This is a genomic window from Rhizobium sp. P1_C7, assembly GCF_056406295.1.
In genome coordinates, this window is sequence record NZ_JBFUAL010000003.1 from 230,687 (window position 1) to 346,029 (window position 115,343).

Consider the following 115,343-nt stretch of genomic DNA (forward strand, 5'->3'; position numbering starts at 1 on the left):
GTTCCCTTTTTAGGAGACAGCGGCTCCCTTCCAGATAGTCTAGCCGTGTTCGCTAAGGGACGGCAATTGAAAAGGGAGGATTTTCAATGCGCTTCAATCTTATCGGTGCGACCACTGCGGTCGCGCTGCTCGCATCTGGCTCTGCATACGCGGAACCTGCCAATCTCACCATCTGGAGCTGGAACGTCGCCGCATCGGCGCTGAAGTCCACGCTCGAAGGCTTCAACAAGCAGCATCCTGACATCAAGGTCACGGTGGAGGACCTTGGAAACCAGCAAGTCTTCGACAAAATGCTGGCTGCCTGCGCCGCTGGCGGCGAAGGTCTGCCCGATATCGTCAGCGTCGAGAATTTCGAGGCTGAGATTTTCTGGAGCCGCTTCCCGGATTGTTTCGCTAACCTGAAGGAGCTCGGTTACACCGCAGATATCCAGGCAAAATTCCCTGAGTTCAAGCGCACGGAGCTTGAAGTCGGTGACGTCGCTTACGCCATGCCATGGGATTCGGGTCCCGTCGCAGCATTCTATCGTCGCGATTTCTACGAAAAGGCTGGTGTCGATCCGGCGACCATCAAGACCTGGGACGATTTCATCGAGGCAGGGAAGAAAATTTCCGCAGCCAATCCCGGCGTGGTGATGTCGCAGGCCGACTTCAACGGTGACAGCGAATGGTTCCGGATGATCGCAAACGAGCAGGGCTGCGGCTACTTCTCGGCAGACGGCCAGAACATTACGATCAACCAGCCCGCCTGCGTCGCGACACTCGAAAAAGTGAAGCAGATGAAGGATGCCGGCACGCTGACGGCTGCCAACTGGGACGAGAAGATCCAGGCGAATACCGCCGGCAAGGTGGCAACGCAGCTCTACGGCGGCTGGTATGAAGGCACCGTGCGCTCGACCTCTCCGGACGAGAAGGGCAAGTGGGGCGTCTATATGATGCCGAGCCTGACGGCAGATGGCCCGCATGCGGCCAACCTTGGCGGATCGTCGCTGGCGATCGCCGCCAACTCGCCACACAAGGAGGCCGCCTGGACCTACGTGAACTATGCACTCGGCACCAACGAAGGCCAGGTCAGCATGCTGAAGGCCTTCGGTCTCGTTCCGTCGCTGCTGACTGCGGTTCAGGATCCTTTCGTCAACGAACCGCTGCCGTACTGGGGTAATCAGAAAGTCTGGGCAGATATCCTGTCGACTCTTCCAAAGATCGTGCCGAGCCGCGGCACCGCCTTCCAGACGGATGCCGACGCAATCTACAAAGCGACGCAGACGAAGTACCTCGCCGGCGGCTATCCTGACGCGAAGGCAGCGCTTGACGACGCCGCCAAGCAGGTCGCCTCGGCAACGGGTCTCCCGATCGCACAGTGAGTGATGGTGCCGGGCGCGCAATGCGCCCGGCCTTCACCCTCAGTGCGTTCGTAAGGAGGAGGCCGCATGCCGTTCAGAAACCGGAGCGCCTACGCGTTCCTTGCACCCTATCTTTTGGTTTTCGCCACCTTCTGGGTGTGGCCGATCATCAATTCATTCCTGATCTCGTTCCAGAACACCCGTGTCAACCCCTGGAAATTCAGCGTTCAGGCCAACTGGGGACGCCTGTTCGGCGACCCGGCGTTCTACAACGCGCTCTACAACACGCTGATCATCCTGTTGATTCAGGTCCCGGTCATGATTGCGCTTGCGACGGTCATGGCGGTCCTGCTCAATTCGCCGCTGCTCAGAGCACGTGCGATCTTCCGCTTTGCATTTTTTGCGCCGGTGGTGGTCGGTGAAGTCGCCTATGCCGCGGTCTTCCGCCTGATGTTCAATATGGACTTCGGCATCATCAACAAGCTTATCGGTACGGTCGGGATCGCGCCTGTCTCATGGTTTGCCGAAAGCCATGCGGCCATGGCGCTCATCATTCTCGCCGTGACCTGGCGCTGGGCCGGCTACAACGCAATAATCATTCTGGCTGGGCTGCAGTCGATTCCTGAAGATGTCTACGAGGCCGCGACACTCGACAAGGTGTCGAAGACGCAGCAGTTCATCCACATCACGCTGCCGCTGTTGAAGCCGATCATTCTGTTCTGCGTGATCCTCTCTGTCATCGGCACCATGCAGCTCTTTACCGAGCCCTTCCTGATCACCAATCGCGGTGGCCCCGGCGGCGGTACGGAAACGCTGGGCCTGCTGCTTTATCGCCAGGGCTTTCTGTCGTTGAACTTCGGCTACGCCTCGGCGATCGCCTACACGATGGCAGCTCTGGCAATCGCTATCTCGCTGCTCAACCTGTGGGTCGGGAGGGAACCGAAATGAAATCCAAGTCGCAGGCTCTCCTGGTTCGTAAAATCGCCCTGCATGCTGCGCTGACGCCGCTTGCGATCATCTGGCTTTTCCCCCTCTGGATGATGTTCGTCTTTGCGACGATGCCTGATTACGGCATCTTCAGCCCCAACATCGTGCTCCTGCCGTCGACCAACCTGATCGAGAACTTCAAGAACCTTCAGGCGGACACAGATTTCATCGGCGCCATGGTCATATCGATCGGCGTCGCCATTATCTACACGTTCTGTTCGGTTTTGCTGACGTCAATGGCGGGCTGGGCGCTGGCACGCTATCGCTTCTTCGGCCGCTCGATCGTCATCACGATCATTCTCGGTACGATCACGCTGCCGTTCGCCGTTGTGGTCATTCCGCAGTTCATCATGGTCGCCCGCGAGTTCAAGCTCGCCAACACCTGGATTGCCCTGATCGTGCCGCCGCTTTTCAATTCGCTCGGCGTACTCTTCATGCGTCAGGCCTTCTCGATGATGCCGGGCGAGCTTTTTGATGCCGCTCGCGTCGAGGGCGTCAAGGAATGGCAAATTTTCCTCCGCATCGCCCTGCCGCTGGCAAGGCCGACGATGGCAGCACTTGCGATCATCCTCTTCCTAGCCTCCTGGAACAACTATCTCTGGCCGCTGCTCATCAACTCCAAACCCGGAATGATGACGGCACCCGTGGCGCTCGGAACACTGCTCGGCCTCACCAAGGTTTCCTGGGGCGGCATCATGGCAGGGGCATTGCTCCTCACGGCTCCGATCCTGGTCGTCTTCGTGTTCCTGCAGCGTCACTTCATAGCCGGCATTTCAGCCGGCGCAGTCAAATAGTCGGGAAACACCTGATGTCTGAGCTTTCACTGAAAAACGTCGTCAAGCGCTTCGGTGCACTGGAAATCATTCATGGCGCGAACCTCGAGGTAAAGGACGGGGAGTTCGTCGTCTTCGTCGGCCCGTCAGGTTGCGGCAAGTCTACGCTGCTGCGCATGATCGCCGGACTGGAGGAAACCTCCGGGGGAGAGATCAATATCGGCGGCAAGGTGGTCAACGATGTCGAGCCCGCCGATCGCGGTATCGCCATGGTCTTCCAATCCTACGCGCTTTATCCGCACATGACGGTAGAGCAGAACCTGAGCTTCGGTCTTCGCATGAACGGCAACCCGAAGGAGGATACGGCAAAGCGCGTCAAGCATGCGGCCAACATCCTGCAGATCAACGAGCTGATGCAGCGGCGGCCGAAGCAGCTCTCCGGCGGCCAGCGTCAACGCGTCGCCATCGGCCGTGCCATCGTGCGCGAACCGCAGGTGTTCCTGTTTGACGAACCGCTCTCCAATCTGGACGCGGAACTGCGCGTCCAGATGCGCGTCGAAATTTCGCGCCTGCACAAGCAGCTGGGCACGACGATGATCTACGTCACCCATGACCAGACGGAGGCCATGACGCTTGCCGACAAGATCGTGGTGCTGCGGGCTGGCAACATCGAACAGATCGGCGCGCCGCTCGATCTCTATGACGATCCCGCCAATCAATTCGTCGCCGGTTTCGTCGGGTCTCCTAAGATGAATTTCCTCAAGGCCCAGGTCATCGAGACGAACGCGGCCACCGCGATCGTCGCACTTGTCGATGACCGAAGCGTTCGCCTTGCCATGCCGGTTGCAAGCCCTGTCGAAACCGGCATGCCCGTGACGCTGGGCATCCGGCCGGAGCATTTCGCCGACGCAGGCAGAGGTGATGCAGATCTCACGGTGAGCATCGACGTCGCGGAGCATCTCGGCAATACCAGCTACATCTATGCCACCACGCCAAGCGGCGAGCAGTTGATCATCGAGCGGCCGGAGTCGCGCACAGTCGGAAACCGCGACCAACTCACCGTGGGCCTTTCGGCCAAGCGCACGTTCCTGTTCGACAGCGCCGGCAAGCGGCTGCGCTGATCGCATTTCCATCACAAGCACAAGCACAAGCACAAGCACTGAAAGAGGAACTTCACATGAGCTCAGATCAACGGATTCGCTGGGGTATCATCGGTCCAGGCACCATCGCGCGCACCTTCGCGGACGGCATCGCCCATTCGCGCACCGGCGAGCTCGCGGCCATCGCGACGCGTAATCCCGACAAGCCCGGCCTTGGGGACGCCTTCCCCGGCGCCCGCATCGTCAATGGTTACGACGCACTTCTGAAAGACAGCGAAATCGACGCGGTCTATATCTCAACGCCGCATACCGGCCACGCCGAATGGGCAATCAAGGCAATCCGCGCCGGCAAGCACGTGCTTGTCGAAAAGCCGATCGCGCTTTCTGCCTATGACGCCGACGTCATTTATCACGAAGCCAAGAAAGCTGGCGTCTTTGCCGGCGAAGGCTTCATGTACCGCGTCCATCCGCAGACGGCCAAGATCGTCGAGCTCGTAAAGAGCGGCGTCATCGGAACCGTGCGCATCATCCGCTCCAGCTTCGGTTTCAACATGGGTAGTTTCAAACCGGAGCATCGTCTCTTCGCCAACGAGGCCGCCGGCGGTGGTATTCTCGATGTCGGCGGCTACCCCGTCTCGATGGCCCGGCTGATTGCCGGTGCTGCCGAAGGAAAACCCTTTCTGGAGCCGGAAAAGGTGGCGGGCGTTGCCCATCTGGGCCAGTCCGGTGTCGATGAATGGGCCTCGGCCGTCCTGAAATTCCAAAACGGCATCGTGGCCGAAGTGTCCTGCTCGATCATGGCAAATCAGGACAATACGCTGCGGATCATCGGATCCGAAGGCCGCATCGAGGTCAAGGATTTCTGGTTTGCTTCCGGCCACAAGGGCGGCGTCGGCAAGATAGAGATCTTCAAGGCCAACGAGCAGCAGACGATCGAGGTCAAGGAGGAGCGTTGGCTCTATTCCTTCGAGGTGGATGCCGCGGGTGATGCGATCCGCGCCGGCGCGAAGGAATTCATTGCGCCGGGCATGGGTTGGGCCGATTCCCTCGGGAACCTGCGGGTGCTTGATCAATGGCGCGCTTCGATCGGATTGGAATATAGTGTCGAGAAGGCTGAAAAGCGCACGACCAATCTCGCAGGTGGCACCGTCCGCCGCGGCGACAGCATTCCGAAGCGCCAGATCCCCGGCATTGCCAAGCCGGCCTCGGTCGTCACCCTCGGCTTCGAGTTCTTCCCGAGTTTCGCGGCGGCATCGCTGACCCTCGATGCCTTTTATGAAGCCGGCGGCAACGTCTTCGACACCGGCTTCGTCTACGGTGGCGGCAAGACGGAGAGCATTTTTGGCGATTGGCATACGAGCCGCAAAGTGGCGCGCGAGGACATCGTGCTGATCGGCAAGGGGGCGCATTCACCGCTCTGCTATCCCGATGTGATCGCCAAGCAACTGGACCAGTCGCTGAACCGCCTGAAGACCGATTACGTCGATATCTACTTCATGCACCGAGACAACACCGACATACCGGTCGGCGAGTTTGTCGACGCCATGGATGCCGAAGTCAAGCGCGGCCGCATCCGCGGCATATTCGGGGGCTCGAACTGGACGCGCGAGCGGATGGATGAGGCGGCAGCCTATGCGGCGAAGACCGGCAAGGTCGCACCGGCGGCTCTTTCCAACAACTTCTCGCTGGCCGAGATGCTGGATCCGATCTGGGCAGGATGCGTGACCTCGTCGGACGACGAGTGGAAGACATGGCTGAACGCCAGGCAGGTCCCGAACTTTGCCTGGTCGAGCCAGGGCCGCGGCTTCTTTACCGACCGTGCCGGACGCGACCAGCTCGATGATGAGGAGATCGTGCGCTGCTGGTATTCCGACCGCAATTTTGAGCGCCGTGACCGGGCAATAGAACTGGCCAAGAAGCTCGGACGCAGCCCGATTCATATCGCGCTCGCCTATGTTATCGCGCAGCCGTTCCCGGTTATTCCGTTGATCGGACCGCGCACGATTGCGGAGCTCGAAGACAGCCTCTCCGCACTCGACATCAAGTTGACCCCTGAACAAGTGAAGTGGCTCGAAGCATAACGCCGATCAGGGCGTAAAACGCGAAGCAGGGGAACTGGAATTCGCTGGAAACGGGTTCCGGTTCCCCCGTCTCACGCATAGGTCTCCGCCTCGAGCTGCGCCGATCGCTGTCTTCTCCTTCGCCCGAAAGCGGGTGAAGGAGAAGTCGCTCTGGAACCGGGCGCGTTTGAGGGGTATTGTTGCCGGCTTCAGGTCGTACCGGCGACCTTCGCCCCGAACCTCAACAACGAGGGGAAGCGAACCATGCAGCGACTGATATCCATGGCAGCGCTTCTTGCGCTGAGCAGCGCTATCTGTTGGGCTCAAGAGCCCGTGATTGGCACTTGGAGGACGCAGGTGGGAACCACCGCAGTGATAGATCAGTGCGGCCAAGGCTACTGCATTACGATGAAAACCGGAGATCATGCGGGCCAACAGATCGGCTCGTTCCAGGGAAGGAACGGCAGTTTTAAGGGCACCATCATAGAGCCCGAGAGCAAAAAGACGTTCGACGGCGTCCTTACAGTCTCAGGAAACACGGTGCGGATGAAGGGTTGCACGATGAAGGTATTCTGCCTTTCGCTGATCTGGAAGCGACTCTAGCCGACCAAGGCACATGAAGCTCCCGTTCGATCGAGGCAGCCCGGGATACAGCACGCCATAATAGGAAGCTGTTCAACGACAACCGTGCGCGAGCGGGCGACACAAATGGTAATCCACTCGGAGATACTCAGTGAGGCAACACCATCCGTCCTGCCGCAGGCGCTCTCAGCGCTAGGAACAGAACGGGAAAATCGCCCAACATCGTATATTCAATCTTGCATCCTATTGATGCAGACGGCAGCATCGTAACCACATAATGCAGGCATTCGCTGAAATAAACAACCTAGAGATTCATTTATGTTGACTCTCGCCTTTTGCGAGCTTTGCTTGTTTCTCCGTTCAGGTTTTCTGAAAGGAGAAAATATGCGGAAGATTGTGGTACGCACAATGATAGTTGCGAGCTCTCTGAGTGCAGCATTTCCGGCCCTTGCAAATGGCGTTGCCTGCAATCTTCGATGCTCTGCTGCGTGCTGGGGAACGGCCGATCCGCAAGCATGCATTGCATCATGTATGAGTTCTTGCCAAACAGGGTGCTTGATGTGCCACGATCCGATCCCAACAGCTGCACCCCCTTTAAAGCGTCAGACACCGTTGTACGAAGTTAATTTTCAGGGCCTTTGGCCCAAACAAGCCAACAACCCGCGCCCAGTTTTCCTAAGAATGCCGTAGTCGAGATTGTGATTGGCCGTCCCCTCGAGTGACGGCCAATTATCGCTTGGCAATTTCTACTTCTGTGAGGTCGAATGCAGGACACTAAGCCGTTTTCGTATTTCGAACGCATTTTGGCCTGGAGATATCTGTCTTCACGGGGGAAAGAGTCCGCCCTTTCGACAATCGCAGTCTTGTCATTCGTCGGCATCATCCTTGGGGTAGCGGTTTTGATCCTGACAATGTCGGTGATGAATGGATTTAGGGAAGATATTGTCTCTCGAATATTGGGTGCCAAAGGTCATATCATTCTCTCGGCTCACGATCAGGCCAGCTTTGCCGCTGATCCGGCTCTCCTTGCGAGGCTCGTGAAGGTGGATAACGTCAAGAGCGTCGTTCCCATGGTGAGTCAAAAAGTTTTGGCGCAGGGAATGGGGCTGAACGGCACGGGGGCTGAGTTGCGGGGAGTTCCAATTGAATTGCTCAGGCAACTTCCCGGCTTCAAAGACACAATCAGTGAAGAGCAAATCACCGAATTGGAACAGGGCGGCGGCGTCGCTATCGGTCGAGACTTGGCTGACTACCTATCGTTGACGGTAGGCAGCACAATCCAAATTTTTACTGCGCCCGATGGTTTCGGACGGGATGTATTCACGCCGAGCGTCGGAAACCATCCGGTCCGCGCGATCTTCGAGACTGGGGTAGCTGACATAGATAGCGCTGCGATCTATCTCCCGCTCGCGACCGCGCAGTCCTTTCTTCAAACCGATGCCAAAGTCCAAAAGATTGAACTGTTCCTTGAGCATCCCGACAATCTCGAGGAACCGCTCCACCACGTGGAAAGCATAGGTGGAAGCGGGCTATCTTACAGAACGTGGATGGAGCAGGACAGGGCGATATTTTCGGCGTTGAATGTCGAACGGAATGTCATGTTCATCATTCTCTCCCTGATCATTCTGGTGTCATCTCTCAACATCATCTCCGGCCTCTCGATGCTGGTCCGTTCTAAGCACAAGAACATCGCGATCCTCAGGACGTTCGGCGCGACGCGCGGAGCAATTCTGAGGATATTCCTGATGTTGGGCATGTCCATCGGTGCAGTTGCCACATTGGTTGGCGCAGGGATCGGGGTCTTTCTCGCCAGCAACATTGTCTACATTCGCCAGGTTGCCAACTGGATTGCCATTACGTTTACCGGATCGCCGGAGCTTGCATTCTTTAGCGAACTACCGTCGCGCTTAGACTACGGCGAAGTCGCAGCGGTCGTTGCGTTGTCCTTCCTCATCTCGCTGTCGGTGCCAGTGTGGCCCGCATGGCAGGCGGCAAACGTAGACCCCGCCAAGGGCGTGAAGTCATAGGCTTGGCGTAGAGTTCTTCACTTGACGCCAGCGCCTTCGTTCTTTGCTCGCACCCCTATACGAATAGCTCGCTGAAGGCGGCACGTGGGTGTACGTGTCCTTCGTGGTGATCCGGTAACCGGTCGCACTGCCATTTAGATGGGCATGTTTCGTGGGAACCGACTTGCGTCTAGCTGCCATTTTTTTCACGCCAGGGTGCCAATCCAGGTCGCTGATCGAGATTGTCTACGGAGTGGACGGGGGCATCGTCGGGGATCGCGACGTCACTATCCACCTCGGTTTATAAAGAACGACAGTAGTCTATTGCGGTGTCGCCCTTCCGGTCCCGGAAGACGATATAGGATTGGCTACTGCTGAAGACCGCTGAATAATCCCCGTAGCGAGTAGGCCCGTAGACGACATATTCATTCTCGCTCTTCTTCGTTACACCATCGACGGCGAAGGTGCGCTTACCTGCGAACAAACTGGATTTACCCGGCCCGTGGACGGTCCAGACCACAGAGTAGTAGCCTTTCTCGCCCAAGCACGTCATTGGGACGCGCTCTAGCCGGTTTGACCGTTCTGGTGCGGGTAGAGGTGGTGGTGCTGGTGCAACGGCGGGCTCTGGGTGGACAATCTCAGCCCAACCAGCGACGTCTTCTTCCTTCAACCAGGTCATGCTGTTTGGGGATGTGACAGCCATCAAAGCGATGACACTGTCCGGGGCGCCGAAGTCCGCTAGGATCTTTGCCATGCCAATCGTAATATCGCCAGCAATCGCCATTTGTTGCGCGCCATCGGCTGATGCAGCGTTGCCCCATGCGTTATGAACGCCGAGTCTTGGACCCTCATAGGCATACCGGCTGGTGCCAGCAGCAAACATCAGTACACATGCCGATGCACATAAGCTATCCCTTGGCACAATGGTGGCCAAATGCTTGCCTCGTATCAGGTAAGCCATCACAGATGCGGGGTAGACCAGGCCTCCCTCGCTATTAAGAAGGATAGCTTTTGTCTCGACGCCTTGGGCAGTTCGATCGCCCAGGAGCTTGAAGAGTTTTGAGTCATCCTCCTTTTCGATGTCACCATCCATAATGATGGTGTCCGGATGTTTGGTGTCCTCGTAGAACTCGGCTGCCTCAGCTTGAGCACCAATCACGTGGTGGAGAGCGGGAATTGTCAGTAGGCACGTTGCGGCCATCGTGGCAGCATTCATAAATGCCCGATTCATCGTACAGTCTCACTTTCTAGCCAGCGGTTGTTAAGGTGCCGAACATAAAGCGATCAGGAACCTGCCTCGACGGGTTTAAGGCTCCATGAATCTCTCGGCATTCATGCCATGTGTGAACTTCGCCAATTTCCTGTTCCGGCGTCTGCGCGGAATCTGCGCAATGGGCGGGAAGGACAAAGTCCCCGGTCAGATATAGTGTTGTCAGCCTCCCCTTTTGCGGCTGTGATGCTCGGACTCAACGGAAGGGCTCTCCGCGTTTTGGCTTTAGGCGGTGGTCTTCACAATTCAATCGCTTCGACCATACTTCTTGCGCAGGCTGCGGTGAGGTCGACCTGGTTCCGGTGGTGTTGCACCAGCGGCGGGTGCTCGAACGCCCGGCGCCGGTTCGTTCCGCTGTGGAGCAGGCGCCTGCGTAACACCAGAACCCAGCATGGCAACGATTATATCAGCGCAGGATTTGAGTGAGACTGTCGCATCAAGCGAGCCCTTGAGATTGTCGGTTCCCATCCTGACGATGTTGATGGATTTCCCCTTGGCCCATAGGCGTTCCTCACCGTCGCATCGACAAATGATGCGTCGATCCTGGCTCAGCAAGATGGCTGGCTGCCAGCTGCAAATCTCTGGCAGCTAGGAGCAATAATTAAGACGCAATCACCACGACGATTTCGACGCGGGACTTATGGAGCTCGCTGGACTAAGCCTTTGGGCGCGGCGATGTTCGGAAAGGGATTTTCCCGTCCATCGACGGCAGGCGTGCGTAAAGGAACTATTTCGACGGAACCCAGGTAGCCAAGCGATCTGGGAAACCTGCAGCCCCTCCTGGCGCTCCGGACCAGTCTCGGATTGGTGGCGGTGCTGTCAAACGTCGAACGCCAGCGTTGTGCTCGATGAGTTATACTAGCGTAGCCAGACAACGCTTCTTCAGTTCAGCGAGCACCACCCCGCCGCGGTCGCGAGGGCGCGGCAGTCCGACGTCGAAAACGTCCCGAATCCGTCCGGGATTTGGTTCCATGACCAGAACGCGATCGGCAAGATAGAGAGCCTCCTCGACGTCGTGCGTGACGATGACGATGGACACGCGATTTCGCTCCCAGATAGACAGGAGCTCCTCCTGGAGACGCATTCTTAGGATTGAGTCTAGTGCTCCGAAGGGCTCGTCCATCAGCAGGATGTCTGGCTCCTGCGCGAGCGCCCTGGCGATGGCCGCACGCTGCGCCATCCCGCCCGAAAGCTGTCTGGGATATGCCTTCGCATAATCGGAAAGTCCTACCAGTTCGAGGTAGAGCCGAACCCGCTCGCGGCGGACCGAGGTGGCGAGATCGCTGTTGTCGAAAGCCAGGTCGACATTTCCCTCGACGGTCAGCCACGGATACAGTCGGTGATCCTGGAACACCATGCCCACCTTGGCCGGAGCTGCGTTGTCCGATCCGCCTCGCGTGATGGAGCCACGATAGTCGCTGTCGAGGCCGACGATCAGCCTAAGCAGCGTTGACTTGCCGCAGCCGGAGGCGCCGACGATCGCCACGATCTCGTTGCGCCGGACCTTGAAGTTTATGTCCTTCAGTACCGGACGGGGCGCGCCCTCCAGGACATAGGACTTGCTGACATGCTCGATCGACAGGGCGTTCATCAGATTTCTCGGTTCCAGGGCGACAGTTTGGAAGTGACCAGGCGGACGACCGCAGAGAGGAGGACGCCGCCTGCCGCCAGGGCGAAGACCCCGACGATCACGATGTCCATGCGAAATTGGTCGCGCGCACTCGCGATGTAGCTGCCCAGGCCGCGGCCGTTTCCGATCGCGTACTCCGATCCGATGGTTCCGATCCACGCGGACAGCGCGGCTATCTGCAGGCCCACATAGATGCTTGGCAGCGCCGCCGGAAGATAGAGCCGGCGGATACGGGTCAAACGTCGCAAACCCAACGTTTGTGCAGCTTCGATGAGCGGTAGAGGTGCCTGCCGAACGCCCTGCTCAGTCGCTAAAAAGAGGGGGAAGAACGTCGACAGAGCCGTGAATACCAGTTTCGTGCTTTCGCCGTTGCCGAACCACGCGGTCAACAGCGGTATCCAGGCGAACAACGCCACTTGCCGGACCGTGTGGATTGTCGGCGCGAGGCCAAGTCCCGCCGCTCGGTACATGCCGGCGACGTAGCCAAGAACCAGACCGGCCACGCCTCCGACAACGCCACCCGCGAGGACTCTTATGACGCTAGCCAGAAGTGACACCCACAGTTCGCGCCCAGAAGCATCGAGGAACGGCGTCTCGATTACCTGCAAAGGGCTCACGGCCATGGGTCCGGACAGAAGTCGCGTAGACGAAGATATCCACCAAATGGCCGCAGCGGCCAGCGGCACCAGTGCTCCGCGTGGGAATCTTGAGGATCGAAGAATTCGGTCAGCCATTGGCACCGCTCCCCTTGCGTACCAGCGCCTCGGCTCGTTTCAAAAGGAGATCGAGTACGAAGCCGACGGCGCCGACCGCGATCATGCCGACGATGACGATATCGAGCTGGAAGAGGGTACGGCCCCAAACCATCATGTAACCGAGGCCGTCGGTGCCGGCGAGCATCTCAACGACGATCAGCGAAACGAATGCCTGGCTGAGCGAAAGGCGGACGCCGCTCGCAATGAACGGCGCCATTGCCGGGATAGTAAGCTTGAAGAAGCGGGTCCGCGCACGAAGGCGGAGAACATCGGCGACTTCGTTCAATCCGGCGGGGATGTTCCTTGCTCCTTCGGCAGTGCTGATGGCCATGGGTACGAAGCATGCCTTCGCGAGAATGACGATCTTCAGGCTTTCTTCGATGCCGAGGAGCAGGATCAGTATCGGAAGCCATCCAAGGGACGGAATGGCGGCCAGCGCCCGAAACGTTGGTCCCAGGTAGGCATCCGCGGCTCGCGACCTGCCAATCAAAAGACCGAAGAGGAAACCAAGCGACGCGCCGATGAGAAAGCCTTCCGCAATACGTCGGAAACTGACGATCGCAGCAGAAAGTATGTCACCGCTTGCCAGGAGGTCGAGGAACGTCTGGAAGACCCAGTCGGGTTGCGGCAGCACCTGAGGCGACACCCAGCCATTGACCGAGGCCATCCACCAGAGAACGAGAAGTCCGACGGGCGCGATCAGGATCAGCAGCGAGTTGCCGATGAAGGATCGAAGCTTCGCCGGGCGCACGTCCGGGGCGTCCTGCGCGACGCGTAGGTCGTCCTCAGCCCCGAACGTTGCCATAAGCGTCCCCGATCAGTTCTGGAGGGTACCGGTCGCAGACCGGTCGGGCCATAGCGACTGGAGGTCCAGCGTCTTCACGGCGTTGTCGACGTAGCTGCGGTCGACCCATGCGTCGAGGTCGACGTCGCGGCGGATGAGCTTCTGCTCGCGGTCGAACGCGATGCCACTCTGGTAGCGGGCGACGAAGAAGTCGTCGAGGCGCGGATTGTACTTCTGCCCAAGCTGTCCGCCCGTATTTGACTTGCGGATAACCTCGATCGGCGACCCGGCGCGCGACCAGATCTTGAACGCTTCCTCGCGGTTCTTGTCGTCTGCAAGCCACTGAGCCGCCTTGACGAAACCAGTGACGACCTTCTGCGTCGCGTCAGGATAGGTCTTGCGGAACTTGTCGGTCACGAGGAAGGCGCCGAAGCCGTCGCCTGTTGCTCCGGTATCGGAGGACTTATAGAAGATCTTGGCGACCCCCTTACTTTCAAGCGGCAACAGGAAGTCGGCGCCGAACACCGCGTCCACGCTTTTCGCTGCTATCGCTGCGAGCTGGTCCGCGTTCTTGAGGTCGACGATCGTAATGTCCTTCTCGGAAAGGCCGGCATTCTTGAGGGCGGTGATCAGGCCCCAGTGAATGATGGTAGCCTTCTGGATCGCGACCTTCTTGCCCTTGAGGTCGGCGATCGATTTGATGTCAAGATCCGGCCGCACCGCGCCGAAGATCGTGGTCCCGCCGTAGGACGCGAGGATGACGGTGTCGAGGCCGTTCGCCTTGCCGATAATATTCGGGACGGCTCCGTAGGACGCGAAGTCGAGCTGGCCGTTCGAAAGCGCCTCGTTGATCGCAGGGCCTGTACCGGTGAAGTAGGTGAATTCGACCTTCGTCGGCGTTCCCTTGAACTCGTCCGCAATGAAGCCCTTCGCATCGGCGATGGCCTGAAGTCCGACGCCGAACGGTGTGCCGAAGCCGAAACCAACGTCGCCAAATCTAATAGTGGCGGGTGCGTCTTCCGCCTGCGATGAGGCGGCGGTGAACACGACGGCCGCCGCAAGCAGGAGGGTTGAAAGAAGTCGTCTCATGGGTCTCTCCAGTTAGGGTATGATCGTGCCGGTCTCGAAGATCCGGTAACTCATGTCGCCAGCAGTTCCGCGCGGCTTGGCGTTTTTCCAGCCCATCTCTCGACGGAAGCTGCCCATCACGCCGCGCGCAATCAGATCGGCTTCGGTCGAACCCTCGATCGTCTCTGACAGCGGCGACACGTAGAGCGCATCAGTCGGGCAGAAGAGTTCGCAAAGGAAGCAGGTCTGGCAGTCGGACTGCCGGGCGATCACCGGGATTCCTTCCTGTACCGCATCAAATACGTTGTCGGGGCAGGCTTCGACGCAGAGGTCACACTTGATGCAGCGGTCTTCGCTGACGATCTCGATCATGATGCCGCACTCACTTGATTTTCTGACTGGAACGACGCCCAGAAGCCCTCGGTGCCGCCGGCGTCGATCGGTCGGGCAAGTATCGCGTTCGTATCGGGGAAATCCGTCCGGCGTTGAAGACCGCGACTTTCCTTTCGCAGGAGAGCGCTGTCGGTCGCCCAGCGCGCCGTGGCGATGAGCGCTTCCGCCTCGCGAACCCTCGCCGTGCGGTGGATTCTCCATCTCTCTTCGTGCCACAGGTCAGCAAGACGACTAGATGCCTTGGAAAGACTCTCATGGTTCCTGAAATAGCCGCCGTCCAAGGGGAGCACCTGCTGCTTGGCCTCTTCCAAAACAGCATCGATGTCGGTCGCGGCTCGGACGGGGTTGACGTTGGATCGCTCGTTTGCCGAGCGTGTGGTCCGGCTGCGCCACTTTGCACTAAGCGACTGTATGAACCTTGCGGCGTCTTCTCCCGCCCAGGACCCTGTTGCCATCGCCCAGCTCGAATTCGGCCCGCCGCCCCCGGTCGTCGCGCCTGACATGCCTTGACGTGTTGCGGCGTCGCCGGCTGCGAACAAGCCTTGCACTGTCGTCGTCGCGCGGCCGTCGATCTTCAGGCCGCCGGTTCCGCGGACGGTCCCTTCGTGGCGAAGCGTTATGGGAAAGCGCTGAGTGAAAGGGTCGATGCCCATCCGGTCGAACGGCACGAAAATGTTTGGCTGGCCGCGGCGAAATCCTTCCTGCAGGCGAGGGGAGGCTTTGTCCAAAATCGCGTAGACGGGTCCGTTAATTAGCTCACTGGCAACCACGCTTTGCCGGTCGCCCGGCGCCGACAGCTCGTTGCCTTGTTCGTCGCTGAAGGTACCCCAGAAGTAGACGACGCCCTTGGTGACGCTCGAGTAGGCCGGCGAGATGCCATACTGCGCGGAGAATTCCATTCCGGAGAGAACTGCGCCCGCTTCGGCGGCCATCAGGTAGCCGTCGCCGGTGAGGTTGTTGGTTCCCAGCGCGCCGCTGAGGAAGGCGCATCCTCCGGTTGCTATGACAACCGCCCCAGCATGGATCTGCAACGTCTCGCCCGTGCGTCGGTACCTTGCAATGGCGCCGGCGGCAATGCCGTCGGAAACGAGGAGTTCTTCCACGGGACAGTGGTCGATGATCTTGACGCGCGCCTTGATCAGCTTCTGACGCATGAAGCGGAGGTAGTCCGGTCCGCGGAGCATCCCGCGGTAGGGGCGGCCATCCTCGTATGTCGGAAAGTCGTAACCCCATTCGGCGAGAAGGTCGAGGTTCTCCATGGTCCGGTCAAGCACTCGTTCGATGCGCGCCGGCTCGGAGAAGCCGTGGCCCAGGCGGACCCTTTGCGCAACCGTCGCGGCTCTCTCAGCCGAGCCGCGGGGGGTGTAGATTGTCGTGGTGTTCCCTGCGGCCGTCGCGCCACTTGTCCCAACGTAGCCCTTTTCGATGAGGATGACCTTCGCGCCGTTCGCGGCCGCGTTCCAGGCCGCCCAGCAGCCAGCGGGACCTCCTCCCACAACGAGAACGTCTGTGTCGATCTGCACTGCTATATCGCTCATGGTCCCTCGCATCTGAGAAAAGACTACGAAGTTTATGGATAATATCGAGATAAGTTCTATCGGTTCCTAGGCGTTTACAGAAATGATTTTCTGCTATTCGCGATGTCGGTGGACTTATCGGGCGTCGGCATTCGGCGGGGGCGGTGATTTGAGGGCGGGACAATCGCACGGCGGTGGCGTTGGTCGATCGCTCCCAAGGACCGATCACGCTGAAACCGAAGAGGTAGGCGTACCAGAAAATCGGCAGGTGCAAACCTAACGCGGAGAAACAGCAAGACCAAGGCCTGAGGCGCAGACCTCCGCGCGCTTACCAGGAGTTTTCCAAAATGGGTGAAAATGAACACGCGGCTTGCTTAGTAAATAACTATTTAGATACAAGTTTTTTCATAAATGAATCATGGTGTTAAGATGATTTGTCGCGAATGGTATCGTCACGGTGGCCTTGACAGATGCCGGCTTTCGCTGTCTGTTTTGCTGCAAGGAGATCGCCCAGAGACTCGACGTCCGGGCGGGAGGAGTTTTCAGGTAGAAGGACATTGTTGTCATGCTGAGATTTGCAGTCGTTGGGATCGACCATGGGCATACCCTCGATCATGTGAAGGGTCTGCTTGCAGCCGGCGGACAGTTCGTAGGCTATTGCCCACAAACCTCGGTGCCGGCGCTGATCGAGACCTTCAGGCGGACCTATCCGGATGCGCCGCAGATCGATCGGGAGAGGCTGTTTGCCGATCCTTCAATCGACGTGATCTGCATTGCCGCAATCCCCTGTGATCGGGCCGATCTTGCCATCCGGGCTATGCGCGCCGGCAAGGACGTGATGACAGACAAACCGGGGGTGACAACCTTTGCGCAGCTGGAAGAGGTGCAGAGGACGGTGGCTGAGACCGGCCGCATCTTCTCTATCTGCTTTTCCGAGCGCCACTGTGTGCGTTCCGCCGTCAAGGCGGGCAAGCTCGTCAAGGAGGGCGCGATCGGCACGGTCATCCAGACGATCGGCATGGGGCCGCACCGCCTGCAACTGCCGACGCGGCCCGAATGGTTTTTTGATCCCGAGAAATTCGGCGGCATCATTGTCGATATCGCCTCGCATCAGATCGACCAGTTTCTCTTCTATACAGGTTCCACGAGTGGTGAGGTGGTCGCAAGCTCGGTCGCAAATTTCGCCATGCCGCAACGGCCGGCCTTCCAGGATTTCGGCGAGGTGCTGCTTCGCTCTGACAGGGCATCCGGCTATGTCCGCGTGGACTGGTTCACCCCGGACGCGCTGCCAACCTGGGGCGACGGGCGCCTGACCATTCTCGGCACGCATGGCTATATTGAACTGCGCAAGTATATCGATATTGCCGGTCGTCCGGGTAAGGATCACCTTTTCCTCGTCAACGGCGAGGAGACGACTCACATCGATTGCAGCGACGAACGGCTGGACTATTTCGATGCCTTCACCGTCGATGTGCGGGACCGGACACAGACCGCGATGACCCACCAGCATGTCTATGAGGTCTGCCGGCTTTCGCTGGAGGCACAGGCCAAGGCAGCCAGACTTGGTGCAAAGTGACTGGGCGCAAGGTGAGGACCCCGCAATGACGAAGAAACTCCGCGTCGGTGTCATCGGAGCAGGCATTGCCTCCCGCCATCTGACAGGCTTTGCCTGGAACAAGGAGCTCTTCGAGGTTCCTGTCCTCTGCTCGCTCGATGACGAGCGCGGCAAGGCCCTGTGCGAGGAATTTGCCATTGCGGACTATACGCAGGATGCGGAAACGCTCATCCGGCGCGCCGACCTCGACGTGATCGATATATGCACTCCCCCGAGTTCGCATTTCGAGCTCTGCCGCAAGGCGATCGAAGCCGGCAAGCACGTCATCTGCGAAAAGCCACTATTTGGCTCCATCGCCGAGGTCGATGAGATGAGCCGGATCATCGCAAGGGCCGAAGGCCCGAAGCTGATGCCGATCTTCCAGTATCGCTATGGCTCGGGTCTGCAGAAGCTGAAGATGCTCATCGATCTTGGTCTCACCGGGAGCCCGTTTCTGACGACGATTGAAACGCATTGGTGGCGTGGGCCGGATTACTACGCGGTGCCGTGGCGGGGCAAATGGGTAACCGAACTTGGCGGCGGACTGCTGGGCCACGCCATCCATGCCCACGACATGCTGAACTATGTGCATGGCGCCTGTGCCGAGATCTTCGCCTATGGCAAGACGCTGGTGAACCCGATCGAGGTCGAGGATACGGCCGCCCTTTCGGTTAAAATGAAGAACGGCTCGCTTGCAAGCCTGTCGATGACGCTCGGCTCGCGCAAGGAGATCTCGCGCCTTCGCTTCTGCTTCAGCGATCTCGTCGTCGAAAGCATTCTTGAGCCGTATACGATGGGACGCGACCCGTGGAGCTTTGTCGCCGGGAACGAGGAGCACCAGGGACGCGTCGATGAGGCGCTGGCGGGCTATGAGCACAAGGAAGACGGTTACACGCGCCAGTTCGAGCTTTTCCACCAAGCATTGATGCGCGGCGAGGAGCCACCGGTCACCCTTGAGGATGCCCGCAATTCTCTCGAACTCGTCACGGCAGCATATCAGTCTCAGCGCACAGGACTTCCAACCCCCTTGCCGATCCTTTCCGATCACCCGCTCTACCACTCCTGGCTTCCGGAGAAAGAGAAGATCGCCTCCAGTTGAGGAATAGGGCCGCCAGAGTAACGACTTCGCAAGCGCCATTTGCGAGCCTCGATAGATCGATTTTCATTCCGCCGTTGTTCGAGGTCATGCGTGCTCTTAAGAGAGGACGAGTGGATCAGTCAGCGTGCCTATGCGCTGTGGGAGTCCGAGGGCCGGCCGGACGCCAGCGACAATCGAACGGCTGAAGACAATGGGAAGACTGATGCGCGCAAACGCAGTCCGAAGCACGTCCTGTCCGGAAGCCAGCGACGCGCTCGATAGCACGCTGAGTTGCGTTTCCTAGCAGCGATGCAAACGGCGGGCGGTCCGCCTTAACGCTGATTTAGCCATTGCAATTATTTTTTTCGAGAAATCAGTGGAAGACCGGCTACGAAGGTAGAACGTCAATCTTTCCCGTCCAGCATGGAACGATGGTGGTATGAACGCCCCTTTTTGCACCTGCAAGGACCATAAATGTTCTCGGCGATTGTTCATGAACTCACGTCACAGGTTGGACGTCAATGGAACAACTTCTCCCGTCGTTTCGATAACGCGTCCCTCTACAGCAGAAGACATGCTTTCGCACGAGGGCCGTCTGCCGAGCTCGCTCATCTCAAGAAGCTGTTCGACAGGTCGTCCAAAGCAGCACGCATCGGCGTGTGGGAATGCAGCCTCCACGACGAGCGCCTGACCTGGACCGATATGGTCTACGAACTCTTCGACCTGCCGCCGGGCTACCCGTTGAGACGCAACGAGATCATAAGGTTCTACACTGAGAAATCGCTCGCCGAGTTGACGAGGTTGCGCGGCCTTGCGATCCAGAAACACGATGGGTTTAGCCTCGACGCCGAGATCGTCACCGCCAAGGGCAACCGCCGCTGGATACGGATCACGGCCACGGTGGAATGCGAAGACGATGTGCCGGTCCGGATATTCGGGATGAAGCAGGACATCACGGCCGAGAAAATGATGTTCGATGAAATCAAGCATCTTGCGGAATTCGACGTCCTGACCGACCTTCCCAATCGCGTCCAGTTTCAATCGAAGTTTCAGGCGCTATGCGGCGCCGACGCGCCTGGAAATGCCGTCGCGCTTTTCCTCGTCGATCTCGACGGTTTCAAGCTGGTGAATGACAGCCTGGGGCATCAGGCAGGTGACGAATGCCTCAGGGAGGCAGCCGGTCGGCTGCTGGTGTCGCTCGAGGGCGCGGAGATCGTCGCGCGGATCGGCGGAGACGAGTTCGCGGTCCTGCATTCCTGCGCCTGCGACGAGGATGCGGAGCGGGTGGCTAATATCATCGTGACATCCCTCGGCGGCACGTTTGGCTATAACGGGCAACGTATCGGCATCGGCGCTTCGGTCGGTGTCGCCTTTGCTGCCAGGGACTTGGCGCCGAAAGATATTTTCGCCGCAGCTGACAGGGCACTTTATTGTGCCAAAACTGAAGGCAAGAACCATTTTCGCATTGCATCTTCATTGCCCTCGTCGCAAATCCATGCGGCCTAGCGCAGCGCCGCGCTGTGATATATCTGAGTTGCAAAGAACATTTTGATTTCAGGGTTTCCGCGCAAATTTTTTCGAAAGAACAGTAAAAAGGTAGACAAAGACGGACTGCCCATTTTTCCGGGCACCGGATAGTTTCTCCACATGTTCAAAGAGCAGGCATCATGAGCCACATCCCGCCGATCGACTACGAAACCGCGTCCGAAGTTATCAGGAGCGCGCACGACGAGGAAGTCAGGGTTCGCGGTCGCATGACCAACATGAAGCGGACGTTGCTTCATTCGCCGACCGCCCACCGTATCTATGCGGAGTGGTTCACGCTGCGCGCCGAGCTCGGATCTATCGACGACCGTTCAATATGGATCTTCTCGCACTCGATTTCGAAGGCCAGCAGATCGAAGATCGCCGTCACCTTCTTCCGCCGCGCTCTGATGAATGCCGGGTTCAACCCGGATGCCCTGGAACTCTCGGAAGAGGAAGCGCTTCTCGACGACTTCGGCAAGGCGATCGTTGCGAACTCCAATGCGATCCCTGCCGAAATCTGGACGCAGTTGAAAGCGCGCTACGACGAAAAGACACTGGTCGACCTCGTCGCTTTCGCCGGCATCATGCTCGCCACCGCCGTCTTCAACAATGTGGTGGAGATCGACTTTGATCCTGAACTCGAAGCCTTCGCCCAGACCGCCGACTGACCCATATTCTTCGAACAACATAATCTCACCAAGGGAGTTTTGCATGTCCATCATCACCAGCCGTTCGCGCCTGCTCGGCAGCGTCTTCGGCCTCGCGCTCGCTTTCGGCGCGAGCCTCGCTCATGCGGAAACGCCGCCGAACGTGCTCGTCGTTGCCCAGTCGATCGACGATGCCGTCAGCTTCGACCCCGCGGAGGGGTTCGAACTCACGACCGTGCAGTCGTTCAACAACCTCTATCAGCGCCTCGTCCAGTCCAACCGCGAGGACGGCACCAAGATCGAGCCCGCGCTTGCGGCTTCCTGGGAACCAGGCAGCGACGGCAAGAGCCTGACCTTCGCGCTGGCCGACGCCAAGTTTGCCTCCGGCAACCCGGTTCGCCCGGAAGACGTGGTGTTTTCGCTGACGCGCGCCGTAAAGCTCAATAAGGCACCGGCCTTCATCCTGAACGAGCTAGGCTGGACTGCCGACAATGTCGATGCAGCGGTGACCAGGGTGGACGACAAGCACGTCAAGCTCAGCTGGAGCGCCGACGTCGGCGCCGGTTTTGCGCTCTCGCTTCTGACCGCGCCGATCGCCTCCGTCGTCGACGAAAAGTCGGTCGCAGCCGAATCCAAGGACAACGATTTCGGCAACGCATGGCTGAAGACCAATTCGGCCGGCAGCGGCGCATTCACGATCGCCACATACACGCCGCATGAGGCCCTGGTGCTGCAGGCAAACGCCAATTCCGCAGACAAGCCGAAGCTCGAGAGCGTCATCATCCGCAATGTGCCCGATGTCAGCGCCCGTCGCCTCCTCGTCGAGCAGGGCGATGCCGATATTGCCCGCGGCCTGGCCGCAGACCAGATCGATGCGCTGAAGGACAAGAACGGCCTCAAGGTGCTGTCGGTACCGTCCGCCCGCAGCGATTACATCCTGCTCAACAGCAAGGCCAACGCGACGCTGGGCAACCCGGCTTTCTGGGAAGCTGCCCGCTATCTCGTCGACTACAACGGCATCGCCAAGGATCTCCTTCGCGCACAGAGCAATGTCCACCAGGCATTTCTGCCCGTCGGCTTCCCCGGTGCGTTGACCGACACGCCGTTCAAGCTCGATGTCGAGAAGGCAAAGAAGATCCTCGCCGACGCAGGCATCAAGACGCCGTTCAAGGTCGAATTCATCGTCTTCAACGATCAGCCGTTCCTGTCCATCGCCCAGTCGCTGCAGTCGACCTTTGCCAAGGCCGGCATCGAGCTTGACATCCAGCCGGGTGTCGCGAGCGACATCTATGCACGCGGTCGCTCCGGCAAGTTCGAAATGACGCTGCGCTACTGGATCCCGGACTATTTCGACCCGCACTCCAACGCCAGCGCCTTTGCGATCAACCGCGACAACTCCACCAACACGGCTGCCAAGTACGCAGGCTGGGTGATTCCGGAATTGACCGACGAGACGCTTGCTGCGGTCAAGGAACAAGACCCGGCAAAGCGCGTCGCGCTCTATCAGGACCTGCAGAAGAAGGTCCAGGCTAGCTCGCCCTTCGTCTTTATGCTTCAAGGCAACGATCAGGTCGTGCTAAGCGACAAGGTGAAGAATTATGCCCAGGGCCTGAACGCCGATCAGGTCTATTACGACAAGGTAGAAAAATAAGTGCCGCAAGCGGCAACACCACCGAATGCCGACATGAACGACTCCCGCCAGAAGAAAGCCTGGCGGGAGTTGTCGTTCGTCTGGCCGCTTTTCAAATGGCTTTGGTCATTCGCGTTGACGCTGTTCGGCCTGGCGCTCGTCACCTTCGCGATGACGCGCCTGTCGCCGATCGACCCGGCCCTGCAGCTCGTCGGTGACCATGCCAGCCAGTCGACCTATGACGCGGCTCGGGTGCAGCTCGGTCTCGACCAGCCGCTTCCGGTCCAGTTCCTGCGCTATATCGAGACCGCGCTCTCCGGCAATTTCGGCCAGTCGATCTCGACGGGGCAGCCGGTCGCGCGCGACATCGCCCGCACCTTTCCTGCCACGATCGAACTCGCAACGGCCGCCATCATCATCGGCGCCATGCTTGGGCTAGCGCTCGGCATCGCGGCTGCGATGCGTCAGGGGACATGGGTCGATACACTCGCCCGGTTCGTCTCGCTCATCGGTTATTCCGTGCCGATCTTTTGGCTTGGTCTCCTGATGCTGCTGCTCTTCTACGCTCGCCTGCATTGGGCGCCTGGGCCGGGCAGGGCGGATGTGGTATTTCAGTATACGGTAAAGCCGGTCACCGGCTTCTCCTTGATGGACACATGGGTGTCGGGCAAGACAGGTGCCTTCAGGGACGCGCTTGCACACCTCGCCTTGCCGGCCACGGTGCTTGCGTTTCACGCGCTTGCCTCGATATCGCGGCTGACGCGTGCTTCAATCCTTACCGAACTTGGCCAGGAATATGTGACGACGGCGCGTGCCAAGGGCGCCGGCATCCGCCGCATCGTCTTCGTCCATATCCTACCGAACGTCTCGGGCACGCTGCTCACCGTCATTGCACTTGCCTATGCGAGTCTCCTCGAAGGCGCGGTGCTGACCGAGACGGTCTTTGCCTGGCCGGGTATCGGACGCTATCTGACGACGGCGATGTTTGCCGGTGACATGCCGGCGATCCTCGGCGCAACGCTGGTCGTCGGCTCATCCTTCGTGCTGCTGAACGCCCTGACGGACCTTGCAGTCGCCAACCTTGAGGCGGGGAAAAAGCGATGAGCACGATCGTGCAAACGCCGGTCTCCGGCGCGTCCTTTTTGAGGCGGCTGCTTCGCTCGCCGTCCGCAGCGATAGGCGCTGCCGTCGTCCTGGTCATTCTGTTTGCCGCGCTCCTCGCACCCGTGATTGCGCCGTACGATCCGACCCTGCAGGAAACCGCGAGCCGCCTCATGCCGCCAACGGCTGCCCACTGGCTCGGTACGGATGCCTTCGGCCGCGATATTCTCTCGCGCCTGATCTATGGCGCCCGACCGACGCTGCTTCTGGTGCTGATCGTGGTTCTTCTGATGGCGCCGCTCGGCATTATTGTGGGCATTCTCGCCGGCTTCTTCGGCGGCTTGACCGAGCGGGTGCTGATGCGGATCACCGACATCGTCATGTCGTTTCCCCGGCTGCTGCTTGCCTTCGCCTTCGTCGCGATCATGGGGCCGGGGCTGATCAACGGAGCGCTGGCGCTGGCGCTGACCAGTTGGCCGGCATACGCCCGCCAGGCCCGTGTCGAGACGGCAGCCCTTCGCCGCAGCGATTATCTGGCCGCTGCCGAAATGGTCGGCATCAAGGGTGTCCGCCTCCTCTGGGGACACATCCTGCCGTTGATCCTGCCATCGGCCATCGTCCGGCTCGCCCTCGATCTGTCCGGCATCATCCTTGCCGCCGCCGGCCTTGGCTTCCTCGGGCTTGGCGTCCGACCGCCGACCGCGGAATGGGGTTCGATGGTGTCCGATGGCACGCAGGTCATCTTCGACCAGTGGTGGATCGCGGCAACGCCGGGCCTTGCCATCCTCATTACGTCGCTGGCCTTCAACCTTCTCGCCGACGGCTTGCGCGACATCCTGGATCCACGACATGGCTGAGCCGCTGCTGACGATCAAGAACCTCCAGATTTCCTTTCCGTCCGAAGAGGGACCGGTCAGTGTCGTCGACGACGTCTCGTTCGACGTCCGTCGTGAGGTCGTGGCGCTGGTCGGTGAATCCGGCTCCGGCAAGTCGATGACCGGACGAGCCATCATGGGATTGCTGCCGCGCTCAGCGACGATCGACGCCCAGCGGATGGAGTTCGACGGGCAGGATCTGACCGCGCTTTCGCCATCTGCCTGGAACCGGCTGAGAGGCCGCGGTATCGGCCTCGTGCTGCAGGACCCGAAATATTCGCTCAATCCGGCCCACAGGATCGGACGACAGGTCGAGGAAGCGCTGCTGCTGCACACCAAGCTTTCTGCAGCCGAGCGCCGACAGCAGGCGGTCGACATGCTTTCCAAGGTCGGTCTGCCTGATCCGCAACGTGTCTATTCCTCCTACCCGGCAGCCCTTTCGGGCGGCATGGGCCAACGCGTCATGATCGCCGCGATGCTGGTCAACCGGCCGAAGCTCCTGATCGCCGACGAACCGACATCCGCACTCGATCGCGGGCTGCAGGACCAGATCCTGACCCTGCTTCGGTCACTGACGGAAGAGCTCGGCATGGGCCTGCTCCTCATCAGTCACGACCTGCAGCAGGTCTCGCGTTATACCGACCGGGTTCTGGTCATGCGGCAGGGCCGGATCGAGGAAGAGATGGCGTCCGCCGATCTTGCTAATGCCGGATCGGCCTATACCCGCGCTCTCTGGGCCGCGCGCCCGTCGGCCGCGACCTATGGCACGCGTTTGCCTATCTATGAGGGCGGCCGATGAAAGCGCTCAATGTCGACAATCTCTCGGTGACGTTTCAGGGAACGGGTAAGGGGTTCACGGCGGTTCGCGGCGTCGGCTTCGAGGTCGAGGTGGGGCAGACTTTCGGTCTGATCGGACCATCCGGTTGCGGCAAGACGACGGTGCTGCGCGCCATCGCGGGCCTCAATACGCAATGGGACGGTTCGATCCAGGTCTTTGGCGAAGCGTTGCAGCCTGGCAGGAAGATCACCGGCGCGTTGCGCAGCAATATCCAGATGGTGTTCCAGGACCCGTATTCATCGTTGCATCCACGCCACCGCATTCGCCATATTCTCGGCGAGCCGCTGGCCATCCGCAGGTTTGCCAATGTCGAGACCGAGGTGCTGACGGCCCTTGATCAAGTGGGCCTTGCCGCATCTGTGGCCGGCCGCTATCCGCACCAGCTATCGGGCGGTCAGCGCCAGCGTGTGGCGATCGCCCGCGCCCTGCTTCTGAAGCCGAAGCTGCTATTGCTTGACGAGCCGACTTCGGCGCTCGACGTCTCCGTTCAGGCCGAAATCCTGAACCTGCTCAACGATCTCAAGCGGTCGCATGGCATGACCTTTGTGTTGGTCAGTCACGACCCCGGCGTCGTCGCCCATATGTGCGATAGTGTCGTTACCATGGAGGCGGGCCGCATAGACCGCGTGCTCGATCGTGTAGCGTTGGCAGCTGGTGGCTGGGAGAGCCACTAGCGCCCTGCGGTTGCCATTATTTTCGCCGCGAGCTCGCCGGCGACAAAGGCGGCATGCTCGGTGATCTGAGGCAAGCCCATGAGTTCACCGAACGTACCGCGCGCAAGCGGCCCAGAAATCAGCAGCGAAGGTTCGGCATTCATATCTGTGGCCACGGCTTCCGAGTGCTCGTTGCAGGCAATGCCGAGGCCGGTCGGATCGAGCTGCAGCTTCCCCCCATCGCGCAGGTCCCTCAGCCAGGACTGGCTGTCGAGAATGCCGCCATGCGCCGGCCCGGTTGTAACGACGACGGCGTCGTAAACCCGCTCGAGCGGCATGGCATGGCGGCGTCGCAAGACGACATGAAACTCCTCGCCTTCCCGGCGCGCATTGCTGACCGACGCGGCAACAACCTCCATTCGGCCCTCGGCGATCGCTTCTTCGAGCACCTCCTCCACCTGTGGAGCAATACGGAAGCGGTGCACGTCCCAGAACGGCCGCAGATGCCGGGCGATCCGCCGCCTCTCGGCAACAGGCAAATTGTGCCAGATCGCATGGCCATGCCCGCGGATCTGGTCGATGACCGCATGCCACGTCTGGCCGCATGCTTCTGCTCTGTCGATGGTTTGCCGCACCAGCCGTAAAAGGGCGGTCGCGCTATGCGCCGGCGCTGCCTCGAATTCGCCGAACGGCTCCTGCGGAAACGGCGAGTGCCCCCTTGATCGCAGGCCGCGCCGCGAGATGGAAGTGATCGGTCCGCGATGGCCATTACGCGCCAACGAGGCGACGATGTCAGCTGCGGTCAACCCGTTGCCGACGATCAGAATCCTGTCATCAGGCCGGATGGCGTCGAGCGATCCGGCAATCGTTGAGTCGCCCACAAATCGCGGATGGCCCTTGAGCCGGTCGAGATTGCCGGGTGCCGAAGGGGCGGGATGACTTGTCGCGATGACGACAAAATCGGCGAATGTCTGGCCACCCTGGCTATCGGATATGTGCCAGAACGCACCGTCGCGCCTGACGTCGGTGACCAAAGCCCGGCGGTGGCGCACAGCCCCGCTACGCACCAGAGGCTGCAAGGCAGCGGCGACATAGGCGCCAAAGAGCCGGCGCTGCGGAAAGAGGTTCCCATCCGGGCGATGAGCGCCGGGATCGTCTGCTACGGCGTCGTTGCTTTCGATCCAGCCCAGAAAATCCTCCGGATGATCAGGCAACAGGCTCATGCGCGTAGCAGGCACGTTGATCCGGTGGGCCGGATCTTCCGTGTCGTAAGCAAGCCCCCGGCCGATTTCCCGGCGCGGCTCGAAGACGACGATCGCAGGCGAATTGTCTCCCAAGGCAAGTGTCAAATGATACGCAACCCCGGCGCCTGAGACGCCGCCGCCGATGATTGCCACGACGGGCCGGCGACGGCCGGCGCTCGCTCCAATTGGGGAAGGGCTGTCATTCTGGTTCACAATTATCGGTCCAGTCGCACTATTTATGTCAGAGCGCATATTTGTGCCTCGGATGCGCATAATTGTCATTTAAAGTTCGGTCGACGGACCCGCAATGGCAATATTCTACAAATAAGGTAGAATTTTATCCCGCAAATTTGCGCCCGCGCCGAAGAGTTTTCCCGCAGTGCAGCAGAATAGAGATCCGCGTGCTTGGTTTCTCCTAACCTTATTTGAAATTATCACGTCGTTTTGAGGCTACCTCATCAATGTAAGACGGGAAACACCACAATGAACAAGAAGACGTCCGCCAAATTAAGCCTGACGCGCCGCGCGAGCCTCGCTGCGATCGCCGCGTCCGCAGCCGCTCTGGTTACCTTTGCAGCCCCGGTTCCTTCCTTTGCCGAAGACAAGTCAATCAAGGTCGGCATCATGAGCGGCGAAGACGAAGACGTCTGGCGTGTCGTGGCCGCGGAGGCGGGGAAGAACGGCCTCAAGATCGAGACGGTGGTCTTCAACGACTATACGCAGCCGAACGAAGCGCTCGAGCGCGGTGAAATCGACGCCAATGCCTTCCAGCACCAGCCTTACCTCGACAATCAGGTGAAGCAGCACGGCTATCACATCGTTCGCGTCGGCTATACAGGCGTCTGGCCGATCGGCCTCTATACGAAGAAGTACAAGACGGTTTCCGAGGTTCCGGAAGGTGCGGTCATCGGCGTTCCGAATGACCCGTCGAACGAAGGCCGCGCTCTGCGCGTCCTGCAGAACGAGGGTCTGATCAAGCTTAAGGACGGCACCGGCATCCTCGCCACCGTTACGGATATCGTCGAGAATCCGAAGAAGGTCGAGATCAAGGAGCTCGATGCCGGCGTCGTCGGCCGGGCGATCGACGACCTCGATGCCGCCGTCGTCAACACCGACTGGGCGCTTAAGAGCGGGCTTTCTGCCTCCGACCGCATCGCGCAGGAGCCGATCGCCGACAACCCCTACCGCAACTTCATTGCCGTCAAACAGGGCAGCGAGAACGAGGCCTGGGTGAAGACGCTTGTTTCGTCCTACCAGAACGATACGGTTAAAGCCGAGTTCGACAAGGTGTATAAGGGTACTGGCCTCAGCGCCTACTGATAAACATTCGCGCCTAGGGGTTGGGTGCGTTGAACAAGGCGGTCCGGGCGTTCCTTGCCCGGGCCGCCTTGGGCGTTTCCGAAGGGAAAGACTATGAATTCGTTTGTTTCCGCCTCCGTAATCGAGGCGCCGCCGGAGACCGCGGCCAAAGAGGTGGTCCGGCTCGTCGATGTCCAGCGGCATTTTGGTGCAACCGCGGCACTGGACGGGATATCGTTGACCGTCCGAAAGGGCGAAATCCTCGGCATCATCGGCCGCAGCGGCGCCGGCAAATCAACGCTCATTCGCTGCCTGAACGGTCTGGAGCGTCCCGATAGCGGCGAGATCGAGATCGAGGGCCGCAGCATCACCGGCCTGGACGAAAAAGAACTGCAGCCGCTGCGCCGGCGTGTCGGCATGATCTTCCAGCATTTCAATCTGCTGTCGGCGAAGTCTGTCGAAGACAATGTCGCCTTGCCATTGAAGATCGCCGGCGTCGGTAAGGCTGAACGGCTGAAGCGCGCGCATGAACTTCTTGACCTCGTCGGTCTTTCCGAGAAGGCCAAGGCCTACCCGTCGTCGCTTTCGGGCGGCCAGAAGCAGCGCGTCGGCATTGCCCGCGCGCTTGCGGCGCGTCCTGCCCTGCTTCTCTCCGACGAGGCAACCTCGGCGCTCGACCCGGAAACGACGCGCTCGATCCTGGTGCTCCTTAAGGACATCAACCGCAAGCTCGGGCTGACGATCCTGTTGATCACCCACGAAATGGAAGTCGTGCGCAACATTGCAGACCGCGTGGCCGTGATCGATGCAGGCCGGATCGTGGAGGAGGGCCAGGTCTGGTCGGTGTTCGCCGATCCGAAAGCTCCGATCACCAAGAGCCTGCTTGCCGGAAGCCGGCCGCAGCTGCCCGAGCATATCGCCGCACGGCTTTCGCCCACTTCCGGAACCGAGGCCATTCTCAGCATCGATCTTGCCGGACCGGAGGCGCAGGGCGCGCTGTTTGCCGATCTCTCTGCAGCCCTGCCGCACTCGTACCGCCTGGTTCATGGCGGCATCGATCACATCCAGAACCAGCCGGTGGCGCGTTTCTTCGTGGCCGTTCCGACGCGCGATCCGGCGCTGAAGGACAAGGTCGAACAATTTCTGAAGGCCCGCTCGGCGCGGGTGGAGGTGCTTGGTTATGACACCGATCATGTTTAATCTTCTGCTTCGCTCCCTCTGGGAGACGATCCTGATGACCGGTGCTTCGGGCCTGATCTCCCTGGTATTCGGCCTACCGCTCGGCCTTGCGCTGGTGCTGACAAACCGCGGCGGTATTGCGGAGAACCTGTGGGTCAACAGCATTCTCGGCGCTATCGTCAATGGCTTCCGTGCGGTCCCCTTCATCATCCTGCTCGTGGCGCTGATCCCGCTGACGCGTCTGATCGTCGGCACGGCGCTCGGCACCTGGGCTGCGATCGTGCCACTGGCGATTGCCGCAACGCCCTATTATGCGCGGATCGCCGAAGTGTCGCTGCGCGAGGTCGATCGCGGATTGATCGATGCCGTGCGCGCCATGGGCGGCAACCGCTGGACCATCATCCGCGAGGTGCTGGTGCCGGAGGCCCTGCCGGGCATTGTCGCGGGGTTCACCGTCACGCTGGTCACGCTCATCGGCGCGTCCGCGATGGCTGGCGCGATCGGCGCCGGCGGGCTAGGGGATCTTGCGATTCGCTATGGCTACCAGCGCTTCGAAACCGCCGTAATGGTCGCGGTGGTCGCCGTCCTGATTGTGCTCGTCTGCGGCATCCAATGGCTCGGCGACCGTTTTGTCACCACGCTGGACCACAAATAGTCAGCGGCGGAACTGAGCGGCAGGGTGCGAGGAAGGCAGCCTGCCGTTGCCGCCGAAGAGCTTTTGCCGAAGTGGCCCCTCGCAATAGTCCCCCTTGAACAGCCCGCGCTCCTGCAGCACCGGGACGACGAGGTCGATGAAGTCGCCCAGACTTTCCGGCGCTACGGTGCGCGCGAGATTGAAGCCATCGACGTCGCCTTCTTCGATCCACCCCTGCAGTCGATCGGCAACCTGCTCAGGCGAGCCGACAATCGGCTTCATGCGGCTGCCGAGCACCATCTTGTCGATGATCTCTCGAAGCGTCACCGGCTTCGGCGCTTGCCTGGTGATGGCTGACAGCGCCGACTGATTGGCATTGGTGAACGTCTGCTCGATCGGATCGTTCAGCCCATATTTGGAGAGGTCGACACCGATCGATGCGGAGTAATGGGCGAGCGACGCCTCTACGCTCGCATGGCGGCGATAATCCTCGAGCTTGGCTTCCGCCTCCTTCTGTGTGCGTCCAGCGACGACGGTAATCAGGCTCAGCACGCGCAACGCATCCGCCCCGCGCCCCATCTCGGAAGCCTTGCGGCGCAAGGCATCCACCGTGGGTCTCGCCGCTTGCGGCGAGGGGGTCGCGACGAACACGCATTCGGCGTGGCGGGCCGCAAAATCCTGGCCGCGCGCCGAAGCGCCCGCCTGGAAGAGGAGGGGGGTGCGCTGCGGCGACGGTTCAGCGAGGTGAATGCCTTCCATCCTGTAATACTTGCCCTGATGGCTGACGGCCCGCACCTTCGATGCATCGGCAAAGATGCCGCGCGCCCGATCACGTACAACGGCGTCGTCGTCCCAGCTTCCCTCCCACAGCTTGTAGAGGATTTCGAGGTATTCCTCGGCCGCGTCATAGCGGGCATCATGCTCTGGCAATTTGTCAAAGCCCATGCTGCGGGCGGCGCTGTCGAGATAGCCGGTGACGACGTTCCAGCCGATCCGCCCCTTGGTCAAGTGGTCGAGCGTCGACATGCGCCGCGCCAGCAGGAAAGGCGGCTCATAGGTCGTGTTGACGGTGACGCCGAAGCCGAGGTGCTTCGTTACATAGGCCATCGCCGAGATCGGCATCAGCGGATCGTTGACCGGGATCTGCGCTCCGGTCTCGATGACAGCGGCCGGGCTGCCCTTGTAGACGTCATAAACGCCGACGATGTCGGCAAGGAAAATGCCGTCGAGCTTGCCGCGCTCTGCCGTGCGCGCAAACTCCGTCCAGTAGTCGAGATCGGTATAGTGCAGCGACGCGTCGCGCGGATGCGTCCACATTCCATGATTGATATGGCCGACGCAGTTCATGTCGAAGGCGTAGATCTGCATCTGCTTCATCGAATGCTCCCCAATGCCGGGGAGCATCCCCAACGCCAGGCTTGTAAGACCATACCGGCGATTTGTCCCCTGCTAACTCTTGCCTTTCCACGGAACAAGCACGGCTTCCAGTATCCGGATGGCAGCACTGAAGGCAAATGCGCAAGCGGCGATAATCCCTATCCCGACGAACACCACGTCCGTTGCGAGAAACTGTGACGCGGACATGATCATGTAGCCGATGCCGCGATTGGAGGCGATAAGCTCAGCGGCAACAAGGGTGCTCCAGCCGACGCCAAGGGCGATCCTCAGGCCCGTCAGGATCTCCGGGAGAGCCGAGGGCAGTACGATGCTGACGAGAAGCTGCCAGGGTTTTGCCCCCAGAGACCTCGCGGCATTCACACGTTCGATAGGCAATGAACGCACGCCCGCTTGTGCCGACAGGCAAATGGGCGCGAACATAGCAAGCACCAGAAGCGTCACCTTGGATGTTTCCCCGATCCCCAGCCAGATGATCATCAGCGGCAGGTAGGCAAGCGGGGGTAGCGGCCAGTAGAACTCGATCGGCGTGTCGAGGATGCCTTTTACCCAACGATTAAGCCCCATCAAGAGACCGACCGGAATGCCGACCACCGTCGCGATCGCCGCGGCCGTGACGATCCTGAACAGGCTGGCGGAGATGTGTTCAGAAAGGGACGCACCAGCATAGCCGTCGCGATAGACGGCACCAAGCTGGGTCCAGACCTCTTGAGGCGTCGGAAGGAACAGATGCGGCACCAGTGCCAGCTTCGCGACAAGCCACCAGGCGGCCAGAAGGGCGAAGGCCGTTCCAATGCTGATGAAGACGGTTGGCTTTTCTCCGACACCGAAGCCCTTCATCTTCACGGGGATGGGCTGATCGACGGCTTGGCCAATGACGACGTGTCCGGTCTGTGTCAATTCGCTCATTCCGCCGCACTCCTCAACTCATTCGAACCATGCAATATGCTGCGGATTTCTTCGCGCAGGCTGCCGAACTCAGGCGACGTCTTTATCGACCGCGAATCTCCCGTTTCGGCGAGTTGTCGAACGAAATCGAGATCGAAGCGCGCGACGATCCGTCCCGGACGCGGGGACATCACCACGACCTGCGTGCCGAGGAACAGGGCTTCGTCGATCGAGTGGGTGATAAAGAAAATACGCTTGCGGGTTGCCTTCCAGATCGACACCAGGAGCTCCTGCATCTGCTCACGCGTCAGGCTGTCCAAGGCACCAAACGGCTCGTCCATCAGCAGCACGTCCGGCTCTGTCGCGAGCGCCCGGGCAATGCCGACACGCTGGCGCATGCCGCCTGACAATTCGTATGGAAAGGCGTTTGCAAAGTCCTTCAGGCCGACCAGATGAAGGAGCTGTTCGGCATGTGCCCGCCGTGCCGTCCTTTGCAGTCCTGCAAATTTCAGCCCAAGCGCAACATTGTCGATGACCGATTTCCAGGGAAGGAGCGTGTCCTTCTGGAAGACCACGCCGCGATCGGCGCCGGGACCAGTTATCTGTCGCCCGTCAAGTGTTATCGCTCCCTTGGAGAGCGGCAGGAAGCCTGCAATCGCGTTCAACAAGGTGGACTTGCCGCAACCCGATGCCCCGAGCGCGACCACGAAGCTGTTGTCCGGAATATCGAGCGAAACACGATCGAGGGCGTGAACCGTTTGGCCATCTCGCGTCTTGAAATAGACGCTCGCGTGATCGACTTTGAGCATGTGCTGTCTCTTCAAAACAGGACGCCGGCGCGATGTCGCGCCAGCGTGCCCGGGAGGATCCGATTAGTTGCTTGCGTTGGTGAGGGCGTCTGCCGTGACGAAGGCTGCGTAGCTCGGCAACACTTCCGTCACTTTGCCCTGTTCCTTGAGGAAGGCCGCCGTGTCCTTTAGGATCTTGGCTGCGCCGGACTTCTCTCCGCCGCCCAACCAGGCTTCGGACGCCTGGACTTCGGGCGTCAGCAAGGTGAGGTTCTTCAACGCTGCCGCCTGCTGGTCTGCGGTACCGCCCAGCGCCTTGGCCAGAAGCTTGGCGTTGTCGCTGTCGGGCTGCCAAGCCTTCTTGTCGGCTGCGAAGGAAGCGTAGTATCTGTTGATCACACCGGCAAAGCTCTTGAGGAATGCCGGGTTGTCGTCAGCGAATTTCGAGGCGGCGACCCAGGCGGAGAAGGTCGGCGCACCCTTGTCGGCAACGTCCTTGGACGTGACGAGGACTTTGCCGTTCTTCTTGAGTTCGGTGAGGGCCGGATCCCAGACGAAGCCGCCATCAATGTCGCCGCGATTGTAGCTTGCGACGATTTCCGGCTGCGGAATGGCAAAGACCTGCACATCCTTCTCGGTCAGGCCGAGCGACTTGATCAGGGCGAGAAGCTGATAGTGATCGGTGGAAACGGGTGCCGCAGCCAGCTTCTTGCCCTTGAGATCCGAAAGGGATTGAATACCGGAGCCGTTGCGAACGACCAACGCCTCGTCAATTCCCGAGATCGACGAGAGATAGAAGGCTTTGACCTCAAGGCCGCGCGACGTCGCTGCCGCAAACGGGCTTGAACCGACGTAACCAACCTGCACATCACCCGATGCGATCGCCGCAAAGATTTCTGCTCCGGAATTGAACTTCCGGAAATCGATGTCATAGCCTGTTGCCTTGGCAAATTCGCCGTTGGCGATCGCCACTGAGGACGGCAAGGCATCCGTCTGATAGGCAACGACGACCTTCTTGTCGGCTGCCTGTGTCATGAAGGGTGCGGCCAGAACGGCGGACCCAAGCGTGAGCGCTGCAAATATAGTCTTGATATTCATGTTTCGCCCCCTTGCGGCTGAGCTTCTGCATCAGCGCGTGAACTATTTCGACAGGGAAACACTAAGGCGGGGACCCGCTCCTACACAGATAAAACTATCTATTTTATAGACACTAGCGACAATATTGTTTTGCTATCCTACCGGAACGCGTCATATGCCGTTGCTACACTCAGGCGTCGCCAATGGAAATGAGATAGAGGAGCGCCTGACCAGCCAATAAGACGGTCGTGCTCACGGCGCCCTCAAGCAGGACAGAATCGCCTGGAGCCAACCCGGCTTTTCCATTTTCCCACTCCAGATCGACGCTCCCCCGGTGGCACAACACGAGCCAGGTCCGGTCCTTGACCCGAACGCTGGCGCTCCCATCGACCTCGACGCGTTCGACGTGATGTCGCAAGGCGCCGCGGCGGCTCATGACATTCAGGTCCGTGATCGTTCCGGCGGCAAGCGTCGCCGAAACCGCAATATCGGCGGCAAAGGCGAGCGGATCGCTTTCCTGGGTCAAAAGCAGCGGGTGCCCGCCGTCGATCGCAAGCGACATGCCGCTGCCCTCCAGGATCGACAGTGTCCGGTCGATGCCGGGAAAGATCGAAAACGGGCCGTCGGTGGCGACTGTCGCCATGCTGATGCGCCAGTCGAACTGCGAAAGCGCGGCTCCCTCGGGCGATACCGCAATTTCAACGGTCTCGCCGCCACCGTTCTTCCACGGCATGCGACGATAGGTGCTGGCTTTGAGGAGGGTGGCGCGTGGCATTCTGTCTCCATCATTGCAAATTCGAACGGCGCCCCAACTTCGAGATCACGGCGGGGCTATTGCGGCGCTTGCTGCTCGAGAACGGCCTCGAGGAGCGTCTTGTCACCGGGGAGCACGCTGCTGCGGTCGAAAATCTTCCGAGCATTCACGGAGATCCTTTCGACCGCCTGCAGATCGCACATAGGCCCTCTCCGAAGGGACTGGTCTGCTGACAGGTGGATAAGACCGTCGCACCAGGCGGCGGCCTTATCAGCTTATTTAGCGTCAGTTGCCCAGGATCGCCGGAAGACGCAGGCCTTGTTCCTTGGCGCAATCGATTGCGATCTCATAGCCCGCATCCGCGTGGCGCATGACGCCCGTCGCAGGATCGTTCCAGAGCACGCGCTCAAGACGTCTTGCCGCGTCGTCCGTGCCATCGGCGCAGATGACCATGCCGGAGTGCTGGGAGAAGCCCATACCGACGCCGCCGCCGTGATGCAGCGATACCCACGTTGCGCCGGATGCCGTGTTGAGGAGGGCGTTCAGCAGCGGCCAGTCCGACACGGCGTCCGATCCGTCCTTCATCGCTTCCGTCTCGCGGTTCGGCGAGGCGACCGAGCCCGAATCCAGGTGGTCGCGGCCGATCACGATTGGCGCGCTGAGTTCGCCGGTCCTCACCATCTCGTTGAAGGCGAGGCCGAGGCGGTGGCGATCGCCGAGGCCGACCCAGCAGATGCGTGCCGGCAGACCCTGGAAGGAGATGCGCTCGCGCGCCATGTCGAGCCAGTTGTGGAGATGCGTGTTGCCGGGGGTCAGTTCCTTTACCTTGGCGTCGGTCTTGTAGATATCCTCAGGATTGCCTGACAGTGCCGCCCAGCGGAACGGCCCGATGCCACGGCAAAAGAGCGGACGGATATAGGCAGGCACGAAGCCCGGGAAGGCAAAGGCGTTTTCGAGGCCTTCGTCCTTGGCCACCTGGCGGATGTTGTTGCCGTAGTCGAAGGTCGGGATTCCCATGTCCTGGAAGGCGATCATGGCTTCGACGTGTTCGCGCATCGATGCGCGGGCAGCCTTTTCCACGGCTTTGGGATCGCTTTCGCGCTTTTCCTTCCATTGAGCCATGGTCCAGCCCTTCGGCAGGTAGCCATTGACCGGATCGTGCGCCGACGTCTGGTCGGTCACCATGTCGGGGCGAATGCCGCGGCGAACCATTTCCGGCAGGATTTCCGCCGTGTTGCCGAGCAGGCCGACCGATTTTGCCTCGCCGTTCTTCGTCCAGCGGGCAATCATCTCCATTGCCTCGTCCAGCGTCTCGGCCTTCTCGTCGACGTAACGGGTGCGCAGGCGGAAATCGATCGAGTCTGGGTTGCACTCGACGGCGAGGCAGCAGGCGCCGGCCATGACGGCGGCGAGCGGTTGCGCGCCACCCATGCCCCCGAGGCCCCCGGTCAGGATCCACTTGCCCTTGAGGTTGCCGCCGTAATGCTGACGGCCCGCCTCGACGAAGGTCTCGTAGGTGCCCTGCACGATGCCCTGCGTGCCGATGTAGATCCACGAGCCGGCCGTCATCTGGCCGTACATCGCAAGGCCCTTCTTGTCGAGCTCGTTGAAGTGGTCCCAGGTTGCCCAGTGCGGCACCAGGTTGGAGTTGGCGATCAGCACGCGCGGCGCATCCTTGTGGGTGCGAAATACGCCGACGGGCTTTCCGGACTGCACCAACAGCGTCTCATCCTCGCTCAACGTCTTCAGCGTCGCGACGATGCGGTCGAAATCCTCCCAGGTGCGGGCAGCGCGGCCGATGCCGCCGTAGACGACCAGTTCGTTCGGGTTTTCCGCGACGTCGGGGTCGAGGTTGTTCATCAGCATGCGCAGCGGCGCTTCGGTCATCCAGCTCTTGGCACTGAGCTCGTTGCCGCGGGGGCTGCGAATTTCACGAATATTGTGGCGTGGGTTGCTGGTCATGCGGGTTCCCCCTTGTTTGGTATTGGGTGCTTAGCGTTTCAGGTCGGGCGCGGTCTGAGAGATGCGCACGAGAATGTCTTTCAGGTGAACGCGCAGGCGCTCGGCCTTTGTGGGATCGTAGGCGAAGGGCGGCGTCTCGGTCGAAAGATGCGTCGATTGCGCAAGCTCCATCTGGATCGCATGGACGCCGGTCCCCGGCTTGCCGTAGTGCCGCGTCGTCCAGCCGCCCTTGAAGCGGCCGTTGAGGATGCTGTCATAGCCATCGGCAGCGGCAGCAGCCGTGACGGCCGCCTGCTCGATTGCGCTATCGCAGGTCCGGCCCATATCGGTGCCGATGTTGAAGTCAGGCAGCTTGCCTTCGAACAGGAATGGGATGTGGGAGCGGATCGAATGGCAATCGTAGAGGATAGCCACGCCATGAATCGCCTTGACGCGCTCGATCTCGGCGGCAAGGGCGGCATGATAGGGCGCGTGGAAGTCCGCCAGCCGGTCCGCGATGTCCTGATCCGTGGGCGCTTCGCCGTCTTTCCAGATCGACTTTCCGTCGAAATCGGTATCGGGAACGAGGCCCGTGGTGTTCTGGCCGGGATAGAGGCTGATTCCTTGCGGATCGCGGTTCGCGTCGATGACGTAGCGATGGAAGGTGGCGCGCACGCTCGTCGCGCCGTCCAGCAGGCCGTTGTAGAGCTGGTGGATGTGCCAGTCCGTGTCGGCAAGAATCCGGCCGTTGTCGTTCAGACGCTCCCAGATCGCCGGCGGCAGCTCCGTGCCGGTGTGCGGGAAGCCGAGGATCACGGGCGAGGTTCCTTGGCGGATTTCGTAGGGTACGGTCATGGAGACCCCTCCAAATGTCATTACATCAAACTTCCAGCACGGGCAGGATGCCTGATGAAACAGATGCGTTGAGCGCACCTGTTGCCACCAGATCGGTTGCGGCCTGGAGATCGTTTGCCATGTAGCGATCGACCTCCAGCGTCGGCACCACGGTGCGGATCGCTGCGATCGCATTTTGCAGTTCCGGGCTGGTGGCCAGCGGCGCGCGAAACTCGACGCCCTGTGCCGCCGTGAGTGCCTCGATGCCGATGATGGCGAAGAGATTGTCCGTCATCTGCAGCAGGCGGCGGGCGCCGTGGCAGGCCATGGAGACGTGGTCTTCCTGGTTGGCGGAAGTTGGCGTCGAGTCGACCGATGCCGGGTGGGACATCTGCTTGTTCTCCGACATCAGCGCCGCCGAGGTGACTTCGGCGATCATCAGGCCGGAGTTGAGGCCCGGCTTTTTCGCCAGGAAGGCCGGCAGGCCGTAGGACAGGGCAGGGTCGACCAGGAGGGCGATGCGGCGCTGGGCGATGGCGCCGATTTCGCAGACAGCAATGGCGATCTGGTCGGCGGCAAAGGCGACCGGCTCGGCATGGAAATTGCCGCCAGAGACCACGGAATTGTCCGAGAGAACCAACGGGTTGTCGGTGACCGCATTCGCTTCGATTTCAAGCGTATGGGCGACCGAACGCAGCAGATCGAGGCAAGCGCCGTCGACCTGCGGCTGGCAGCGGATGCAATAGGGATCCTGCACGCGCTCGTCGCCTTCGACATGGCTCTGGCGGATGACGGAATTATCCAGAAGAGCGCGCAGCGCGGCGGCCGTATCGATCTGGCCCCTGTGGCCGCGCAGCGTATGGATATCAGGGTGAAACGGCGCCGACGAGCCCATGGCAGCGTCCGTCGACATGGCGCCGGTGACAAGGGCGGCCTGTGCTGCGCGATGCGCGCGGAAGAGGCCGGCAAGCGCCAGAGCGGTCGAGGTCTGCGTCCCGTTGATGAGGGCAAGGCCCTCCTTGGCGGCGAGGACGACGGGCGTCAGGCCAGCGTTGCGAAGGGCCTGCGCGCCGGAAAGGCGTTCGCCTGCGAAGAAAGCCTCTGCTTCACCCATCATGACAGCCGCCATGTGGGCAAGCGGGGCGAGGTCGCCGGAAGCGCCGACTGAGCCCTTCTCCGGAATGACCGGAATGACGCCCTTTTCCAGCATGCCTTCAATCAGGCGCACAAGCTCCAGGCGGACGCCGGAGGCCCCGCGCCCGAGCGATACGAGCTTCAGCGCCATGATCAGGCGCACGATGTTGTCGGGCAGCGGCGCGCCGACGCCGCAGCAATGCGACAGGATCAGATTGCGCTGAAGCGTGGCCACATCGGCGCTGTCGATCTTGATCGAGGCAAGCTTTCCGAATCCGGTGTTGATGCCGTAGACCGGGGCGTTGCCAGCCGCGATTTCCGCGATGCGGGCCGCGGCCTTGGCAATGCCGGCGTCGAAAGACGGGTCGAGCCTGGCCGACGCGCCAGTCCAGTAGATCGTTTCCAGATCGTTCAGAGTGACGGAGCCAGGGTGAAGAGTGATGGTCAACGGTCGATCCTTTCGCCCTTGAAGACATGTGCATGAAGCGGGTTGAAGCCGATGCGGTAGACGAGCTCGGCCAGGCTCTCGACGTCCCAGATCGCGAAGTCGGCGGACTTGCCGGCCTCGAGCGTGCCGGTTTTCTCAAGGAGGCCGAGCGCCCGGGCGCCTTCGCGCGTGGCACCGGCGATGCATTCCGCGACTGTAAGGCCGAAGAGCGTCGCCGACATGTTCATCGTAAGTAGTAGCGAGGTCAGCGGCGATGTGCCGGGATTGCAGTCGGTCGCAATTGCAATACGTGTCCCGGCTTCGCGCAGCGCATTGACCGGCGGCTTCTGCTTTTCGTTGATGGCGTAGAAGGCTCCAGGCAGGAGCACCGCGACCGTCCCGGCCGCAGCCATGGCGGCGGCGCCTTCGGCATCGAGATATTCGAGATGATCGGCCGACAGCGCCTTGTAGGACGCAGCAAGCTTCGCCCCGCCCAGATTGGAGAGCTGTTCTGCGTGCAGCTTCACCGGCAAGCCAAGCGCTTCGGCCTTGTCGAAGACGCGCGAGATCTGCGCGACGGAGAAGGCGATCCCTTCACAAAAGCCATCGACCGCATCGACGAGGCCTTCCGCGTGGGCCTGTTCGAGACCGGGCAGAACGATGTCCGTGATGTAGTCGGTGTTGCGGCCCTTGTATTCGACCGGCGTTGCATGCGCCCCGAGATAGGATGTGACGACGCGAACGGGGCGGACCCGCTCCAGCTGACGGGCTGCGCGCAGCATTTTCAGTTCGGCCTCGATGTTGAGGCCGTATCCCGATTTGATCTCGATTGTCGTGACGCCTTCCGACAGCAGCGTGTCGAGGCGGGGCAGGGCCGCGACCACGAGCCCATCGACGGATAAGGCGTTCGTGGCCTCTACCGAGGAAACGATGCCGCCGCCGGCGCGGGCGATATCCTCGTAGGTGGCGCCTTCGAGGCGCATCTCGAATTCGCGGGCGCGATTGCCGCCGTAGACAATGTGGGTGTGGCAATCGACGAGGCCGGGTGTGACCCAGCGGCCTTCGAGGTCGGTGATCCCGGCGCGCTCGATCGCCGGAACCGGCACTTCGCTTTCCGGGCCGACATAGCTAATGCGGCCGTCTTCGACGACGACGGCACCCTTTTCGATGATGCCTAGACCCTGCTTTTGCGGATCGAGCGTCGCCAGGCGTGCGTTGCGCCAGAGGTGCGGACGGACCTCGCCGGATGCCTCATCGCCTGAAAAATTGTTCCCATTCATCAGCTTTGCGCCTTTCCTTATGCGGAAACATGTATATACATAATAAACAGGTGACAAGTAGAAATTTGTGCGTCTCCATGGAAAAGAAAGATGCGCGACGCCCACGAGGAGAAAAAGCCGTCATGGTACAAGCGGTTGCGACCAGACTTCATGCGAGCGCGGCCCTCCTGCCCCAGGGATGGCAGAAGGACGTGCGCCTTACATTGGCGAACGGCCGCGTCACGCAGATAGAAACAGCCGTCGCCCCCGACAGCGCCGACGAACGGCATCATACGCTCGTTCCGGCAATGGGGAACCTTCACAGCCACGCTTTCCAGCGCGCCATGGCTGGTCTTGCCGAGGTGAGGGGGCCGGCCAACGACAGCTTCTGGAGCTGGCGCACGGTCATGTACAAGTTTGCCCTGTCGATGACGCCGGAGCATGTCGAGGCGGTGGCAGCCCAGCTCTACATGGAAATGCTGGAAGCGGGCTTTTCCCGCGTCGGCGAGTTCCACTACCTGCATCATGACAAGGACGGGCGGCCATATGCCAACATTGCCGAGCTTGCCGAGCGCGTCGGCGCCGCAAGCAGCGCAACCGGCATCGGCCTGACGCTGCTTCCGGTGTTCTATGCTCATTCCGGTTTCGGGGGTGCCGCGCCGATCGAGGGTCAGCGGCGCTTCATCAACTCGCTCGACAGCTTCGCAAGGCTGATGGATGGTTGCCGCAAGCTCACGGCCGGCATCGAGGGCGCCGAACTCGGTCTTGCGCCGCACAGCCTGCGCGCTGCAACTCCAGAAGAGCTGGCGAAAGTCGTGCCGATGGCGGGCGATGGACCGATCCATATCCATGTCGCCGAGCAGGTGAAGGAGGTCGAGGATTGCATCGCCTGGTCCGGTGCGCGTCCCGTGGAATGGCTGCTTGGCAATGCCCCGGTCGATCATCGCTGGTGCCTTATTCACGCCACCCACATGACGGACGCAGAGACGCGGGCGATGGCGCGCCGCGGCGCAATTGCCGGCCTTTGCCCGATCACCGAGGCCAATCTCGGCGACGGTACCTTCCAGGCGCCGCTCTTCTTGGAGGAGGGCGGCCGCTACGGCGTCGGTTCGGATTCCAACGTGCAGATCTCTTTGGCTGGCGAATTGCGCCAGCTCGAATATTCCGAGCGCCTTGCGTTGAGGGCCCGCAACGTTATCGCGACGCCCGGCGGCTCGACCGCGCGCAGCCTCTTCGATCATGCCATCATGGGAGGCGGCGCGGCGCTGAAGGCGCCCGCTGGTCTTTCGGTCGGCAACCATGCGGATATCGTGTCGCTCGATACCAGCGCAGTTGCCTATCTGTCGGGCGATCAATTGCTTGATCACTGGGTGTTTGCCGGTGGCGTCGGCGTCGATAGTGTCTGGGCGCTCGGCCGCAAGCAGGTCGAAGGCGGGCGGCATGTCGGTCGCGACGCGATCAATCGTCGGTTCCTGAAGGCAATGGGCGAACTGCTCGCAGCCTGACGGGGCTTTCCACGAACGCGTATTCACATTAGAGCGGGAGGGCCAACCGGAGCGTGACGATGAACCAGAGCAAGGAAGCAACCTTGCACCAGCGTATCCTCGGCGACATCGAGGGCCGTATCGTCTCGGGCGAGTGGCCGCCGGGTCATCGCATTCCGTTCGAGGTCGACCTCGCCAAGGAATACGACTGCTCGCGGATGACCGTGAACAAGGCGCTGACGCAGCTCGCCAAGGCGGGCCTCATCGAGCGGCGAAAAAAGTCCGGCAGCTTCGTCACGCAGCCACAGGCACAATCGGCTGTTCTTGAAATCCACGACATCAAGGCCGAGGTTCAGTCGCTCAATCTCACTTATTCCTATGCGGTTTCGGCGCGGATTGTGCGCAAGGCGAAGACGGAGGATATCCGCAGGCTCGACGTTCCATCCGGTTCGTCCGTCGTCGAGGTGGTCTGCATCCATCGGGCCGGCGGCAGGCCTTTCTGCCTGGAGCAGCGGCTGATCAGCCTGGAGACCGTCCCGGAAGCAGGCGACGCCGACTTTTCCGATATTGCGCCGGGTGCGTGGTTGCTCAATCAGATTCCGTGGAGCAGCGCCGAGCACCGCATCCACGCCGTCTCGGCCGCGGCAGAGGAAACGGCTGCCCTCGACATTCCCCGCCATACGGCCTGTCTTGTCGTCGAACGCCGAACCTGGAGCAATGTCGGCCCGGTCACGCATGTCCGCTTCACCTATCCCGGCGACAAGCACGCACTCGTGGCTCGGTTCACCCCCGCTTCCGCCTAGTCCGTCGCCGGACTTTCAACCGAGGCGCCTTCACGTGGGTGGATCACCCGTGGTTTGACCATGCCCTTCACTCGAAGGGCTGTAACTTGCCGCGTGGGAGCTCCTCCCGCTTGGCGAAGGGACGAAATCTGAAAAGACAAGGCGGCGCGACAATGAGACGGCGGGCTCTTGCGCGAAGCGTTCCTTGCGATTTGACCACATGGTAGGCCAGTGGCAAAATACTAAACCTTAAATTGCTCCTTTCAGGGCATCTGCTGCCGGTTCCCAAGATTTTTCGTGCAGCATGTCGATTTTTCCTGTCTCCGAACGTTCTTAGGACATGCCGTATCAACGGCGTGCTCGCGGCTGGATTGGCCGAATGAACGAGCCGAGAAGGAGGACCTTGCAATGGATGCCCATAGTCTTGTTTCCGCAGCGCAACTGGCAAGAGGCAATGGCGCCCGCCAGCTGAACGAAAGCGCCGAGTATCGCCTGGCGCGCGAGGCGCTGCTTGCCGAAGAGATCGAGTTGCGCCGCCATATCGAGCGCGTCGCCGAGCAGCGGCGTGCGTTGCCACCCGGCGGCGAGGTGACGAAGGACTACCGGTTCCAGGGGCCGGACGGACCGGTCAGTTTCGAAGCTCTCTTCGCGGACAAGCAGACGCTGGTGATCTACAGCTTCATGTTCGGGCCTCAGCGGCAACGTCCGTGCCCGATGTGCACGTCCATGCTGTCGGCGCTCGATGGCGAGATCCCCGACATCAGCCAGCAGGTCGCGTTCGCGGTCGTCGCCCGTTCGCCGATCGAGCGATTGCTTGCCTTCAAGATGGAGCGCGGCTGGCATCACCTGCCGCTCTACTGCGACACCACGGACGAATACAGCCGCGATTACCGCGCCCTCGGAGAGGACGACAGCGACGGCGCGGCCTATAATGTATTCACCCGCAGGGACGGCAGGATCCGCCACTTCTGGAGCGAGGAAATGGGACCGGAGACCGCCGATCCCGGCCAGGATCCGCGCGGCGCGCCGGATTTCATGCCGCTCTGGACCGTGCTTGACACCACACCGGAAGGGCGTCCCGCCACCTGGTATCCGAAGCTCTCCTACGAGGCGGAACGATAGGGGGCGGCAAACCCTCCGGCTCAGCCTCAGCGCCCCCTGCCGACGCTCGCATACATGCCGGTTGTGCGGAATTCGGTAGGGTTGGTGCCGTAGACGCGACGGAAGACCTTGGAGAAGTAGTTGGCATCCTCGAAACCCGAGCGGATCGCAACCTCCTTGATCGACATCTTGTCGGTCTTGGTCAACAGCTTGACGGCGCGCTGCAGGCGTTTCTGCAGAACGAATTCGGCGGGCGGAACACCTTCGCTGGCGGCGAAAATACGCGAGAAATGCGCACGACTGAGGCCTGCCACCTTGGCAAGGTCCTCGACCGGCAACGGACGCTCGAGATTGCCCAAAATGTGGCCGATGACATGTTGCATCGTCCGGTACTCCTCGCTGAAGACGGGATGCGAACCGAAGACGTCGTCATAGAGCGCCATGGCCGCTTCGTAGGCGATCGCCGATGCCCGGCCGGGGGTCTCGGCGCCGTTGATGAGGCGCAGGCTGCAATCGGCCAGGTGTTCGATGGTGCGCGGCTGCAGCTTGAGGATCGGGCCTGTTACCGCGAGAATGGAGCGGTGGACGCGAAGCGCCTCGTCGCCGTTCATTGAGATCCAGAAGAATTCCCATCGCCCGCCATCCTCGAGCCAATAGCGATGGTTGTGCGGAACGAGCACCAATAGCGTTTCGCCCTCCTTCACACGCAACTCGCGATTCTCGTATCTGAGGTTGCCCGCCCCGCCGATCGTGTGTTGGAGTACGGTGAACGGCGTCTGGCCGCGCTTGCGTCCATCCCAGTCGTAGGTCGCATCGTTGCGGATCTCGTAGCCCGTGCTGGTCGGCATCGTGTGCAGAGTCTGTCGGCCCCGCGGCAGCGAAACGGTCCGCATCGCTGGACCTCGATCGATCAATTCCTGCAGCACAGAATTACCCAATAAAGCATAATCCTTCTCTGGCGGCTCCGCCGAATTTGCGCATAATCCGCCTCAAGAGAGAGAACACCGCCAGCATCGAGGAATGGCGGGGAGGAGAATAAGCCGGATTTCTGGCCTTTTTTGGCGCAGTGCGCAAGCCCGGACGCTATTCTTCTTCTCATCCTCCAGCGCCGGCATTTTGATCGCATCGAGGTTAGGATCATGAGTTTCAAAATCGCTATCATTGGCGCGGGTAGCGTCGGTTTCACAAAAAAGCTGTTCACCGACATCCTGTGCGTTCCGGAATTCAGGGAGATCGAATTCGCGCTCACCGACATGAGCGAGCATAACCTCCAGATGATCAAGCAGATCCTCGACACGATCGTCTCTTCCAACAAACTGCCAACCAAGGTAACCGCGACCACCAACCGCCGCGAGGCGCTGGCGGGTGCGCGCTACATCATCAGCTGCGTTCGCGTCGGTGGCCTTGAAGCCTATGCCGACGATATCCGCATCCCGCTGAAATACGGTATCGACCAGTGCGTCGGGGATACGATCTGCGCCGGCGGCATTCTCTATGGTCAGCGTAACATCCCAGTGATCCTCGATTTCTGCAAGGATATCCGCGAAGTCGCCGAACCCGGCGCGAAGTTCCTGAACTACGCGAACCCGATGGCGATGAACACCTGGGCGGCGATCGAATACGGCAAGGTGGATACCGTCGGGCTTTGCCATGGCGTCCAGCACGGCGCCGAGCAGATCGCCGACGTTCTCGGCGCCAAGTCGCGCTCCGAACTGGACTACATCTGCTCGGGCATCAACCATCAGACCTGGTTCATCGACCTGCGCCTCAACGGCCGAAAGATCGGCAAGGACGAACTGGTCGCCGCCTTCGAGGCGCACCCGGTTTTCTCGCAGCAGGAAAAACTGCGCATCGACGTGCTGAAGCGCTTCGGCGTCTATTCGACGGAAAGCAACGGCCACCTGTCGGAATATCTGCCCTGGTACCGCAAGCGCCCGGACGAGATTACCAAATGGATCGACATGTCCGACTGGATTCACGGCGAAACCGGCGGCTACCTTCGCCACTCGACGGAAACGCGCAACTGGTTCGAAACGGAATTCCCGCAGTTCCTCGCCTCGGCCGAAAAGCCGATCGATCCTTCCAAGCGCTCGAACGAGCATGCAAGCCATATTCTTGAGGCGCTGGAGACCAATCGCGTCTATCGCGGCCACTTCAACGTCAAGAACAATGGCGTCATCACCAACCTGCCGGCCGATGCGATTATCGAGTCGCCCGGTTTCGTCGACCGCTTCGGCATCAACATGGTCTCCGGCATCACCATCCCGGAAGCCTGTGCGGCGACCTGCATCGCCTCGATCAACGTTCAGCGCATGTCGGTGCATGCCGCCGTCAGCGGCGATATCGACCTCCTGAAGCTGGCCGTCTTGCACGACCCGCTGGTTGGTGCCGTCTCGACGCCGGAGGAAGTCTGGCAAATGGTCGATGAAATGGTCGTCGCCCAGGCCCGCTGGCTGCCGCAATATGCCGATGCCGTTCCCGGAGCCAAGGAGCGCTTGGCGAAATCGACCGTGAAGACCCGCGACTGGGCCGGTGCGGCCCGCCGCAACGTACGCTCGATCGACGAGTTGCGTGCCGAAAAGGCGGCGCTCAAGCAGGCCGTCTGATTGATCCATCGGACGGGCGGCGATGGGATTCCGGGAGGGAGAGCCATCGCCACCGACCCGTGCCTGGATCGTTTTGAGGAGAACCGGGGCAGCCCAAAGCGCTCCGTAACAAGAGGGAGAAACGATGACAAATTTCCGCAACCTTGGCATTCTTGCCGGACTGGCGCTGAGCGTCTCGGTCCAGGCTTTGAGCGCCTATGCTTCAGAGCCGACAGCGCCGCCCGCCCCGCCGCAGTTCCCGGCGGAAGGCAAGATCAAGTACGTATCGAGAGATTCAATCGAAGAGTTCAAGGCGCTGCCTGAATATCACGAGCCGGACTGGGTGACGAAAAACTTCGTCGACAGTGGCAAGCTGCCGCCCGTTAAGGATCGCCTGCCCAAAGAACCTCTCGTCTTCAAGACCGAAAACATGGTCGACGGCGTCGGCGTTTATGGCGATACCCTTCGCCATGTCATCGGCGGACGGCCGGAAGGCTGGAACTACGGTGCTGGCCAGACGCAGGGTTGGGGCGGCATCGATATCGGCCTGTCCGAGTGCCTGACGCGCACGGCGCCGCTCTTCCAGGTCCAGGCAAAGGACACCGAACCGCTTCCGAACCTCGCCAAGAGCTGGGACTGGTCCGAGGACGGCCATAAGCTCACCATGCACCTTGTCGAAGGCGCGAAATGGTCGGACGGCGTAGCCTTCAACGCCGACGACATCATGTTCTATTGGGACGACGAGGTCATCGATCCGAATGTCTCGCCGCTTGGCGGCGGTGCATCGCCGGAAGCCTTCGGCGAGGGAACGACCCTAAGGAAGATCGACGACTACACCGTCGAATGGACATTCAAGGACGCCTTCCCGAAGCAGTACCTCTATACGATGTCCTATCCGAGCTTCTGCCCTGGTCCGGCTCATATTCTGAAGCCGCAGCATCCGAAGTATTCGAAGAACACCTACGACCAGTTCAAGAACGCCTTTCCACCTGAGTACATGAACCTACCGGTCATGGGTGCCTGGGTGCCGGTCGAATATCGTCCGGATGATATCATCGTGATGCGCCGTAATCCCTACTACTGGAAGGTCGACGAGAAGGGCAACCAGCTGCCATATCTCAACGAACTGCATTACAAGCTCTCTACCTGGGCTGACCGGGACGTGCAGGCCGTCGCCGGTTCGGGCGATATTTCCAACCTGGAACAGCCGGAGAACTTCGTGGCGTCGCTGAAGCGCGCTGCCGAGAAGACGGCGCCGGCGCGCCTTGCCTTCGGCCCGCGCCTGATCGGTTACAACATGCGCATGAACCTCTCCGCCAACGGTTGGGGCGATCCCGATGCGCGCGGCCAGGCCGTTCGCGAACTGAACCGCAATGAAGACTTCCGCAAGGCGGTTACCATGGGTCTCGACCGCAAGGCGATCGGCGATTCCCTGGTCAAGGGTCCGTTCACGGCAATCTACCCGGGCGGCCTGTCTTCTGGCACGAGCTTTTACGATCGCAAATCCGTCGTCTATTACCCCTTCGATCTGAAGGGTGCCAAGGCGCTGCTGGCCAAGGCCGGTCTGAAGGATACCGACGGTGATGGTTTCGTAAACTTCCCCGCGGCGACTGAAGGCGGCAAGAACGTTGAGATCGTGCTTCTGGTCAACAATGCCTACGCCACGGACAAGAGCCTTGCCGAAGGCGTGATTGGACAGATGGAAAAGCTCGGCCTGAAGGTCATCCTCAATGCTCTGGACGGTCCCAAGCGTGATGATGCCCACTACGCCGGCCGTTTCGACTGGCTCATCCAGCGCAGCTCGCCCGAACTCGCCTCGGTGGTACAGAACACCGAACAGCTTGCCCCCGTTGGCCCGCGTACGAGCTGGCAGCATCGTGCCGGCAAGGATGGCAAAGTCGATCTGATGCCCTACGAACAGAAACTGGTTGATATCGTCACGAAGTTCCAGACCAGCCGGGACAACAATGAGCGCGTCGACCTGATGAAACAGTACCAGAAGGTCGCGACCGAGAATGTCGATACGGTCGGCCTCACGGAGTATCCGGGTGCATTGATCGTCAACAAGCGCTTCTCGAACGTGCCGGAGGGTACTCCGATCTTCATGTTCAACTGGGCCGAGGACTCGGTCATCCGCGAACGTCTTTGGGTGGCAGCCGACAAGCAGGGCAAATACGAGTTGTTCCCCGGACAGCTGCCCGGCAAGCCCGGCGACAAAGGCCCGGTCAACTAAGCGTTCTCCTCCCAACAAAGCCACCGGTCGCGCGTGATGCGCGACCGGCCAAGATCAACAAGCCGGCCGCAGGTATTGCGCGACTGGCCGCAATGAGAAGCGAACAGTCAGATGTTCCGATTCCTGCTCGTGCGCATAGCCTCCGCGATCCCGGTCCTGATCATACTCAGCATTGTGACCTTCGCGATCATTCAGGCGCCGCCCGGCGATTATGCCGACTACATCCGTTCGCAGCTGATCAATCAAAGTGGTGCATCCTTCGCGCAGGCCGACGAACAGGCTCAGGCCTACCGCATTGCGCATGGCCTCGATCAGCCAATGGTCATCCAGTATTTCAACTGGATCAAGGGCATCGTTACGCATGGCGATTTCGGCTACAGCATGTTCTACAACAAACCGGTGGCCGACGTGGTTGCCGAGCGCCTGCCGCGCACTCTGGCGCTTGCCCTGGTCTGTCACATCCTGGCCTCGGTGCTTGGCATCGGCTTCGGCATCTGGGCGGCAACACGGCAATATTCCTGGATCGACAGCCTTCTTTCGGGCGTCTCCTTCCTTGGCATGACGGTGCCGCGCTTCCTGATGGCGCTGATCATCGTCTACCTCCTGGTTTTCCAGTTCAATGTCTCTGAGATCGGCAGCTTCTTCTCGCCGCAATATGGCGGAGCGCCGTGGTCCTGGGCAAAATTCATCGATCTCGTCAGACATGTCTGGCCCGTCGTCGCGATCGCCACGTTCGGCGGGCTCGCCTACAACATGCGCGTCATGCGCGGCAATCTGCTCGATACGCTGAACGCCCAGTACGTCGAGACGGCCAAGGCCAAGGGGCTCACCGGCGCAGCCGTCGTTATGCGACATGCGGTGCCGAACGCGCTGCACCCGCTGGTGATGTACCAGGGGGTCGTGCTCCCCTACATGCTCACCGGCGAGATCGAGACTGCGATCATCTTCTCGCTTCCAACCGTCGGGCCGGCGATCGTCGGCTCCATGGCGATCGGCGACGTCTATGTGACGGCTACATTCATGATGGTGCTCTCCGCCACGTTGATTGTCGGCAACATCATTGCCGATATGCTGCTTGCCATGCTGGACCCGCGCGTCCGCCAGTACGGAGGAGCCTGATATGCTCGCCTTCGATTCCGCTCCCCCTCCGCCGCACGAAGAATCCGTTAGGAATGCGCCTTACGGCAACGAAAGCTATCTTGCGCTTGTCTGGCGGCGATTGAGACGCTCCTGGACCGGCATGATGGGTCTTGTCCTCGTCGGCCTCCTACTCCTCATGGCGATCTTCGCGGACTTCGTCGCGCCCATGGATCCGAAGGCGACGGATGTCGGCTTTGCGCCGCCGCAGGTGATCACCTTCCGCGACAAAGACGGCAACCTCACCTATCCGCCGCGCGTCTATGCACTCGGCGAATCCGAGGAACTCGACCCCGTTACCTTCCAGCCGATCGTCGGTCCCGACTACGACAATCCGCGCAATCTCGGCTTCTTCGTGACGGGCGCTGACTACAAGCTTTTTGGTCTCATTCCGGCCAGCCGCCATTTCTTCGGTTCGGTCGACGGCCAGCCTGTCCATTTTCTCGGAACCGACAAGTTCGGCCGTGACGTGCTCTCGCGCGCCATCATCGGATCGCGGATTTCGCTGACGATCGCGCTCACCGTCGTGTTCATCGTCACCGTGATCGGCACGACCGTCGGCATGGTGTCAGGGTATTTCGGCGGCTCCTTCGATACCTGGGTGCAGCGCTTCGTCGAGGTGGTGCTGGCCTTCCCGCAGCTGCCGCTCTACCTGGCGCTGACCTCGCTCATCCCGGTCACCGCACCCACTAATGTCTTCCTCGGTTTCGTGATCATCGTCATGTCAGCGCTCGGCTGGGCGCAGATGTCGCGCGAGGTTCGTGGCAAGACGCTGGCACTCGCCCGCATCGATTATGTGCGGGCCGCCATGGCCGTGGGCGCAACCGACCGGCGGATCATCTTCCAGCACATCTTCCCGAACGTGATGAGCCATGTGATCGTTGCCGTGACGCTGCACATTCCCAGTGTCGTGCTGCTGGAATCCTTCCTCGGTTTCCTCGGCTTCGCGGTGAAACCGCCGCTGATTTCCTGGGGCCTGATGCTGCAGGACACGGCGAACTATTCCGTGATCGGCACCTATCCCTGGATCCTCGCACCCGTCGGCTTCGTGTTGATCACCGTCTTCGCCTTCAATGCGCTGGGCGACGGTCTGCGCGACGCAGTCGATCCCTATTGAGGTGACCAACATGGCTCTTGCACTCGTCAACTCCTTCGCCCCGCCCGTTCGCCTCGATCACGATGGGCGCACGGAAAGCCCGGTCATCGACGCCCGCAATATCGGCGTGAATTTCAAGGTCGAGCATGGCACCGTGGAGGCAGTAAAGGATATCTCTTTCCAGCTCTACCGTGGTGAGACCATCGCCATCGTCGGCGAATCCGGCTCCGGCAAATCCGTGACGGCCCGTACGGTCATGGGGCTTCTGTCGAAGCGGGCCGTGGTCGCGCCGAAGTCGACCGTCGAATATGACGGCGCCAACATCCTCAAATTTTCCGAGCGCGACCGTCGCAAGCTGCGTGGCGACCGCATCTCGATGATCTTCCAGGAGCCGATGAGTTCGCTGAACCCGATCTATACCATCGGCAGCCAGATCGTCGAGGCGATCCGCGTGCATCGCAAGATGAGCAGGAAGCAGGCCCAAGCCCGTGCGCTGGACCTTCTGAGGCATGTCCAGATCCCTGATCCGGAGGCGCGGCTGAACCAATATCCGCATCAGCTTTCCGGCGGCCACCGGCAACGCGTCATGATCGCCATGGCGTTATCCAATGACCCCGATGTTCTGATTGCCGACGAGCCGACGACGGCGCTCGACGTCACCGTGCAGGCGCAGATCCTGAACCTCATCCGCAACCTGCAGAAGGAAATGCGGATGGCAGTGATCCTGATCACTCACGATCTAACGGTCGTGCGGCAGTTTTCCGACTACGTCTACGTGATGCAGCACGGGGAGATGCGCGAGCACAACACCACGGACAAGCTGTTTGCCAATCCGCAGCACGCCTATACCAAGCACCTGCTCGGCTCCGAGCCGCGCGGCCAAGCCAATCCGCTGCCGGAGGGCTCCGACGTTCTTCTCGACGCCAAGGGCGTGCGCGTTTCCTTCATGCTGCGCCACGGCACCTTCTTCAAGCCGGAGCTGAAGGAGCTTGTCGCGGTCGACAGCCTGGATCTGACGCTTCGCCGCCACGAAACGCTGGGCCTTGTCGGCGAGTCCGGTTCGGGCAAGACGACGTTCGGCCAGGCGCTTCTCCGGCTCAACGACACCGACAACGGCGAAATCTATTTCGACCATCAGCCGATCCACGGCCGCTCACGTTCCGAAATGCGTCCACTGCGCTCGCGCATGCAGGTGGTTTTCCAGGATCCGTTCTCTTCGCTCAATCCGCGCATGACGATCGGCCAGATCATCGAGGAAGGGTTGGTCGTCAACAAGCTCGGGGCGACCAAGGCCGAGCGGCTCGATCGGGTGCGCGAGGCGCTGATTGCAGCGGGTATGCCGGGCAACATCCTCTCCCGCTTCCCGCACGAGTTTTCAGGTGGCCAGCGCCAGCGCATCGCGATTGCCCGTGCCATAGCGCTCGAGCCTGAATTCATCCTGCTCGACGAACCGACATCGGCTCTCGACCTTTCCGTCCAGGCGCAGATCATCGAACTGCTGCGCAGGCTGCAGGACGAGCGGGGTCTGAGCTACCTCTTCATTTCGCACGATCTCAAGGTCGTGCGTGCCCTCTGCCACCGTGTGATCGTCATGCAGCATGGCAAGATCATGGAAGAGGGTCCCGTCAACGAAGTCCTGTCCCATCCCAAGACTGCCTACACCGAACGGCTCGTCAAAGCCGCTTTCGAGGTAGCCTGATTGCACATGCCGGAGGTTATAATGGCAAGAAATCCCAAGATCACATTCATCGGAGCTGGCTCCACCGTTTTCATGAAGAACATCATCGGAGACGTGCTCCAGCGCCCGGCGCTGTCGGGTGCGACGATTGCCCTGATGGACATCAATCCGCAGCGACTGGAAGAAAGCGCCATCGTCGTCAACAAGCTGATCTCGACGCTCGGCGTCAAGGCAACGGCCGAGACCTATTCGGACCAGCGCAAGGCGCTGGCCGGTGCCGACTTCGTCGTCGTCGCCTTCCAGATCGGCGGCTACGAGCCCTGCACGGTCACCGACTTCGAGATCCCCAGGAAGTTTGGCCTGCGCCAGACGATTGCCGACACGCTCGGCGTCGGCGGCATCATGCGCGGCCTGCGCACCGTGCCGCATCTGTGGAAGATCTGCGAGGACATGCTCGCCGTCTGCCCCGAGGCGATCATGCTGCAATACGTCAACCCGATGGCGATCAACACCTGGGCGATTTCGGAGAAGTATCCCACGATCAGACAGGTCGGACTCTGCCACTCGGTGCAGGGCACGGCGATGGAACTGGCCCACGACCTCGACATTCCCTACGAGGAGATCCGCTACCGCTCTGCCGGTATCAATCACATGGCCTTCTATCTGAAGTTCGAGCATCGCCAGCCCGATGGTTCCTACAAGAACCTCTATCCGGATCTGGTCCGTGCCTACCGCGACGGCCGCGCGCCGAAGCCTGGCTGGAATCCGCGCTGCCCCAACAAGGTGCGCTACGAGATGCTCACTCGCCTCGGCTACTTCGTCACCGAAAGCTCGGAGCATTTCGCCGAGTATACGCCGTACTTCATCAAGGAGGGCCGCGAGGACCTCATCGAGAAGTTCGGCATTCCACTCGACGAATATCCGAAGCGCTGCATCGAGCAGATCGCTCGCTGGAAGGGGCAGGCGGAAGCCTACCGCTCAGCCGACAAGATCGAAGTCGCGCAGTCGAAGGAGTATGCTTCCTCGATCATCAATTCGGTCTGGACCGGCGAACCCTCGGTCATCTACGGCAACGTCCGGAACAACGGTTGCATCACCTCGCTCCCTGACAACTGCGCGGCCGAGGTTCCCTGCCTGGTCGATGCCTCGGGCATCCAGCCGACCTTCATTGGCGACCTGCCGCCGCAGCTGACCGCGCTGATCCGCACCAACATCAACGTCCAGGAGCTGACTGTTCAGGCATTGATGACCGAGAATCGCGAGCACATCTACCACGCCGCGATGATGGACCCTCATACGGCAGCCGAGCTTGATCTCGACCAGATCTGGGCGATGACAGATGAATTGCTTGCCACCCACGGCGACTGGCTGCCCGCCTGGGCTCGCACCGACCGCAAGGTTCAGGCTGCCTGACCAACTCTCTCCCGGTCTTGCGCCTCAAGAAGTCCCGCGGCCTTGCCGCGGGGCTTTTTGCCCTCCGCTCAGCGTGGTCTTGGCTGGAGATCGCTAAAACCGACCTCAGGGCATCCGCGAACGTTGGCGAAGGTTATTTCGCGTCGGTCGCCCCACCCCGTCAGTCCTCGTAACGTCACCACGTTCTCATCACGATAGACAACATCGGTCCTGTAGATTCCGGCGCGCCTGGCGCGATTTGTGGCCTGACTGACGTTGCATTGGCCTTCCGACGGCATGACGTGCCACGTGGTCGTTCCCCTGCCATCGGGACGCCAGACGTCCGATGCGCCAGACGCCATCGTCGGCAATGAAACAGCAATGGAAATGAGTGTCGTACGGAAAGCGGCTTTCAAAATCTGCGACCCCACGTTGCGCCCGGTCCGCTTTCCAAGCCACTATAATCACGCAGCGGAAACGCTTCCCATTAAGATAGACGGTGAAATGTTTCGCGCAACCACGCGTCGGTGTGTCTGACGTCGAAGTTTGCAAACAAGGCTAAGCTTTGCTTGTGGATGGGCTCCTCGGACACGGTGGCCCGGCTTTTTGATGCTCGATGGACAACGAACATATCCAAGGTTCGACTGTGCCGCTCCGGTCGTTTAACTTGCACGGAAGGCTTTCCGGCCCTCCGCGTCAAGGGCACTGAACTGCTCGTCGGTTAGGACCACATCCGCCGCGCGGACATTCTCCTCCAGGTGCTTAACTTTCGAGGTGCCGGGAATGGGAAGCATCACTCGGCTACGCTTCAGCACCCACGCAAGGGCGATCTGACTCGGAGATACCCCATGTTGCTTGGCGACTGTATCGAGCAAGGATCCAGGCTTTGCCAGTTCCCCGGCCGCGAGCGGGTACCACGGAATGAAGCCGATGCCGTGCTTGGAGCAATAGTCCAGAACGTCCTCGCTTGTACGGTCGACGAGATTGTATCTGTTCTGCACGGTGGCAACTTTAAAGATCTTTGATGCGGCCTCGATATCGGCCACCGACACCTCGCTCAGTCCGGCATGGCGTATCAACCCGGAATCCACGAGGGACTTAATCGTATCAAACTGCTCCTTCGCCGGAACCTTGGGATCGATCCGGTGTAGTTGCCAAAGATCGATCTGCTCAACGCCCAGGTTGCGCAGGCTCTTGTGCACTTGCTGGATTAGATACTCTGGTCGGCCCAATGGAAGCCAGATGTCTGGTCCGTGCCGGGTGAGCCCGCCTTTCGTGGCGACAATGGATCCATCATTATAGGGATGAAGCGCTTCCTTGATGAGCCATTCGGAAACGTCCGGCCCATATGAATCCGCCGTGTCGATGAAGTTCACGCCGAGAGATGGAAGGCGCTTCAGTGCCCGGATTGCCTCATCGTGGTCCGCGGGAAGTCCCCAGATACCCGGTCCCGTCACTCGCATGGCGCCAAAACCAAGCCGGTGCACTTCGATGTCGCCACCGATCTTAAACGTTCCTGATTTTGCTGCGCTATACTCGGTCATCCCCAAACCCTCCGTCGACGTGTGCTGCTGCCGCCATCCCTTCAACGTAGGGGGCCATAGCAGTTGTTAAAGGCGGTTCGCCGTAATTATTGTAGTCGGGTTGATCATGAATACCGAGCCCACAAGTCTCTTTCATTATGGCTCCCCATCGTTTCGACTGGCCCGCAATTTTCGCTGCACAGAGGTTTACGAAGCCGAATGTTCTCTATATGTTCTCGTGAGTTCAGGCCGCTCACGAGTGTTCAAATGACGATAGACTTGAGATTGCATCGGGATCAGAAACACTTGGCGCTAGCAAAGTTGGCCGCGCTGCCCGAAGATCACCCCTTACGTGAAAAATACGAGCTTTGGATACGAGATCTTGATATCAGCCTGGGAGAATCTGTCACCGCCGCAGTTCAGGATAAGGCTTCTATCGCTGACAGGATGCCAGTCGAGAGGCCACAAATTCAGACTAAGGGCTCCGTTGGCTCAATCGCAAATGGTGTAGGTACAACACCATCCGGCAGGCCATCGATCGTGGCTTCGGACAGCTCGATGGGTTCGCCTTGGATGCATCGGCTCGATGAGCAAGACGAAGATGGGCAGGATCACGTCATAGAAAGACTGCGATCCGAAAACCAGCTTCTCCGAATTCTGCTAGAACGATTTGACGGCTAGGACCCCTGGCATCGCAGTGGTGCGCTACGTAGTATTTCGGCATTAGGTAGCAAAAACCACCAAAAACGACCTACGCATATCAATTAGAAGAAAAATTCCAGACAAACTTCCGAGAATGCCTGTTGATCGCGCGGCAGCCTTGCGTGTGCGCCCTCGTCGGGATTCGCCCAAAGCGGGTCCTTTCGCGAGGTGGCCGTCTAGCCTAGCGCCACATTTCATTCTTCCGGCATACCGGCGAGCTGCAATCCGTCGAGGATGGGTTCCATGCGTTCCAGAATCTTGGCGGGTTGGCCGGCGCGGAGGCGAGCGACGGTGACGCCAGGCGAAAAGGCATTCAGGCCTGCAAGATGCCGTCGGGCTTCCTCCATGCGTCCGAGCTTTGCGTTGGCCGCAATCATCATCCAGAAGCATGGACCGTAATAGGCATTCGCTGCCATGGATTTGCGCGCCAAGGCCAGAGCCTCTTCATAATTGCCGCGGACCATTTCGACATGAGCCAGCCCGGTAAGGTTCCAGTGAGCACCAAGACTGTTCGGACTCAGTCGTTCGGCGCGCAGGAAATATGTGACCGCTTCATCGAGACTGCCGCAATGGAGGTTCGCGACGCCCGCAAAATTGACCACATCGAGGTTGTTGGGGTTGAAGGCGACTGCCTGGCGTACCAGCTCGAAGCCTCGATCATATTCTTTCAGGTACTGGATCAAGGTGTTGCCGCAGATACCCGCAACGGTAGCGTCACCGTGGCCATGGACAAGCGCCCGTTCGATGTAGTTTTCGCAGACGGCTCGCTGATCCTCAACGCCGGCCAACTTCCAGCCCAGGGTCCCGCGTTGCATAAGCAGCCCGACTGCCGTCGCAAGGTAGGTTGCGTTGTTCGGCTCAAGGGCAATTGCCTTGTTGATCAGAGTGAGGCCGTCGTGGTTCCGCGCCGGTGTGTCGGAGTAGAAGTACAGCATGGTTTGGAGGTAGAAGTCATAGGCCTCAATGCTTTCTGGCCGTTCCCTTCGTGAAAGCGCGATTTCGGCAATCTTGATCTGCGGCTCAACGATCGCCACGACGCATTCGGTAATGCGATCCTGGAAGTCAAAAACATCTTCCGTCGAGCCATCATAGTGCTCTGCCCACAGGTGCGCGCCGGTCGCGCCTTCGACGAGTTGTGCGGTGATGCGCAACCGGCTATCGGCACGTCGAATGCTGCCTTCAAGTACGTAGCGCACGCCAAGCTCTTGCGCGACCTGGCGACTGTCGATGGCCTGTCCCTTGTAAATGAATGAAGAATTGCGCGCGATAACAGCGAAGGAGCGGAAGCGACTGAGCGCAGTTATTATGTCTTCGACGACTCCGTCGGCGAAATACTCCTGATCCACATCGCCGCTGATGTTCTGGAAGGGAAGAACGGCCAACGACGGGCGCATGCTGTCTCCCGTCTTGAGCGGAACGACTGATTTCGCTGCCGTTGACCGAGGCGGACGCCATTTCCAGATGTGGATGGGTCTGTCGATGTTTTTCAGCCGAACCCCGCCGCCGTCCTCGAACAATGCGTTGACGCGGCCAACAATGCTCTCCTTGACAATCGCGGCGATGCAGATGCCACCAGGCTCTGCCAATGGCTCGAGTCGGGCGGCAACGTTGACCCCGTCGCCATAGATGTCGCCGCCGTCGAATGTCACATCGCCGAGGTTTATCCCGATCCGCAGTACGATTTCCGGGGGCGGGGCATCGACATTGCCGGCTCTGTTCTGCAATGCCAGTGCGCAATTGACCGCATCCACGACGCTGTCAAATCGGACGAGTGAGCCATCACCCATCAGCTTGACGAGACGGCCGTTATGGCTCGCAACGGTTGGATCGAAGACACACTGCCGGTGACGTTTCAAGGCGGCCAGAGTGGCGGTTTCATCGGTCGCCATCATGCGAGAATAACCGACGACGTCCGCCGCCAGGATTGCCGCCAACCTCCGATCGACATGATCATGGCTCATCGTGTCTCTCTCCCGCTCAAGAGAGCATAACGCCCACCCAAGTGCGATCCAAGATAGAGATCGAATTCTGGAGCAAGAAAGTCCTCTCGAACTGGTTCCGGCATCGCGAGTGATCGGGTGTATCCAATGCTGCTCAGACTAGCCCTCGAGCAGCGCTTCGAGGAAGGATCGGAAGAAGACGATGCACGAAAGTACGATTTCCGTCACGGCGAGGAAGGGTGACGGCTTTGGGGCGACTGATGGCATGAACAGCGACCAGGCGTGCGTTTGTCGGCTTTCGACAATTAACCATTTAAATCTCCTCCGATCGACTCCTGCTGCAAGCGCCGCCGATCCGCTGTGCCTGCCGTCGACTTCTGGAGCCCCGCACGCTGCGATGTTGGCCGTCAGTGCTTTGGGCGGGGGCTTGGAAATACGCCGCCCGACCTTCCTCCGGATCGCGGAGGGGTTGAGCCATGGCGAAACCCGAAGACACGCCCAAGGGCCAGCACTTCCTGCTCTCGCCAGAGTGCCGAACGCTGACGGTGCTCGATCTCGCCAGGATGCGGGATACGACTGCCTACAACTGGTTTAAGCGCCTGCGCTGGCATGAGACAGAGGGCGAGGCTTATTGCCCCAAGTGTGGAACGCTGCGGTGCCACACGATGAGCCGCAATCGCTTCAAGTGCACCGAGAAGACCTGCAAGAGCGTGTTTCAGCGTCACCTCAGGCACGGTGTTCCATGCACGCAAGCTGAGCTTCAAGAAGATGCTTATCGCCATCTGGTTCTCGGCGAACTCGGTGAAGGGCAAGGCCGCTCTCCAGCTCTCACGCGAGATCGGCGTCCAATACAAGACCGCTTGGGTGCTCCTGATGAAACTGCGCGAGGCCATCGCCTGGCGCAGGGAGGAGATGGTGCTCGATGGCGAGGTCGAGATTGACGGCAAATACGCTGGTGGCCACGTCCGTCCTGAGAACAAGGCCGAGGATCGCATCGACCGCCGTCTCAAGAAATACCAGAACATGAAGCGTCTGTGCGCTCTTGCGATCCGCCAGCGAGGACTGGGAGGAAAGACGTTCACCCGCGTCATCCGTGACGAAGATGGCGACGCCGCGTGGGCGGTCGTCCGAAATCACGTGTCGAGGGAGGCAACAGTCTTCGCGGACGAGGATGGCAGCTACAACGACCTGGCTGGCCTGAACAAGCTTCAGCACGTCAACCACTCAAAGGCCTATCAGACGGAAGACGGCATCAACACCAATCAGGTCGAGAGCTTCTTCTCGCGGGTCCAGCGGGCGTACGTCGGCATCCATCATCGGTTTTCGTTGAAGTACTTCGACTGGTACGTGGCCGAACTCGCGTGGCGCGAGGATTGCCGTGAGGTGAGCAATCGAGGCCATACCTTCCAGTTGCTTGGGAAGGCACTGTCCCGCCCGACATCCCGCTATTTGTGCGGATACTGGCAGGGCAACAGTCCGCCAGACCTGATCTGGGAAGGCTAAGCTGCAACCTCCCACAGAACCTTACGGCCGTCGAACTGGCCGGACTGCCGAACGCGTCCCGCAGTCGTCAGTTGGGTCAGGACCGCCGACAGGCGGTGTGCGACGTCTGAGAGGTTCGCTGGCTCGCTCGGGATGCCTAGCTTGGCCGCAAACTTCGCTGCGCAATCGGCTACCGAAATCGGTTCTCCAGCTTCGCGGAGTACCTCCAAGACGGCTTGGCGTTTGTTCACACTGCTCATCGCCGCTTTCACCTCAGATGACGGCAGCTTGTCCTTTCGAGGCCGATCACCGCGCTCTTTCCCGGCCAGTGCCGATGCCTGGTAGGCAGGCTCATAGCTCAAGATGACGCGATCCAGTGCATTCATCAGTCCCTGAATCTCGGTTTGCTCCATTGCAATCTGCTGCAACCTTTCGGCCAACGCGGCCCGCTTCCGCTTCAACTCATACGCTACACTCATTCGAGGCTCCATTTTCACAGGAACCAAGGTAGCCGCGATGCCATTTTAGGTCTGGTGGTTTTTGCTACCTAATGCCGTAGTACTTTGAAGGGCGATCAGAGCTAGCATCTCGCGTTTTGGGGTGCCGAGCTGCTCAAGTAGAGGGCACGACTTCCCGACTGCGAGCGCGTCGTGTTAGCGCGACCTCCCTCGATCCTCCGGCATGTTAGATCGGAAGTTTGCTCCACTGGGGCCTGAAAGAGAAGCTATTACAGACGCTTGTCGTAATGTCTCGTGAATCAACCTGAATAACATATTGTGAATCGACATATGAAATCCATTGTGAAGCGACGTAATAACTTATTGTTAATGGTCGTCTATAACCTATTGCGAGTCGACAGATAAAACATATTGTAAATAGACATACGTAAGTTATTGTAAATAAGCGGCGCTAAGTTATTGTGGCGTCTGAATGGAAGGAAACGCAATGAGCTTAGGTCGGAGCCACATCGTCCTCGCGGAAGCGCTTCAGGCACTAAAAGCCATAACTGACGTGAACACGTCAGCAGTCATCGAGTCAGGCGATATAGATGGCGAGCATCGCCGACAGCTTGTCGAAGCAGGATTCTTAGAGCTGATCATGCGCGGGTGGTACGCTATCTCCAAACCCGGGGCACGGCGCCGTGTCGAAACTATGTGGGGTAGTGTCTACTGGGACTTCGTCGCCCAATACCTGCGAAAACGCTTCAGAGAAGAATACTGGCTCGATGCCGTTGCATCGCTACGAATCCATGCCGAGAACCAAAAGGTTCCAGAGCAGCTCGTTGTTTGCGTCTCGACGGGAGTAAACGCAAAGGTCGAGCTTCCGAACAACACGTCTTTATATATCTACAGCACTACCAAGCCGATTTCCCCAACGGCGATTATTGAAAAGGGAGGTCTGCGGATGCTGTCTCCCGAGGCTGCTATTGCCAATCTGCCGGTTGCGACCTGGGCGGAAAATTCAACGGACGCTGCAGCCGTTCTCGGATCAATAAGGGGAGGCTCAATACTTCTCCGCGCAATTCTTGAGGACGGCAAGGTTGTGAAAGCAGGGGCGGTCGCTGGAGCTTTACGCCAGCTCGGGCGCGCAACGGATGCTGACGCGATCCTGTCTAGTTTGAAAGACGGAAAGCACAATGTCCGAGAGATCGCTCCGTTTGAAAAAACCATCGAGGCAAAGTTCGACGCACGTCGCCCGCCCAAGGCAGCCGCTACTCGCATTACCTTAATGTGGGAGCGGATGAGGTCGGGCGTGCTCTCTCACTTCACCCAGGAGTCGAAAAGAATAAACGACATCGACGGTTACCTGCGAGATATCGACGACCGATATGTATCTGACGCCTACAACTCGCTCAGCATTGAAGGCTATCAGGTCTCGGCCGAGCTAATCGAAAAGGTCAAGGCTGGTAGTTGGCAGCCCGAAATTAACGTCAGCGATTTCGACACCCAGAATGCTTTGGCAGCACGTGGCTATTGGCTCGCCTTTAATGAGGTGAAGGCCGACGTACGTCGCATTCTGCAGAACGAACCAACTGGGCCACTATTGTGGGATCGCCACCAGGAATGGTTCAAGGCGATGTTTCAGCCATTCGTCGATGCTAACATCCGAAAGCAATATGAACTGGCAGGATACCGAAACGGTCCTGTCTACCTGTTTGGCTCCGGTCATGTTCCGTATTCGCCGGACGCTGTTCTGGACGGGATGGAGGCTCTCTTTGAATGTATTGAAGAGGAAGACGATCCGCGCGTAGAGGCTGTGCTGGCCCCGTTCCTGTTCACTTACATCCATCCTTTCATGGATGGAAACGGTCGTAGCGCACGCTTCCTGATGAATTGTCTGTTGGCTGAAGGTGGTTATCCCTGGACCGTGATTCCTTACGCGCGAAGGGATGAGTACATGGGATGCCTTGAGGCCGCGAGTTCGAAAGAGGATATCGGGCCTCTTGCGGCTTTCATCGCCGAGTTGGTTGCCTCTCCTCCGCCGCCTCGTCCGTCCAAGTCAGCTTATCCACCACGCAAAGGACCAGTCCCGACTTCGGACAGTACGCCTGGCGTCGTAATCACTTCTGAACGACACAAAAGGGGCGGCGGCTCTTCCAAGCCTACGTGAATCGATGGGGCCCAGGAAAACATTGGGCGACATAGCTGCGGATGAGCTTCAGAAATCTGGCGGCGCGAACGTCGATTGGAATGTCGTTGAGGACCGAATGATCGCAGCAAGCCTTTCTTTGGATCAGTCGCCCAGTGACGTTGCGGAGACCCTGTGCTTATACAGCCCAGGCGCGGTAACGAAAGACGAGCAGGCTAAGGTGGCAGATCGTGTCGACCGCTTGGACGCAAGTTTGCAAAACTGTACGAAGATCGAATCGCGAGAGCCGTGATCCACCGCTCTCTCTAACAATGCTGGAGGCGACAAGGATCGCCCCAAGCATTGCCCGCTATCAATGCGGCTGTCGTTTCAAGCGACGCTGACGTAGTCAAGGCAACCCACGAGATCACCTAAATTATTCGAAGTTTCCTATCCGCGTCCCCAATCGAAAGCCCCCAAAGCTGTGCCCGGTTTGGGAGCATCCTATCGTCCGACGGCACCAGCGGTGAGTTATCTTCAGCGACCGTCAGTCTCTGTAAAGAGGCGGTTTTGGGCATTGCGGCAGGCAATTCTCTGCCTTTCCGACTCCGCAACATCGCCGGACCGACGCTGAGCCGCGAAAATGGACGGTAAGAATCTTGCCACCTTGAGCTTCCGCCTGGGTCAGGATGGTCGAGAGAACTTCAGTTTGCAGGTCCAGACCAGGTGTATGATCCGGCGATCCATCGATGCCGATTTCTCCAACGTACTTTGTCTGCGCAATCAACTTCCGGACGTCATCGACCTCCTTATACCGGGTTGCCACAAGTTCAGGATGCAGGCCGACCGCGACCTGAATGCGCTTCCGTCCTTTTGTCAGCCTTACGTTGCCCAGAAATGCCTTGGGCGTCGTAGTGACTGCGAGCACAGAAGCTTCGCGTTTGTCGGCCTCTGCGATGACCCGCCAAGGACTTCCTTGTTGCCGAACGGACGCACGGACCGGGAGGGTCAGGACATCGGTTAGAGAGCAATCTGCTTTGAAACTCTGGCACACGAACAAATGTGCGGGAGCCATCCAGCTTGGGTGACGGGCCACCGATTGAATAAATCAAATTTGTTGATATACAACAAAGATACGCATCCTTATCTTGCCCGATCGGAACCCTATGAGCCGCAGCTTTCTTGTCGTCGACCCCGAAGAGGGCATGCCTATTCTCAAGGGGCTGGCATCGCCGGCGAGGGTTTCCGTGTTGAAGCTGCTGCACGAAAAGGGGCCGCTGAATGTCAACGAGATCGCTGAGATCCTTGACTTGCCGCAATCCAGCGTCTCGACCAATGTGCAGATGCTGGAGGGGGCCGGGCTGATCCGAACGGAGACTCAGAAGGCCCGCAAGGGCAACCAGAAGGTTTGCCACAGCGTCTATGACGAGATCCTGGTTGTCTTCAAGAATGAAATCAAGGAAACCGAACCGGATGCGATCGAAGTGTCGATGCCGCTCGGGCTCTATACGAGCTTCGAAGTAACGGCCCCGTGCGGTCTCTGTTCGGTCGACGGCATCATCGGATTGCTCGATGTTCCCAATACGTTTTTCGATCCGGACCGGATGAAAACGGCACTGATCTGGTTCACCCGCGGCCATGTAGAGTATCAGTTTCCCAACAATGCGCGGCTGGCCAACACCAGCATTCGCGAGATCGAGTTCGTCATGGAGCTGAGTTCGGAAGTGCCCGGGACAAGCGCCGACTGGCCCTCCGACATCACGCTTACGGTCAACGGCACAGACATTGGAACATGGACGTCTCCGGGCGATTTCGGCGACAAACGCGGGGTTTTTACGCCGGATTGGTGGAAACTGAAGGGCTCGCAATATGGCAAGCTCAAGAATTTCCGCATCAATGACGACGGCGCTTTCGTCGACGGATTGCGCATTTCCGATGTCACACTCGCGGACCTCAAGCTCGACGAGCATCATTCGATCCGTTTGCGCATCGGTGTGCGTGACGACGCCAAGCATCCCGGCGGCATCAATATTTTCGGCCGCGGCTTCGGCAATTACGACCAGGATATCCTGTTGCGTCTGAAAACCCGCTGACTATATCCGGCTTTCTGAATTTTACCCTTGACCACGACGGGGCCTTCCGCTTTATTCATCTCAAATTGTGATACAAATCACAAAAGACGATATAGTGGAGGACATCATGAAGGCTGCGGTTACAGCGCACAGCAAGTATACGATCTCGGACATCGACCCGCGGCTCTATGGCTCGTTCATCGAGCATCTGGGCCGTGCCGTCTATACCGGCATCTACGAGCCCGATCATGCCACCGCCGACGAGAACGGCATGCGCAAGGATGTCATCGATCTCGTCAAGGAGCTCAATGTTCCAATCGTGCGCTATCCCGGCGGCAACTTCGTTTCGGCTTACAATTGGGAAGACGGCATCGGCCCGAAGGAGAGCCGTCCGACGCGTCTCGATCTTGCCTGGCACACGTCCGAGAGCAACCAGGTCGGCATGCATGAATTCGCCGACTGGTGTGTGTCTGCCAACACCGAGATGATGCTCGCCGTCAATCTCGGCTCGCGCGGGCTGGACGAGGCCCGAAATTTCCTCGAATATGTCAACCACCCCGGCGGCAGCGAATGGAGCGACAAGCGCGTCGCCAACGGCCGCGCCGAGCCTTGGGACGTAAAGCTCTGGTGCCTCGGCAACGAGATGGACGGCCCCTGGCAGATCGGCCACAAGACCGCCGACGAATACGGTCGCCTGGCGCACGAGACCGCAAAGGCGATGCGGGCGTTCGACAGCTCGCTAGAACTCGTCGTCTGCGGCTCGTCCAATGCCCACATGCCGACCTATCCCGAATGGGAAGCAACCGTTCTCGACCACACCTACAACGAGGTCGATTATATCTCGCTGCACATGTATTTTGAGAATCGCGCCAAAAACACGGCAAACTACCTTGCCCGCAGCATCGAGCTCGACAATTACATCGGCACGGTCGCCGGTGTCATCGACTACATCAAGGCGAAAAAACGCTCGACCAAGGACGTCTACATTTCTTTCGACGAATGGAACGTCTGGTATCATTCCAAGGAGCGCGACAAGGCGACGCTGGCCGGCGCCAACGGCTGGCCGCATGCCCCGGCACTCCTAGAAGACGACTATAATTTCGAGGACGTGCTGCAGGTCGGCTGCATCCTCAACACCTTCATCAACCGAGCCGATGTGGTCAAGATCGCCTGCCTCGCGCAGCTCGTGAACGTCATCGCGCCGATCATGACCGCGCCGGGCGGCGATGCATGGCGCCAGACCATCTTCTACCCCTACTATTTTGCCTCGGTCTTCGGTCGTGGCACGGCGCTGAAGCTGATGGTGGACAGCCCGAGCTACAAGGTCGACGATCTCGGCGATGTACCCTATCTAGACGTCTCCGCCGTCCACGATGCGGACAGGAGGGCGGTGACATTCTTCATCGTCAATCGGCACGGCACCGAATCCCTCGACCTCGACGCCAGCCTGCTGGAGTTCGGAGCGCTCAAGATCGTCGACGATCAGGTGATCGCACATGCCGATCTCACCATCACCAACACCGCCGAGAAACCCGACAATGTCGTGCCTCACAAGGCTGACGACGCGTCGTTTGCGGGCGGAAAGCTCAGCGCAAAAATCGCACCGCTCTCCTACCGGATGATCCGGTTGCAGGCTTGATATTTAAATCAAGAAAGCTGATGCATATCAAAGATATGTTGACATCGCAATTGTATGATTTAACGTCAGCGCACCGGTTTTGACGTGCCACTGGGAGGAAAAGATGGGAGCCACCGCTTCTGTTTTGGCACTACCACTGACTGAAGGGGCCCCGTTTGTCAAAACGGGCGTCAACTCGGTCGAGATAGGCCAGCCACGTGTCCATATCGGCTTTTCGGGTTCTGACTGCAGCATGGGAGCAGTCGGATGACGGCCTTTATCGAAATCCACAATGTCAGCAAGCGTTTCGGTTCGATGACCGTCCTCGACGGCCTTTCGCTGTCGATCAACGCCAATGAGTTCATGGTTTTCCTCGGGCCTTCGGGTTGCGGGAAATCGACCCTGCTTCGGATGATTGCCGGCCTCGAAAGCGTCGACGAGGGAACCATCTCGATCAACGGCGAGCGCATCGACACGCTGCCGCCCGGACAGCGCGACATCGCCATGGTATTCCAGAGCTATGCGCTGTATCCGCACATGACGGTTGCCGACAACATGGCGTTCGGCTTGCGCAATATCAACATTCCCGCAGGCGTCATTTCCGCCCGTGTTGCGGAAGCGGCCCGCATGCTCGAGATCGGCCATCTCCTGGAGCGCAAGCCCGGCCAGCTCTCGGGCGGCCAGCGGCAACGCGTCGCGATCGGGCGCGCCATCGTCAAGGAGCCGAAGGCTTTCCTCTTCGACGAGCCGCTGTCGAACCTCGATGCGGCTTTGCGTGTTCGCACCCGGGTAGAACTCGCCCAGCTTCGCAATCGCGTCAAATCGACAATGATTTTCGTCACGCACGACCAGATCGAGGCGATGACGCTGGCCGATCGCATCGTGGTCATGAACAACCGCAAGATCGAGCAGATCGGATCTCCGATGGAGATCTATTCCCGTCCGGCCAGCCGCTTCGTCGCCACCTTCGTCGGTTCCCCAACCATGAACTTTCTGCAGGTCGGTCTGTCGGAGCAGAACGGTTTCCTCCGCGCCAGCCTGCCTGATGGCGTAGAATTGCAGACTGCAATCCGTGCAGCCGGCGTCAAAGGCAGCGAGCACGCGCTCGGCATCCGCGCCGAGGCGGTGAAACTGGCAAACGGCGTTCCGGCAACGACGACGGGCAAGGTTGACGTGCTCGAGCGCCTCGGCGACCGCACGCTTCTCTATACGCGCCTCAAGGACGGCAGCACGGTCGTGGCCGAAGACATCGGCAACAGTCGTGTTGCGATCGGCGACGAGGTGGGGCTGGCGCTCGACGGCACCCGCACACATCTTTTCAATGCCGAAGGCAGCGCCTGGCACAACGAGGAGCCGGGGCATGGCTGAGGCGACCCTGTCCGGCACCCGTTCGAGCGCCAAGGCCGCCGCGCGGCAGACAGTACAGAACATCAATGCGCCGCTCTGGCGTAACGCCCTCTTTGTCGCGCCCTACCTGTTTTTCTTCGTCACCCTGCTGGTTGTACCGCTGTTCTGGGGCATCTGGCTCAGCCTCCACAAGGCCGATGCCTTCGGCACTGGGCGCTTCGTCGGCATCGACAACTATCTGCGCCTCTTCCGCGACAAGATTTTCATCCAGGTTGTCGGCAACACCTTCTATTTCGTCTTTCTGACGGTGCCGGCGCTGGCCGTCCTGGGGCTTTTGCTGGCACTGGCGTTGAACCGGAAGACGAAGACGGCGACGGTGCTGCGCACAATCTATTTCTCTTCGTCGGTCCTGTCGGTGACGATCGTCACGCTGATCTGGCGCATCGTCTTCATCGGAAATTTCGGATTGCTCGCCACGGTCTACGGCTGGTTCGGCGCAACCTCGCCGGCCTTCCTTTCAGATCCGAAGCTTGCGATGATCGGCATAGCCATCGCCACCATCTGGTGGTGCATCGGTCTGCCAATGATGCTTTTCCTTTCGGCGCTGCAACAGGTGCCGGCGGAGATCTACGAGGCGGCAGCACTCGACAATGCCAGCCGCTGGCGCACGCTTTGGCACATCACCTTGCCATCGATCCGGCGAACCTTCGTCCTCGTTCTCATCATTCAGGTCGTGCTGCAGTTCCAGCTCTTCGGTCAGTCCAAGCTGATGACGCTCGGCGGTCCGAATAACGTCTCCAAACCGATCGTTTTCTACATCTACGAAGCCGCCTTTACCAAATGGGACCTCGGGCTGGGTGCTGCAGCCTCGGAAGTTCTGTTCGTCCTGATCCTGATTGCTGCCATGGCGCAGTACTTCATCTCGCGCCGCAAAGGAGAAGAAGGATGAGCGCTTCCGGTGGCAACATGGTCGGTCGTTCGACCGGCGATCGCGTGATCCTGTTCCTCGCCATTCTCTGCGCGCTGATCATGATGGCGCCAGTGGTCTGGGTGGTCGGGCTCTCGCTGAAGGACAACAAGGAGCTAATGGCGGATATGAACTCCGTCTTCCATGCGCCTTACACGATCAACAACTACATCAATATCCTGGCGACTTCGTCGGTCTTCCGCTGGATTCTGAACAGCGTCATCGTCTCAGGCGGCCTGACCATCATGACGCTTGTTCTCTCGTCGCTCGCCGGATACGGCTTCGCCCGACTGAATTTTCCGTTCCGCAATGCGCTTTTCATCATCGTTCTGCTCGGACTTGCCGTGCCCGAACAGGCGGTCCTGATCGCGCGTCACCAGCTCTTCAGCTGGCTGAAATTTCACAACACCTATCATGGTCTGATCCTGCCAGGTCTGTCCGCTCCGTTTGGCGTGTTCCTGATGACGCAATATTTCCGCGCCATTCCGAAGGAGCTCGACGAGGCAGCGCTGCTCGACAACGCCAGCCGCTTCAAGATCTTCTGGAAGGTGCTGCTGCCTCTCACGGTGCCTGCGCAGGCCACGCTCGGCATCTTTACCTTCCTTGGCGCCTGGAACGATTACTTCTGGCCGCTGATCTCGGGCACGAAGAAGGAAATGTATACGCTGACGATCGGGATTGCCTCGACGCAGACCAACTTCGCGCAATCGGAAGGCCTCGGCTTCCTGATGTCGCAGGCGGTCTTTGCAGGCGCGCCGATCCTCATTCTCTACCTGTTTTTCCAGAAATACATCGTGACGGCAGTCTCCGGCGCCGCCGTGCGCTGAGGCTGAAGGACGATGACGTCGCAACCGGCTCCCGGGGAGGGGGCTTAAGCCAGGGGTCGAGGACCCGAAGAGGAGGAGTTGGAATGACGCATACCTTGAGGAAATACATGCTGGCGGCGGCCTCGGTGATCGCCCTCGCCGGTGCGACGCCGGCCTTTGCGGCCACCGAACTCACCGTCCAGCGCTTTTTTGGCGCCTGTGACGCGGATTTCGGCACCAACACCGATGTCAGCAAAGCTGTCGGCGAGTGCGGCATCATCACCTCGCTCATCAACAAGTTCAATGCTGACAATCCTGATGTGCATGTCACCGTCACGACCGTTGAGTGGCCGGGCTATGACCAGCTGACGGCGCAGTTCGCAGCCGGCGATCCGCCTGACATCGTCACCATCCATCAGTCGGTGCTTGCTGACTATCAGTCGAAGGGCCTGATCATGCCGCTCGACGACGTGCTGAAGGCCGTCGGCGTCGCGTCTTCCGACTTCACCGATGCCAGCCTGGGCGGCGTGACCAAGGAAGGCAAGATCTACGGCCTTCCGATCGACAACTGGACCATGCTTTACCACATCAACATGGACCTCTTCAAAAAAGCCGAGCTCGTCAACGCCGACGGCACGCCGAAGCTGCCCACCAGCCCGGACGAGCTTCTGGCACAGGCCAAGCAGTTCAAGGAAAAGACGGGCAAGCCGTACTTCGTCCAGAACCTTGCAAACGAGGTCGCGCTCTATACCCGCAATCTCTACACTTACCTCTTCCAGCAGGATTCCAACTTCTTCGCCAATCCGAAGCAGGTGAAGCTGAATACGCCGGAGGCCAAGAAGGTTCTCGAGATGTACAAGGCGATCTATGACAACGGCGACACCACCAAGGACCTGGATTACGCCGCTGGCATCAACGCTTTCCTCTCCGGCGAAGGCGGGGTCCATCTGAACGGTACGTGGGTGATCGGGGACTATACAGCCTCGTCCGAGACCGCCGGTACGGCGTTGAACAAGGGCGGCTATGCCGTCTATCCCTACCCGCAGCTCTTCGGCGGCAAGAAGGCACAGTATGCGGACGGCCACAGCTGGGCAGTGTCGCAGAAGGACCGCAAGCCTGAGGAAACGGCTGCCATCGGCAAGTTCCTGAAGTTCTTCCACGACAACGACTTCGACTGGTCGCGCACCGGCCACCTGCCGGCAGTCAAGGCTGTGTTGGCGTCCGCCGAGTTCAAGGCCCTGCCGCATCGTGACACGATTTCTGCCATTGCCACGCTGGGCACGCCGCTGCCCGCGACCGTGCAGCGCCAGTTCGCGATCCAGGACATTATCGGCCAGGAAATGAGCGCTGCCATCACCGGTCAGAAGGAAGTCGACGCAGCTCTCGCCGACATGGAATCGCGCATCAACGAGTTGCTTGCCAATATCTAAGGCTCACACTCTCTCCGAGCCGAAGTGCAGATGCCCGCCGCTGGTCTCGCGGTGGGCATTTTCGTTGTTGCGAGGCTGGATGCTTCCGGCCGCCTTGGATGGGACTGTCACGGTCCGGAGTCTGCGGCCACGGCATCACAAGCGAAGGCCAATTATGCCTCGCAATGCGAACGCCCTCGCTACGGTGGGGTAACCTAGTCTAGTACTTGGAGTCCGGATGGGTGGCACTCTTCAGATCGGCAAGACCACGATTTGCATCCTTGTTTCCCGTGGCCGCTGCCGCGTTGAAAATGCGCTCGGCGTCGCCATACATCTGCAGGTTCAGGTAGCAGTAGCCACGGAGAACCATGAGATCGATGCGCTCCTGCTGCAGCTGCGCTCGCTGGTCGAGATAGACGAGCGTCTCGCGGAAGCGCTTGGCACCAAAGGCGGCAAGCGCGCGATCGGAAAGAATGGCGACCTGGAGTTCCGCGGCGCGCTGGCGGCTTTGTGGCGCTTTCGTCGCGGCAACAGCGGCGTTATTGGAAAGTCCGGCACGCAGGTAGGCAAGGCTCTGCCCATAGGCCGCATCCTCGCGAACCTTGCGGGCGGGACTGGCAAGCGCCGCCTCGAAAGCCTCGACAGCCTCCATTGGGCGGTTGAGATCCATCAGGCACCAGCCACGGGTGAGTGCGCTCGCGGGTTCCAGAAGCTGGGCGTTGACCGTCGTCGAGCATCCGCGCGACTGGCGGGCACCGCGGCGAACGGTAACGGTCTGCATCGCCGACTTGGCGGGCTCAGCTGGCGGGGACGCGACAACGTCAGCAGCCTGGCTCTGCGCCTGCAGCTGTGCTGCCGTGCCGGGAGATGGGAAAGTATTGGGGGTGAGAGGCTTCAGGGAGGCAGTTTCTCCGAGCTCTGCGATGCGCGTCGAACGCCCCGCCCAGAGGCGCTGGACCTCCGCGACGCCCTTGCGGTCATTGAGCTGCTCGCGGGTAATGGCGAGCCCATAGGCCGACGGTTCGTCGTCCGGTTTCCAGCGCAACGCCGTCTCGAACCACCGCGCGGCGGTCTGCGGCTGATTGAGGGAGCGTGCATACCAGCCGAACTGCTGTGCTGTCGGCACATATTTCTGGGCGATGACTTCAGCCGCGACGCGTCCAAGCACGTCCTCGCCGATGTTCGCCGGCGGCTGCAGTGCCATCAGATTGGCCGTTGCCGCGAGATAGGTGGCGGTTGCGTCCGGGGAGGCGGCGCGCCATTTGTACATGACTTCCTCCGCTTCCTGCTCCTTCTTTTGCGCGATCAGTGCCAGCGCCAGCCCCTGGGAGGCGCTTGCCGAGTCCTCTTTGACGCGAGCCGCACGAAACCACTTTTCAGCGTCCGTATAGTTTTCGCGACGCAGATTGTACCAGCCAAGCAGCAGACTGTCGGAGGCGATCCCTTGCGTTTCGGCCAGGTGCTGCACCTGCGTGATATAGTCGGGCGCGATTGCCAGGTCGGGATTGCCGTTTCCGGCAGCAACGAAGCTGCGGGCAAGGTCATTGCGAATGCTGTCGAATTCGCGGCCGCCGTTGCCATCGGGACGCTCGAGCGCCAGGAGAATTTGCATCGGCGCGTATGGCAGCAAGCCGGAGGCCTTCTGTATTGTCGCAAGGCGCTCCTGCGGGTTCGTGCAGCTCTTCAGGATGTAGGCATAGGCGTCCTGCGCGCGATCGGGACGCTCGGTCCGGACGAAGGCTTCCGCGACGCGCCATAGAACGTCGATATCGCTGCAGGTGAGCAGGCTCGGCGTGTCGGCCCCGATCTGCACAACGGTGGCATACTGTTTCAGGTTCGAGGCATTGACCAGCCGCGCCCGCGCTTCGGCGACATCGAGGCGATCGAGGAGATCTGCGGGTGGTTGCCAGGCGGTGTCGGCCGCCTGACGATCGGCGATCGCCTTTCGCACTTCCGCGTAGCGTCCTTCCGCATAGAGCTGCCACATCGATTCGAGCTGCTTGTCGCCGCCCTGCGGGATGGCGAGCGGATCGGCAGGCGGCACCCAGTCCGGATAGAGTGCCTGCAGACGCGAGATTTCCGCCTGAAGCCGCGCTTTGTCCCCTCGGCTCGCAAAATAACGCAGCGCGCTCTCGTCGACCTTAGGCTGAGGGGCTGGCTGCGTCGACGCGGGTTGCGCTGGAGGCGACTGCGTTGCTTGCGCGATAGCGGCTGGCGACGAGGGCGCCGCTTCGCTTGGCGATCGTTCTCCGAGTGTAGCGGGGGCAGCCGCAACGGCCTGAATGCGGTCCGCCACGGACTGCAGGTCGAAAGCCGGCCTGTTGGGCAAGGGGTCAGGGCCGCCTGTGATGCGCCCCATCAACAACAACTGTGGCGTCGAATGGCTTGGAGCCCCGAAACCCAACGCCTCTTGCAGGGCCGCGCGATCCTTCAGCGCAGTGACAAGGCCCGCCACCACGATCGCAACCGACACTGCAACGACAGAGGATTTCAAAGACACTCTGGATGTTTCTCCCCGACAAAGGCCAACCCCAGAAGCTGAAGGGTGGACGGATAGTAGAGCGACGGCGCGAACTGCCGGGACGATGCGGGAAGCTTCGTTCCATATGTTACACAGGCCACAACATCGTTAACAATTCGATAACCAGCATCCGGAAGCGACTGCTTTGGCTTGCCGGTCTTCAGGTCGATGGTCGCTGGCGCGCCGTCTTCGGCAGTCATTCCCGACTGCAATCGTAGCAGCAGCGCCTTGTCCGAAACTCCCGCGCGGGCAAGATAGAGCGGAATACGAATTGCATTGTAGCCAAACTCGGCATCGAAGCCTTCGGCAGGTGTCGGCTGATGATTGAGGCTCACCCAATCGGCCGGCAGCTTGCGCGGACCGAACTGCAGCGACTGCAACAGCGACAATCCGTCATCCGACAATGCCTGCCATTCGTCGGACGGCGCCAGAAGGGCCATGACGGGGATCGCTTCATAGACCCAGTACGAAGGATTGATCACCGGGCCATCGTCGCGTTCAGGCGCATTGAATCCTTCGACGCCAGGCAGGAGCACGGTACGACCGCCGGCTTCTACGATGGCGTGCGCCAGCAGCGCGTCTGCGATCTTCGCTGCGGCCTTCAGATAGGACTGGTTGTTCCAGGCCGAGCCCGCAAGCGCGAGCGCGTAGGCGATCAGCAAGTCGCCGTCGGACGCGTTGTTGGTGTCGCTCACATGCGGGCTGACGGCTGGATCCCATTTCCAGACGGCAAGGCCATCGTCGCGCAGCAGCAGTTCGGTGCGGGTGAAGTACCAGATCTGCTCGAAATCGGACGGGCTGTTGGCAAGATATGCCAGCAGCATCCCGTAGCCTTGCCCCTCGCTGTGGCTGATGCCGCCGTTGCCGTCATCGACGATGCGACCGCTCGCATCCAGGAATTTTGCCTTGTAGGCACTCCACGCTTGCGGATCGATCGCGGCTGCCTGTGCTGAAAGCGGGCATAAGGCAAGCAGGGCGACCCCGGCGGCCGCAACGATGTTTCGCCACCTGCTCATTTGTGCCTGCCCAGTCGTGCGAGCATGCTCGCTGTCGTCACGCCGATCAGCAGAGAAAGACCAACCAAAAGGACGGCATAGGACAGAATGTTGGTCGACAGCCAGTTTGCCGCGATCAGGCGGTAGTTGGCGAATGTCGCCTGTTCTGCACCGATGAAGTCGAAACGAGTGACGGGCACCGTTTCGATCTTGCCAGTGGCCGCGGAGTATGTGGTGACGTGACCGGCGATCTGCGGCCAGTTCACATGCGCCGTCACGGCGTTAGCCCCTTCTCGAAGGTCCTTTGCCGATGGTGCGGCGGCAATCGTCCATGTCGAACCGCCCGACGTGCCCGTTCCCTGGGCGAGCATGAAGCTGTTGGCGTTCGACGGCGTAAACAGCGCTTCCGCCCCTGGAATGAACTGCAGGGAGCTCAGCGAGATATCGAAGTTCCGTCGCAGCCATTCCTGGAAAGACGTGATCTGGCCGCGCCAGACGCCACCGCTGACCTTGGAGCGCCATTGGTCGAACATCACGTTGGTTTCGGTCGGGGTGGTCTGCGTCGCGGCGAGTGGCCGCCAGGTTGCCTGGCTGGTGGTAGCGATGTTCAGCTGCGACAAGACACCCTGGGGCATCTGCGAGATAGAACCGATGAAGATGGCATCGCGCTCGCCGATCGCGGCTGGCGATGCTGCGGGCTCAATGTCGATTGGACGTCCCGCAACGAGTGCCATCTGGCCAAGCAGCGTTGCCGTGGCCGAAAGAGTGTCCGCATCCACCCGGTCGATGAAGAGCGGGGTCGGCTGCGCGGCGCGGCTATAGGGATAGCCGGTCCCTGCAAGCGCGGCAAGATTGGGCCGCTGGCCGACGCGGGCGAAGTCGGGCATCTGGAATTCGCTGGTATCGAAGAGAGCGAAACGCGGTCCGGCGCCCGCCGTGGTACCGGGAACACAGAGCTCGTCCTCCTTTGTCAGCAGGATTGCTTCGAGCGAGACGGTGTTGAGCCCGGGCTTGAAATGCCGCATCGTCACACGAATGGGCAGGTGCCGGAAGATGCCCCCACCGGTCGAGGTGATCGGCAAGGTGGAGGCGATGTTGCCGTTGACATAGATATCGACGTGGCTGCCCGGCAGAACCGTCTGGGTGTAGGCCGCGTCAAGCAGGACCGTCGCCTCGCCATAGGCGTTGGCGTAGAAATCCGCGGGCACGGCGACATTGAAGCTGGTCCGAAAACGCCGCCCCGAGAACTCCGTCGACTTCACGCCCAGCTGCGAAAAGGACAGCGTCCTCGCCGAAAAGATCATCGGTGCATCCGGCGCGCTCCATCTCTGGGTGGCGAGTGCGTCGCGACGGATCGTTGGGGCTCGGTCCGTCGTCGACACGATCGTATCGATCGCTGTCGAAATCGCTGGCCACGAGGGGCCGGTCACCAGGAGAACCGGCGCGCCGGATCGCGGGTCGGTCGCAAACGTCGCGAACGGGGCTGTTTGCGCCGCCGCCGGCACGGGAAACAAGGGTTGCAATTCGCTCGGCGTTCCCACAACGACGGTCATTTTTCCCGGGCTTGAGGAAGGCAGGGAATCTGTCGTGAACGAGAAGGTCTGGTTTGGCATGCCGGCCAAGACGGCAAGACCCTGCGCCAATCTCAAAAGCGGTTTCGTCGTGCCTGGCTGTTCAAGCGCCGGCACGGCAAAATTGAACTCGGTCCGGCCGGCGCCATCGACGCCCACGGCGCGGATAGCATCCGTACTGGAGAACTTGGCGGCCTCCTGACCGGCAAATTTCAAGAAGGTCTCGGAGGGAGCAATATCCGACCAGAGTTCGTAGGTTGACTGGACAGTGCAATCGGTGCGGTGCCGATGCGTCGCTTCGATTGTCAGCAGATTTGCGCCCGGCTGCAGAAGCCGCGCCGGTACGGGGAAAGAAACGTTCGTGGGACCGTCCGGCGAGCCGACCGGCTGCTCGCCGATGATCCTGTTGTTGACGAGAATGGCGAGCTGGGAAGCCTCGGGCGCAACGACAATGGCATTCTGATATGCGAAATTGAACGTAGCGGGGGCCGCAGCCTGCTCAGGCGTCAGATACACCGACCACGACCTGCGGTCATACTCGCCGTCAAGTCCAAGCTTCGGGAACGGTATGACGTACCGGCGAGAGAGGTCGCCTGCCATGGGGTTGGCCGGTTGTTCCGTCGCGGTTTGCTGTGGCGGACGGGACAAAACCGGCGGTGCGGTTGGCTGTATCGGCTGGGCGGGCGCAACCGTTTGACGCTGGGGCGTTGCCGGGTCCATCGAAAACGGCGCCAGAGGAGGGGGGGGCTCACCGGTTATCGCGGGCGCGGATGGGGTCGCAGGGGCCGCCGGTGCAGGAGTTGCAGGAAGTGTCAAACGCGGAACGACGGTTCGCGTCTCCGTCGAGCGTTCCCCTGACATGTCGAACGGTGCCGTCTGGGCATTGGCGAAAGCCGATGCGCTGAGACAAAAAGCAAGTACAGAGGCGACTATCTTCATCAGCCGTTCGCCTTTGCGGCTTGCCGCTGCGCTTCACGCTCCGGCCGCATGCTGCGGAAGAAGTAAACCAGGCCTCGGCTTGTCTGGTAGAGCGATAGCCCGACAAACCAGATCGTCCCGCGGATAAGTCCGGGATTGCGCCGGCGTCCTTCCTGGAACTGCGTCCATTGAGCGGAATTGGCAAACATCAGATCGGCAATCAGACGATGATCAAGCGCGCTCTTCGGGACATACTGGCAGCCCACGGCCAACAGACCTTCGGAGGGTTGAATGTTGCGCACGATCAGCGGCAGGGTTTCGGTCTCGGCGCCGCTATAGGGCTGGAAGCGGATTTCGCCTTTGCCACCGACCAGTGCCGCGTCCAGCTGCTTTTCGAAAACGTGCAGGCGGGCACCGTGCACAGAGACGTCCTCGATGGAAGCCAGATGCCATTTGCCGTTGATGCCGAACTCGCAGCGGCGGTTGACGCGAACGCGTCGCGACGATGCCCGCTCGCCGCGTTCGGAAACGACGCCGAGCGCACAACCGGCCATGATCAGGTTGATGACGTTCCATCCGCCGACGACAAGCGTGACGTCGGCCTTGTAGGGTTCAGTATAGATACGGAAGATGGTAACGGCGAGCGCGACGACCTGCACGGCAAAGATGACGAAGAACGGCCGACTGATTTCCGACAGTCGGCTGACGGCAATCGACTCGTCCTTGGCGGTCACCTTGAAGGTCGGTTTTCGCGGGTTGAGCATGACCGAAATGACGGCGGGGAGCAGGTGCACGGTCTGCACGTACTCGTAGAGTTCGGAGATCCACGGCCAGCGGAACGAGCCGTAGAGGTAGTTCTGCATCATCAGGTTCACGAGCATGTAGGCGAGCGTGTAGGCGAGGAATTCGCCGCCTGAGGCCGTGAAGATCTCGAGATCGAAGAACAGGTAGAACAGCGGCGCAAACAGGAATACCGTGCGCGGGAAGGGAAATAGCCAGAACAGCGTCGAGGACATATAGCAAAGGCGTTGCGGGATGGTCAGTCCGCGCTTCAGGAGCGGAAAGCGGAAGCGCAGGATCTGCATCATGCCCTGCGCCCACCGGCTGCGCTGGCCGATGAAGCTGGCAAATGTCGCGGGCTGAAGTCCGGCGATCAGCGGCTTGTCGACATAGATGCTGTTCCAGCCGGCGCCATGTAGAGCGAGAGCGGTTTCGCAGTCCTCGGTGATGCTGATTCCGCTGAATCCCTTTTGCGATTCCAGCGCCTTGCGGCTGAGAACGGCGGCCGATCCGCAGAAGAAGGCGGCATTCCATTTGTCGAGACCGCGCTGGATGATTCCATAGAACATTTCGTTCTCGCTCGGCATCTTGTCGAAGGTGCGCAGGTTGCGTTCGAGCGGATCCGGGTTGATGAAGAAGTGCGGCGTCTGGACGAGGAAGAGTTTCGGATCGTCGTCGAAATAGCCCACGGTCTCGAGGAGGAAGTCGCGCGCCGGCGCATGGTCTGCGTCGAAGACGGCGATCAGTTCGCCGGAGGAGTGCTTCATGCCATTGTTGAGGTTGCCGGCCTTTGCATGCTCGTTGCGGTCTCGCGTCAGATAGCGGACGCTGATGTCCTCGCACAGCTGCTTGAGCTCGTTGTGGCGAGCGACCGCGACCTGCGCCTCGAGCAGTTTGTTGGAGTTGCGCTTCTGCAGCGTCCCGCCGTCGTCGAGAAGCCATACGTGCAGCTTGTCGGCGGGGTAATCCATTGCCTTGGCTGCCGACAATGTATTGGCGAGAAGGTGGGAATCCTCGTTGTAGGAGGGAACGAAGACATCGACATGCGGGAAGTGGTCCAGTTTCGATGCGCGAGATGCGCGCGGCGGGAGCGGAGTCGCCACGATAAACAGGCTGAGGGCCAGCATTGCCACGCTGTACATTTCCGCGAGGTAGAGCAGCAGCCCAGGAATGAAGTTCTCAGGCTGATTGAGCGGCGGCAGCGTGCTGGTGGTGCGCCAGTAGACGTAGCGCAACACGATCGATGTTCCGAAGGCGAGCGCGATCAAACGCCAGATGCCTTCGCCCTTCAACCCCTTGATGACCGCCATGAACGCGACCACGGTGATGCTGGCGATAAGCTGGGTCTGCAGACTGACAGGCAAGGTGATCAATACGATCACGCAGAGCGAAACCACGGCCCATATCAAGATGCTTCGGGCTTTATGCATCGGCGTCCCTTCGAAGGCATTGAACCGGGCGCCGCGCGGCAATCCGGCCTGTGGTCATCTATCTCCGGCAGGCGGCCGTCATGGCCGCGTCGCCTATGCAGTCCGGCGACGGCACCGTTACGCCGCTTGCCGTCATCGCTTGCAGTTGGGCAGGCGCCGCCATCGCAACGGGGGTAGTCCCCGCATCGGCTGGCTGTTCACCTTCGGTCATATCAGGACCCGGCACACGTGGGCCGACCGCTTGCGGCAAGGCTGCCGGCGCCGGCGCTCGTACAACCGCCTGGCGCGCTGGTGCCGGGCCAAGCGCAACCGGCGACGGTTCGTAGCCGATTGCCATGGGCGAATTGCGATATTGGCCTTCGTCCGGATAGATCGGGTTGCCCGGGCGCCCAAGCGTGGGATCGGCGCCCTGCGTCGTGCCGAAGGGATTCCAGATCTCGCCGTTCAACGTTCCGACAACGGTATAGCCGTAGACGATGCCGAGAAGCTGGCGCTCTGTCGCGCGCGCGTCGCAAAGGCGCAGGCGAACCTGAATCATCCCGAAATTGCGTGCCTGTGTCTGCGCCGAGCGGCTGGAGCGGATCTGCTGCCAGGCATAGATGCAGGCATCCCCCGCACGGCTTCTGCCGGAAGCGTAGCCGAACGGACCGTAGCTGTTTTGCAGGAAGGTCGCGGACCTCACCATTGGCACGCCGGGGACGGCTGCGAACATCTCGCGCGACAGTCCGCTTTCGCTGAACATTTTGTAAGGCGCATTGCCGGCGCCGGGATTGGCGCCGCTGCCCCCGAGAAACTGCACCTTCAGAGAATTCTGACCGGGTACCGATGACGAGGTGAAAAGCGAAATCGTCTGGTCCACGCCGTTGCCGCGCCTGTGCTCCACGACACTGACGATCGATGGGCCACCGGGCGGCGGCAGCGCAAGCGCCTGCTCGCTTGCCACAGTCTGGGCGCCATTCGGCAGCCTGACGTTGCCCGTAGATGTGCAACCGGCAGCAAGACCTGCTAGCCCGACAAGGGCTATCAATCTTAGCACATGCATGTTGTCGACCGCCGCAATCGTCTTCCTCGCATCCAACGCAAATTTCGCGTCGAGCTCTCGAATCAATGACCACCACGGGTCGCTAATGATTGTAAACGATGGATATGGTTAAGCGATCGTTAATAATTTGGGCGGTCAACAGGCTGCGGCGGAATCGCAATCATTGCTGCTCGCCGGTTGCATCGACAGCCGCATAGCTTTTCCAGGTGGCAGCGCCCGCGACGCCCAGTCAATGGAACAAGAACAGCTGCAATGTGAAATATATTTCATGGTGTGAATTATATTGACAACGGTCTTTTCCGGAGGTTAGTTGTGCTCACCGGAGTTCGAGGAGGAAGCCGGTTTCACGAACAAGGCGCAATCCGCGCCATCCGTCTTTTGGGAGGGGGCTTCGGCCTCGAGGAGGAACTTTGCGCAATTTTCTAAGCACAACCGCATTGGCCGTTTTGGCCGCCGCAGCAATGATGTCGCCGGCAGCGGCTGCAGAAACGGAAAATCCGTTTCGTTGCAAGCCAGGCGAAAAATACGTCATGAACGTCATGGTCTCGGGCGTGGAATACTGGTTCCCGGTGTATGAGATGTTCAAGCAGGCAGGCCAGCAGCTCGGATGCGAAACCGCCTATACCGGCACGCCGGAATATGACGTCAACAAGCAGATCGCCACCTTCGACCAGGCGCTTGCACAGAACCCGGCAGGCATCCTCGTTCATCCGATGAACTCGGACCCTTTCATTGAGCCTATCAATCGCGCGATCGATCAGGGCACGGCCGTCGTCACCTTCGCGGCGGACTCGCCGCTGTCCAAGCGTATCTCCTTCATCACGTCGGACAATACCCGCGAGGGCACCTACGCCGCCGATGCCATTGCAAAGAAGCTTGGCGGCAAGGGCGAATACGCGGTTCTGGAAAATCCGGGACAGGACAATCACGACAAGCGCATCTCGGCTTTCATCGCGCGGATGGAAGAAAAGTACCCGGAGATGAAGCTCGTCGGCAGGGCAGCGTCCAACCAGGACCCGAACAAGGCCTATCAAGGTCTGATGAGCTTGGTCCAGGCGCATCCCGGCCTCAACGCCGTATTCATGCCGGAAGCAAACTCGGCGATCGGTGCGGCTCAGGCCAACAAGGAAAGCGGCGGCAAAATCCTTGTCATGTGCGCTGACGTCAACGCCAACATCCTCGACATGATCAAGGCCGGCGAAGTGTTCGGTTCCATCAATCCGAACCAGGGCATGCAGGGCTACATGGGCTTCATGATGCTGTGGCTTGCCAAGCATCCGGAACTGATCGACCCGATGAACGATGCCAAGCGTTCGGGCTTCAACCCGATGAGCATTCCCTTCGTCGACAACGGCCTGTCGATCGTGACGGCTGCCAATGCCGATGACTTCTACTGGGACAAGTATCTCAAGCGCCGGGGTACGAAGGGCATCGAGGAGTAAGCTTTGAAGTGCGGCTGTCCGGGGACCCCGGACAGCCGATCAGAAGCGTGGAAATGGAGGGGATGATGGTGCAAGCGCCGGTTCTTGAGATACGCAATATCAGCAAGCGCTTTGGCGCCATCACGGCGTTGACGGATGTGGGTTTCAGCCTTCAAAAAGGCGAAGTTCATGCGCTCTGCGGCGAAAACGGCGCCGGCAAATCGACGCTGATGAACATCATCGCGGGTGTGCTGCAGCCGAACGAAGGTGAGATTTTGGTCGATGGCGCGCCCGTCAAGATCGCCTCGCCCGCCGTTGCCCAGTCCCTCGGCATCGGGCTGGTCCACCAGGAAATCGCGCTCTGCCCGGATGCGACCGTTGCCGAGAACATGTTCATGGCGACGACGAACCGCCGGCGGTCGCCTTTCATGAATTATGCCAGGTTGGAACGGGATGCGCAGGCGGTCATCAACCGCCTTGCACCCATCGATGTTCGCCAGAAGGTTGGCGATCTGCCGATTTCCAGCCAGCAGCTTGTGGAGATTGCCAAGGCGCTGACGCTCGACTGCCGCGTTCTGATCTTCGACGAGCCGACGGCGGCCCTGACGGAGGCAGAAGCGCAGGTGCTGTTCGGCATCATCAACGATCTGAAGGCCCACGGGATCTCGATCGTCTATATCAGCCATCGCATGGCGGAGATTTTCAGTCTCTGCGATCGCGTCACGGTCTTCAGAGACGGACGCTATGTTTCGACGGAGAACGTCTCCGATCTGACGCCTGACGACGTGGTGCGTCGTATGGTCGGCCGCGAAATCACCCAGCTTTATCCCGAAAAGCAACCGGAAGCCGAGCGTACGAGCGAAACCGTTCTCTCTGTTCGCGATCTTGGCGACGGTGCCCGTTTTCAAGGCGTCAGCTTCGAACTCCGCAAGGGCGAGATCCTCGGGATCGGCGGCCTGATCGGCTCCGGTCGCACGGAAATCGCAGAAGGCATCTGCGGGTTGCGTCATGCCACCGAAGGCGAAGTTCTGTTGAACGGAAGCGCACTTCGCGTCTCGTCCTATGCAGAAGCGGTGCGCGCCGGCGTGGTCTATCTGTCCGAGGACCGCAAGGGCTCCGGCGTTTTTCTCGACCTGTCGATCGCTCAGAATATCGCCGTGCTCGATCTCAAGAAGCTCACCGGTCGATTTGGGATGTTGAATGCCAAGGCTGAGGCCGATCGGGCAAGCGAGCTGGCACGCCGTCTTGGTGTTCGCATGGGGGGCATCGACATGCCGGTCTCGTCGCTCTCGGGCGGCAACCAGCAGAAGGTCGCCATCGCCAAGCAACTGGCGGTCAACCCGAAGGTCATCCTCATGGACGAGCCGACGCGGGGCATCGACGTCGGCGCGAAATCGGAAATTCATCGCCTGCTGCGTGATCTTGCGCAGTCCGGCATCGGCATCGTCGTCATTTCCTCGGAACTTCCGGAGCTTCTTGGTCTTTGCGACCGGGCGATCGTCATTCGCGAAGGAGAGGTTGCCGGGGAAGTCGGAGGCGATGCGATGACCGAGGAAGCCATCATGAGGCTCGCGTCCGGCATTGGCGCGCGACAGCAAAACACATCGAAGGCATCAGGGCATGCCGTCTGAAGAAAAAGCAGGGACCGGAGACAAGGCCATGACAGATCACGCATTGGCGATGACGAAGGAGCGCGCTCCTTCCTGGAAAAGACTGGGGACGATGCGGGAAGCGGGTCTGATCGCGATCATACTTGCGCTCTGCATCCTGATGAGCTTTGCCTCGCCGCATTTCCTGACGCTCGGCAATTTCAGGGCGATGCTGATGTCATTCTCGGTCGAGGGGATCGTTGTCGTCGGCATGACGATCCTTTTGATCGTCGGAGGCATCGATCTGTCGGTCGGGTCCGTTGTCTGCTTCTCGATGGTATTGTCCGGATCGCTGTTCCTCCTGGGGCTCGACCCATGGAGCGCCTCGCTGATCGGCATTCTCGCCAGTGCATTGATCGGTTGCGTCATGGGCTTCTTCGTCACGGTCATCGGGCTCAACCACTTCATCACCTCACTTGCCGCGATGGTCATCGTGCGCGGAGTCTGCCTGATCATCACGAAGGGAACGCCGCTCTCGCTGTTCACGCTGCCGCCCTCCTTCAAGGCGGTGGGACAGGGCACGCTCTATGGAATTCCCTATGTCATCCTGATCTTCCTCGGTGTGGTCGTCGTCTTCGACTTCCTGTTGCGCCGGGCAACGGCCTTCCGCAAGGTCTTCTATACGGGCAGCAACGAGAAGGCTGCACTCTATTCCGGGATCAAGACGAACCAGGTGAAATTCTGGGTAACCGTCCTCTGTGCCACGCTGTCGGGCCTTGCCGGCGTTATCTACATGTCGCGCTTCGGCGCTGCGACCCCCACCTTCGGCGTCGGCATGGAGCTCAACATCATTGCGGCGGCTGTCATCGGCGGCGCATCGCTGAGCGGCGGCTCGGGTACGATCCTTGGCGCTATCCTGGGTATGGCACTGCTTTCGGTGGTCACCAGCTCGCTGATTCTGCTTGATGTCTCCGTCTATTGGCAGGATATGATCAAGGGCTGCATCCTCCTTGCCGCCGTTTCGATCGATCATTTCCTGCACAAGCGGAAGGCTGCTTGACATGCCGATTGTCAGACCGAAATCCCTTTCTGCGCCGCGCGAGGAAATCGTCGTCGCGCGCCAGATGCACCAAGCGCTGGTCCTGCATTTTCTGGAAGGGCTGACGCAATCGCAGATCGCCGATCAGCTCGGCATCTCTCATGCCACCGTCAACAGACTGATCAAGCGCGGCCGCCAGTTGGGCCTTGTAGAAATCAAGATCAAGTCTCCCGTCGAGCCGCTGGTGGACATGGAGGAGCAGCTTCTTGCGCTCGGCGGCATCAGCCGCGCGGTTGTCGTGCCGACCGTGTCCGACAACCCGCAGACTGCATTGCAATCTGTCGGTGAGGCTGCCGCGCGTCTTCTCCTCGAGCAGATTGCCGATGGCGACACCATCTGTATTACGGGCGGCAAGGGCGTCAGCGCCGTCGTTGCCGGCCTTCAGGCGCCACGTCGCTTCGACGTCGAGGTCATCCCGGCAACGGGATGCGTCCAGGGCAAGCACTACACCGATGTAAACCACGTCTCGACGATGATGGCCGACCGGCTCGGCGGACGCTCGTTCCAGATCCACGCCCCGCTTTTTGCCGACAGTGCGGCCGAACGCACAATGTTGATCAACATGCGCTCGGTGGAAGACGTCTTCAAGCGGGGGCGCGAGGCCAAGATTGCGGTCGTGGGCATCGGCTCCATCCTGTCGGACGACTCCAGCTATTACGACCTGCATCCGTCGTCGAGCACGGATCGTGTCGCAATCGAGCGCTCCGGCGCCTCATGCGAACTTCTCGCCCATCTGCTCGATGACCAGGGCCAGGTCTGCGACTACAGCCTCAATCGCTCGCTGGTGTCGCTGACCCTTGCCGAATTCGCTTCGATCCCGATGAAAATCGGTGTGGCAAGCGGACCAAACAAAGCCGGCCCCATCCTGAGTGTCATGCGCGGTCATCACCTCGATACGCTGGTTACGGATGAAGCAACCGGCGCACGCGTTCTCGCGCTGGCAAATGACAAGGGATATCGGGCATGAGCGGGCAACAGTTGATGCGCAGCATCGGCACATCAGGTATCACCGCCTCAGCGGTAGGCCTGGGAACCTGGGCCATCGGCGGCTGGATGTGGGGCGGCACGGATGAGGCCGGTTCGATCGCCGCGATCCAGGCATCGCTCGACGCCGGCGTGACACTGATAGACACCGCGCCTGCCTATGGGCTCGGCCGGTCCGAGGAGATCGTTGGAAAGGCGCTTGTCGGACGTCGTGACAAGGCTGTCATCGCCACCAAGTGCGGTCTCGTGTGGCATAGCCAGAAAGGCCGGCATTTCTTTGATCAGGACGGCAAGCCGGTTCACCGGTATCTCGGCCGCGATGCCATCTTCCACGAGATCGAAGAGAGCCTGCGGCGCCTCGGCACAGACTACATCGATCTTTACATCACCCACTGGCAGGATCCCACCACCCCGGTCGAGGAGACGATGCGAGCGCTTGAAGACCTTAAGACCTCCGGGAAGATCCGGACGATCGGTGCGAGCAATGTCAGCCCCGCCGACCTCGAAGCGTATATTTCGGTGGGCGGTCTCGATGCCATCCAGGAGCGCTTCAGCATGATCGACCGGGAGGTCGAGGCCGATCTCCTGCCGTTGACGGCAACAAGCGGCATTTCGACGCTAAGCTATTCCTCCCTCGCACTCGGCTTGCTGTCGGGGGCGGTCGGACCGGACCGGGTCTTTGCCGGCGACGATCAGCGGCGGGAAAACCCACGGTTCTCGGTGGCCAACCGCGGGAAAGCAACGGCTTTCGCCAACGCTATAAGGCCGGTTGCAGATAAGCACGCCGCCAGCATCGCGCAGACAGTCATCGCCTGGACGCTTCAACAGCCCGGCATCACCTTTGCTCTTTGCGGTGCGCGCAATCCCGCGCAGGCATTGGACAATGCCCGAGCCGGCACCATCCGGCTCGACGCGGACGATCATCGAGCCATCAATGCCGCCATCTCGGCGAAACTGACTGATATGGACAGGTAGCGGGTTGCCATCATGAATCGTGAAGAGACATTGAACGGGCTTCGCCAAAGCCCGAAGGTGGATGCGTGCGTCGTCGGCGGCGGCATCAATGGCATCAGCGTCTTCCGGGAGCTGGCATTGCAGGGGCTCAGCGTGCTCCTTGTCGAGAAGTCGGACTATTGCTCGGGCGCCAGTGCCGCGCTTTCGCGCATGGTGCATGGTGGTCTGCGCTACCTGGAGAACGGCGAATTCGCTCTGGTGCAGGAATCGCTTGTCGAGCGAGACCGGCTTTTGCGCAACGCGCCGCATTACGTCGCGCCGCTTCCGACGACCGTCCCGGTCTTCGACATCTTTTCCGGTCTCGGCAACGGTCTTGTCCGTTTCCTGGGGTTGAGCCGCCGGCCGAGCCGCCGGGGTGCCCTGGCGATCAAAGTCGGGCTGAGTATCTATGATTTCCTGACACGCAAGCGTGCCATGATGCCACGCCACCAGTTCCGCCGTCGCCGTGCGACGCTTGCCAAGTGGCCGGCGCTCAATCCTGATGTAAAAAGCTCGGCAACCTACCACGATGCATGGGTCAGCCATCCAGAGCGCCTTGGCATCGAGCTTCTGGACGACGGAATTGGCGCCGGGTCCAAGGCGCTGGCGTTGAACTACGCCGATATTCGTCCGGCCGGCGGAGGGCATTTTGTCGTCCACGATCATATTGGCGGGGGCTCGGCAACGATCGAACCTGCGATCATCATCAACGCGACGGGTGGATGGATCGACATCACCAATGGTGCACTGTTTGCGCCGGAAGCGCGGCCGGCGCCCCTGATGGGCGGTACCAAAGGTTCTCATCTGATTATCGAGAATGCCGCGCTTTATGAGGCTCTGGCAGACCACATGATCTATTACGAGAACGAGGACGGGCGGATCTGCATTCTGTTCCCCTATCTGGGCAAGGTGCTGGTCGGTTCGACCGATATTCGCGTCGACGACCCGGAAGCCGTGCGCTGCGAGACAGATGAGCGGGACTACATCCTGCAATCGCTCTCATTCGTGCTTCCCGAGATCACCGTTCGCCCCGATGATGTGAGCTTTCAGTTCTCGGGCGTCCGTCCTCTGCCGACGAGCACGGACAGCTTTACCGGGCGAATTCCGCGCGATCACTTCTGTACGGTTGTCGAGGCAACGGACGGCGAACCGGCAGTGTTGTGCATGATCGGCGGCAAATGGACGACGTTTCGCTCGTTCGGCGAGCTCGCAGCCGATCTCACCCTGGAGCGGCTGGGCAGGAAACGCCGCGTCACGACAACCGACCGACCGATCGGGGGTGGCCGCCGATTTCCCCTGGACCGCGCGGCCTGGATTGCGCAGGTCGCTGCCGAAAGGGGACTTTCCGGCGCGCGCATGGCGGAGCTTTTCGCGCGCTACGGCACGGAGGCAGAGGCAATCGCCGTCTTTATCACGGCAGAGCCCGACGCAATGCTGCCGCATCCCGGCTATTCGCAACGCGAACTGCTCTTCCTGATCCGCAACGAATCCGTCGAGCGCCTTGACGACGTGCTCTTGAGGCGTACGACGCTCGCCATCACCGGAAACCTCTCGCTGCAGATGATGGAGGCCGTGCTCGACCTGCTTGCGGCGGAGAAGGGCTGGAGCCCCGCGCAGCGTACTGCAGAACGCGGCCGGTTTCTCACCCTTTTGCGCGACCGCCACGGCGTCGACGAAACGACACTTTCCGCAAGGAACGAACAAAGGAGCATAGAATGCGAAACAACAGCAAAGTCCGGATGAACCGGCTGTTCGGCGGCGGTCGCTGCCTGGATGTGGCGATCGATCACGGCGTCTGCAACGAACCGTCCTTCCTCAACGGCCTCGAAGACATGCCATCGGTCGTCAAGGCGCTGGTAGAGGCTGCGCCCGATGCAATCCAGATGAACTACGGCCAGGCGGACCTGCTGCAGGACGTCCCCGGCAAGGATAAGCCGGCGCTGGTGATGCGTATCGACATGGGCAATCCCTACAACCCTATCCGTCACCGCGACATGTGGGCGGTGCTGCAGAACCAGGCCGAACCGCTGATCGGCGCCATCGAAATGGATGCGGCCTGCGTCGTCGTCAATCTCTTCATGCTGCCCGACGAGCCGGACCTCTTTCGCCAGTGTGTGCAGAACATCTCGCGCGTGCGGGCAGACTGCGACAAGTACGGCATGCCGCTCATGATCGAACCACTGGTGATGCAGCCGGTGACGGAAAAGGGCGGCTATATGGTCGATGGCGATGTCGACAAGATTGTCACGCTCACGCGGCTTGCCCGCGAGATGGGGGCGGATATCGTCAAGGCCGACCCGACGACCAATGCGCAGGATTTCCACAGGGTCGTGGAAGCGGCGCGTTGCCCGGTTCTTGTGCGCGGCGGTGGCAAGGAGGATCTTCGCGCCGTCTTCGACAAATCTGCCGCCTTGATGCGACAGGGCGCCGTTGGCATGGTCTACGGGCGCAACATCTATCAGCACGCCAATCCAAGTGCGGTGGTGCGCGGGTTGATGGCGATCGTGCACGCGGATGTGGGCGGCGAAGAAGCATTCGAACGCTATCAGCGTAGCTAGAGCAATTCCAGCAGCCTGCGCAGCGGCTTTGCGTCCGGAATTGCGTAGAAACAACGAGACGGAGCGCTTTCGCGATTCGAAGAAACGCGCAAATGCTCTAGGAATCAAGGACTGGACCTTGGGAGGGGTTCTGCATGTCAGAATATCTATTGGGCCTCGACGCGGGAAACACCGTCATCAAGGCGGTCATTTTCGATCGGGAAGGCAACGAAATCGCCGCGGCAGCGGAGGAGGGACATAGCCGCATGCCGTACCCCGGGCATGTCGAGCGGGGTCTGGAGGAGCTTTGGACGAATGCCCGCCGGGTCATCCGTACCTGTATCGAACAGGCCGGGATCCGGGCCGAGGAGATCATTGCGGTCGGCTGCGCCGGTCACGGGAACGGCCTCTACGCGCTTGACCGTGACGGTCATCCGCTGCTGGCGATCCAGTCGCTGGATACACGCGCGGCTGGCCTGGTCGAGGAATGGCAGGCACAGGGCGTCGGCGACCGCACCTACCCGATCGGGCAGCAACGGCCCTGGCCATCGCAGACGCCGACACTGCTCGCCTGGCTGAAGCGTCATCGACACGAGACCTTTGCCAAGATCGGCACCGTCTTCCTCTGCAAGGATTTCATCGTCAACCGCCTGACCGGCGTCAGCGTCAGCGACGTCTCCGATATGACAGGCTGCGGTCTGCTTGACGTCGCCAATCGGCGCTACGACAAGGAGCTGATGGAAGCCTATGGTCTTGGCGAATGCCTCGCGCTGCTGCCGCGTCTGATCGAAAGTTCAGACATTGCCGGCCATGTGACCGAGGATGCGGCAGCCCAGACAGGACTTGCCACAGGCACGCCGGTGGTCGGTGGCCTGTTCGACGTCGTCGCCTCGGCTGTCGGGTCGGGGGTGACGCGGACCGGTGCGGCCTCGATCATCGCCGGGACCTGGAGCATCAACCAGGTGATCATCGAAGCGTCTCAGCTGGCAGGCCCGGTCTTCATGTCATCCACCTTCGACCGTGAGCGCTACATGGCGATCGAGTCGAGTGCCACCTCAGCCGCGAACCTCGAATGGCTGGTGCGCGAACTCTTCCCGGAGGCGCCGGACGGGCGCTCGCCCTTTGACGTCTGCGGAGATCTTGTCGCTGCGATCGAACCGGCGGCCGACGATCCGCTCTATCACCCCTTCCTCTACGGAGCGCAGCAGGACGGCAATGCGCGCGCGGGCTTCTACGGCGTTGCCGGCTGGCATACCAAGGGTCACCTGGTACGGGCCGTATTCGAAGGCGTGGCATTCGGCCATCGGCAGCACATCGAGACGATGCGCCAGGCAGGGGCCGTCTTCAACGAAGCCGTGCTGTCGGGCGGAGGGTCTCGAAGCCTGATCTGGCCGCAGATATTTGCCGACATTCTCGGTGTGCCGGTTTCGATCGCGCGCTCGCGCGAAACGGGCGCGCTCGGGGCAGCGATCACGGCTGGAACCGGCGCCGGCGTCTTCGCAGATTTTGCCGAAGGTGCTACATCGATGGTCCGGATGGAGCGTCATTATGCCCCCAACGCTATCATGGAAGGCCACTATGTGCGGCGGTATGCTCTTTACCGCGACATCGCCGAAGCGATGGCGCCAATCTGGCGGCGCCTGGCATCGGCACGGACGCAGGCGGCGGGAGTAGCGGCGTGAACAGACCTGCAGATCAAGCTGCTGTCGACATCGGCTCCTACGATTTCATCATCGTAGGAGCCGGGTCTGCCGGATGCGTGCTTGCCAACCGGCTGTCGGCGGACCCGGCAAATCGCGTCCTGCTGCTCGAGGCAGGCGGCAGCGACCGATATCACTGGGTGCATATCCCCATCGGGTACCTGTTCTGCATGGGCAATCCGCGCACCGACTGGATGATGAGGACGGCGCCCGAAGCGGGGCTCAATGGCCGTTCGCTTCCCTATCCGCGCGGAAAGGTTCTTGGGGGCTGCTCCTCGATCAACGGAATGATCTACATGCGCGGGCAGGCGGCCGACTATGACGGATGGCGGCAGGCGGGCAACCGAGGCTGGGGCTGGGATGAGGTGCTGCCTTATTTCATCAAATCCGAGGATAACTATCGCGGCGGGTCAGGCATCCATGGGGCAGGAGGCGAATGGCGGGTTGAGCGACAGAGGCTCTCCTGGCCGGTCCTCGATGCGTTTCGCGATGCGGCTGAGGAGCTCGGCATTCCAAAGACCGAGGATTTCAACGACGGCGACAACGAGGGATCGGGCTACTTCGAGGTCAATCAGCGCGGCGGCGTGCGCTGGAACACCACCAAGGCGTTCCTGCGCCCGGCAATGAAGCGATCCAATCTGCGCGTCCTGACCGGCGCGGAGACGGAGCGGTTGCAATTCGACGGCCGACGTATAACCGGCGTCCGCTTTCGGTTGAACGGCCAGCCACATGTCGCCCATGCGGGCCGCGAGGTCATCCTTTCGGCAGGTGCGATCAATTCGCCGAAGATCCTCGAGCTCTCGGGAATCGGCCGGCCCGACCGGCTTTCGGCCGCCGGCATCGACGTTGTCCAAGCGCTTGCGGGTGTAGGCGAGAATCTGCAGGATCACCTGCAGATCCGCACTGTTTTCCGCATCGAGGGCGCCAAGACGCTGAACCAGCTTTACCATAATCTCTTTACGCGCGCCGGCATGGGGCTCGAATACGCGCTGCGGCGCTCAGGCCCGCTCTCCATGGCGCCGAGCCAGCTCGGCATCTTTGCAAAAAGCGATCCGGCGGTTGCGACGGCCGATCTCGAGTATCATGTGCAGCCACTCAGTACCGACAAGCTGGGCGAACCGCTTCACCGCTATCCGGCGGTCACCGTCTCCGTGTGCAACCTGCGGCCGGAAAGCAGGGGGACGGTCCATATCGCCGGTCCGGATGCTTTCGCAGCCCCCGAAATCAGGCCCAATTACCTCTCGACGGCAGGGGATCGAATACTCGCCGCAAAATCCATTCGCCATGCCCGCAGTCTGATGCAGACAAAGGCGATCTCGAAATTCAAGCCGCAGGAAATGTTGCCGGGTACGGCCTTTCAGAGCGACGACGAGTTGATCGGCCGTGCCGGCGACATCGCGACCACGATCTTCCACCCTGTCGGAACCTGCAAGATGGGCAGCGACAATCTCGCTGTCGTCGATGCGGCGCTGCGGGTGCACGGTCTGGCTGGATTGCGCGTCGTCGATGCTTCCATCATGCCGACGATCGTTTCCGGAAACACCAACTCACCGGTGATCATGATCGCGGAGAAGGCGGCAGAGATGATCATGGCGACAGGGCCCCGCTGATACCGGTTTTGGTGGGCCGGTGTCACGACCGGAGGCCAGATCACCCGGTGCACCCCAGCGTGGTTCAGGCAATGCGATGTATCCGTTCTCGCTGGGCGGCGGGATCGGGAATTGGCACCGCGGCGATCAGCGCCCTTGTATAGTCGTTGGTGGGATTTTCAAAGATTTCCCGCCGTGATCCCGTTTCGATGATCCGCCCGCCGCGCATCACCGCGACATGGTGTGACATTCGTTCGACCACGGCCATGTCATGCGAGATGAAGAGATAGGCGATGCCCATGGTCTCCTGCAGCTCGAGCATGAGATCAAGCACACGGGCGCGCACGGAGACGTCGAGGGCGGCGACGCTCTCGTCCGCAACGATCAGCTTCGGCTCGACGGCCAGGGCTCGCGCAATGCAAATGCGCTGTCGCTGGCCACCTGAAAACTCGTGCGGATAGCGGCTTGCCGCATCCGGTGTCAGCCCGACGCGACGCAGCAGCTCGGCCACGCGATCCTGTCGTTCGCTCCTGGTCCCGATGCCATGAATAACCATCGGTTCGGCAATCGCGGCACCGACCGCCATTCGGCTGTCGAGTGATGCGTAGGGATCCTGGAAGATCATCTGCGCAGAGCGGCGGACCGGACGCATCTCCCGCTGGCTGAGCCCGGCGATATCCTGCCCGTCGATAAGGACGCTGCCGCTAAATGGGATCAGGCCCAGGACGGCCTTGCCGGTCGTCGATTTTCCCGATCCGCTTTCGCCGACAAGACCAAGGGTCTGGCCGGGTCTAATGTCGAAGGAAACATCGCTGACCGCGTGAACCGGCGGCTTTCCTTTGAAGAGGCGGCTTGCCCGGGCACCGTAGGTGATGTTCAGGTCGCGGACATTCATCACCGGGACAAGGCCCGGTTTTTGAGGCTCCGCCTCACCTGGCGTGACCCGAGGTGGACCATCGGTTCCCGCGAACGCGCCCAGTCGCGGAACGGCTGCGAGCAATTGCCTTGTATAGTCCTCGCGCGGTCGATTGAAGATTTCGACCGAGGGTCCCCCTTCGATAATCCGGCCGCTCTGCATGATCAGCACGCGGTCGGCCATTTCGGCAACCACGCCCATGTCATGGGTGATGAGGATGATCGAGGTCCCGAATTCCGCCTTCAACTCGCGCATGAGCTTGAGGATCTGCGCTTGCACCGTCACGTCGAGCGCCGTCGTCGGTTCGTCGGCGATCAGCACTTTCGGGCGGCAGGACAATGCCATGGCAATCATCACGCGTTGGCGCATGCCACCGGAAAGCTCGTGCGGAAACTGCTTGAGACGGCCCGCGGGATCGGTGATCTGAACAGCGTCAAGCATATGAAGTGCCACTGCGTCTGCATTCTCGCTGCCCTGGTGCTCGCGGATCGCCTCGGTCAACTGTGCGCCGATCGACATCACCGGATTGAGTGAGGTCATTGGTTCCTGAAACACCATCGCGACATCGCCGCCGCGTACGCTGCGCATTGCACGGTTGGAAAGCTTCAGGAGGTCGCGCTCTACGAGCAGAATGTTGCCCGAAGTGACGCGCAACGACGTCTTCGGCAAGAGACCCATGATTGCGAGCGAGGTCACCGATTTCCCCGAGCCCGATTCACCGGCAATGCAGAGCGTCTCGCCGCTCGCCAGCGCAAAGCCAACGTCCCGCAAAACCGGCTTGAGGCCCTCAGGCGTCAAGGCGTCGACGTTGAGGTCGCGGATGGAAAGAACTGGCGTTGCGGAAGACAATGTCACGCGAATACAATCCTCGGGAAGTAGAACGATACCACCCAGTTCGGCTGGTCGACGATTTCACTGATTCTAAGGTCGCCGCAGACAGAGCAGAGCAGATAGGCATCGACTGCGCTCATCCCATGCTCGGCACCAAGCAGGTCGATCATGCGCATCAGGCTTTCGCGGGCGCCGGTCATCAGGTCGGGGCCGATGCCGGTTGTGACTTCATAGCCGGCGCCGTCGAGGTGGCGGGTGACAGGCTCGGTCGTCGTGAAGCGCGGGGTCTGCAGGCGGGCGTCCTTGACGAGCTCGATTGTCGCCTCGACGTTCATCTGGCTTTCGATCGCAGTGCCGCAGACTTCGCCGTCACCCTGGGCGGCGTGGGTGTCGCCGATCGAGAAGAGCGCGCCTTCGACCTCGACGGGGAGGTAGAGCGTCACGCCTGATGTCAGGTCGCGGATATCCATGTTGCCGCCAACGCGGCGCGGGGGAACCACGGAATGGGTGCCCGGCTCAGCCGGCGCCACACCGATCGTGCCGGCGAAGGGCTTCAGCGGTACACGGCCGCCTGGGCCATAAAGGGCAGGGGCCATGCTGTTTGGATCATAGGACCAGACGTGCAGCGCCGGATCCTTGAACTGGTCGGAAAGCAGGCCGAAGCCGGGAATATTGGCTGTCCAGCCGTGGCCCGAAGGCTCGAAACGGCGGATGGTAACCTTCAGTGCGTCGCCGGGTTCTGCGCCCTCGACATAAACCGGGCCGGACACCGGATTGATCTTGCCGAAATCGAGATTGTTCAACGTCGCAAGCGTGGCGTCGCGCCCGAGCTGACCACCGGACGAATCAAGGCATTCGAAATGAATGGTCTCGCCCGCCCTGGCGACGACGGCCGGTGCAAAATCCTTGTTCCAGCCGAAATTGTGCTGGGCGCGGTGAATGGTATGGGTGCAGGCAACGCACATATCGAAATCTCCCTGGAATCTTGTCGCCTTCCCGGACTGGCCGGGAAGGCTTCGCTTCTGTCGAGCTTATTGGTTGACGTAGATCGCGTCGTAATTGATGACGCGCGTCGGATCGATGTAGATGTTATCGGCACCGCCCATGCGCAGCGACTTGGCCACGACGCGTCGTTCGTTGATGACAGGAACCCATGGTGCATCCGCCATGATGTCGGTGAAGACCTTGCCCCAGGCGACCGTGCGCTCTGCGGCCTTTGCCGGATCGGACATCGAGTCGGCGGCGACCGCGCGCTTGTCGAGATCGGCGTTGCAGTACCACGACCAGTTCCAGCCGCCCGCCACAGCACCCGAGCATCCGAGAATCGGGCCATAGAAGTTGGACGGATCCGGGAAGTCGGCGATCCAGGCCATGCCACCAGACCAGATCATCGGCGCTTCGCCGTCGGTGCCACCGGCAGCGATGACGTTTGCCTGCGCCAGCGCACGGATCTCAGCCTTGACGCCAACGGCTGCGAGATCCTGCTGGATCGCCTGGGCGATGCGCGGCTGCGGATCGGTGTTGGTCGAGTAGAGGACGGTCTCGAAGCCGTCTGGATAACCGCCCTCTGCAAGCAGTGCCTTGGCTTTGGCCACATCGTAGGCATAACCGGTAAAGGATTTGTCGTACCCCGGCATCAGGGGCGGCAGCGGCTGGTTTGCAGGAGTGGCGCGACCGTTCAGGATGCGGGTGATGCGATCCTTGTTGATAGCCATGTTCATCGCTTGGCGAATCTTGACGTTGTCGAACGGCTTGATCTTGGTGTTGAGCGTGATGTAGCCGGTATGCAGCTGCTCGCCATCGACGATCATCTTCGGACCATCGGCCGAGTTCTTGATCTCGAGGAATTTCGCCGGTGGGATGCCGTCGCCGGCGATGTCGACTTCACCCTTCTGCAGACGGAGCAGCGCGACAAGCGGTTCCTGGCCAACTTCAACCTTGAAACTGTCGATATGGGGCACGTCCTTTACGAAGTAGTCCTTGTTCCGCTCGAAAACGAGTTGCTGACCGATCGTCCAGTCCTTCAGGATGAAGGTGCCGGAGCCAACTGGTTTCTTGCCGAAATCGCCGCCGGCGGCCTCCACCGCTTCCTTCGGCACGACCGATGCGAAGTTGATGGCAAGAACATGAAGGAAGGTGGCGTCGGGGCGGGACAGGTTGAAGACGACGGTTGAAGCATCAGGCGTCTCGATACCGGAAAGCGTCGTTGCCTTGCCGCCGGTCACGTCCTCGAAGCCCTTGATGGCGCCGAAGAAGCCGGCACCGGGGCCCTGCGTCTTCGGATCGACGGCGCGCTCGATCGAGTATTTGACGTCGGAGGCGACGATTTCGCGGCCGTTCGAGAACTTCACGCCCTTGCGGAGTTTGAAGGTATAGGTGAGGCCATCGGGCGAAACGGTGAAGCTCTCGGCGAGCGACGGCACAAGATCCGGGGTGCCCGGCGTGTAGTCCATCAGACGCGAATAGAGGCTCTTGATCATCGACCAGTTGACCCAGTCGTAGCCGATGGCCGGGTCGAGCGTGGTAATATCGTCCTTGTAGGTAACGACGATGTCGCCGCCCTGCTTTGGCGTTTCCTGCGCCTTGGCCACCAGCGGCGCAAGTGCCACCATCGTTGCCATGGTCGTGTGTTGGAGCCAGCGTTTGAACATTCTAGGTTCCCCTTCTGTGGTTGCTGTCAATGTGTACGGATGCGCGGATCGATAAGCGGTGCGATCAGGTCTGCAGCCAAATTGCCGATGACGATGGCGAGCGCTGACACCAGCGTGACGCCCATGATGATCGGGATGTCGACCTGCTGGATCGCCTGCCAGGCAAGCTGGCCGATGCCGGGCCATCCGTAGACGGCCTCAACGACGACGACACCGCCCATGAACTGGCCGATATCGATGCCGATCATCGCGATGATGGGAAGGATGGCGTTGGGCAGGGCGTGGCGGAAAATGATGCGTGTTGACGAGAGGCCCTTGGCGCGGGCGGTGCGGACATAGTCCTGATTGAGGACATCGATCATCGCCGATCGCACCATGCGCGCATACCAGCCGGCGCCAAGGACACCGAGGGTGGTTGCTGGCAGCACAACGTGGGCAAGCGTGCCGTAACCGCTCATCGGAAACCAACCGAGCGTGACGGCAAACACGTAAAGCAGTAGGAGCGCAACGACGAACTGCGGGGCGGAGACACCCACAAAGGACGCCATCATGACGACACGATCCACCGGACCCCCGCGGCGCACGGCCGCAATCGTGCCCAGAGTGAGGCCAAGCACCACCTCGACGAGGATGCCCGCGAGCATCAGTATCAGGGTGGCTGGAAGGCGCGCGACGATCAGGGTCCAGACGTCTGTCTTCTGTGCATAGGAACGGCCGAGATTGCCGGAGAGCAGATTGTGTAGATATGCCCAGAACTGCACCAGAAGCGGCTGGTCGAGGCCGAGTTCATGGCGGATATTGGCGACCGTCTGCGCCGTGGCGCTGCGCCCGGCGATCATGCGGGCCGGATCGGCCGGCAGCGCATAGAGCAGTATGAAGGTAATGGCCGCAACACCGAGCAAGATGAGGGCAGCCTGAACGAGGCGGCGGAGAACGAGAAACATCAGCCTCTTCCTCGCTGCGTTGGATCAAGAATGTCGCGCAGCGCATCACCGACCAGATTGAACGAAAGGGCTGTCAGGAGGATGATGGCGCCGGGGAAGAAAACAAGCCACGGAGCTGCCTGAAAGTAGCTCTGGCTTTCGAAGATGATATTGCCCCAGGACGGCTGCGGCGGCTGGACGCCGATGCCCAGAAAGGAGAGCGTTGCCTCCAGAAGAACCGTGGTTGCGATTCCAAGCGTGCCCCAGACGATCGCGGTCGGGATCAGATGCGGCAGGATATGCAGGAAAAGCACACGCAGATGTCCGGCACCCAAAGAGCGTTCGGCCATGATGAAATCTCGCTCCGAGAGACCGCGCGTTTCGGTGTAGACGATGCGGGCGACCTGCACCCAGTTGACGAGCGCGATCACCATGGCCACGATCCAAAGGCTGGGCTTCAACAGTGCCGCAAGGACGATGGCAAGCAGAAGTGCCGGAAACGCCATCATCAGATCCGTGAAGCGCATCAGCGCGCTGCTGGCGATACCGCGCAGGTAGCCGGCCACGATCCCGATGAACAGGCCGATTGTAACGGCGATGCCGTTCGCCACCAGGCCGATGACGAGCGACGTACGCGCACCGAACAGCAGACGGGACAGGAGGTCGCGGCCGAGCGTATCCGTTCCAAGCAGGAACGCACCGCCCGGTGGCAGGGGAGCCCCCTCAAGGGAAAGCCCATCGAACATCTGTTCGTCGGGATTGAAGGGAGCTATCCACGGCGCGGCGATTGCCAGAACGACAACGAGGATCACGACGGAAAGCCCGAACAAGGCCGTGGGCTGGCGCAGCATAGCTTTCAGAACGCGCATCAGCCTGCCTCCGGCAGAGGCTCGGCCCCGCCAAGAATGAAGGCCGCGAGTTGCTCCATCGGGAGGCGGCGACGCATGGCGCAATCGCGAAGGATCGCATAGGCGCGCTCCTCGTTGACGCCGTGAACATTCATCAGCTTGTCCACGGCCGCGTGAACGAGCGGGCGGAGCCGCACGCGCTCCTCTAGAAACGTCAATCGTTCGGCCGCGGTCTTCCGCTCCCGATGGATCGAGACCGCCATGACCAGTGCGGGATAGACCGCGGAGGTGGCAATCGGCTTGGCAATAATTGCGCCCGCGCCCTGATCCAGTGCCCAGGCGATGCGCCCCGGCGCTTCGGATCCGAGCACGGCGACGACCGGGCAGGCCGGCAATGTGCCACGCCAAGGCAGAAGATCGTCGAAGCCCTGGTCGGCATCGACGATCACAAGGTCGGGCAGGTCGGCTGCCGAAAGCGGTGCCCACTGCAGCCTTGCGCGCACCCCGAGGAGGCGAAGCTGGCGGATCAGTTTCTCGGTGTTGCCGTCGTCGCGGTGGATGACCGTCGCGTGCCAGCCGGTGAAATTAGGGGTCTCTCTCATGATACGACCCGCAGTCTCGGCGAGGCCGGCTTGTTGCGCCCTGTCAGATAGGGATCTGCGGCAAGCGGAGGACGGGAAGTGACGACATCGAAGCCGTTTTCAGAGTTGATCCGGCCGAGATGGAACGGCAATGCCGCGTGATTGGTTTCGCGATCGATAGACAAGGGACCAAACAGCGTCGGCCAGCCCGAGCTGTAGAGCGTCTGGCGCACCGCAACCGGATCGTCGTCTTCGGCGGCTGCGACTGCATCGGCGCAAAGCTTTGCAGCTGTGTAGGCGCCGGCGAAAACGCTGGATACGCGCCGGTCCCTGCCAAATCGGGAGGCGACGCGAGCCTTGAAAGCATGATTGTCCGCTGTGTCGAGATTGTCGAAGTAGGAGGCGGCGCACAGCTGCCCGAGAGCCGCGCCGGCGGCGATATCGTCGAGCTCGCATTCCATCAGGTCGCAGCTGACCACCGGGCAGTGTTCTGCGCGGAAGGCGGGGTCACGCTCGCCAAGCTTCTTGATCGCTTCCAGGAAGGCGTAGCTCGAAGGCCCGATCAGATTGTTCAGGATGAAGCTCGGACGACGCTGTTCGATATCCGCGACGATACGATCGACAGCCGTCTCTTCGAGCGGCAGATACCGCTCGCCGAGTACTTCGCCGCCCGCATTGTTGACAAGTTCGCGCGCGAGCCGGTTCATTTCCCAACCCCAGACGTAATTGGCACCGACCAGATAGGGGCGGGCGCCGAAACGGGGAATCAGGTGGTCGAAGAGCGGGATGAGATGCTGGTTCGGGCAGCCGCCGACATAGATGACGTTCTCATTGGCCTCGAAGCCCTCATAGGGGCACATGTACCAGAGCAATCCGTCATGTTTTTCAACGAGAGGAATGACCTCCTTGCGGGCAGCCGACGTGATCGTACCGACGATGTGCCGACAACCCGAGCGCAACAGGTGGCGTGCGCCTTCGAGATAGGCGGGCAGATCCGCGTGCGGATCGAAAAAGACCGGCTCGATCGACTGTCCGCTTGCCGCTGCGATTTCCCCGAGCGCAAATTCCGCGCCGTCACGCGCGTCGCGACCCATGGAGGCATAAGGTCCTGAGGTCGAGAATAGAATACCGATCTTCAGTGCATGGTCCATGTGACACCTAAAAACGAAAAACCCCACGACGCTGTCCCATCGTGGATGGGGACGTCATGAGGCGAAACTGCCCGGCGACTATCGAAGTCATGTGATTGCGAATTGCCTAATCCGCAGGCCTGCATAAAATACAGGCGCGGATATTTTGTCAAGCGCGCGAACACCTCAGTTTTTAGGTTTGGCACATTTTCAGCTCATCCATCGAAGGTCCCGTTCAGGTGTGACGGCATCAGGGTTTACTAACCACGTGCAGTGGTTTTCAACGCCGGCCGGATCGACATACGACACCTGTCGTATGTCATTGGGTCGATGATCGATCTAGGCCGACGGTTCCCTCTTGCCAATGCAAGGGCGGCGGGCTCCACCGCGGGGCCTATTGTTGGAACCAAGGATAGAGCCATGAAGATCATTCTCGCCCTGGCGGCATCGCTTACCCTCGCAGGCACTGCCGTTGCCGCCATCTCGCCCAACCCGAGCGAGAGGCAGGCCGTCGCAACGGCTCATACCGAGATCGAGATGGCCAAGGGCCCCAGTCGCAACACGGGGACGACACCAAATAGGGATAAAAACGCCCCCAGCGGCGGCAAGACCTTGTTTGGCTAACGACGACAGTCTCCCTATCCCAGGCGGGTGGGGAGACCACTCCTTCCTGGTCGGATAGCAAGATGCCACGAACACAGCTCTCGTGTAGCGGTTAGTCCACGGCGGACAGGCGGTTGTCGAACGATGCCTCGTCGATCGCGCGGGCGTTCAAGATGGCATCCCGGATTTCGTCTCCGGTGATCGGCTTGTGCAGGATCAGAACGCCGCTAGCGGTCACCTCCTTCAGCCGGGACGGCGATGTATCCCCGGTGACGACGATGGCTGGAACTGCCCGCCCGATATGGGCGCAAAGACACCGGATCGCCTCCAGACCCGTAACGCCGCTACCGAGACGGTAGTCGGTAATGATGAGGTCGACCGAAGGCTTGCCCGCCAGTTCACCTTCCCGAAGGTGGCTCGAATAGATCTCTTGCACCTCGGCGGCGGTTTGCCCTGCATAGACCCTGTGTCCATCCAAAGCGAGCAACTGCGTCATCGCGTCGAGGACGTCCCTTTCGTCCTCAACCACCATAATGCCGATCGAATGGCCGGCCGTTGCAGCGCCCGCCGTCAAGTTGGGCGCCTCCGAACGTCGAGCCGCGACCGGGCGTGGAGACCAGTCTCAACGGGTGCTCCAGCAGCTCTGCGGTGCGGCGAACGATAGCAAGGCCGAGGCCCAAACCCTGGGTTCGATCCCGCGCAGGCTTCTCTAGCTGCACAAACTCCTCGAAGACCATCGCCTGCTGATCTGATGGAATGCCGCTGCCGGTGTCACAGACCTGAATTTCGACGAGGTTGCCACGCCTGCGGCAACCGAGCAGGACAGCGCCTTCCTTCGTGTACCGGAAGGAATTTGACAGCAGGTTGTTGAGGATCCGCCGGAGCAGCATGGGGTCGGTTTCGACAGTGAGATCGGGGACGACGACGCGCCAGTCGAGGCCGCGCTGTTTTGCCTCGGCAGCGAATTCGGTGTGAAGATCGCAAAAAAGCTCACGCAGGGCCACCGGCTCCCTCGCGACTGTGACTACGCCCGCATCGAGACGGGAAATGTCGAGCAAGGCATTCAGGAGGCCGCTGAGGTTGCCGACCACCGATTTCGCTCTGGTCGCCAAGTCGCGAGCGCTGCCGGAGGAGACGTCGCCGCGCTGCCCCAGTATGGAGAGGGTGGATATGAGCAGGCTCAAGCATGAATGGGCTGGCGCAGATCATGGCTGGCAGCGGCAAGGAAGCGGGTCTTCGCGCGCTCCGCCATCTGTGCGCGATCGCGCTCCTGCTCAAGGTGGTCAACCAGGCTTTCATTTTCCAATCGCAAGCTGATCGTCTCGCGCAACATCCCGTAGGTAGTGCGGCAATAATAGAAGTTGATGCCCACGAGGGAGGTGAGAAGGAAGAGGAACGGGCCCGAAATATCGCTGTCGATCGTGATGCAGCGCACTGCAATTGGTGGCACCGTGGCGACATTCGATCCGACGAGACCCGGCGGAAAGGCCGAAAGGGACGGAACCGTGCCGCATACCAGCCCGGTCAGGACGATAACGGTGAACGACAGCACACCGGCGATTCGGGAAGGAAACCGGCCCAGCCGAGCGTCCCCCACAACAAGCCGGATGTCCAGGAAAATGCCGCCGGAGCCAGGCCCAGCGAATGTTCGATCCACGACCGGCTCTTCGCCGAAAGAAACGCCGGGACGCAAGGATGCGGAAGGCCGTGAGACCAGGGCGCAGGATCCGTATTGCCGAAGACCTGCGGCTTCATCCTCATCGGCCTCGGCCTGGCGCTCGCCAGCCATCATGTGTGATCACTCAGGAAATCGAATGACCGAGGGGCAGGGGTGCAACGCCGCCGCAGCCCCCAGCGGTGCACGCAGTTGCGTGCACCGCTGATCGGAGACCTACTGGCCTCCACTCCTGGCCGCCTTTTCGATCACCTCGGCAACGCCTGCCGGCTGAGAAGCAAAGACCGCGTGACTGGCCTTGATTTCCGTCACATCGCTTCCGGCCCGCCGCGCCATGTCCCGCTCCAGGTCGGGATTGATGGAGCGATCCTGAGTGGCAACGATCGACCAGCTTTTCTTGTTTCTCCATGCGGGATTGGCGATCTTGGCGGAGAACGCCTCCTTTGCGGCGAAGACCTGCGATTTCGCAAGGAAGTCCGTATCCTCCTTTGAAAGGTCGGCGGCGAAATCAACCGCAAAGGCACTCGGGTCAAGGTAGAGATACTTGCCGTCCTTGGTCTCCCTGATATTCATGCCGGCCGCCGGCTTGGAGCTGGCGAGATCGAGTAGGCTTTCACCCCTGTCGGGTTGAAACGCCGCGACATATACCAGGCCAGCGACGTCGGGCCTGTTGCCGGCTGCGGTAATCACGACGCCGCCATAGCTGTGGCCAACCAGAAGGGTTGGTCCTTCCTGCAGATCCAGAACGCGGTTTGTCGCCGCCACGTCATCGGCAAGAGACGTGATGGGTTCCTGAACAATTGTGACGTGGAATCCACGCTTCTCGAGGAGGTCGCTCGTTTTGCGCCAGCCCGAGCCGTCGGCCAGAGCGCCGCGGACGATCACGACGTTCTTGACCTCTGCTGCTTTGACCGAGAACGCAATCACGGTGGTGAGCAGGGCGACTGCAAAAGTAGATAAGTGGCTTCTAGTCATGTGGTTAGTCCCTGCGGTTAAAGTTGAAGATCGGAATGGCGCCGGGTGGAAGCTCAGCCGAATGTGAAGGCGTAGGCTTGCACGCCGGGGTCTAGGAACCGGATTTCGAAGTTGCGCTCGGCGACATCCTTCGACTGCCGCACAAGCTGGTAGAGCCTGGTGGTGGTCACCGCGCCGTTTCCACCGGGGTCGATGTCGGAACCGTGATCTGCTCCAGGCGCCTTGCCGTCGATCGTCACCTGAAAGCGGATCGGCTTGCCGTTGCTGCCGGGGCCGAGAACGAGATGCAGGTCGCGGGCACTGAAACGGTAGGTGATGCCGCCGCCTGGCTGATCAAGCGTGGCCTGTTCAGGACCGACGATCCACCTGCCTGACAACCCCCATTCATTGAGGCTGAGACTGGGGATCGAATAGTTGCGCGCGGCATCTGCCGTCAGTCCTTCGGGAGATACGAAATTGGACGCTTGCTGATAGCCGAGATAGGTTTCCCCGGATCGGATGCTGCCGAGATCCGGACTTGCCTCCACACCCTTCGCATCCGGGATAGTCGGGGCGGTTGTTGCGGGCATCTTGCTGCCCGCCTCGCGTAGAAGATCCTGGATTGCCTGCTCGGTCTGTTGATAGTTGCCCTCGCCAAAATGGTGGTAGCGGATCTGTCCCTCGGCATCGATGAGGTAGTGGGCTGGCCAGTAGCTGTTGTCGAACGCCCGCCAGATGCGGTAGTCGTTGTCGATCGCGACCGGATAGCCGATCTTGAACTCGGCGACTGCTTGCCTGACATTGTCGATCTTTTTTTCGAAGGCGAACTCCGGGGCGTGCACGCCGATTACCACAAGCCCCTGATCTTTGTATTTTTCAGACCAGGCGCGAACGTAGGGAGTGGTTCGGATGCAGTTGATGCATGAATAGGTCCAGAAATCGATGAGCACCACTTTCCCGCGGAGCTTTTCGGTGGTGAGCGGTGCAGAGTTCAGCCACTCGACTGCTCCGTCGAGCGAAGGCGCACGGCCTTCCACCGGAAGGTCGCTGCGGAACGGCAGCTTCGCATCAACAGCGACGATCCCGTTGTTGCTGGCGACCTCGGACGATGCAGCCGCAGGCTTTGCCTGGAATCTATCCAGCACGGCCTGTTCGAAGGACGTGGTGCTTGCATAGGAGAACCGTGCCAGCAGGCCGGTATCGAGGCCGAGCGCGATGACGGCGACGCCCGCCAGAACCGCCGCGCCGAGAACCTGCCGGACACGCTCGCTGGCGCCCATGAACCCCTTCATGCGCGTGAGGACCTTTGCTCCGACAAGCAAGGCGACGGCAAGCGAGGTCGCAGCGCCGGCGGCAAAGGCAACAAGCAGGAACGTCGTTTGCAGATTGGCACCCTGCAGAGCGGCACCTGTCAGAACCAGGCCGAGGATCGGGCCGGCGCAGGGCGCCCAGAGCAGGCCGGTGGCGATGCCGAGAACAAGCGAGCTCTTTACGGTGGGCGCGTTGCGTGGATCGCCCGTTGCGTTGAGAAGATTGTTGCCGACGGATACGCTCGGTTGCGCGAGCAGGCTTGCTACGCGCGGGACAAGAAGGCTCAGTCCAAGCAGCGCAAGCAGGACGATCGCAAAAATGCGCCCATACTCGTTGGCGCGGATGGCCCAACTGCCGCCAACTGCGGCGAGCGTGGCGACAACCGTGAAGGTGGCGGCCATGCCTGCGAGCATGGGCAGTGTGCTTCTGACGAACGGCTGACCTGCGCGCGCGAAGACGAAGGGGAGGACGGGGAGGATGCACGGGCTGAGGATCGTCAGTGCACCCCCTAGATAGGCAATGATAAGAAGCGTCATCATCGTTTCCTTTGAAGGCGATTGAGAAGGCTCTGGACGGCGATTGCCGGCAAGCGAGGTGCATCTAGCCGGCATGACGTATCTGGGATGTGTCCGGTTCCCAGGGCAAATGTACCGAAATGTAGGATTGGGCTGGGATCGCTGCCGACGACACACAGTGCCTGAAACCGATGGGAAACCCATGAAACTCGGTTCAACCGAGGGAGGGTCGCGTCTGGCGGGGTCTTTGTATCGGAATGTATCCAGATGGCTGGAAGCTACATCGTCACTCAAATCCGGGCTGCTCAGGACACATCCGGGATACATGCGGCAGGTTTTCCTACGATCATGATCCATTTGACAGGAGAGACAGATGTCTGAGGAAATCAATCACCAACGCCGCCGTTTCTTCGGCGTCGCCGCCATGGCCGTCGCGGCCGTCGAACTCGGTACGACGGGGACTGCCGGCGCGCAGTCGCCGCAGCCGGCCACGGCCCAGAGGACGGCCATCAGGACGCGGTCAAGCATCTCCTTCGAAGCGCTCAAGCAGATCAAGGCTGGCGTGCTTGATATCGGATATGCCGAGTCAGGCCCGGCAAACGGTCCGGCGGTTCTGCTGTTGCACGGCTGGCCCTATGACATCTACAGCTTCGTCGATGTGGCGCCGCTGCTTGCAGCTGTCGGCTATCGCGTGGTCGTCCCCTATCTGAGGGGTTACGGCACGACCAGTTTTCTATCCAAGGACACGCCTCGAAACGGCCAGCAGTCGGCGCTTGCGGCCGACATGATCGCCCTCCTGGACGCATTGGGCATCGAGAAAGCGATCGTCGCCGGTTATGATTGGGGTGCTCGCACCGTCAATATCATGGCCGCCCTGTGGCCGGATCGCTGCAAGGCGATGGTGTCGGTCAGCGGTTACCTGATCGGCAGCCAGGAGGCCAACAGGAAGCCCCTGCCGCCAAAGGCCGAGCAGGCCTGGTGGTATCAGTTCTATTTCGCCACCGAACGTGGCCGCTTGGGCTACGAGGCCAATCGCCGCGACTTTGCAAAGCTCATCTGGCAAACGGCATCGCCGACCTGGGATTTCGACGATTCCACGTTCGACCGTTCGGCCGCGGCATTCGACAACCCAGATCACGTCGATATCGTCGTCCACAATTACCGCTGGCGGCTGGGTTTGGTCGACGGCGAGGCTCGGTACGATGCCTTCGAAGAACGGCTGGCAAAGGGGCCGATGATCACCATTCCGACGATTACGATGGAAGGCGACAAAAACGGAGCGCCGCATCCCGAGCCTTCCGCCTACGCCGGCAAGTTCTCCGGGCGATACAAGCATCGCACGATCAACGGCGGGATTGGCCACAACCTGCCGCAGGAGGCGCCGGAGGCCTTCGCGCAAGCCATCCTGGACGTGGATCGGCTGCAGTGACGAAAACGTTTGCGAGGTGGATTTGCCCCTTCGCGACGGCCGGATCAGGGTCTAAGGAAGAGGGCCGACCAAGTTACCCTTTCAACACAGGAACGGAAGCCTGAATGGAGCACATCGACCATATCCTTGTTGTCGACGATGACCGCGAAATCCGTGAACTGATCTCGAGCTATCTGACGAAGAATGGCATGAGGACGACCGTTGCAGCCGACGGACGCCAGATGCGGAGCTTCCTGGAGGGCAATGCCGTCGATCTCATCGTGCTCGATGTCATGATGCCTGGAGATGACGGGTTGGTCCTGTGCCGGGAGTTGAGGGCGGGCAAGCACAAGGCAACGCCGATCCTGATGCTGACGGCCCGTAACGATGAGCTGGACCGGGTTCTCGGACTTGAGATGGGGGCAGACGACTATTTGACGAAGCCCTTTGCGGCGCGCGAACTTTTGGCGCGCATCAAGGCGGTGCTGCGACGGACACGCATGCTGCCCCCCAATCTTCAGATCAGCGAAGCCGGTCAATTGCTGAGTTTCGGCGACTGGCAACTCGACACGGTCGCGCGCCACCTGATCGACAGCCAGGGAACTGCGATTGCCCTGAGCGGCGCCGAATACCGACTGCTGCGCGTCTTCGTCGATCATCCTCAGCGCGTGCTCAATCGAGACCAGTTGTTGAACCTCACGCAGGGTCGCGATGCCGACCTCTTCGACCGCTCGATCGATCTACTCGTAAGCCGCGTTCGCCAGCGGCTCGGTGACGATGCGCGCGAGCCGACCTACATCAAGACGGTCCGCAGTGAGGGCTATGTCTTCTCCATGCCCGTTGAAATATCGGAGCTTCGCCCGTGAATGCGACAAGTCTGCTTCGTTCGGGCCGGCTGTGGCCACAGACGCTGCGCGCGCGGATCTTCCTCATCCTTTGGGCAGGATTGGCAATCGCCTACGGGCTTTCCTTCGGTGTCCTCTATCTGGAGCGCTACATGTCGGCCAAAGCCGTCATGCTCGGCACGCTGGAAAACGACATTGCGACATCGATTGCGGTTCTCGACCGGCTGCCGGCAGGCGACCGGGAGGGTCTGCTCGATCGGCTCAGCCGCGGCAACTACCGCTTCATCCTCGGACCGGGCCTGCCCGGCGTTCCGGACACGTCCAGCCGGGGCGTGGAGATTGCCGGCATGATAGAAGACGCGGTCGGTCATCGCTTTCCATTGCGCATCGAGGCGATACCTGGCGACATTGCCAGATTGCAGGCGCATTTGACCTTGAGTGACGGAAGCCCGCTGACGATCGACATTACGCCGCGCGGCGTCATGCCGATTGCGCACTGGCTTCCTTATGTCTTTTTCGTTCAGATGCTGCTTCTCGTCCTTTGCGCATGGTTTGCCGTGCGGCAGGCGATCCGTCCGCTGGGCGACCTTGCGGCTGCGGCTGATGCGCTTGACATGAGCAGCAAGGGGCCGATCATGAGCGATGCCGGGCCGAGCGAGGTTTCGCATGCGGCCAGAGCCTTCAATGCGATGCGTGACAGGATCGCCCATTACCTCGAAGAGCGCGTTCAGATCCTGGCGGCGATCTCCCATGATCTCCAGACTCCCATCACCCGCATGCGTCTGCGCGCCGACATGGCCGAGGATAGTCCCGAGAAAGACAAGCTGCTCCACGACCTTGGTGAAATCGAGCGGCTGGTGCAGGACGGGATTGCCTATGCAAGAAGCGCTCACGGCAACGGCGAAAAGTTCTCCCGCATCGATATTGCCTCCTTCATCGAAAGCCTGTCCTACGACTATCAGGACACGGGGAAATCAGTGGCCATCGTCGGCCTGGTGCAGGGGACGGCTTCCACCAAGCCGCATGCGCTTCGCCGCATCCTCTCCAATCTCATCGACAACGCACTCAAGTTCGCCGGCGCCGCCGAGATAAGCGTCGCGCGCAAGGGCGAGGGCGATGTCGTCATTACGGTGCTGGACCGTGGGCCGGGCATCCCGCAGGAGCAGCTGGAAGCAGCCATGCAGCCCTTCTACCGGCTCGAGCAATCCCGAAACCGGGAGACCGGCGGGTCGGGCCTCGGACTTGCCATTGCGCAGCAGTTGACAGCGGCGCTGGGCGGCTCGATCAGGCTCTACAATCGCGCCGGCGGAGGTCTGGCGGCGGAAGTCGTCATTCGCTGAGGCATCTTTGTACGGCAAAATGTCCGGCCCGCGTAAAACTACGTTTTGTTACAGTTTCGTCCATTTCGAAAACATGCCGTATACGTCAGTCGGGCAAACCACACTCCGTCAACGGATGTCGCATGGAGCGACGTAACAAGGGAGTGTTCGCGATGACGAATATCGACAAGGTTCTCTATACCGGCAAAACCCGCACAACCGGCGGCCGCGACGGATTTTCACGCAGTTCCGACGGTGAGCTCGACATCAAGCTTTCGCCTCCCGGAAGCAATCGCCCCGGCACCAATCCCGAGCAGCTTTTCGCAGCCGGATGGTCGGCCTGCTTCATCGGAGCGATGGGCAAGGCCGCGGCGGTGCGCAAGGTGCAACTGCCTCCGGATCTTTCGGTTGATGCCGAAGTCGATCTCGGGACCGCGGCGGGCGCCTATTTCCTCCAGGCGCGCCTTACGATCAATCTGCCCGGCGTGGCACCGGACCTGGCGCGCTCGATTGTGGAGGACGCTCATCAGACCTGCCCCTATTCGAAGGCCACGCGTGGCAACATTCACGTCGATCTGGTCATCGCCTGATGGACGAGATTGCCGCTGCAACGCATTGGCATTCGGCGGCAATCAACAAGTCCGGACGACGAGAAAAACGGGGCTCGACCTCAACCAAGGAGATCCTATGCGAATGATGATCCTCTGCATCCTCGGAGCGGCCGTGTTCGCCGCACCCTGCGTCTATGACGTTGCCTCGCGGGAGCCGTCGCCGTTGGCGGGGGTCCTGGCCGCGACGCGGTGACCGATGCGGGCCGACCGGGACGTGATCACGCATGGCACGGCCGGCCGCTCACTTTGCGGCCGGCCTTCCCCGCCGAGAAGCCATCGCTGCGATAAAGACATCCCAGCGCTCCTCGAACAGCCCGCGGGAGACCCCCTCGTCTGTTGCATCGGCAGGGCCAAGCCGCACGCGGTTGTTCGCGCCTTCGAGGAGATCGACCAGGATGTTGCAGATCGACGTGGGATCGCCCGGCCGAAGGGCGTGCGCTGCCTGGGCTGAAACGATGGCTTCCGTCATCGGCTCCAGTGCTGCGACTGTCCAAAGGCCGAGCTTGTCGCGGACGGACGGCGAGACGGCCGCTTCGGCGCTGACGGACAGATAGAAGGCGGCATAGTCCCGGTCCGTGCCGAAAGAGAAGTAGCTGAGTGCGACGCTGTGCAAGGCTTCGAGTGGCTGCGTCCTCTGCGCCGCTGCATCTGAAAGGACGCTGCGAAATCGACCGAGATCCCGGCAAACGACGGCTTCGAGCAGAGCCGCCTTGTTCGGATAGCGGCGATAGATCGTGTGCTTGGACATGCCGAGACCGGCCGCGATCTCCTCCAGCGACGTATTCGCAAAACCGCCGCGGGCGAATGCAGTCCGCGCGCCGTCGAGCAGGCGCATGTTCATCGCGTCCGTCTCGTCCTTGCCTGGCCTTCCGCCGGAGCGACGTCTTTCTGCTTCCAATGTCCTGGTCCACCGAGGTTGGATGTCGCAATCCATGCAGTCCGGTTGCGCTGCGTGTCGATCTTTGGTAAACGGCACGATATCGTGCTGTTTTGAAGATTTCAATAGGGTTCCGTCATGCCGTCCATCACTGTCGCAGGGCTCGCCTGGTCAAAGGCAGACGGCCAGAGCGTCTTTTCCGGTCTCGACCTGACCTTCACGGAGGAACGCGCTGGTCTTGTTGGCAGGAACGGCGTGGGCAAAACCACGCTGTTGAAGATCGTTGCGGGCGAATTGCAGCCTTCCGCTGGTTCTGTCTCTGTCAGCGGCAGTCTTGCCACGGCAAGGCAAGCCGTGCAGATCGGCGCGGGTGAGACCGTCGCCGACCTTTTCGGGGTGGCGGGCGCGCTTTCGGTACTGCGCCGGGCCGAAACCGGCCGGGCAAGCGTCGAGGAGCTTGCCGAGGCGGACTGGACGGTCGAGGAACGGATCGTGGTGGCGCTGTCTCAGGTCGGTCTCAACGCTCGTCCAGAGACCGCATTGACCTCGCTTTCCGGCGGCCAGCGGACGCGGGCTGGCCTTGCTGCCGCAATCTTCCGCGAGCCGGATTTCCTGTTGCTCGACGAGCCGACGAACAATCTCGACCGCAATGGAAGACAGGCCGTGATCGATCTTCTTGCCGGCTGGCGCAGTGGCGCAATCGTCGTCAGCCATGATCGCGAGCTTCTGGACCACATGGACGCGGTCGTCGAAATGAGCACGCTTGGGGCTCGCCGCTACGGCGGCAACTGGACCACCTACCGGGCGATCAAAGCAACGGAACTGGAAGCGGCTCAACAGGATCTGGCACACGCGCAGAAGTCGGTTGCCGAGGTCAATCGGAAGGCTCAGCTTGCGGCAGAGCGAAAGGACAGGCGAGATGCGGCCGCCGCCCGCAAGGGCGCACGGGGTGATATGCCGCGCATTCTTCTGGGATTGAGGAAGAGCAAGGCCGAAGCGAGCAAGGGGCAGGGGGTCAAGATCGCCGAGCGTCAGCGGGAGGAGGCCCTTGACGCCGTGGCGTCCGCCAGGTCCCGCGTCGAAACCCTGCGGCAGCTTTCCGTCAGCCTGCCGCCGACGGGGCTTGCCGGAGGGCGAACGGTCCTCGCCGTCGAAAACGTATCGGCGGGATATGAGCCCGAGCATCCGATCATTCGGGACATGTCTTTTTCGATCGTCGGCCCGGAGCGTGTTGCCGTTGCCGGTCAGAATGGTTCGGGCAAGACGACCCTCTTGAAGCTTATTGCCGGCGAATTGTTGCCATTGCGGGGGACTGTCTCCGTCAATGTGCCGTTCGCCATGCTGGACCAGAGCGTCGGCATTCTCGATCCCGATGCAACGATCCTCGACAATTTCATGCGGCTCAACCCGCAGGCGACGGAAAATGCGTGTCGCGCGACGCTTGCGACTTTTCTCTTCCGTGCCGATGCCGCTCTACAGCGGGCGGGCACGCTCAGCGGAGGGCAGATGCTGAGGGCGGCGCTCGCTTGCGTGCTCGGTGGAACGCAGCCTCCCGCCCTGCTGATCCTCGACGAGCCCACCAATCACCTGGACATCGCCTCGATCGAGGCGATCGAGGCGGGACTTGCTGCCTATGACGGGGCGCTCCTGGTCGCCAGCCATGACGAAACCTTCCTGGCCAATATCGGCGCGGTAGGGCGCGTGGAAATGGCAGCCGTCCGCTGATCGGGGGGCGGCCTCGCGCAGTTTGACGAGGCGATCAGAGGACGTAGCCGCCATCGATCGTGAGGCTTGCTCCGGTCATGTAACTGGCGCTGGGACTGGCGAGATAGGAGGCGAGCGCGGCGATCTCTTCCGGCCGTCCAACCCGCCTCAGGGGAATGATCTCGGTCAGTCCCGAAATCATGTCGGCGGTCATGTCTGTTTTCGTGGGACCGGGCTGGATGTTGTTCACGGTGATCCGACGCGGCGCAAGATCGAGTGCAATACCCTTCACCATTGCTGCGACGGCAGCTTTGGTCATGGCATAGACACTGCCGCCGGCCGAGCCGGTCCTGATCGCGGTGTTGCTTCCGATCGTGATGATCCGGCCGCTATCCTTCATGTCGCCCGCCGCAGCCTGGATCGCGAGAAAGACGCCACGGACGTTCACGTTTAGCGATAGGTCGAGATCTTGAATGTCGACTGCATCCAGCGTCGCCATCCGAAGAACGCCGGCATTGACGACGGCGACGTCGAGTGGACCGAAAAGTTCGACCGTCCGCCTCACCGCGGCCCGGATCTCGGCAGGATCGGCGCTGTCGGCCCGGATTGCGAGCGCCTTGCCGCCCTCCGCTTCGATTGCCGCCACCACATCGTCCGCCTTGTCCGGTCGGGACACGTAGGTCAGTGCGACGTGGAAACCATCCTCGGCCAGTCGTCTGGCAATAGCGGCGCCAATCCCGCGCGATCCTCCGAAGACGAGCGCCGTCTTCCCGTGTCCCGTCATTGAACCGTTCATGGTCTATTCCTTTTCAGTGGCGTCTTTGTCAGGGGATGAGCAGGAGCTTGCCCGTGGTGGCGCGGCTCTCCATATCCGCATGGGCCTTTGCGGCGTCGGCAAGTGGATAGATGCCGCCAATGGTCACCTTCAGTGAGCCGTCGGCGATCCAGTCGAAGAGCTGTCGGCTTCGAGCACGGAGCAGCTCGGGTGTGTGGATGTGATCGAAGAAAGTGGCATAGCCGAGCTTGATACTCTTCGGAAGGCTCATGATGTCGAGCGGTCCCGGCCCGCCGAGCACCGGCCCATACCAACAGAACGTGCCGGAACGGCGAAGGGAGGCGAGTGATCCTTGAAACGTCTCCGGCCCGGAGCCGTCGTAGACGACATCTACGCCTAGGCCGCTTGTAAGACGGATGACCGATGCGGCCCGCCCCCTCGACCCCGAGGATTTTCGGATTGGGCCAGTTGGTCGAGGCCATTCCCTGCCGCACGCCGATATCCATGAAGTTCACACCTGAAGCCGCGACCTCGACCACGACCTGACCGAGCCCAGCCGCGGGCTGCGGACGGTCGACGGCCTCCATCATGTCGGGGCCACCCACACCATTCATCACTATCGCTCTCATGACGTTGTCTTTTCTTGACTGATCATTCCAAAAATGTCCAAAAAATTTTGCGCTAGGCGGTCTAGGTGATGGCGCGCAAGGCAAGCCGGCCCAGGGATTCGAGATGTGCACGGTCCGCGCCGCCGCGCGCGGCGATCCGGATACCTGCGAAACTGGCGACCAGAAAATCGGCCGCTTCAGTCGCAGGCAGGCTTGCCAAAATATCGCCAGCTGCCTGCGCCTCGGCGATGCGATGGCGCATGGCGTCCTTGAGGCGACGGTCGGCAACCTTGTGCACGGCCACGAGCTCAGCGCGCGTCTGACCGAACTCGCAGATCGAACCGACGCCGAGGCAGGCCACTCCCGCTTCTTCAACGACGCGGTCGATCATCCGTCTGATGCCCTCCACCGCTTCAGCTTCGCGGCGAAGGGTTTCGATATGAGCATTGGTCTCTGCCGTCGAATACCGCTCGACAGCCGACTGATAGAGCTGCCACTTGTCTCCGAACGTATCGTAGAGGCTCTGCCGCCCGATCCGCATCGATTTCACAAGCATACCGGTCGATGTGCCTTCGAATCCGTGGTCTCGAAACACGTCGATGGCGGCGTCCAGTGCCTGCTCCCTGTCGAATTCTTTTGATCTCGCCATAACGAGCGATATAGGTATTCTGGAATGAATAGTCAAGAATAAGTGCAAGCGATTTGCGAGCCACTGCTCAGAAGGGCGGTGCGTTGGAAACGGCAGGGCAGGTTCGGGGCAACAGCCGTGATCGGAGTGCTTCCGTTAATGATCGCCCAATCGCTCGATCATCGTGTTAGGCGCGCGCAGTGCCGCCGTGGCGGGAAAGGCGCATATGCTCGATAATATGATGCCCCGATCCGCCGACGTGCTTGGCTATCGCCTGCGCGGCGCCCTCCGCGTCCTGAGCCTTGATGCACGCGATCAGTTCACGGTGTTCATCGACAACGTTCGACTGACGGCTGAGCGAGGTTGGGAAACGGCGGCTGATCGCCCAGAGGATCTGGCGGTGGCGCACCCACAGGTCCACGGCGTGGCGATTGTAGTGCCTGTCGTACATCAGCCGGTGGAACTGCAGGTCGAGATTGGAATGCTTCATCTCGTCGCCGAATTTAAGCGTTTCGATCTCCGTCTGAATACGCTCCAGTTCTTCGATCTCGGTCTTGGTGACGATGCCGACGAACCACCGCGTCAGGGCTGGTTCGATCAGAACCTCGATCTCGCAGATATCGCGGACGAACTCCTCATCGATCGGGCGCACACGCGCGCCTCGATTCGGCGTCATGATCACAAAACCTTCGCCCCGCAGCTGCTGCAACGCTTCGCGCACCGGGTTTGTCGATGTGCCCATGCGGCTTGCGAGCTCGGCAACTTTCAACCGCTCGTTGGCTTTCATGCGGCCGTGAATGATGTCGTCCCGAAGACGCTCGTAAATCGAGGCGCCACCGTCTTCCGTCAGTTCGTCCCTATCCAGGACCGGCTTTTGCATGCGGGCTATTGTGCTCATGATCCACTTTTAATGCACCTTTCGTGCTCTTGCCAAGAGCGAAACAATTTATTTCGTACACTCAGATTGACAAATAATGTACGATCTGAAAGTTTTCGTGCAGCACGAGCCTGGCGCCATGACGTTCGGTTCAGGCGCGGAAATCCGGCGGAGAGGGCCGGCAATCAGGAGGAGAAAAATATGGGTTACCAGCAAAAGCTGCGTGGCCTCGTCGTGTCGACGGGGCTTTTGAGTGCCGCACTCTTGGGGTCGCTGGCTCCGGTCTGGGCAGCAGATTTCAAGCAGGCGCCAATGCTCGACGAGCAGGTGAAAGCCGGAAAACTACCTGCGGTCGCTGATCGACTACCCGAGCATCCCTTCGTCGAGACGATGGTCGATGGTATCGGGAAATATGGCGGCACGCTGCGCACGACAATTCTTGCCAACGGCGACCAGTACAACCTGACCCGCACGATAGCAAACGAGCTTCTCGTGCGCTGGGATCCCGCCTGGAAGAAGGTCGTTCCGTCGCTGGCGGAAGAATTCACCGCGTCCGACGACGCAACCACCTATACGTTCAAGCTTCGCAAGGGCCTGAAGT

General features: G+C 60.6%; 98 protein-coding genes and 1 pseudogene (1 of these 99 cut by a window edge). 55 read left to right on the top strand and 44 right to left on the bottom strand.

Going from position 1 to position 115,343, the window contains the following annotated elements:
• Positions 1-86 precede the first annotated feature (86 nt).
• From AC1D2R_RS06135 to AC1D2R_RS06165, 7 genes are all read left to right on the top strand, one after another.
• Entirely contained in the window at positions 87-1,361 is a 1,275-nt protein-coding gene (locus tag AC1D2R_RS06135) for an ABC transporter substrate-binding protein (RefSeq protein ID WP_477965796.1), read from the top strand.
• Between the two features lie 66 nt (positions 1,362-1,427).
• Positions 1,428-2,288 carry a carbohydrate ABC transporter permease gene (locus AC1D2R_RS06140; RefSeq protein WP_477965798.1) on the top strand — a complete coding sequence of 287 codons (861 nt, stop codon included), beginning with the start codon at positions 1,428-1,430 and terminating at the stop codon, positions 2,286-2,288.
• Positions 2,285-3,121, top strand: a complete 837-nt coding sequence (locus AC1D2R_RS06145; RefSeq protein ID WP_477965800.1) for a carbohydrate ABC transporter permease — start codon at positions 2,285-2,287, stop codon at positions 3,119-3,121. The genes AC1D2R_RS06140 and AC1D2R_RS06145 overlap by 4 nt, the downstream gene beginning before the upstream one ends.
• Positions 3,122-3,135: 14 nt before the next feature.
• A complete protein-coding gene (locus AC1D2R_RS06150) occupies positions 3,136-4,221 on the top strand; it encodes an ABC transporter ATP-binding protein (protein WP_477965802.1) in 1,086 nt (361 codons plus the stop codon).
• Between the two features lie 56 nt (positions 4,222-4,277).
• Entirely contained in the window at positions 4,278-6,281 is a 2,004-nt protein-coding gene (locus AC1D2R_RS06155) for an aldo/keto reductase (protein WP_477965804.1), read from the top strand.
• 243 nt (positions 6,282-6,524) lie between these two features.
• Positions 6,525-6,863 (top strand): DUF2147 domain-containing protein, encoded by a 339-nt coding sequence (locus AC1D2R_RS06160; protein WP_477965806.1) that lies wholly within the window; start codon positions 6,525-6,527, stop codon positions 6,861-6,863.
• A gap of 743 nt (positions 6,864-7,606) precedes the next feature.
• Positions 7,607-8,869 (top strand): ABC transporter permease, encoded by a 1,263-nt coding sequence (locus AC1D2R_RS06165; RefSeq protein WP_477965808.1) that lies wholly within the window; start codon positions 7,607-7,609, stop codon positions 8,867-8,869.
• 280 nt (positions 8,870-9,149) lie between these two features.
• Here the strand turns inward: AC1D2R_RS06165 and AC1D2R_RS06170 are convergent, their stop codons facing one another.
• The 7 genes from AC1D2R_RS06170 to AC1D2R_RS06200 all read right to left on the bottom strand — a co-directional run bounded on the left by AC1D2R_RS06170 (position 9,150) and on the right by AC1D2R_RS06200 (position 16,286).
• A complete protein-coding gene (locus tag AC1D2R_RS06170; protein WP_477965810.1) occupies positions 9,150-10,079 on the bottom strand; it encodes a COG3904 family protein in 930 nt (309 codons plus the stop codon).
• An 892-nt stretch (positions 10,080-10,971) separates the two neighbouring features.
• A complete protein-coding gene (locus AC1D2R_RS06175) occupies positions 10,972-11,709 on the bottom strand; it encodes an ABC transporter ATP-binding protein (RefSeq protein WP_477965812.1) in 738 nt (245 codons plus the stop codon).
• Positions 11,709-12,371 (bottom strand): ABC transporter permease, encoded by a 663-nt coding sequence (locus tag AC1D2R_RS06180; RefSeq protein ID WP_477965814.1) that lies wholly within the window; start codon positions 12,369-12,371, stop codon positions 11,709-11,711. Before AC1D2R_RS06180 ends, AC1D2R_RS06175 begins: the two co-directional genes overlap by 1 nt.
• 103 nt (positions 12,372-12,474) lie before the next feature.
• Entirely contained in the window at positions 12,475-13,308 is an 834-nt protein-coding gene (locus tag AC1D2R_RS06185) for an ABC transporter permease (protein WP_477965816.1), read from the bottom strand.
• A gap of 12 nt (positions 13,309-13,320) precedes the next feature.
• Complete coding sequence (locus AC1D2R_RS06190; protein ID WP_477965818.1) at positions 13,321-14,376, bottom strand: ABC transporter substrate-binding protein; 1,056 nt, start codon at positions 14,374-14,376, stop codon at positions 13,321-13,323.
• Positions 14,377-14,388: 12 nt separating this feature from the next.
• Positions 14,389-14,727, bottom strand: a complete 339-nt coding sequence (locus AC1D2R_RS06195; protein WP_477965820.1) for a 4Fe-4S dicluster-binding protein — start codon at positions 14,725-14,727, stop codon at positions 14,389-14,391.
• On the bottom strand, positions 14,724-16,286 hold the full coding sequence (locus AC1D2R_RS06200; protein WP_477965822.1) for an FAD-dependent oxidoreductase: 1,563 nt from the start codon (positions 16,284-16,286) through the stop codon (positions 14,724-14,726). The genes AC1D2R_RS06195 and AC1D2R_RS06200 overlap by 4 nt, the downstream gene beginning before the upstream one ends.
• 544 nt (positions 16,287-16,830) lie before the next feature.
• Between AC1D2R_RS06200 and AC1D2R_RS06205 the strand changes: the two genes are divergently transcribed.
• From AC1D2R_RS06205 to AC1D2R_RS06250, 10 genes are all read left to right on the top strand, one after another.
• Positions 16,831-17,841: a Gfo/Idh/MocA family protein gene (locus AC1D2R_RS06205; RefSeq protein WP_477965824.1), complete on the top strand. Its 1,011-nt coding sequence runs from the start codon at positions 16,831-16,833 to the stop codon at positions 17,839-17,841.
• A gap of 25 nt (positions 17,842-17,866) precedes the next feature.
• On the top strand, positions 17,867-18,958 hold the full coding sequence (locus AC1D2R_RS06210; protein ID WP_477965826.1) for a Gfo/Idh/MocA family protein: 1,092 nt from the start codon (positions 17,867-17,869) through the stop codon (positions 18,956-18,958).
• Positions 18,959-19,048: 90 nt separating this feature from the next.
• The gene (locus AC1D2R_RS06215) at positions 19,049-19,219 is read left to right on the top strand and encodes a DUF2934 domain-containing protein (RefSeq protein ID WP_477965828.1); all 171 of its coding nucleotides are present in this window, start codon (positions 19,049-19,051) and stop codon (positions 19,217-19,219) included.
• A 192-nt stretch (positions 19,220-19,411) separates the two neighbouring features.
• Complete coding sequence (locus AC1D2R_RS06220) at positions 19,412-20,443, top strand: diguanylate cyclase domain-containing protein (protein ID WP_477965830.1); 1,032 nt, start codon at positions 19,412-19,414, stop codon at positions 20,441-20,443.
• 161 nt (positions 20,444-20,604) lie between these two features.
• Positions 20,605-21,132 (top strand): carboxymuconolactone decarboxylase family protein, encoded by a 528-nt coding sequence (locus AC1D2R_RS06225; RefSeq protein ID WP_477965832.1) that lies wholly within the window; start codon positions 20,605-20,607, stop codon positions 21,130-21,132.
• A 43-nt stretch (positions 21,133-21,175) separates the two neighbouring features.
• Positions 21,176-22,762 (top strand): ABC transporter substrate-binding protein, encoded by a 1,587-nt coding sequence (locus tag AC1D2R_RS06230; protein ID WP_477965834.1) that lies wholly within the window; start codon positions 21,176-21,178, stop codon positions 22,760-22,762.
• Positions 22,763-23,845, top strand: coding sequence for an ABC transporter permease (locus tag AC1D2R_RS06235; RefSeq protein WP_477965836.1), 1,083 nt, complete (start codon positions 22,763-22,765; stop codon positions 23,843-23,845).
• Complete coding sequence (locus AC1D2R_RS06240) at positions 23,842-24,699, top strand: ABC transporter permease (RefSeq protein WP_477965838.1); 858 nt, start codon at positions 23,842-23,844, stop codon at positions 24,697-24,699. The genes AC1D2R_RS06235 and AC1D2R_RS06240 overlap by 4 nt, the downstream gene beginning before the upstream one ends.
• Positions 24,692-25,516, top strand: coding sequence for an ATP-binding cassette domain-containing protein (locus tag AC1D2R_RS06245; RefSeq protein WP_477965840.1), 825 nt, complete (start codon positions 24,692-24,694; stop codon positions 25,514-25,516). The genes AC1D2R_RS06240 and AC1D2R_RS06245 overlap by 8 nt, the downstream gene beginning before the upstream one ends.
• Positions 25,513-26,229, top strand: coding sequence for an ABC transporter ATP-binding protein (locus AC1D2R_RS06250; protein WP_477965842.1), 717 nt, complete (start codon positions 25,513-25,515; stop codon positions 26,227-26,229). Before AC1D2R_RS06245 ends, AC1D2R_RS06250 begins: the two co-directional genes overlap by 4 nt.
• On the opposite strand, the gene AC1D2R_RS06255 is transcribed toward AC1D2R_RS06250, so the two are convergent.
• Entirely contained in the window at positions 26,226-27,704 is a 1,479-nt protein-coding gene (locus AC1D2R_RS06255; protein WP_477965844.1) for an FAD/NAD(P)-binding protein, read from the bottom strand. The two genes, AC1D2R_RS06250 and AC1D2R_RS06255, sit on opposite strands and share 4 nt — an antisense overlap.
• A gap of 231 nt (positions 27,705-27,935) precedes the next feature.
• On the opposite strand from AC1D2R_RS06255, the gene AC1D2R_RS06260 reads away from it, so the two are divergent.
• From AC1D2R_RS06260 to AC1D2R_RS06270, 3 genes are all read left to right on the top strand, one after another.
• Positions 27,936-28,772, top strand: coding sequence for a MetQ/NlpA family lipoprotein (locus AC1D2R_RS06260; protein WP_477965846.1), 837 nt, complete (start codon positions 27,936-27,938; stop codon positions 28,770-28,772).
• Between the two features lie 93 nt (positions 28,773-28,865).
• Entirely contained in the window at positions 28,866-29,951 is a 1,086-nt protein-coding gene (locus tag AC1D2R_RS06265) for a methionine ABC transporter ATP-binding protein (protein ID WP_477965848.1), read from the top strand.
• Positions 29,932-30,585, top strand: coding sequence for a methionine ABC transporter permease (locus AC1D2R_RS06270; protein ID WP_477965850.1), 654 nt, complete (start codon positions 29,932-29,934; stop codon positions 30,583-30,585). Before AC1D2R_RS06265 ends, AC1D2R_RS06270 begins: the two co-directional genes overlap by 20 nt.
• Here AC1D2R_RS06270 and AC1D2R_RS06275 read toward each other — a convergent pair whose 3' ends face one another.
• The 5 genes from AC1D2R_RS06275 to AC1D2R_RS06295 form a co-directional block, all read right to left on the bottom strand.
• Positions 30,586-31,941: an LLM class flavin-dependent oxidoreductase gene (locus AC1D2R_RS06275; RefSeq protein ID WP_477965851.1), complete on the bottom strand. Its 1,356-nt coding sequence runs from the start codon at positions 31,939-31,941 to the stop codon at positions 30,586-30,588.
• 72 nt (positions 31,942-32,013) lie between these two features.
• The gene (locus AC1D2R_RS06280; protein ID WP_477965852.1) at positions 32,014-32,868 is read right to left on the bottom strand and encodes an ABC transporter permease subunit; all 855 of its coding nucleotides are present in this window, start codon (positions 32,866-32,868) and stop codon (positions 32,014-32,016) included.
• The gene (locus tag AC1D2R_RS06285) at positions 32,865-33,656 is read right to left on the bottom strand and encodes a taurine ABC transporter ATP-binding protein (protein ID WP_477965853.1); all 792 of its coding nucleotides are present in this window, start codon (positions 33,654-33,656) and stop codon (positions 32,865-32,867) included. The genes AC1D2R_RS06280 and AC1D2R_RS06285 overlap by 4 nt, the downstream gene beginning before the upstream one ends.
• A gap of 63 nt (positions 33,657-33,719) precedes the next feature.
• Positions 33,720-34,733, bottom strand: coding sequence for a taurine ABC transporter substrate-binding protein (tauA, locus tag AC1D2R_RS06290; protein ID WP_477965854.1), 1,014 nt, complete (start codon positions 34,731-34,733; stop codon positions 33,720-33,722).
• A 169-nt stretch (positions 34,734-34,902) separates the two neighbouring features.
• A complete protein-coding gene (locus tag AC1D2R_RS06295; protein WP_477965855.1) occupies positions 34,903-35,487 on the bottom strand; it encodes a HutD/Ves family protein in 585 nt (194 codons plus the stop codon).
• Here AC1D2R_RS06295 and AC1D2R_RS06300 point away from each other — a divergent pair.
• Complete coding sequence (locus AC1D2R_RS06300) at positions 35,481-35,699, top strand: hypothetical protein (RefSeq protein ID WP_477965856.1); 219 nt, start codon at positions 35,481-35,483, stop codon at positions 35,697-35,699. The two genes, AC1D2R_RS06295 and AC1D2R_RS06300, sit on opposite strands and share 7 nt — an antisense overlap.
• 52 nt (positions 35,700-35,751) lie before the next feature.
• On the opposite strand, the gene hutU is transcribed toward AC1D2R_RS06300, so the two are convergent.
• The 4 genes from hutU to hutI are packed head-to-tail and all read right to left on the bottom strand — an operon-like array spanning position 35,752 to position 41,082.
• Entirely contained in the window at positions 35,752-37,428 is a 1,677-nt protein-coding gene (hutU, locus tag AC1D2R_RS06305) for a urocanate hydratase (protein ID WP_477965857.1), read from the bottom strand.
• A 30-nt stretch (positions 37,429-37,458) separates the two neighbouring features.
• Positions 37,459-38,262 (bottom strand): N-formylglutamate deformylase, encoded by an 804-nt coding sequence (gene hutG / locus AC1D2R_RS06310; RefSeq protein WP_477965859.1) that lies wholly within the window; start codon positions 38,260-38,262, stop codon positions 37,459-37,461.
• Positions 38,263-38,287: 25 nt separating this feature from the next.
• Positions 38,288-39,823, bottom strand: a complete 1,536-nt coding sequence (gene hutH / locus AC1D2R_RS06315) for a histidine ammonia-lyase (protein WP_477965860.1) — start codon at positions 39,821-39,823, stop codon at positions 38,288-38,290.
• Complete coding sequence (gene hutI, locus AC1D2R_RS06320; RefSeq protein WP_477965861.1) at positions 39,820-41,082, bottom strand: imidazolonepropionase; 1,263 nt, start codon at positions 41,080-41,082, stop codon at positions 39,820-39,822. The genes hutH and hutI overlap by 4 nt, the downstream gene beginning before the upstream one ends.
• A gap of 122 nt (positions 41,083-41,204) precedes the next feature.
• Here hutI and AC1D2R_RS06325 point away from each other — a divergent pair, with 122 nt between their 5' ends.
• The 3 genes from AC1D2R_RS06325 to AC1D2R_RS06335 all read left to right on the top strand — a co-directional run bounded on the left by AC1D2R_RS06325 (position 41,205) and on the right by AC1D2R_RS06335 (position 44,449).
• Positions 41,205-42,566, top strand: coding sequence for a formimidoylglutamate deiminase (locus tag AC1D2R_RS06325; protein WP_477965862.1), 1,362 nt, complete (start codon positions 41,205-41,207; stop codon positions 42,564-42,566).
• A 59-nt stretch (positions 42,567-42,625) separates the two neighbouring features.
• A complete protein-coding gene (gene hutC / locus AC1D2R_RS06330) occupies positions 42,626-43,348 on the top strand; it encodes a histidine utilization repressor (RefSeq protein ID WP_477965863.1) in 723 nt (240 codons plus the stop codon).
• Positions 43,349-43,735: 387 nt separating this feature from the next.
• Complete coding sequence (locus tag AC1D2R_RS06335; protein WP_477965871.1) at positions 43,736-44,449, top strand: DUF899 family protein; 714 nt, start codon at positions 43,736-43,738, stop codon at positions 44,447-44,449.
• A 26-nt stretch (positions 44,450-44,475) separates the two neighbouring features.
• Here the strand turns inward: AC1D2R_RS06335 and AC1D2R_RS06340 are convergent, their stop codons facing one another.
• A complete protein-coding gene (locus AC1D2R_RS06340; RefSeq protein ID WP_477965874.1) occupies positions 44,476-45,366 on the bottom strand; it encodes an AraC family transcriptional regulator in 891 nt (296 codons plus the stop codon).
• 201 nt (positions 45,367-45,567) lie between these two features.
• Here AC1D2R_RS06340 and melA (AC1D2R_RS06345) point away from each other — a divergent pair, with 201 nt between their 5' ends.
• From melA (AC1D2R_RS06345) to melA (AC1D2R_RS06370), 6 genes are all read left to right on the top strand, one after another.
• Positions 45,568-47,034 (top strand): alpha-galactosidase, encoded by a 1,467-nt coding sequence (gene melA, locus AC1D2R_RS06345; protein WP_477965876.1) that lies wholly within the window; start codon positions 45,568-45,570, stop codon positions 47,032-47,034.
• A gap of 124 nt (positions 47,035-47,158) precedes the next feature.
• The gene (locus AC1D2R_RS06350) at positions 47,159-49,246 is read left to right on the top strand and encodes an ABC transporter substrate-binding protein (protein WP_477965878.1); all 2,088 of its coding nucleotides are present in this window, start codon (positions 47,159-47,161) and stop codon (positions 49,244-49,246) included.
• Between the two features lie 111 nt (positions 49,247-49,357).
• Positions 49,358-50,365, top strand: a complete 1,008-nt coding sequence (locus AC1D2R_RS06355; RefSeq protein ID WP_477965880.1) for an ABC transporter permease — start codon at positions 49,358-49,360, stop codon at positions 50,363-50,365.
• Position 50,366: 1 nt separating this feature from the next.
• Positions 50,367-51,500 carry an ABC transporter permease gene (locus tag AC1D2R_RS06360; RefSeq protein ID WP_477965882.1) on the top strand — a complete coding sequence of 378 codons (1,134 nt, stop codon included), beginning with the start codon at positions 50,367-50,369 and terminating at the stop codon, positions 51,498-51,500.
• Between the two features lie 10 nt (positions 51,501-51,510).
• Positions 51,511-53,178 carry an ABC transporter ATP-binding protein gene (locus AC1D2R_RS06365; RefSeq protein WP_477965884.1) on the top strand — a complete coding sequence of 556 codons (1,668 nt, stop codon included), beginning with the start codon at positions 51,511-51,513 and terminating at the stop codon, positions 53,176-53,178.
• A 21-nt stretch (positions 53,179-53,199) separates the two neighbouring features.
• On the top strand, positions 53,200-54,570 hold the full coding sequence (gene melA, locus AC1D2R_RS06370) for an alpha-galactosidase (RefSeq protein ID WP_477965886.1): 1,371 nt from the start codon (positions 53,200-53,202) through the stop codon (positions 54,568-54,570).
• 641 nt (positions 54,571-55,211) lie between these two features.
• Here melA (AC1D2R_RS06370) and AC1D2R_RS06375 read toward each other — a convergent pair.
• On the bottom strand, positions 55,212-56,093 hold the full coding sequence (locus AC1D2R_RS06375) for an aldo/keto reductase (RefSeq protein ID WP_477965888.1): 882 nt from the start codon (positions 56,091-56,093) through the stop codon (positions 55,212-55,214).
• Between the two features lie 246 nt (positions 56,094-56,339).
• Between AC1D2R_RS06375 and AC1D2R_RS06380 the strand changes: the two genes are divergently transcribed.
• Positions 56,340-56,753, top strand: a complete 414-nt coding sequence (locus tag AC1D2R_RS06380; RefSeq protein ID WP_477965890.1) for a hypothetical protein — start codon at positions 56,340-56,342, stop codon at positions 56,751-56,753.
• 215 nt (positions 56,754-56,968) lie between these two features.
• On the opposite strand, the gene AC1D2R_RS06385 is transcribed toward AC1D2R_RS06380, so the two are convergent.
• Entirely contained in the window at positions 56,969-58,735 is a 1,767-nt protein-coding gene (locus tag AC1D2R_RS06385; RefSeq protein WP_477965892.1) for an adenylate/guanylate cyclase domain-containing protein, read from the bottom strand.
• Positions 58,736-59,449: 714 nt separating this feature from the next.
• Here AC1D2R_RS06385 and AC1D2R_RS06390 point away from each other — a divergent pair.
• Entirely contained in the window at positions 59,450-60,217 is a 768-nt protein-coding gene (locus AC1D2R_RS06390; protein WP_477965894.1) for an IS1595 family transposase, read from the top strand.
• On the opposite strand, the gene AC1D2R_RS06395 is transcribed toward AC1D2R_RS06390, so the two are convergent.
• Positions 60,214-60,675, bottom strand: coding sequence for a hypothetical protein (locus tag AC1D2R_RS06395; protein ID WP_477965896.1), 462 nt, complete (start codon positions 60,673-60,675; stop codon positions 60,214-60,216). The genes AC1D2R_RS06390 and AC1D2R_RS06395 overlap by 4 nt on opposite strands.
• Before the next feature lie 466 nt (positions 60,676-61,141).
• Here AC1D2R_RS06395 and AC1D2R_RS06400 point away from each other — a divergent pair, with 466 nt between their 5' ends.
• Positions 61,142-62,806, top strand: coding sequence for a Fic family protein (locus tag AC1D2R_RS06400; protein ID WP_477965898.1), 1,665 nt, complete (start codon positions 61,142-61,144; stop codon positions 62,804-62,806).
• A gap of 505 nt (positions 62,807-63,311) precedes the next feature.
• On the opposite strand, the gene AC1D2R_RS06405 is transcribed toward AC1D2R_RS06400, so the two are convergent.
• Complete coding sequence (locus tag AC1D2R_RS06405; RefSeq protein WP_477965900.1) at positions 63,312-63,839, bottom strand: TatD family hydrolase; 528 nt, start codon at positions 63,837-63,839, stop codon at positions 63,312-63,314.
• A 91-nt stretch (positions 63,840-63,930) separates the two neighbouring features.
• Here AC1D2R_RS06405 and AC1D2R_RS06410 point away from each other — a divergent pair, with 91 nt between their 5' ends.
• The 6 genes from AC1D2R_RS06410 to AC1D2R_RS06435 all read left to right on the top strand — a co-directional run bounded on the left by AC1D2R_RS06410 (position 63,931) and on the right by AC1D2R_RS06435 (position 71,004).
• Positions 63,931-64,857, top strand: a complete 927-nt coding sequence (locus AC1D2R_RS06410) for an ArsR/SmtB family transcription factor (RefSeq protein WP_477965902.1) — start codon at positions 63,931-63,933, stop codon at positions 64,855-64,857.
• 106 nt (positions 64,858-64,963) lie between these two features.
• Complete coding sequence (gene arfA, locus AC1D2R_RS06415) at positions 64,964-66,475, top strand: arabinosylfuranosidase ArfA (protein ID WP_477965904.1); 1,512 nt, start codon at positions 64,964-64,966, stop codon at positions 66,473-66,475.
• Between the two features lie 246 nt (positions 66,476-66,721).
• Complete coding sequence (locus tag AC1D2R_RS06420) at positions 66,722-67,822, top strand: ABC transporter ATP-binding protein (RefSeq protein ID WP_477965906.1); 1,101 nt, start codon at positions 66,722-66,724, stop codon at positions 67,820-67,822.
• Complete coding sequence (locus tag AC1D2R_RS06425) at positions 67,815-68,750, top strand: carbohydrate ABC transporter permease (protein WP_477965908.1); 936 nt, start codon at positions 67,815-67,817, stop codon at positions 68,748-68,750. Before AC1D2R_RS06420 ends, AC1D2R_RS06425 begins: the two co-directional genes overlap by 8 nt.
• Positions 68,747-69,595 carry a carbohydrate ABC transporter permease gene (locus AC1D2R_RS06430; RefSeq protein ID WP_477965910.1) on the top strand — a complete coding sequence of 283 codons (849 nt, stop codon included), beginning with the start codon at positions 68,747-68,749 and terminating at the stop codon, positions 69,593-69,595. The genes AC1D2R_RS06425 and AC1D2R_RS06430 overlap by 4 nt, the downstream gene beginning before the upstream one ends.
• An 83-nt stretch (positions 69,596-69,678) precedes the next feature.
• Positions 69,679-71,004 (top strand): ABC transporter substrate-binding protein, encoded by a 1,326-nt coding sequence (locus tag AC1D2R_RS06435; RefSeq protein ID WP_477965912.1) that lies wholly within the window; start codon positions 69,679-69,681, stop codon positions 71,002-71,004.
• A gap of 199 nt (positions 71,005-71,203) precedes the next feature.
• On the opposite strand, the gene AC1D2R_RS06440 is transcribed toward AC1D2R_RS06435, so the two are convergent.
• The 5 genes from AC1D2R_RS06440 to bcsN are packed head-to-tail and all read right to left on the bottom strand — an operon-like array spanning position 71,204 to position 80,240.
• A complete protein-coding gene (locus AC1D2R_RS06440; protein WP_477966064.1) occupies positions 71,204-73,477 on the bottom strand; it encodes a cellulose synthase in 2,274 nt (757 codons plus the stop codon).
• Positions 73,474-74,520: a family 8 glycosyl hydrolase gene (locus tag AC1D2R_RS06445; protein ID WP_477965914.1), complete on the bottom strand. Its 1,047-nt coding sequence runs from the start codon at positions 74,518-74,520 to the stop codon at positions 73,474-73,476. The genes AC1D2R_RS06440 and AC1D2R_RS06445 overlap by 4 nt, the downstream gene beginning before the upstream one ends.
• Positions 74,517-77,009: a cellulose biosynthesis cyclic di-GMP-binding regulatory protein BcsB gene (locus AC1D2R_RS06450; RefSeq protein WP_477965916.1), complete on the bottom strand. Its 2,493-nt coding sequence runs from the start codon at positions 77,007-77,009 to the stop codon at positions 74,517-74,519. Before AC1D2R_RS06450 ends, AC1D2R_RS06445 begins: the two co-directional genes overlap by 4 nt.
• Entirely contained in the window at positions 77,009-79,198 is a 2,190-nt protein-coding gene (gene bcsA / locus AC1D2R_RS06455) for a UDP-forming cellulose synthase catalytic subunit (RefSeq protein ID WP_477965918.1), read from the bottom strand. Before bcsA ends, AC1D2R_RS06450 begins: the two co-directional genes overlap by 1 nt.
• Before the next feature lie 58 nt (positions 79,199-79,256).
• A complete protein-coding gene (gene bcsN, locus AC1D2R_RS06460) occupies positions 79,257-80,240 on the bottom strand; it encodes a cellulose biosynthesis protein BcsN (RefSeq protein ID WP_477966066.1) in 984 nt (327 codons plus the stop codon).
• Between the two features lie 410 nt (positions 80,241-80,650).
• Between bcsN and AC1D2R_RS06465 the strand changes: the two genes are divergently transcribed.
• The 9 genes from AC1D2R_RS06465 (at position 80,651) to AC1D2R_RS06505 (ending at position 92,173) form a co-directional block, all read left to right on the top strand.
• Complete coding sequence (locus AC1D2R_RS06465) at positions 80,651-81,682, top strand: substrate-binding domain-containing protein (protein WP_477965920.1); 1,032 nt, start codon at positions 80,651-80,653, stop codon at positions 81,680-81,682.
• Positions 81,683-81,747: 65 nt separating this feature from the next.
• Complete coding sequence (locus AC1D2R_RS06470; RefSeq protein WP_477965922.1) at positions 81,748-83,292, top strand: sugar ABC transporter ATP-binding protein; 1,545 nt, start codon at positions 81,748-81,750, stop codon at positions 83,290-83,292.
• A gap of 28 nt (positions 83,293-83,320) precedes the next feature.
• Positions 83,321-84,310 (top strand): ABC transporter permease, encoded by a 990-nt coding sequence (locus AC1D2R_RS06475; RefSeq protein ID WP_477965924.1) that lies wholly within the window; start codon positions 83,321-83,323, stop codon positions 84,308-84,310.
• Between the two features lies 1 nt (position 84,311).
• On the top strand, positions 84,312-85,316 hold the full coding sequence (locus tag AC1D2R_RS06480) for a sugar-binding transcriptional regulator (RefSeq protein WP_477965926.1): 1,005 nt from the start codon (positions 84,312-84,314) through the stop codon (positions 85,314-85,316).
• Positions 85,313-86,308, top strand: a complete 996-nt coding sequence (locus tag AC1D2R_RS06485; RefSeq protein ID WP_477965928.1) for an aldo/keto reductase — start codon at positions 85,313-85,315, stop codon at positions 86,306-86,308. The genes AC1D2R_RS06480 and AC1D2R_RS06485 overlap by 4 nt, the downstream gene beginning before the upstream one ends.
• Before the next feature lie 12 nt (positions 86,309-86,320).
• Positions 86,321-88,069, top strand: a complete 1,749-nt coding sequence (locus tag AC1D2R_RS06490) for a glycerol-3-phosphate dehydrogenase/oxidase (RefSeq protein ID WP_477965930.1) — start codon at positions 86,321-86,323, stop codon at positions 88,067-88,069.
• Positions 88,042-88,884: a class I fructose-bisphosphate aldolase gene (locus tag AC1D2R_RS06495; RefSeq protein WP_477965932.1), complete on the top strand. Its 843-nt coding sequence runs from the start codon at positions 88,042-88,044 to the stop codon at positions 88,882-88,884. The genes AC1D2R_RS06490 and AC1D2R_RS06495 overlap by 28 nt, the downstream gene beginning before the upstream one ends.
• A 134-nt stretch (positions 88,885-89,018) precedes the next feature.
• Complete coding sequence (locus tag AC1D2R_RS06500; protein WP_477965934.1) at positions 89,019-90,545, top strand: FGGY-family carbohydrate kinase; 1,527 nt, start codon at positions 89,019-89,021, stop codon at positions 90,543-90,545.
• A complete protein-coding gene (locus AC1D2R_RS06505) occupies positions 90,542-92,173 on the top strand; it encodes a GMC family oxidoreductase (protein ID WP_477965936.1) in 1,632 nt (543 codons plus the stop codon). Before AC1D2R_RS06500 ends, AC1D2R_RS06505 begins: the two co-directional genes overlap by 4 nt.
• Positions 92,174-92,237: 64 nt before the next feature.
• Here the strand turns inward: AC1D2R_RS06505 and AC1D2R_RS06510 are convergent, their stop codons facing one another.
• The 7 genes from AC1D2R_RS06510 to AC1D2R_RS06540 form a co-directional block, all read right to left on the bottom strand.
• Complete coding sequence (locus AC1D2R_RS06510) at positions 92,238-93,923, bottom strand: ABC transporter ATP-binding protein (RefSeq protein WP_477965938.1); 1,686 nt, start codon at positions 93,921-93,923, stop codon at positions 92,238-92,240.
• Positions 93,920-94,864, bottom strand: a complete 945-nt coding sequence (locus tag AC1D2R_RS06515; protein ID WP_477965940.1) for an acetamidase/formamidase family protein — start codon at positions 94,862-94,864, stop codon at positions 93,920-93,922. The genes AC1D2R_RS06510 and AC1D2R_RS06515 overlap by 4 nt, the downstream gene beginning before the upstream one ends.
• Before the next feature lie 66 nt (positions 94,865-94,930).
• Positions 94,931-96,550 (bottom strand): ABC transporter substrate-binding protein, encoded by a 1,620-nt coding sequence (locus AC1D2R_RS06520; RefSeq protein ID WP_477965942.1) that lies wholly within the window; start codon positions 96,548-96,550, stop codon positions 94,931-94,933.
• 26 nt (positions 96,551-96,576) lie between these two features.
• Positions 96,577-97,497, bottom strand: a complete 921-nt coding sequence (locus AC1D2R_RS06525) for an ABC transporter permease (protein ID WP_477966068.1) — start codon at positions 97,495-97,497, stop codon at positions 96,577-96,579.
• A complete protein-coding gene (locus AC1D2R_RS06530; protein ID WP_477965944.1) occupies positions 97,494-98,342 on the bottom strand; it encodes an ABC transporter permease in 849 nt (282 codons plus the stop codon). The genes AC1D2R_RS06525 and AC1D2R_RS06530 overlap by 4 nt, the downstream gene beginning before the upstream one ends.
• Positions 98,342-98,923, bottom strand: coding sequence for an ANTAR domain-containing response regulator (locus AC1D2R_RS06535; protein WP_477965946.1), 582 nt, complete (start codon positions 98,921-98,923; stop codon positions 98,342-98,344). The genes AC1D2R_RS06530 and AC1D2R_RS06535 overlap by 1 nt, the downstream gene beginning before the upstream one ends.
• Positions 98,920-100,053 carry a transporter substrate-binding protein gene (locus tag AC1D2R_RS06540; protein ID WP_477965948.1) on the bottom strand — a complete coding sequence of 378 codons (1,134 nt, stop codon included), beginning with the start codon at positions 100,051-100,053 and terminating at the stop codon, positions 98,920-98,922. The genes AC1D2R_RS06535 and AC1D2R_RS06540 overlap by 4 nt, the downstream gene beginning before the upstream one ends.
• 399 nt (positions 100,054-100,452) lie before the next feature.
• Here AC1D2R_RS06540 and AC1D2R_RS06545 point away from each other — a divergent pair, with 399 nt between their 5' ends.
• The gene (locus AC1D2R_RS06545) at positions 100,453-100,656 is read left to right on the top strand and encodes a hypothetical protein (protein ID WP_477965950.1); all 204 of its coding nucleotides are present in this window, start codon (positions 100,453-100,455) and stop codon (positions 100,654-100,656) included.
• A gap of 91 nt (positions 100,657-100,747) precedes the next feature.
• Here AC1D2R_RS06545 and AC1D2R_RS06550 read toward each other — a convergent pair whose 3' ends face one another.
• The 5 genes from AC1D2R_RS06550 to AC1D2R_RS06570 all read right to left on the bottom strand — a co-directional run bounded on the left by AC1D2R_RS06550 (position 100,748) and on the right by AC1D2R_RS06570 (position 105,111).
• Entirely contained in the window at positions 100,748-101,209 is a 462-nt protein-coding gene (locus tag AC1D2R_RS06550) for a response regulator (protein WP_477965952.1), read from the bottom strand.
• Positions 101,157-101,819: a sensor histidine kinase gene (locus AC1D2R_RS06555; protein ID WP_477965954.1), complete on the bottom strand. Its 663-nt coding sequence runs from the start codon at positions 101,817-101,819 to the stop codon at positions 101,157-101,159. Before AC1D2R_RS06555 ends, AC1D2R_RS06550 begins: the two co-directional genes overlap by 53 nt.
• Positions 101,816-102,424 (bottom strand): hypothetical protein, encoded by a 609-nt coding sequence (locus tag AC1D2R_RS06560; protein ID WP_477965957.1) that lies wholly within the window; start codon positions 102,422-102,424, stop codon positions 101,816-101,818. Before AC1D2R_RS06560 ends, AC1D2R_RS06555 begins: the two co-directional genes overlap by 4 nt.
• Before the next feature lie 102 nt (positions 102,425-102,526).
• On the bottom strand, positions 102,527-103,285 hold the full coding sequence (locus tag AC1D2R_RS06565) for an alpha/beta fold hydrolase (RefSeq protein ID WP_477965959.1): 759 nt from the start codon (positions 103,283-103,285) through the stop codon (positions 102,527-102,529).
• 53 nt (positions 103,286-103,338) lie between these two features.
• Positions 103,339-105,111: a cytochrome c biogenesis protein DipZ gene (locus AC1D2R_RS06570; RefSeq protein WP_477965961.1), complete on the bottom strand. Its 1,773-nt coding sequence runs from the start codon at positions 105,109-105,111 to the stop codon at positions 103,339-103,341.
• 352 nt (positions 105,112-105,463) lie between these two features.
• Between AC1D2R_RS06570 and AC1D2R_RS06575 the strand changes: the two genes are divergently transcribed.
• The 4 genes from AC1D2R_RS06575 (at position 105,464) to AC1D2R_RS06590 (ending at position 109,252) form a co-directional block, all read left to right on the top strand.
• A complete protein-coding gene (locus tag AC1D2R_RS06575) occupies positions 105,464-106,519 on the top strand; it encodes an alpha/beta fold hydrolase (RefSeq protein WP_477965963.1) in 1,056 nt (351 codons plus the stop codon).
• A gap of 104 nt (positions 106,520-106,623) precedes the next feature.
• Positions 106,624-107,364, top strand: a complete 741-nt coding sequence (locus AC1D2R_RS06580; protein ID WP_477965965.1) for a response regulator — start codon at positions 106,624-106,626, stop codon at positions 107,362-107,364.
• Positions 107,361-108,683 (top strand): sensor histidine kinase, encoded by a 1,323-nt coding sequence (locus AC1D2R_RS06585; RefSeq protein WP_477965967.1) that lies wholly within the window; start codon positions 107,361-107,363, stop codon positions 108,681-108,683. The genes AC1D2R_RS06580 and AC1D2R_RS06585 overlap by 4 nt, the downstream gene beginning before the upstream one ends.
• Before the next feature lie 152 nt (positions 108,684-108,835).
• Positions 108,836-109,252 (top strand): organic hydroperoxide resistance protein, encoded by a 417-nt coding sequence (locus AC1D2R_RS06590; protein WP_477965969.1) that lies wholly within the window; start codon positions 108,836-108,838, stop codon positions 109,250-109,252.
• A gap of 262 nt (positions 109,253-109,514) precedes the next feature.
• On the opposite strand, the gene AC1D2R_RS06595 is transcribed toward AC1D2R_RS06590, so the two are convergent.
• A complete protein-coding gene (locus AC1D2R_RS06595) occupies positions 109,515-110,114 on the bottom strand; it encodes a TetR/AcrR family transcriptional regulator (RefSeq protein WP_477966070.1) in 600 nt (199 codons plus the stop codon).
• Between the two features lie 174 nt (positions 110,115-110,288).
• On the opposite strand from AC1D2R_RS06595, the gene AC1D2R_RS06600 reads away from it, so the two are divergent.
• A complete protein-coding gene (locus AC1D2R_RS06600) occupies positions 110,289-111,875 on the top strand; it encodes an ABC-F family ATP-binding cassette domain-containing protein (protein ID WP_477965971.1) in 1,587 nt (528 codons plus the stop codon).
• A 34-nt stretch (positions 111,876-111,909) separates the two neighbouring features.
• On the opposite strand, the gene AC1D2R_RS06605 is transcribed toward AC1D2R_RS06600, so the two are convergent.
• The 4 genes and pseudogenes from AC1D2R_RS06605 to AC1D2R_RS06620 form a co-directional block, all read right to left on the bottom strand.
• Positions 111,910-112,650, bottom strand: coding sequence for a 3-oxoacyl-ACP reductase family protein (locus tag AC1D2R_RS06605; RefSeq protein WP_477965973.1), 741 nt, complete (start codon positions 112,648-112,650; stop codon positions 111,910-111,912).
• Positions 112,651-112,678: 28 nt separating this feature from the next.
• Positions 112,679-113,258, bottom strand: a pseudogene (locus AC1D2R_RS06610) (zinc-binding dehydrogenase).
• A gap of 61 nt (positions 113,259-113,319) precedes the next feature.
• Entirely contained in the window at positions 113,320-113,886 is a 567-nt protein-coding gene (locus AC1D2R_RS06615) for a TetR/AcrR family transcriptional regulator (protein WP_477965975.1), read from the bottom strand.
• Positions 113,887-114,052: 166 nt separating this feature from the next.
• The gene (locus AC1D2R_RS06620; RefSeq protein WP_477966072.1) at positions 114,053-114,745 is read right to left on the bottom strand and encodes a GntR family transcriptional regulator; all 693 of its coding nucleotides are present in this window, start codon (positions 114,743-114,745) and stop codon (positions 114,053-114,055) included.
• Positions 114,746-114,943: 198 nt separating this feature from the next.
• Between AC1D2R_RS06620 and AC1D2R_RS06625 the strand changes: the two genes are divergently transcribed.
• A protein-coding gene (locus AC1D2R_RS06625) for an ABC transporter substrate-binding protein (protein WP_477965977.1) crosses the window boundary here: on the top strand, positions 114,944-115,343 show its beginning. It continues 1,538 nt past the right edge of the window; the window shows 400 of its 1,938 coding nt (coding positions 1-400); it begins with the start codon at positions 114,944-114,946; its stop codon lies off the right edge, out of view.

What these genes read in the sequence shown, in the direction of transcription:
- AC1D2R_RS06225 (WP_477965832.1), top strand. Translation starts at nt 20,605, where the DNA reads ATGAGCCACATCCCGCCGATCGACTACGAAACCGCGTCCGAAGTTATC.
- AC1D2R_RS06430 (WP_477965910.1), top strand. Translation starts at nt 68,747, where the DNA reads ATGAGCGCTTCCGGTGGCAACATGGTCGGTCGTTCGACCGGCGATCGC.
- AC1D2R_RS06185 (WP_477965816.1), bottom strand. Translation starts at nt 13,308, where the DNA reads ATGGCAACGTTCGGGGCTGAGGACGACCTACGCGTCGCGCAGGACGCC.
- AC1D2R_RS06615 (WP_477965975.1), bottom strand. Translation starts at nt 113,886, where the DNA reads ATGGCGAGATCAAAAGAATTCGACAGGGAGCAGGCACTGGACGCCGCC.
- AC1D2R_RS06250 (WP_477965842.1), top strand. Translation starts at nt 25,513, where the DNA reads ATGAAAGCGCTCAATGTCGACAATCTCTCGGTGACGTTTCAGGGAACG.
- AC1D2R_RS06450 (WP_477965916.1), bottom strand. Translation starts at nt 77,009, where the DNA reads ATGAAGATAGTCGCCTCTGTACTTGCTTTTTGTCTCAGCGCATCGGCT.
- AC1D2R_RS06325 (WP_477965862.1), top strand. Translation starts at nt 41,205, where the DNA reads ATGGTACAAGCGGTTGCGACCAGACTTCATGCGAGCGCGGCCCTCCTG.
- AC1D2R_RS06520 (WP_477965942.1), bottom strand. Translation starts at nt 96,550, where the DNA reads ATGTTCAAACGCTGGCTCCAACACACGACCATGGCAACGATGGTGGCA.
- AC1D2R_RS06565 (WP_477965959.1), bottom strand. Translation starts at nt 103,285, where the DNA reads ATGACTAGAAGCCACTTATCTACTTTTGCAGTCGCCCTGCTCACCACC.
- tauA (WP_477965854.1), bottom strand. Translation starts at nt 34,733, where the DNA reads ATGAATATCAAGACTATATTTGCAGCGCTCACGCTTGGGTCCGCCGTT.
- AC1D2R_RS06180 (WP_477965814.1), bottom strand. Translation starts at nt 12,371, where the DNA reads ATGGCCGTGAGCCCTTTGCAGGTAATCGAGACGCCGTTCCTCGATGCT.
- AC1D2R_RS06210 (WP_477965826.1), top strand. Translation starts at nt 17,867, where the DNA reads ATGACGAAGAAACTCCGCGTCGGTGTCATCGGAGCAGGCATTGCCTCC.
- AC1D2R_RS06495 (WP_477965932.1), top strand. Translation starts at nt 88,042, where the DNA reads ATGCGAAACAACAGCAAAGTCCGGATGAACCGGCTGTTCGGCGGCGGT.
- AC1D2R_RS06540 (WP_477965948.1), bottom strand. Translation starts at nt 100,053, where the DNA reads ATGGACCATGCACTGAAGATCGGTATTCTATTCTCGACCTCAGGACCT.
- AC1D2R_RS06150 (WP_477965802.1), top strand. Translation starts at nt 3,136, where the DNA reads ATGTCTGAGCTTTCACTGAAAAACGTCGTCAAGCGCTTCGGTGCACTG.
- AC1D2R_RS06160 (WP_477965806.1), top strand. Translation starts at nt 6,525, where the DNA reads ATGCAGCGACTGATATCCATGGCAGCGCTTCTTGCGCTGAGCAGCGCT.
- AC1D2R_RS06145 (WP_477965800.1), top strand. Translation starts at nt 2,285, where the DNA reads ATGAAATCCAAGTCGCAGGCTCTCCTGGTTCGTAAAATCGCCCTGCAT.
- AC1D2R_RS06600 (WP_477965971.1), top strand. Translation starts at nt 110,289, where the DNA reads ATGCCGTCCATCACTGTCGCAGGGCTCGCCTGGTCAAAGGCAGACGGC.
- AC1D2R_RS06410 (WP_477965902.1), top strand. Translation starts at nt 63,931, where the DNA reads ATGAGCCGCAGCTTTCTTGTCGTCGACCCCGAAGAGGGCATGCCTATT.
- AC1D2R_RS06530 (WP_477965944.1), bottom strand. Translation starts at nt 98,342, where the DNA reads ATGCGCGTTCTGAAAGCTATGCTGCGCCAGCCCACGGCCTTGTTCGGG.
- AC1D2R_RS06255 (WP_477965844.1), bottom strand. Translation starts at nt 27,704, where the DNA reads ATGCGCTCTGACATAAATAGTGCGACTGGACCGATAATTGTGAACCAG.
- AC1D2R_RS06475 (WP_477965924.1), top strand. Translation starts at nt 83,321, where the DNA reads ATGACAGATCACGCATTGGCGATGACGAAGGAGCGCGCTCCTTCCTGG.
- AC1D2R_RS06220 (WP_477965830.1), top strand. Translation starts at nt 19,412, where the DNA reads ATGTTCTCGGCGATTGTTCATGAACTCACGTCACAGGTTGGACGTCAA.
- AC1D2R_RS06590 (WP_477965969.1), top strand. Translation starts at nt 108,836, where the DNA reads ATGACGAATATCGACAAGGTTCTCTATACCGGCAAAACCCGCACAACC.
- AC1D2R_RS06535 (WP_477965946.1), bottom strand. Translation starts at nt 98,923, where the DNA reads ATGAGAGAGACCCCTAATTTCACCGGCTGGCACGCGACGGTCATCCAC.
- AC1D2R_RS06445 (WP_477965914.1), bottom strand. Translation starts at nt 74,520, where the DNA reads ATGAGCAGGTGGCGAAACATCGTTGCGGCCGCCGGGGTCGCCCTGCTT.
- AC1D2R_RS06265 (WP_477965848.1), top strand. Translation starts at nt 28,866, where the DNA reads ATGAATTCGTTTGTTTCCGCCTCCGTAATCGAGGCGCCGCCGGAGACC.
- AC1D2R_RS06355 (WP_477965880.1), top strand. Translation starts at nt 49,358, where the DNA reads ATGTTCCGATTCCTGCTCGTGCGCATAGCCTCCGCGATCCCGGTCCTG.
- AC1D2R_RS06620 (WP_477966072.1), bottom strand. Translation starts at nt 114,745, where the DNA reads ATGCAAAAGCCGGTCCTGGATAGGGACGAACTGACGGAAGACGGTGGC.
- AC1D2R_RS06175 (WP_477965812.1), bottom strand. Translation starts at nt 11,709, where the DNA reads ATGAACGCCCTGTCGATCGAGCATGTCAGCAAGTCCTATGTCCTGGAG.
- AC1D2R_RS06405 (WP_477965900.1), bottom strand. Translation starts at nt 63,839, where the DNA reads ATGGCTCCCGCACATTTGTTCGTGTGCCAGAGTTTCAAAGCAGATTGC.
- bcsN (WP_477966066.1), bottom strand. Translation starts at nt 80,240, where the DNA reads ATGCATGTGCTAAGATTGATAGCCCTTGTCGGGCTAGCAGGTCTTGCT.
- AC1D2R_RS06380 (WP_477965890.1), top strand. Translation starts at nt 56,340, where the DNA reads ATGACGATAGACTTGAGATTGCATCGGGATCAGAAACACTTGGCGCTA.
- AC1D2R_RS06195 (WP_477965820.1), bottom strand. Translation starts at nt 14,727, where the DNA reads ATGATCGAGATCGTCAGCGAAGACCGCTGCATCAAGTGTGACCTCTGC.
- AC1D2R_RS06570 (WP_477965961.1), bottom strand. Translation starts at nt 105,111, where the DNA reads ATGACGCTTCTTATCATTGCCTATCTAGGGGGTGCACTGACGATCCTC.
- AC1D2R_RS06470 (WP_477965922.1), top strand. Translation starts at nt 81,748, where the DNA reads ATGGTGCAAGCGCCGGTTCTTGAGATACGCAATATCAGCAAGCGCTTT.
- AC1D2R_RS06205 (WP_477965824.1), top strand. Translation starts at nt 16,831, where the DNA reads ATGCTGAGATTTGCAGTCGTTGGGATCGACCATGGGCATACCCTCGAT.
- hutI (WP_477965861.1), bottom strand. Translation starts at nt 41,082, where the DNA reads ATGAATGGGAACAATTTTTCAGGCGATGAGGCATCCGGCGAGGTCCGT.
- AC1D2R_RS06280 (WP_477965852.1), bottom strand. Translation starts at nt 32,868, where the DNA reads ATGAGCGAATTGACACAGACCGGACACGTCGTCATTGGCCAAGCCGTC.
- AC1D2R_RS06575 (WP_477965963.1), top strand. Translation starts at nt 105,464, where the DNA reads ATGTCTGAGGAAATCAATCACCAACGCCGCCGTTTCTTCGGCGTCGCC.
- AC1D2R_RS06140 (WP_477965798.1), top strand. Translation starts at nt 1,428, where the DNA reads ATGCCGTTCAGAAACCGGAGCGCCTACGCGTTCCTTGCACCCTATCTT.
- hutU (WP_477965857.1), bottom strand. Translation starts at nt 37,428, where the DNA reads ATGACCAGCAACCCACGCCACAATATTCGTGAAATTCGCAGCCCCCGC.
- AC1D2R_RS06560 (WP_477965957.1), bottom strand. Translation starts at nt 102,424, where the DNA reads ATGGCTGGCGAGCGCCAGGCCGAGGCCGATGAGGATGAAGCCGCAGGT.
- AC1D2R_RS06500 (WP_477965934.1), top strand. Translation starts at nt 89,019, where the DNA reads ATGTCAGAATATCTATTGGGCCTCGACGCGGGAAACACCGTCATCAAG.
- melA (WP_477965886.1), top strand. Translation starts at nt 53,200, where the DNA reads ATGGCAAGAAATCCCAAGATCACATTCATCGGAGCTGGCTCCACCGTT.
- AC1D2R_RS06395 (WP_477965896.1), bottom strand. Translation starts at nt 60,675, where the DNA reads ATGAGTGTAGCGTATGAGTTGAAGCGGAAGCGGGCCGCGTTGGCCGAA.
- AC1D2R_RS06260 (WP_477965846.1), top strand. Translation starts at nt 27,936, where the DNA reads ATGAACAAGAAGACGTCCGCCAAATTAAGCCTGACGCGCCGCGCGAGC.
- arfA (WP_477965904.1), top strand. Translation starts at nt 64,964, where the DNA reads ATGAAGGCTGCGGTTACAGCGCACAGCAAGTATACGATCTCGGACATC.
- bcsA (WP_477965918.1), bottom strand. Translation starts at nt 79,198, where the DNA reads ATGCATAAAGCCCGAAGCATCTTGATATGGGCCGTGGTTTCGCTCTGC.
- AC1D2R_RS06580 (WP_477965965.1), top strand. Translation starts at nt 106,624, where the DNA reads ATGGAGCACATCGACCATATCCTTGTTGTCGACGATGACCGCGAAATC.
- AC1D2R_RS06230 (WP_477965834.1), top strand. Translation starts at nt 21,176, where the DNA reads ATGTCCATCATCACCAGCCGTTCGCGCCTGCTCGGCAGCGTCTTCGGC.
- AC1D2R_RS06350 (WP_477965878.1), top strand. Translation starts at nt 47,159, where the DNA reads ATGACAAATTTCCGCAACCTTGGCATTCTTGCCGGACTGGCGCTGAGC.
- AC1D2R_RS06240 (WP_477965838.1), top strand. Translation starts at nt 23,842, where the DNA reads ATGAGCACGATCGTGCAAACGCCGGTCTCCGGCGCGTCCTTTTTGAGG.
- AC1D2R_RS06490 (WP_477965930.1), top strand. Translation starts at nt 86,321, where the DNA reads ATGAATCGTGAAGAGACATTGAACGGGCTTCGCCAAAGCCCGAAGGTG.
- AC1D2R_RS06155 (WP_477965804.1), top strand. Translation starts at nt 4,278, where the DNA reads ATGAGCTCAGATCAACGGATTCGCTGGGGTATCATCGGTCCAGGCACC.
- AC1D2R_RS06275 (WP_477965851.1), bottom strand. Translation starts at nt 31,941, where the DNA reads ATGAAGCAGATGCAGATCTACGCCTTCGACATGAACTGCGTCGGCCAT.
- AC1D2R_RS06515 (WP_477965940.1), bottom strand. Translation starts at nt 94,864, where the DNA reads ATGTGCGTTGCCTGCACCCATACCATTCACCGCGCCCAGCACAATTTC.
- AC1D2R_RS06435 (WP_477965912.1), top strand. Translation starts at nt 69,679, where the DNA reads ATGACGCATACCTTGAGGAAATACATGCTGGCGGCGGCCTCGGTGATC.
- AC1D2R_RS06270 (WP_477965850.1), top strand. Translation starts at nt 29,932, where the DNA reads ATGACACCGATCATGTTTAATCTTCTGCTTCGCTCCCTCTGGGAGACG.
- AC1D2R_RS06245 (WP_477965840.1), top strand. Translation starts at nt 24,692, where the DNA reads ATGGCTGAGCCGCTGCTGACGATCAAGAACCTCCAGATTTCCTTTCCG.
- AC1D2R_RS06480 (WP_477965926.1), top strand. Translation starts at nt 84,312, where the DNA reads ATGCCGATTGTCAGACCGAAATCCCTTTCTGCGCCGCGCGAGGAAATC.
- AC1D2R_RS06545 (WP_477965950.1), top strand. Translation starts at nt 100,453, where the DNA reads ATGAAGATCATTCTCGCCCTGGCGGCATCGCTTACCCTCGCAGGCACT.
- hutC (WP_477965863.1), top strand. Translation starts at nt 42,626, where the DNA reads ATGAACCAGAGCAAGGAAGCAACCTTGCACCAGCGTATCCTCGGCGAC.
- AC1D2R_RS06170 (WP_477965810.1), bottom strand. Translation starts at nt 10,079, where the DNA reads ATGAATCGGGCATTTATGAATGCTGCCACGATGGCCGCAACGTGCCTA.
- AC1D2R_RS06190 (WP_477965818.1), bottom strand. Translation starts at nt 14,376, where the DNA reads ATGAGACGACTTCTTTCAACCCTCCTGCTTGCGGCGGCCGTCGTGTTC.
- AC1D2R_RS06335 (WP_477965871.1), top strand. Translation starts at nt 43,736, where the DNA reads ATGGATGCCCATAGTCTTGTTTCCGCAGCGCAACTGGCAAGAGGCAAT.
- hutG (WP_477965859.1), bottom strand. Translation starts at nt 38,262, where the DNA reads ATGACCGTACCCTACGAAATCCGCCAAGGAACCTCGCCCGTGATCCTC.
- AC1D2R_RS06365 (WP_477965884.1), top strand. Translation starts at nt 51,511, where the DNA reads ATGGCTCTTGCACTCGTCAACTCCTTCGCCCCGCCCGTTCGCCTCGAT.
- AC1D2R_RS06285 (WP_477965853.1), bottom strand. Translation starts at nt 33,656, where the DNA reads ATGCTCAAAGTCGATCACGCGAGCGTCTATTTCAAGACGCGAGATGGC.
- AC1D2R_RS06165 (WP_477965808.1), top strand. Translation starts at nt 7,607, where the DNA reads ATGCAGGACACTAAGCCGTTTTCGTATTTCGAACGCATTTTGGCCTGG.
- AC1D2R_RS06385 (WP_477965892.1), bottom strand. Translation starts at nt 58,735, where the DNA reads ATGAGCCATGATCATGTCGATCGGAGGTTGGCGGCAATCCTGGCGGCG.
- AC1D2R_RS06400 (WP_477965898.1), top strand. Translation starts at nt 61,142, where the DNA reads ATGAGCTTAGGTCGGAGCCACATCGTCCTCGCGGAAGCGCTTCAGGCA.
- melA (WP_477965876.1), top strand. Translation starts at nt 45,568, where the DNA reads ATGAGTTTCAAAATCGCTATCATTGGCGCGGGTAGCGTCGGTTTCACA.
- AC1D2R_RS06375 (WP_477965888.1), bottom strand. Translation starts at nt 56,093, where the DNA reads ATGACCGAGTATAGCGCAGCAAAATCAGGAACGTTTAAGATCGGTGGC.
- AC1D2R_RS06295 (WP_477965855.1), bottom strand. Translation starts at nt 35,487, where the DNA reads ATGCCACGCGCCACCCTCCTCAAAGCCAGCACCTATCGTCGCATGCCG.
- AC1D2R_RS06485 (WP_477965928.1), top strand. Translation starts at nt 85,313, where the DNA reads ATGAGCGGGCAACAGTTGATGCGCAGCATCGGCACATCAGGTATCACC.
- AC1D2R_RS06420 (WP_477965906.1), top strand. Translation starts at nt 66,722, where the DNA reads ATGACGGCCTTTATCGAAATCCACAATGTCAGCAAGCGTTTCGGTTCG.
- AC1D2R_RS06360 (WP_477965882.1), top strand. Translation starts at nt 50,367, where the DNA reads ATGCTCGCCTTCGATTCCGCTCCCCCTCCGCCGCACGAAGAATCCGTT.
- AC1D2R_RS06135 (WP_477965796.1), top strand. Translation starts at nt 87, where the DNA reads ATGCGCTTCAATCTTATCGGTGCGACCACTGCGGTCGCGCTGCTCGCA.
- AC1D2R_RS06605 (WP_477965973.1), bottom strand. Translation starts at nt 112,650, where the DNA reads ATGAACGGTTCAATGACGGGACACGGGAAGACGGCGCTCGTCTTCGGA.
- AC1D2R_RS06595 (WP_477966070.1), bottom strand. Translation starts at nt 110,114, where the DNA reads ATGAACATGCGCCTGCTCGACGGCGCGCGGACTGCATTCGCCCGCGGC.
- AC1D2R_RS06425 (WP_477965908.1), top strand. Translation starts at nt 67,815, where the DNA reads ATGGCTGAGGCGACCCTGTCCGGCACCCGTTCGAGCGCCAAGGCCGCC.
- AC1D2R_RS06200 (WP_477965822.1), bottom strand. Translation starts at nt 16,286, where the DNA reads ATGAGCGATATAGCAGTGCAGATCGACACAGACGTTCTCGTTGTGGGA.